The 110,331-nt window shown below is 69.1% G+C and carries 111 protein-coding genes and 1 pseudogene (1 of these 112 only partly in view); 63 read left to right on the forward strand and 49 right to left on the reverse strand.

Going from position 1 to position 110,331, the window contains the following annotated elements:
* The coding region (locus tag C8263_RS05080; protein ID WP_503487462.1) for a recombinase RecA family protein at positions 1-570 on the forward strand (570 nt) is incomplete at its 5' end.
* A 64-nt stretch (positions 571-634) separates the two neighbouring features.
* On the opposite strand, the gene C8263_RS05085 is transcribed toward C8263_RS05080, so the two are convergent.
* The 4 genes from C8263_RS05085 to C8263_RS05100 all read right to left on the reverse strand — a co-directional run bounded on the left by C8263_RS05085 (position 635) and on the right by C8263_RS05100 (position 4,212).
* On the reverse strand, positions 635-1,339 hold the full coding sequence (locus tag C8263_RS05085; protein WP_158263742.1) for a hypothetical protein: 705 nt from the start codon (positions 1,337-1,339) through the stop codon (positions 635-637).
* A gap of 86 nt (positions 1,340-1,425) precedes the next feature.
* Positions 1,426-2,256, reverse strand: coding sequence for a hypothetical protein (locus tag C8263_RS05090; protein WP_107137048.1), 831 nt, complete (start codon positions 2,254-2,256; stop codon positions 1,426-1,428).
* A gap of 389 nt (positions 2,257-2,645) precedes the next feature.
* Positions 2,646-3,230, reverse strand: coding sequence for a biotin transporter BioY (locus C8263_RS05095; protein ID WP_107137049.1), 585 nt, complete (start codon positions 3,228-3,230; stop codon positions 2,646-2,648).
* A 37-nt stretch (positions 3,231-3,267) separates the two neighbouring features.
* Entirely contained in the window at positions 3,268-4,212 is a 945-nt protein-coding gene (locus tag C8263_RS05100) for a biotin--[acetyl-CoA-carboxylase] ligase (protein ID WP_107137050.1), read from the reverse strand.
* Between the two features lie 136 nt (positions 4,213-4,348).
* Here C8263_RS05100 and C8263_RS05105 point away from each other — a divergent pair, with 136 nt between their 5' ends.
* From C8263_RS05105 to C8263_RS05120, 4 genes are all read left to right on the forward strand, one after another.
* On the forward strand, positions 4,349-4,738 hold the full coding sequence (locus C8263_RS05105; RefSeq protein ID WP_107137051.1) for a Fur family transcriptional regulator: 390 nt from the start codon (positions 4,349-4,351) through the stop codon (positions 4,736-4,738).
* Positions 4,739-4,982: 244 nt separating this feature from the next.
* The gene (locus C8263_RS05110; protein WP_107137052.1) at positions 4,983-5,690 is read left to right on the forward strand and encodes a hypothetical protein; all 708 of its coding nucleotides are present in this window, start codon (positions 4,983-4,985) and stop codon (positions 5,688-5,690) included.
* Positions 5,691-5,975: 285 nt separating this feature from the next.
* Positions 5,976-6,332: a twin-arginine translocation signal domain-containing protein gene (locus C8263_RS05115; protein ID WP_107137053.1), complete on the forward strand. Its 357-nt coding sequence runs from the start codon at positions 5,976-5,978 to the stop codon at positions 6,330-6,332.
* Entirely contained in the window at positions 6,326-7,474 is a 1,149-nt protein-coding gene (locus tag C8263_RS05120) for a radical SAM protein (RefSeq protein ID WP_107137054.1), read from the forward strand. Before C8263_RS05115 ends, C8263_RS05120 begins: the two co-directional genes overlap by 7 nt.
* A gap of 113 nt (positions 7,475-7,587) precedes the next feature.
* Here the strand turns inward: C8263_RS05120 and C8263_RS05125 are convergent, their stop codons facing one another.
* Complete coding sequence (locus C8263_RS05125; protein WP_107137055.1) at positions 7,588-7,848, reverse strand: hypothetical protein; 261 nt, start codon at positions 7,846-7,848, stop codon at positions 7,588-7,590.
* A gap of 319 nt (positions 7,849-8,167) precedes the next feature.
* Here C8263_RS05125 and C8263_RS05130 point away from each other — a divergent pair, with 319 nt between their 5' ends.
* From C8263_RS05130 to C8263_RS05150, 5 genes and pseudogenes are all read left to right on the forward strand, one after another.
* Positions 8,168-8,395: a hypothetical protein gene (locus C8263_RS05130; protein WP_107137056.1), complete on the forward strand. Its 228-nt coding sequence runs from the start codon at positions 8,168-8,170 to the stop codon at positions 8,393-8,395.
* A 332-nt stretch (positions 8,396-8,727) separates the two neighbouring features.
* Complete coding sequence (locus C8263_RS05135) at positions 8,728-9,408, forward strand: MarC family protein (RefSeq protein WP_107137057.1); 681 nt, start codon at positions 8,728-8,730, stop codon at positions 9,406-9,408.
* Between the two features lie 146 nt (positions 9,409-9,554).
* The gene (locus C8263_RS05140; protein ID WP_107137058.1) at positions 9,555-10,112 is read left to right on the forward strand and encodes an HNH endonuclease; all 558 of its coding nucleotides are present in this window, start codon (positions 9,555-9,557) and stop codon (positions 10,110-10,112) included.
* A gap of 157 nt (positions 10,113-10,269) precedes the next feature.
* Positions 10,270-10,819, forward strand: a pseudogene (locus tag C8263_RS05145) (HD domain-containing protein).
* A gap of 124 nt (positions 10,820-10,943) precedes the next feature.
* Positions 10,944-11,405 (forward strand): hypothetical protein, encoded by a 462-nt coding sequence (locus tag C8263_RS05150; RefSeq protein WP_107137059.1) that lies wholly within the window; start codon positions 10,944-10,946, stop codon positions 11,403-11,405.
* A gap of 184 nt (positions 11,406-11,589) precedes the next feature.
* On the opposite strand, the gene C8263_RS05155 is transcribed toward C8263_RS05150, so the two are convergent.
* Positions 11,590-12,411: a peptidylprolyl isomerase gene (locus C8263_RS05155; protein WP_107137060.1), complete on the reverse strand. Its 822-nt coding sequence runs from the start codon at positions 12,409-12,411 to the stop codon at positions 11,590-11,592.
* A gap of 87 nt (positions 12,412-12,498) precedes the next feature.
* Between C8263_RS05155 and cmk the strand changes: the two genes are divergently transcribed.
* The 3 genes from cmk (at position 12,499) to C8263_RS05170 (ending at position 14,834) form a co-directional block, all read left to right on the forward strand.
* A complete protein-coding gene (cmk, locus tag C8263_RS05160) occupies positions 12,499-13,119 on the forward strand; it encodes a (d)CMP kinase (RefSeq protein WP_107137061.1) in 621 nt (206 codons plus the stop codon).
* A gap of 47 nt (positions 13,120-13,166) precedes the next feature.
* Positions 13,167-13,712, forward strand: coding sequence for a hypothetical protein (locus tag C8263_RS05165; protein WP_107137062.1), 546 nt, complete (start codon positions 13,167-13,169; stop codon positions 13,710-13,712).
* Between the two features lie 99 nt (positions 13,713-13,811).
* On the forward strand, positions 13,812-14,834 hold the full coding sequence (locus C8263_RS05170) for an alpha/beta hydrolase family protein (protein ID WP_107137063.1): 1,023 nt from the start codon (positions 13,812-13,814) through the stop codon (positions 14,832-14,834).
* Positions 14,835-14,843: 9 nt separating this feature from the next.
* Here the strand turns inward: C8263_RS05170 and C8263_RS05175 are convergent, their stop codons facing one another.
* The 5 genes from C8263_RS05175 to C8263_RS05195 are packed head-to-tail and all read right to left on the reverse strand — an operon-like array spanning position 14,844 to position 17,887.
* Positions 14,844-15,527 (reverse strand): hypothetical protein, encoded by a 684-nt coding sequence (locus C8263_RS05175; protein WP_107137064.1) that lies wholly within the window; start codon positions 15,525-15,527, stop codon positions 14,844-14,846.
* 12 nt (positions 15,528-15,539) lie between these two features.
* Positions 15,540-16,184: a hypothetical protein gene (locus tag C8263_RS05180; RefSeq protein WP_107137065.1), complete on the reverse strand. Its 645-nt coding sequence runs from the start codon at positions 16,182-16,184 to the stop codon at positions 15,540-15,542.
* Positions 16,181-16,768, reverse strand: coding sequence for a hypothetical protein (locus C8263_RS05185; RefSeq protein WP_107137066.1), 588 nt, complete (start codon positions 16,766-16,768; stop codon positions 16,181-16,183). Before C8263_RS05185 ends, C8263_RS05180 begins: the two co-directional genes overlap by 4 nt.
* Positions 16,765-17,079, reverse strand: coding sequence for a PadR family transcriptional regulator (locus C8263_RS05190; RefSeq protein ID WP_107137067.1), 315 nt, complete (start codon positions 17,077-17,079; stop codon positions 16,765-16,767). The genes C8263_RS05185 and C8263_RS05190 overlap by 4 nt, the downstream gene beginning before the upstream one ends.
* A 31-nt stretch (positions 17,080-17,110) precedes the next feature.
* Positions 17,111-17,887, reverse strand: coding sequence for a TatD family hydrolase (locus C8263_RS05195; RefSeq protein ID WP_107137068.1), 777 nt, complete (start codon positions 17,885-17,887; stop codon positions 17,111-17,113).
* Positions 17,888-17,987: 100 nt separating this feature from the next.
* On the opposite strand from C8263_RS05195, the gene C8263_RS05200 reads away from it, so the two are divergent.
* From C8263_RS05200 to C8263_RS05210, 3 genes are all read left to right on the forward strand, one after another.
* Positions 17,988-18,593 carry a hypothetical protein gene (locus C8263_RS05200; protein ID WP_107137069.1) on the forward strand — a complete coding sequence of 202 codons (606 nt, stop codon included), beginning with the start codon at positions 17,988-17,990 and terminating at the stop codon, positions 18,591-18,593.
* Between the two features lie 11 nt (positions 18,594-18,604).
* Positions 18,605-19,498 (forward strand): LptA/OstA family protein, encoded by an 894-nt coding sequence (locus C8263_RS05205; protein ID WP_107137070.1) that lies wholly within the window; start codon positions 18,605-18,607, stop codon positions 19,496-19,498.
* A 122-nt stretch (positions 19,499-19,620) separates the two neighbouring features.
* Positions 19,621-20,664 (forward strand): LptA/OstA family protein, encoded by a 1,044-nt coding sequence (locus C8263_RS05210; RefSeq protein ID WP_107137071.1) that lies wholly within the window; start codon positions 19,621-19,623, stop codon positions 20,662-20,664.
* A gap of 12 nt (positions 20,665-20,676) precedes the next feature.
* On the opposite strand, the gene C8263_RS05215 is transcribed toward C8263_RS05210, so the two are convergent.
* Both C8263_RS05215 and C8263_RS05220 read right to left on the reverse strand, forming a co-directional pair.
* Complete coding sequence (locus C8263_RS05215; protein ID WP_107137072.1) at positions 20,677-21,603, reverse strand: lactate/malate family dehydrogenase; 927 nt, start codon at positions 21,601-21,603, stop codon at positions 20,677-20,679.
* Complete coding sequence (locus C8263_RS05220) at positions 21,600-22,073, reverse strand: universal stress protein (RefSeq protein WP_107137073.1); 474 nt, start codon at positions 22,071-22,073, stop codon at positions 21,600-21,602. Before C8263_RS05220 ends, C8263_RS05215 begins: the two co-directional genes overlap by 4 nt.
* 92 nt (positions 22,074-22,165) lie before the next feature.
* Between C8263_RS05220 and C8263_RS05225 the strand changes: the two genes are divergently transcribed.
* Positions 22,166-23,629, forward strand: coding sequence for an MBL fold metallo-hydrolase RNA specificity domain-containing protein (locus C8263_RS05225; protein WP_107137074.1), 1,464 nt, complete (start codon positions 22,166-22,168; stop codon positions 23,627-23,629).
* Positions 23,630-23,695: 66 nt separating this feature from the next.
* Here C8263_RS05225 and C8263_RS05230 read toward each other — a convergent pair whose 3' ends face one another.
* Positions 23,696-27,115 (reverse strand): diguanylate cyclase, encoded by a 3,420-nt coding sequence (locus tag C8263_RS05230; RefSeq protein WP_158263743.1) that lies wholly within the window; start codon positions 27,113-27,115, stop codon positions 23,696-23,698.
* A gap of 248 nt (positions 27,116-27,363) precedes the next feature.
* Here C8263_RS05230 and C8263_RS05235 point away from each other — a divergent pair, with 248 nt between their 5' ends.
* Positions 27,364-27,864, forward strand: a complete 501-nt coding sequence (locus C8263_RS05235; protein ID WP_107137076.1) for a thioredoxin-like domain-containing protein — start codon at positions 27,364-27,366, stop codon at positions 27,862-27,864.
* Positions 27,865-27,975: 111 nt separating this feature from the next.
* On the opposite strand, the gene lon is transcribed toward C8263_RS05235, so the two are convergent.
* From lon to clpP, 3 genes are all read right to left on the reverse strand, one after another.
* The gene (lon, locus tag C8263_RS05240) at positions 27,976-30,411 is read right to left on the reverse strand and encodes an endopeptidase La (protein WP_107137077.1); all 2,436 of its coding nucleotides are present in this window, start codon (positions 30,409-30,411) and stop codon (positions 27,976-27,978) included.
* Between the two features lie 140 nt (positions 30,412-30,551).
* On the reverse strand, positions 30,552-31,760 hold the full coding sequence (gene clpX / locus C8263_RS05245; protein WP_107137078.1) for an ATP-dependent Clp protease ATP-binding subunit ClpX: 1,209 nt from the start codon (positions 31,758-31,760) through the stop codon (positions 30,552-30,554).
* Positions 31,757-32,359, reverse strand: a complete 603-nt coding sequence (gene clpP / locus C8263_RS05250; RefSeq protein WP_199188315.1) for an ATP-dependent Clp protease proteolytic subunit — start codon at positions 32,357-32,359, stop codon at positions 31,757-31,759. Before clpP ends, clpX begins: the two co-directional genes overlap by 4 nt.
* A gap of 75 nt (positions 32,360-32,434) precedes the next feature.
* Between clpP and C8263_RS19460 the strand changes: the two genes are divergently transcribed.
* Positions 32,435-33,013 (forward strand): hypothetical protein, encoded by a 579-nt coding sequence (locus tag C8263_RS19460; RefSeq protein WP_199188316.1) that lies wholly within the window; start codon positions 32,435-32,437, stop codon positions 33,011-33,013.
* 97 nt (positions 33,014-33,110) lie between these two features.
* Complete coding sequence (locus tag C8263_RS19235; protein WP_158263745.1) at positions 33,111-33,287, forward strand: hypothetical protein; 177 nt, start codon at positions 33,111-33,113, stop codon at positions 33,285-33,287.
* Between the two features lie 76 nt (positions 33,288-33,363).
* On the opposite strand, the gene C8263_RS05255 is transcribed toward C8263_RS19235, so the two are convergent.
* The 4 genes from C8263_RS05255 to C8263_RS05270 form a co-directional block, all read right to left on the reverse strand.
* Positions 33,364-34,173, reverse strand: a complete 810-nt coding sequence (locus tag C8263_RS05255) for a hypothetical protein (RefSeq protein ID WP_107137079.1) — start codon at positions 34,171-34,173, stop codon at positions 33,364-33,366.
* On the reverse strand, positions 34,160-35,074 hold the full coding sequence (locus C8263_RS05260) for an ABC transporter ATP-binding protein (protein WP_107137080.1): 915 nt from the start codon (positions 35,072-35,074) through the stop codon (positions 34,160-34,162). The genes C8263_RS05255 and C8263_RS05260 overlap by 14 nt, the downstream gene beginning before the upstream one ends.
* Positions 35,071-35,472, reverse strand: a complete 402-nt coding sequence (locus C8263_RS05265; protein WP_107137081.1) for a GntR family transcriptional regulator — start codon at positions 35,470-35,472, stop codon at positions 35,071-35,073. Before C8263_RS05265 ends, C8263_RS05260 begins: the two co-directional genes overlap by 4 nt.
* Before the next feature lie 202 nt (positions 35,473-35,674).
* Positions 35,675-37,354: a ribonuclease J gene (locus tag C8263_RS05270; RefSeq protein ID WP_107137082.1), complete on the reverse strand. Its 1,680-nt coding sequence runs from the start codon at positions 37,352-37,354 to the stop codon at positions 35,675-35,677.
* Positions 37,355-37,610: 256 nt separating this feature from the next.
* On the opposite strand from C8263_RS05270, the gene C8263_RS05275 reads away from it, so the two are divergent.
* Genes C8263_RS05275 through C8263_RS05285 form a run of 3 tightly spaced genes read left to right on the forward strand, consistent with a single transcriptional unit; the run spans position 37,611 to position 40,998 of the window.
* Entirely contained in the window at positions 37,611-38,276 is a 666-nt protein-coding gene (locus tag C8263_RS05275; RefSeq protein ID WP_107137083.1) for a response regulator transcription factor, read from the forward strand.
* A 14-nt stretch (positions 38,277-38,290) separates the two neighbouring features.
* Positions 38,291-40,558, forward strand: coding sequence for a PAS domain-containing sensor histidine kinase (locus C8263_RS05280; protein WP_107137084.1), 2,268 nt, complete (start codon positions 38,291-38,293; stop codon positions 40,556-40,558).
* Positions 40,555-40,998 carry a response regulator gene (locus tag C8263_RS05285; RefSeq protein ID WP_107137085.1) on the forward strand — a complete coding sequence of 148 codons (444 nt, stop codon included), beginning with the start codon at positions 40,555-40,557 and terminating at the stop codon, positions 40,996-40,998. Before C8263_RS05280 ends, C8263_RS05285 begins: the two co-directional genes overlap by 4 nt.
* Positions 40,999-41,315: 317 nt before the next feature.
* Here the strand turns inward: C8263_RS05285 and C8263_RS05290 are convergent, their stop codons facing one another.
* From C8263_RS05290 to C8263_RS05300, 3 genes are all read right to left on the reverse strand, one after another.
* Positions 41,316-41,774, reverse strand: coding sequence for a hypothetical protein (locus C8263_RS05290; protein WP_107137086.1), 459 nt, complete (start codon positions 41,772-41,774; stop codon positions 41,316-41,318).
* Positions 41,775-42,121: 347 nt separating this feature from the next.
* Positions 42,122-43,006 carry a class I SAM-dependent methyltransferase gene (locus C8263_RS05295; protein ID WP_107137291.1) on the reverse strand — a complete coding sequence of 295 codons (885 nt, stop codon included), beginning with the start codon at positions 43,004-43,006 and terminating at the stop codon, positions 42,122-42,124.
* A gap of 83 nt (positions 43,007-43,089) precedes the next feature.
* Positions 43,090-43,386: a hypothetical protein gene (locus C8263_RS05300; protein WP_107137087.1), complete on the reverse strand. Its 297-nt coding sequence runs from the start codon at positions 43,384-43,386 to the stop codon at positions 43,090-43,092.
* 239 nt (positions 43,387-43,625) lie between these two features.
* On the opposite strand from C8263_RS05300, the gene C8263_RS05305 reads away from it, so the two are divergent.
* Entirely contained in the window at positions 43,626-44,012 is a 387-nt protein-coding gene (locus C8263_RS05305) for an SCP2 sterol-binding domain-containing protein (protein ID WP_107137088.1), read from the forward strand.
* Positions 44,013-44,154: 142 nt separating this feature from the next.
* Here the strand turns inward: C8263_RS05305 and trmB are convergent, their stop codons facing one another.
* Both trmB and C8263_RS05315 read right to left on the reverse strand, forming a co-directional pair.
* Positions 44,155-45,147: a tRNA (guanine(46)-N(7))-methyltransferase TrmB gene (gene trmB, locus C8263_RS05310; RefSeq protein ID WP_107137089.1), complete on the reverse strand. Its 993-nt coding sequence runs from the start codon at positions 45,145-45,147 to the stop codon at positions 44,155-44,157.
* Positions 45,144-45,887, reverse strand: coding sequence for an FAD-dependent oxidoreductase (locus C8263_RS05315; protein ID WP_107137090.1), 744 nt, complete (start codon positions 45,885-45,887; stop codon positions 45,144-45,146). Before C8263_RS05315 ends, trmB begins: the two co-directional genes overlap by 4 nt.
* Positions 45,888-46,700: 813 nt before the next feature.
* Between C8263_RS05315 and C8263_RS05320 the strand changes: the two genes are divergently transcribed.
* A complete protein-coding gene (locus C8263_RS05320) occupies positions 46,701-47,585 on the forward strand; it encodes an RluA family pseudouridine synthase (protein ID WP_107137091.1) in 885 nt (294 codons plus the stop codon).
* 11 nt (positions 47,586-47,596) lie between these two features.
* Here the strand turns inward: C8263_RS05320 and C8263_RS05325 are convergent, their stop codons facing one another.
* The 3 genes from C8263_RS05325 to C8263_RS05335 form a co-directional block, all read right to left on the reverse strand.
* Positions 47,597-48,475 carry a ComEC/Rec2 family competence protein gene (locus C8263_RS05325; RefSeq protein WP_233218657.1) on the reverse strand — a complete coding sequence of 293 codons (879 nt, stop codon included), beginning with the start codon at positions 48,473-48,475 and terminating at the stop codon, positions 47,597-47,599.
* Between the two features lie 167 nt (positions 48,476-48,642).
* Positions 48,643-48,969, reverse strand: a complete 327-nt coding sequence (locus tag C8263_RS05330) for a DUF3006 family protein (protein ID WP_107137092.1) — start codon at positions 48,967-48,969, stop codon at positions 48,643-48,645.
* 74 nt (positions 48,970-49,043) lie between these two features.
* Positions 49,044-50,057 (reverse strand): GGDEF domain-containing protein, encoded by a 1,014-nt coding sequence (locus C8263_RS05335; RefSeq protein ID WP_158263746.1) that lies wholly within the window; start codon positions 50,055-50,057, stop codon positions 49,044-49,046.
* 110 nt (positions 50,058-50,167) lie between these two features.
* Between C8263_RS05335 and mqnE the strand changes: the two genes are divergently transcribed.
* From mqnE to C8263_RS05360, 5 genes are all read left to right on the forward strand, one after another.
* Complete coding sequence (gene mqnE / locus C8263_RS05340; protein ID WP_107137094.1) at positions 50,168-51,310, forward strand: aminofutalosine synthase MqnE; 1,143 nt, start codon at positions 50,168-50,170, stop codon at positions 51,308-51,310.
* Between the two features lie 15 nt (positions 51,311-51,325).
* Entirely contained in the window at positions 51,326-51,652 is a 327-nt protein-coding gene (locus tag C8263_RS05345) for a nuclear transport factor 2 family protein (RefSeq protein WP_233218658.1), read from the forward strand.
* A gap of 31 nt (positions 51,653-51,683) precedes the next feature.
* Entirely contained in the window at positions 51,684-52,154 is a 471-nt protein-coding gene (locus C8263_RS05350; RefSeq protein WP_146160598.1) for a hypothetical protein, read from the forward strand.
* A gap of 5 nt (positions 52,155-52,159) precedes the next feature.
* Positions 52,160-53,032 carry a menaquinone biosynthetic enzyme MqnA/MqnD family protein gene (locus C8263_RS05355; protein ID WP_107137097.1) on the forward strand — a complete coding sequence of 291 codons (873 nt, stop codon included), beginning with the start codon at positions 52,160-52,162 and terminating at the stop codon, positions 53,030-53,032.
* Positions 53,033-53,097: 65 nt separating this feature from the next.
* Positions 53,098-53,985, forward strand: coding sequence for a hypothetical protein (locus C8263_RS05360; RefSeq protein ID WP_146160599.1), 888 nt, complete (start codon positions 53,098-53,100; stop codon positions 53,983-53,985).
* Between the two features lie 165 nt (positions 53,986-54,150).
* On the opposite strand, the gene C8263_RS05365 is transcribed toward C8263_RS05360, so the two are convergent.
* Complete coding sequence (locus C8263_RS05365) at positions 54,151-55,401, reverse strand: M16 family metallopeptidase (protein ID WP_107137099.1); 1,251 nt, start codon at positions 55,399-55,401, stop codon at positions 54,151-54,153.
* Positions 55,394-56,671, reverse strand: coding sequence for a M16 family metallopeptidase (locus tag C8263_RS05370; protein WP_107137100.1), 1,278 nt, complete (start codon positions 56,669-56,671; stop codon positions 55,394-55,396). Before C8263_RS05370 ends, C8263_RS05365 begins: the two co-directional genes overlap by 8 nt.
* A 101-nt stretch (positions 56,672-56,772) precedes the next feature.
* On the opposite strand from C8263_RS05370, the gene C8263_RS05375 reads away from it, so the two are divergent.
* The 5 genes from C8263_RS05375 to C8263_RS05395 all read left to right on the forward strand — a co-directional run bounded on the left by C8263_RS05375 (position 56,773) and on the right by C8263_RS05395 (position 61,540).
* Entirely contained in the window at positions 56,773-57,291 is a 519-nt protein-coding gene (locus C8263_RS05375) for a M23 family metallopeptidase (protein ID WP_107137293.1), read from the forward strand.
* Positions 57,292-57,540: 249 nt separating this feature from the next.
* Positions 57,541-58,125 (forward strand): hypothetical protein, encoded by a 585-nt coding sequence (locus C8263_RS05380; protein ID WP_107137101.1) that lies wholly within the window; start codon positions 57,541-57,543, stop codon positions 58,123-58,125.
* A gap of 61 nt (positions 58,126-58,186) precedes the next feature.
* Positions 58,187-58,636: a hypothetical protein gene (locus C8263_RS05385; protein WP_107137102.1), complete on the forward strand. Its 450-nt coding sequence runs from the start codon at positions 58,187-58,189 to the stop codon at positions 58,634-58,636.
* Positions 58,633-59,340 carry a fimbrial biogenesis chaperone gene (locus C8263_RS05390; protein WP_107137103.1) on the forward strand — a complete coding sequence of 236 codons (708 nt, stop codon included), beginning with the start codon at positions 58,633-58,635 and terminating at the stop codon, positions 59,338-59,340. The genes C8263_RS05385 and C8263_RS05390 overlap by 4 nt, the downstream gene beginning before the upstream one ends.
* Positions 59,318-61,540 (forward strand): fimbria/pilus outer membrane usher protein, encoded by a 2,223-nt coding sequence (locus C8263_RS05395; protein WP_107137104.1) that lies wholly within the window; start codon positions 59,318-59,320, stop codon positions 61,538-61,540. The genes C8263_RS05390 and C8263_RS05395 overlap by 23 nt, the downstream gene beginning before the upstream one ends.
* Here C8263_RS05395 and C8263_RS05400 read toward each other — a convergent pair.
* Positions 61,506-62,063 carry a GNAT family N-acetyltransferase gene (locus tag C8263_RS05400; RefSeq protein WP_107137105.1) on the reverse strand — a complete coding sequence of 186 codons (558 nt, stop codon included), beginning with the start codon at positions 62,061-62,063 and terminating at the stop codon, positions 61,506-61,508. The two genes, C8263_RS05395 and C8263_RS05400, sit on opposite strands and share 35 nt — an antisense overlap.
* 204 nt (positions 62,064-62,267) lie before the next feature.
* Between C8263_RS05400 and C8263_RS05405 the strand changes: the two genes are divergently transcribed.
* The 6 genes from C8263_RS05405 to C8263_RS05430 all read left to right on the forward strand — a co-directional run bounded on the left by C8263_RS05405 (position 62,268) and on the right by C8263_RS05430 (position 70,859).
* Complete coding sequence (locus C8263_RS05405) at positions 62,268-63,278, forward strand: LacI family DNA-binding transcriptional regulator (protein ID WP_107137106.1); 1,011 nt, start codon at positions 62,268-62,270, stop codon at positions 63,276-63,278.
* A 100-nt stretch (positions 63,279-63,378) separates the two neighbouring features.
* Entirely contained in the window at positions 63,379-64,626 is a 1,248-nt protein-coding gene (locus C8263_RS05410) for an ABC transporter substrate-binding protein (protein WP_107137107.1), read from the forward strand.
* A 90-nt stretch (positions 64,627-64,716) separates the two neighbouring features.
* A complete protein-coding gene (locus C8263_RS05415) occupies positions 64,717-65,649 on the forward strand; it encodes a carbohydrate ABC transporter permease (RefSeq protein ID WP_107137108.1) in 933 nt (310 codons plus the stop codon).
* Positions 65,646-66,542: a carbohydrate ABC transporter permease gene (locus C8263_RS05420; protein WP_199188317.1), complete on the forward strand. Its 897-nt coding sequence runs from the start codon at positions 65,646-65,648 to the stop codon at positions 66,540-66,542. Before C8263_RS05415 ends, C8263_RS05420 begins: the two co-directional genes overlap by 4 nt.
* A 649-nt stretch (positions 66,543-67,191) precedes the next feature.
* Positions 67,192-68,568 (forward strand): GH1 family beta-glucosidase, encoded by a 1,377-nt coding sequence (locus C8263_RS05425; protein WP_107137109.1) that lies wholly within the window; start codon positions 67,192-67,194, stop codon positions 68,566-68,568.
* Positions 68,569-68,648: 80 nt separating this feature from the next.
* On the forward strand, positions 68,649-70,859 hold the full coding sequence (locus C8263_RS05430) for a glycoside hydrolase family 3 protein (RefSeq protein ID WP_158263747.1): 2,211 nt from the start codon (positions 68,649-68,651) through the stop codon (positions 70,857-70,859).
* Positions 70,860-71,051: 192 nt separating this feature from the next.
* Here C8263_RS05430 and C8263_RS05435 read toward each other — a convergent pair whose 3' ends face one another.
* Genes C8263_RS05435 through C8263_RS05445 form a run of 4 tightly spaced genes read right to left on the reverse strand, consistent with a single transcriptional unit; the run spans position 71,052 to position 73,895 of the window.
* Positions 71,052-71,669: a histidine phosphatase family protein gene (locus C8263_RS05435; protein ID WP_107137111.1), complete on the reverse strand. Its 618-nt coding sequence runs from the start codon at positions 71,667-71,669 to the stop codon at positions 71,052-71,054.
* Complete coding sequence (locus C8263_RS19590) at positions 71,666-72,631, reverse strand: NUDIX domain-containing protein (protein ID WP_233218659.1); 966 nt, start codon at positions 72,629-72,631, stop codon at positions 71,666-71,668. Before C8263_RS19590 ends, C8263_RS05435 begins: the two co-directional genes overlap by 4 nt.
* Entirely contained in the window at positions 72,628-73,290 is a 663-nt protein-coding gene (locus C8263_RS19595; protein WP_233218660.1) for a nucleoside deaminase, read from the reverse strand. Before C8263_RS19595 ends, C8263_RS19590 begins: the two co-directional genes overlap by 4 nt.
* Complete coding sequence (locus tag C8263_RS05445) at positions 73,287-73,895, reverse strand: GGDEF domain-containing protein (protein ID WP_107137112.1); 609 nt, start codon at positions 73,893-73,895, stop codon at positions 73,287-73,289. Before C8263_RS05445 ends, C8263_RS19595 begins: the two co-directional genes overlap by 4 nt.
* Positions 73,896-74,152: 257 nt before the next feature.
* Between C8263_RS05445 and groES the strand changes: the two genes are divergently transcribed.
* Together groES and groL are read left to right on the forward strand one after the other, a co-directional pair.
* On the forward strand, positions 74,153-74,440 hold the full coding sequence (gene groES, locus C8263_RS05450; protein ID WP_107137113.1) for a co-chaperone GroES: 288 nt from the start codon (positions 74,153-74,155) through the stop codon (positions 74,438-74,440).
* A gap of 152 nt (positions 74,441-74,592) precedes the next feature.
* On the forward strand, positions 74,593-76,233 hold the full coding sequence (groL, locus tag C8263_RS05455; RefSeq protein WP_107137114.1) for a chaperonin GroEL: 1,641 nt from the start codon (positions 74,593-74,595) through the stop codon (positions 76,231-76,233).
* Positions 76,234-76,955: 722 nt separating this feature from the next.
* On the opposite strand, the gene C8263_RS19240 is transcribed toward groL, so the two are convergent.
* Complete coding sequence (locus tag C8263_RS19240) at positions 76,956-77,135, reverse strand: hypothetical protein (RefSeq protein ID WP_158263748.1); 180 nt, start codon at positions 77,133-77,135, stop codon at positions 76,956-76,958.
* A 178-nt stretch (positions 77,136-77,313) separates the two neighbouring features.
* Between C8263_RS19240 and C8263_RS19245 the strand changes: the two genes are divergently transcribed.
* The 4 genes from C8263_RS19245 (at position 77,314) to C8263_RS05475 (ending at position 81,084) form a co-directional block, all read left to right on the forward strand.
* Complete coding sequence (locus C8263_RS19245; protein WP_158263749.1) at positions 77,314-77,562, forward strand: hypothetical protein; 249 nt, start codon at positions 77,314-77,316, stop codon at positions 77,560-77,562.
* Between the two features lie 78 nt (positions 77,563-77,640).
* The gene (locus C8263_RS05465; RefSeq protein WP_107137116.1) at positions 77,641-78,054 is read left to right on the forward strand and encodes a hypothetical protein; all 414 of its coding nucleotides are present in this window, start codon (positions 77,641-77,643) and stop codon (positions 78,052-78,054) included.
* 47 nt (positions 78,055-78,101) lie between these two features.
* Entirely contained in the window at positions 78,102-78,869 is a 768-nt protein-coding gene (locus C8263_RS05470) for a fimbrial biogenesis chaperone (protein ID WP_107137117.1), read from the forward strand.
* The gene (locus C8263_RS05475) at positions 78,856-81,084 is read left to right on the forward strand and encodes a hypothetical protein (protein ID WP_107137118.1); all 2,229 of its coding nucleotides are present in this window, start codon (positions 78,856-78,858) and stop codon (positions 81,082-81,084) included. The genes C8263_RS05470 and C8263_RS05475 overlap by 14 nt, the downstream gene beginning before the upstream one ends.
* Before the next feature lie 461 nt (positions 81,085-81,545).
* Here the strand turns inward: C8263_RS05475 and C8263_RS05480 are convergent, their stop codons facing one another.
* Positions 81,546-82,775, reverse strand: a complete 1,230-nt coding sequence (locus C8263_RS05480) for a benzoate/H(+) symporter BenE family transporter (RefSeq protein WP_107137119.1) — start codon at positions 82,773-82,775, stop codon at positions 81,546-81,548.
* A gap of 96 nt (positions 82,776-82,871) precedes the next feature.
* Between C8263_RS05480 and C8263_RS05485 the strand changes: the two genes are divergently transcribed.
* The gene (locus tag C8263_RS05485; protein WP_107137120.1) at positions 82,872-84,302 is read left to right on the forward strand and encodes an aminotransferase-like domain-containing protein; all 1,431 of its coding nucleotides are present in this window, start codon (positions 82,872-82,874) and stop codon (positions 84,300-84,302) included.
* 360 nt (positions 84,303-84,662) lie between these two features.
* Here the strand turns inward: C8263_RS05485 and C8263_RS05490 are convergent, their stop codons facing one another.
* From C8263_RS05490 to C8263_RS05525, 8 genes are all read right to left on the reverse strand, one after another.
* Positions 84,663-85,157: a hypothetical protein gene (locus C8263_RS05490; RefSeq protein ID WP_107137121.1), complete on the reverse strand. Its 495-nt coding sequence runs from the start codon at positions 85,155-85,157 to the stop codon at positions 84,663-84,665.
* A gap of 349 nt (positions 85,158-85,506) precedes the next feature.
* Positions 85,507-86,739, reverse strand: coding sequence for a 2,3-bisphosphoglycerate-independent phosphoglycerate mutase (locus C8263_RS05495; protein WP_107137295.1), 1,233 nt, complete (start codon positions 86,737-86,739; stop codon positions 85,507-85,509).
* Between the two features lie 121 nt (positions 86,740-86,860).
* Positions 86,861-87,679: a TerC family protein gene (locus C8263_RS05500; RefSeq protein WP_107137122.1), complete on the reverse strand. Its 819-nt coding sequence runs from the start codon at positions 87,677-87,679 to the stop codon at positions 86,861-86,863.
* A 204-nt stretch (positions 87,680-87,883) separates the two neighbouring features.
* Entirely contained in the window at positions 87,884-88,552 is a 669-nt protein-coding gene (gene trmH, locus C8263_RS05505) for a tRNA (guanosine(18)-2'-O)-methyltransferase TrmH (RefSeq protein ID WP_107137123.1), read from the reverse strand.
* A 6-nt stretch (positions 88,553-88,558) separates the two neighbouring features.
* Positions 88,559-89,428 (reverse strand): phosphotransferase enzyme family protein, encoded by an 870-nt coding sequence (locus C8263_RS05510; RefSeq protein WP_158263750.1) that lies wholly within the window; start codon positions 89,426-89,428, stop codon positions 88,559-88,561.
* On the reverse strand, positions 89,425-90,438 hold the full coding sequence (locus C8263_RS05515; protein ID WP_107137125.1) for an MBL fold metallo-hydrolase: 1,014 nt from the start codon (positions 90,436-90,438) through the stop codon (positions 89,425-89,427). The genes C8263_RS05510 and C8263_RS05515 overlap by 4 nt, the downstream gene beginning before the upstream one ends.
* Before the next feature lie 125 nt (positions 90,439-90,563).
* On the reverse strand, positions 90,564-91,901 hold the full coding sequence (locus C8263_RS05520; protein WP_107137126.1) for a deoxyribodipyrimidine photo-lyase: 1,338 nt from the start codon (positions 91,899-91,901) through the stop codon (positions 90,564-90,566).
* A gap of 45 nt (positions 91,902-91,946) precedes the next feature.
* Positions 91,947-92,615, reverse strand: coding sequence for a trimeric intracellular cation channel family protein (locus C8263_RS05525; RefSeq protein ID WP_107137127.1), 669 nt, complete (start codon positions 92,613-92,615; stop codon positions 91,947-91,949).
* A 146-nt stretch (positions 92,616-92,761) separates the two neighbouring features.
* Here C8263_RS05525 and rpmF point away from each other — a divergent pair, with 146 nt between their 5' ends.
* The 7 genes from rpmF to C8263_RS05560 all read left to right on the forward strand — a co-directional run bounded on the left by rpmF (position 92,762) and on the right by C8263_RS05560 (position 98,325).
* The gene (gene rpmF / locus C8263_RS05530) at positions 92,762-92,944 is read left to right on the forward strand and encodes a 50S ribosomal protein L32 (RefSeq protein ID WP_107137128.1); all 183 of its coding nucleotides are present in this window, start codon (positions 92,762-92,764) and stop codon (positions 92,942-92,944) included.
* 134 nt (positions 92,945-93,078) lie between these two features.
* Complete coding sequence (locus tag C8263_RS05535; protein WP_107137129.1) at positions 93,079-93,849, forward strand: AIM24 family protein; 771 nt, start codon at positions 93,079-93,081, stop codon at positions 93,847-93,849.
* A gap of 269 nt (positions 93,850-94,118) precedes the next feature.
* Positions 94,119-94,448, forward strand: a complete 330-nt coding sequence (locus C8263_RS05540) for a hypothetical protein (RefSeq protein ID WP_107137130.1) — start codon at positions 94,119-94,121, stop codon at positions 94,446-94,448.
* A 4-nt stretch (positions 94,449-94,452) separates the two neighbouring features.
* Positions 94,453-95,139, forward strand: coding sequence for a hypothetical protein (locus C8263_RS05545; protein ID WP_107137131.1), 687 nt, complete (start codon positions 94,453-94,455; stop codon positions 95,137-95,139).
* Positions 95,132-95,470, forward strand: coding sequence for a winged helix-turn-helix domain-containing protein (locus tag C8263_RS05550; RefSeq protein WP_199188318.1), 339 nt, complete (start codon positions 95,132-95,134; stop codon positions 95,468-95,470). The genes C8263_RS05545 and C8263_RS05550 overlap by 8 nt, the downstream gene beginning before the upstream one ends.
* Positions 95,471-95,792: 322 nt before the next feature.
* Positions 95,793-97,133 carry an AAA family ATPase gene (locus C8263_RS05555; protein WP_158263751.1) on the forward strand — a complete coding sequence of 447 codons (1,341 nt, stop codon included), beginning with the start codon at positions 95,793-95,795 and terminating at the stop codon, positions 97,131-97,133.
* 769 nt (positions 97,134-97,902) lie between these two features.
* A complete protein-coding gene (locus C8263_RS05560) occupies positions 97,903-98,325 on the forward strand; it encodes a bleomycin resistance protein (RefSeq protein WP_107137133.1) in 423 nt (140 codons plus the stop codon).
* On the opposite strand, the gene C8263_RS05565 is transcribed toward C8263_RS05560, so the two are convergent.
* Positions 98,301-98,777 carry a hypothetical protein gene (locus C8263_RS05565; RefSeq protein ID WP_107137134.1) on the reverse strand — a complete coding sequence of 159 codons (477 nt, stop codon included), beginning with the start codon at positions 98,775-98,777 and terminating at the stop codon, positions 98,301-98,303. The two genes, C8263_RS05560 and C8263_RS05565, sit on opposite strands and share 25 nt — an antisense overlap.
* 42 nt (positions 98,778-98,819) lie before the next feature.
* Between C8263_RS05565 and C8263_RS05570 the strand changes: the two genes are divergently transcribed.
* From C8263_RS05570 to C8263_RS05585, 4 genes are all read left to right on the forward strand, one after another.
* Positions 98,820-99,305 carry a hypothetical protein gene (locus C8263_RS05570; RefSeq protein WP_199188319.1) on the forward strand — a complete coding sequence of 162 codons (486 nt, stop codon included), beginning with the start codon at positions 98,820-98,822 and terminating at the stop codon, positions 99,303-99,305.
* Between the two features lie 199 nt (positions 99,306-99,504).
* Positions 99,505-100,809: a radical SAM family heme chaperone HemW gene (gene hemW / locus C8263_RS05575; protein ID WP_408608038.1), complete on the forward strand. Its 1,305-nt coding sequence runs from the start codon at positions 99,505-99,507 to the stop codon at positions 100,807-100,809.
* Positions 100,810-100,865: 56 nt separating this feature from the next.
* Positions 100,866-102,269 (forward strand): dihydrolipoyl dehydrogenase, encoded by a 1,404-nt coding sequence (lpdA, locus tag C8263_RS05580; protein ID WP_107137135.1) that lies wholly within the window; start codon positions 100,866-100,868, stop codon positions 102,267-102,269.
* A 277-nt stretch (positions 102,270-102,546) separates the two neighbouring features.
* Positions 102,547-104,166: a C1 family peptidase gene (locus C8263_RS05585; protein WP_107137136.1), complete on the forward strand. Its 1,620-nt coding sequence runs from the start codon at positions 102,547-102,549 to the stop codon at positions 104,164-104,166.
* 97 nt (positions 104,167-104,263) lie between these two features.
* Here C8263_RS05585 and C8263_RS05590 read toward each other — a convergent pair whose 3' ends face one another.
* A complete protein-coding gene (locus C8263_RS05590) occupies positions 104,264-104,881 on the reverse strand; it encodes a hypothetical protein (protein ID WP_146160601.1) in 618 nt (205 codons plus the stop codon).
* A 197-nt stretch (positions 104,882-105,078) separates the two neighbouring features.
* Between C8263_RS05590 and C8263_RS05595 the strand changes: the two genes are divergently transcribed.
* On the forward strand, positions 105,079-105,834 hold the full coding sequence (locus C8263_RS05595) for a hypothetical protein (protein WP_199188320.1): 756 nt from the start codon (positions 105,079-105,081) through the stop codon (positions 105,832-105,834).
* A 305-nt stretch (positions 105,835-106,139) separates the two neighbouring features.
* Here C8263_RS05595 and glmS read toward each other — a convergent pair whose 3' ends face one another.
* Positions 106,140-107,960: a glutamine--fructose-6-phosphate transaminase (isomerizing) gene (gene glmS, locus C8263_RS05600; protein ID WP_107137138.1), complete on the reverse strand. Its 1,821-nt coding sequence runs from the start codon at positions 107,958-107,960 to the stop codon at positions 106,140-106,142.
* Positions 107,961-108,503: 543 nt separating this feature from the next.
* On the opposite strand from glmS, the gene C8263_RS05605 reads away from it, so the two are divergent.
* From C8263_RS05605 to C8263_RS05615, 3 genes are all read left to right on the forward strand, one after another.
* Complete coding sequence (locus C8263_RS05605; RefSeq protein WP_107137139.1) at positions 108,504-108,710, forward strand: FmdB family zinc ribbon protein; 207 nt, start codon at positions 108,504-108,506, stop codon at positions 108,708-108,710.
* 28 nt (positions 108,711-108,738) lie between these two features.
* Positions 108,739-109,839 carry a S1C family serine protease gene (locus tag C8263_RS05610; protein ID WP_107137140.1) on the forward strand — a complete coding sequence of 367 codons (1,101 nt, stop codon included), beginning with the start codon at positions 108,739-108,741 and terminating at the stop codon, positions 109,837-109,839.
* 195 nt (positions 109,840-110,034) lie between these two features.
* On the forward strand, positions 110,035-110,331 hold the start of the coding sequence (locus tag C8263_RS05615) for an SPFH domain-containing protein (RefSeq protein ID WP_107137141.1). 612 nt of this gene lie beyond the right edge of the window; the window shows 297 of its 909 coding nt (coding positions 1-297); its start codon is at positions 110,035-110,037; its stop codon lies off the right edge, out of view.

The raw sequence follows: 110,331 nt of genomic DNA on the forward strand, positions 1-110,331 counted from the left end.
ATTGAAGGCGAGATGGGCGACTCGCTGCCCGGTCTGCAGGCCCGGCTGATGAGCCAGGCGCTGCGCAAGCTGACGGCGATTCTGAGCAAGACCGGCACGGCCGCGATTTTCATCAACCAGGTGCGCGAGAAGATCGGCGTGATGTACGGCAACCCGGAGACGACGACGGGGGGCCGGGCGCTGAAGTTCTATTCCTCGGTGCGCCTGGACGTGCGCAAGATCGGGCAGCCGATCAAGGTGGGCAACGACGCCGTGGCGAACACGGTGAAGGTCAAGACGGTGAAGAACAAGGTGGCCCCGCCCTTTAAGGAAGTCGAACTGACCCTCATGTACGGCAAGGGCTTCGACCAGCTCAGTGACCTCGTGGGACTGGCCAGCGACATGGAGATCATCAAGAAGGCGGGCTCGTTCTACTCCTACGGTGACGAGCGCATTGGCCAGGGCAAGGAAAAGGCGATTGCCTACATCGCCGAGCGCCCGGAGATGGAGCAGGAAATCCGCACCCGGGTGCTAGGGGCCATCAAGGACGGCCGCGATCCGCTGGCCGCCGTGCCCAGCGTGGCGGAATAACCGCAGCCCGCAAGACGTGCGCCGGGGCCCCAGTGGCCCCGGCGCTCTTAAGTGGATGATCGTCCTACCGCAGCTGCCACAGCGATACGGTGTCGGCCGGAGCCACGCTCAGGCGGCGGCGCAGGTCCTCGCCGCTGTAGTCGTCATCCTGCTGAAGCAGCGACCAGCCCGGCGCCAGATTCAGGTCCACCGTGAGCACCTCGGTCAGGCCCGCTTCGGGCACGCAGCGCGACTCGCCGCGCACGGTCACGGCCCCGGGCACATACACCAGCCGGTAGTCGCGGACCTGGGCGGCGGTGTCTGGCCCGTCACCCAGCACATTGACCTCACTGTTCAGGCGCGGGGCCGAGCCCCACAGATGCTCACCCACCACGCTGCCCAGGCTGGGAAACTGCGTGCCTGCCGGCGCCACCAGCAGTTCGGGCACGGGAAAGACGGTGGCCGCCGGCCAGCTGAACACGATCTGGCCCTCGTATCTGGCGCAGTCGGCCGGGTTCACGGGCAGCAGCCACTCGTTCAGGGGAACCAGGCGACCGGCCAGCTGCGCTGGGTCCGGCAGCGGCAGGCTCAGGCGACCCGCCGCGTCCACGCTGCCGCGCGCCAGCAGCACCTGCCGGTCATCGCCCGCCGAGAATGGGGCCAGCAGCCCCACCGAACGGGCGCCCTCTGACCAGCCCGGCACCTGGGCGCGCAGGGTAGGCGGGCCCTCCTGCCCCTGAGCCCCGGCCCCCAGCAGCGCCACCCACAGCAGCCCACGCAGGCGTTTCATGCCCCGACTGTACCAGGGCACCCACAGCAAAGGAGCCTGAGCACGAACGGTCCAGGCTCTCTTGCTGTTTTCCGTGGCGCGCGGTGTTACTTGCCGCCGCCCACCCCAATCCCGATGCCGGTGCCCACGCCGATGTTCACGCCCACACCCACGCTGGCGGCGCCCCCACTGCTTCCTGCCGAACCGGAGGCCCCGGCGCTGCCGCTGGCCGCACCCTCACCCTGCACCGAGACACTGGCCGGCACAGACACCAGCACCCGCGCCAGAGCGTCCTGGCCCGCCCCCGTGCGCACGGTCAGGCGGCCGAAGTCCAGCTGGCCCCGGGCGTCGGCGCTGGCCTGGGCCGCCAGCTCAAAGGCACGCTGGGCGCCGCCCGCTGTGGTCACCACGGCGCGGGTGGCCTGGGTCAGCTCGCCCTGGGCCTGCCACACGCCACCGGCGCTCAGCGTGCCGACCACCTGCCCCTGGGCATTCAGCAGGGTCACGGTGCGGCCAGCCAGGGCGGCAGCGGCCGCCGCGCGCGCACTGGCCTGCGCCTGGGCATCGGCCCGCACCGCCTGGGAGAGGCTGAGGGCCCGGCCACCGCTGGTCACGGCCAGGGTTTCGGCGCTCACGCGGCCCTGCGCGGCGGCGTTGCCCGCCAGTTGGTACGTGGCCGAGGCGCCGCTGCGCAGCGTCACACGCGCCTGCGCAGCGGCCCGGCTGGCGCCCTGAAACACGAAGGTCCCCGTGGCATCGGCGGTGGCGACCACGCGGCCCTGGGCATCCAGCAGCGCGGCGCCCGCAATCTGGGCGTCGGCCTGGGCGGCGGCGCTGGCCTGGGCACTGGTCTGGGAAGTCACGGTGCCGGTGGCGGCGTGGGCGGCGGTGCCCAGCAGCAGGGCGGTCAGGGTCAGACGGGAGAGGAAGTGGGTCATGGTGGGTCCTTTCCGGCGAGCGTGGCTCAGCCGATGGGAGGAACTATAAAAAGCCTTTCTGATAGATTTATGATGGCTACTTTTGAATAGAAAACAGGTACAGTTTTATAGACACGCCGTAAAAGAGTGTCGTTCCAGCAGCCCTCTGCAGCTGCGCGGGGGTAGTGGACCATAGCCCACTCAAAAAAACCGCAAAGAGGCTCGCCGGGGCCAGCCTCCCCCATTTCGCCTATGCCACGCTGCACCTTTCGGCGGATGCCCAGCCCGGCGCGGACCGGCCACACTGAACCCAAGCAAAGGACCGGGGTTTCCGCACGGGAGACATCGACAACCCGGCCCCAAGCAAACGCCCCCGCCCGAGTGAAGGCGGGGGCGTTTTTCCATCAGGCTTAGCGGCGCAGCACCGCCCAGAGGCCGGGCAGCAGCGTGGCAGCCAGCAGCAGTTTCAGGGTGTCGCCCAGGAGGAACGGGGTCAGGCCGGCAGTCAGCAGCGCCTGCTCTTCCAGGCCGGTGAGGGCGCCCAGCACGGGCAGGCCGAACAGGTAAATCACCACGTTGCCCGCCAGCATGGCCAGGGCGGTGCCCAGAAACCGGCGGTCCAGCGCAAAGCGTTCCACCAGAAAGCCCACCAGCGCGGCGGCGAAGGGAAAGCCAATCAGGTAGCCCAGGCTGGCGCGCAGGCCGGTGCCCGCCGGGTTCAGGAAACCGCTGCTGCCGCCGGCATAGACGGGCAGACCAGCGGCGCCCGCCGCCACGTACAGGGCCAGCGCCGCGAACGCGCGCTTCCAGCCCAGCGCCGCGCCCACCAGCAGCACGCCCAGCGTTTGCAGGGTCAGGGGCACCGGCTGCAGGGGAATAGACCCCTGGGCCAGCACCGCCACGAAGGCCGCGCCGCCCACGATCAGGGCGAGGTCGCGGGCGCGGCTGTGAGCGGGCAGCAGGGTACGGGACAGGGTGGGGTGCAGAACAGTCATGGAATATCTCCTGGAGGTGAGGGGCGAAAGGGGAAGGTCAGGGGGTGGCGGGCCCCGGCGGGCCGCTCAGCTGGCCAATCAGCTGCACGTCACCGGCGCTGACGGTGTGCAGGCCACCCGGGGTCTGCACCAGCAGGCTGCCGCGTGCGTCCAGGTCGGTGGCCACGCCCTCCAGCGGCCCGGCCGGGGTTTGCACCCGCACCGGGCGCCCCAGCGTGAGGTTGGCCGCCCGCCATGCCCGCAGCACCTCGTCGGGTGGGGCCGACAGCCACGTGTGCAGTTCGCGCAGCACCGCGCCCAGCACCCCGGCGCGGGTGAGGTCCGGGGCGAACTCGCGCAGGTGGGCCGCGCCGTCCGGGGCCGCCGAGACATTCAGGCCAATGCCCAGCACCGCGCGCCGGGCTTCCTCGCCGCGCAGATCGGCTTCCAGCAGAATGCCGGCCAGTTTGCGGCCGTCCCCGGTCAGCAGGTCGTTGGGCCATTTCAGACCGCCAACCCCGGCCGCGCGCTGCACCGCCACCCCCGCCGCCAGCGGCAGCAGGCCCAGTTCCGGCAGGGTCAGCGGCGCGCCCCCTGGCCCCTGGCGCAGCAGCACCGAGAACGCAAGCGTGCCGTGCATGGTGGCCCAGGCACGTCCCCGGCGGCCCCGGCCCTGGGTCTGGCGCTCGGCCACCACGGCGGCGCCGTGCGGAGCTGGCGCGTGGGGGTCGTCGGCCCAGGCGCGCACCTCGTCCTGGGTGCTGCCCACGGTGCCCAGGTAGCGCAGCGCCGCGCCCATGGGGGTGGGCCGCGCCACGAACTGCGGGGCAGGGGTGCCGGGGCTCAGGGCGTAGCCGGCGCGGCCAATCTGCACCGGCACCCCCTCGTCCTGCAGGCGGCGGGCCAGGGTGTTGACAGTCACGCGCCCCACCCCCAGGCGCGCGCCCAGGGCGTCGCCGGTCTGGGGCTGGGGGGTCAGGAGGGGCAGGAGGCGCTCAGGCATGGCCGTTCAGGGTTTTACGCGTCCGGCTGAACGAAAGCAATGAACCGGGTGCAGAGTTGTGGGCGCCCGTGGACGCGGCGGGGGCGGCAGACGCGCGTCCCTGGCCCCTGGGGGCGGGTTTGATAAACTGAACCCCATGACGATGGTGCGCCAGACCAAACAGCGCCTGGCCGTTCTGGAGGTGCTGCGAGAAGCCCGGTCGCACCCCGACGCCGCCTGGATTCACGCGCAGGTGCGCCAGCAGCTGCCCAGCGTGAGCCTGGGTACCGTGTACCGCACCCTGGACGCCCTGGTGCGCGACGGCGCGGTGGTGACCCTGGAGCGCGCCGGGCAGGCCACCCGCTACGACTACAAGCACGAGGGCGCCGCCCACCACCACGCGGTCTGCCGGGGCTGCGGGGCCATTTTCGATGTGGCCGCCGGGGACCTGCCGGCGCTGCCGGCCTCGGCGCTGCCGGCTGGCTTTCAGGTCACTGACATTCGCCTGGAATTCATGGGCGTGTGCCCCGACTGCCAGCGCCCCTGAGCCGGACCTTGGCCCTCTGGCCCGCAAACGCGGTTCAGGGTCGAGTAGCCTGACCCGGCGGCGGCTCAGAGTGGCGGCTCAGAGTGAGGCGGAGAAACACGGCCCTCCGGGCCCAGAGACAGTACATCGGCTCTTGCCCGGTATTGCTGGCGGAATAGAGCAGGCTGGATCAATCTGCTCCCCCGCACCCGGGCCCGGCGCGCTGCGGGACGTGCGGCCAGCCGGGCGGCGCTACGCTGCGCCCATGAGCGTGCCGCCCCCTGCTGCCTCCCCCGGCGAACCCCCCGCCTTTCCCACCTACCGGCTGCAGACCTTTGCGCCGGCCTTTGCGCTGGGCTGGGGGCTGGGCGCCGCCCTGACCTTCGGCGTGCGGGCCCTGGGGGGCGAACTGCTGGGCGGGCCCTGCTCGGGCCGCACGCTGCTGGCGCTGCTGCCCGCGCTGCTGCTGGGGCCCGGCGGCCTGGCCTTTACGGCGGCCCACTGGCGGCGCCCGGCCCGGGCCGCGCTGGGGCTGGGGCTGGTGGTGGCCTCGCTGCTGCCGGCGCTGTTCGTGGGGGCGCAGGACATTGCGGGCCTGCGCCGCAGCGGCTGCGCGGGGGGATACGTGGTGCTGGCCCAGGCACGCGCCGGCCAGCCGGCCGAGAGCATTCGCACGCTGAGCGTGCCCGCCGGCCAGACCCGGGTGCTTCAGGCGCGCATTGGCGGCTTCACGCCCCAGAGCCACCCGGGCCCCTTCACGGTGGAAGGGGCCAGCCCGGTGCCGGGTGTGCGCGTGGCCGTGCCCCGCACGCCCGTGCGGGTGGGCGACTCCTTCACCGTCACGGTGCAGGTGGACCCCCGCACCCCGGTCAACTCCTACACGCTGGGTGTGCGCGCCGTGACCCGGCAGGGCGAGCGGCCCGTGGAAGCCGCGGGCACCCTGGAACTGAATGTGCGCCCGGCGACTCCCTGATCCGGACTGCCGTCCATTTCCGTCACCTCCGGGAAGGAGCCGGATGTTCCCCGCCTTCGGCGCTGTTTCAGCCCAATCCCCGGAAATCCGCACTCTTTCCTGCTCCCTCCGGTCGGAACAATTCCGGAACGTGTTCCGGAATTGTTCGGAATCCGGATGAGGGCAAATGTAAGCCGCTCTCTAGATGAAGCCGCACAACAGGAGAACTATGAAGTTGCTCACACTCACGTGGAGGACAGATCGCCAGGCGTGGCGTTGCCGTGTGGGCATTCAGGAGGGGTTGCGATGTCCGAGCATGATCTCGACCGCCCACTTTCCGACGCGCTCTTAACACCTGAGCCCGACCCCCAGCCAGCCGAGCAGCGCCGCAACTTCCTGCGCCGCGCCGGCCTGATGACCGGGGCCGCCGTGGTCGGCGGGGCGCTGGGGCCCACGGCGCTGGCCCAGCCGGTGCTGCGGGCCACCCCCATTCTGCTGGACAAGGCCGCCGTTCAGACCCGCCTGAGTGGCCTGAACAGTATCCAGGGCCAGTCGCAGCGCCTGGCCGAGAGCGCCATGCTGCTGCGCGGCCTGGAACTCGTGCGCACCTTCAACCCCGACGCCGCTGCCAGCTTTGATCTGAGCTTCGGCCTGAGGTGGTAGGGCAAGAACCTGCGTCGTTCATCCTGAAGGCCACGGCCCACTGCAACCTGAACTGCCCCTACTGCTACATGTTCAACCTGCGGGACCGCTCGTTCGCTGGGCGCCCGCGGGTGATGCCCACAGGCGTTGTGGAGGCTGCCGCCCGGCGCATTGCCGCGCAGGTGCGGCGGCTGGGCCGGCAGACCGCCAGCGTGACCTTTCACGGCGGCGAGCCGCTGCTGGCCGGCCAGGACTGGTTCCGGGACGCGGTGGCCGTCCTGCGGGAGGCGGCGCCGGAAGTGGCGTTCGAGTTCACAGTGCAGAGCAACGGCGTGCTGCTGACCCGCGACTGGCTGGACTTGTTTGCCGACCTGGGGGTGGTGGTGGCCCTGAGCCTGGACGGCCTGCCCGAGGCGCACAACCGCACCCGGGTGGATCACGCCGGGCGCGGCACCTACGACGCCACCCGCCGCGCCATCGAGCGCCTGAATGCCCACCCGGCGCGCGAGCGGCTGTTTGGCGGCGTGCTGTGCGTGATTGACCCGGCAGTGTCCGGGACCGCCACCTACCACCACCTGCGCGGACTGGGCGTGGACCGCATGGACTTCCTGCTGCCGCTGGACCACAACTGGGACGCCCCGCCGCCCCAGCCCGGCGCCTACGCGGCGTATCTGGTGCCCATCTTTGATGCGTGGTGGGCGGAAAATAACCCGAACGTGCTGGTGCGGATGTTTTTCGACATCATGAAACTGCTGCTGGGCGCGCGCCAGCATATTGATTCGCTGGGCGGCGCACCCGTGAATATTGCCGTGGTGGAAACCGACGGCAGCCTTGAACCGCTGGACGCCCTGCGCGCCTGCCGCGACGGCCTGACCCTGACGGGCCTGAACGTGCTGGAACACGAGTTGTGGGCCCTGCAGGGGGTGCCTGTGTATCAGGCGGCGGTGGCGGGGCAGCGCGGCCTGGACGCCCTGATGTGCGGGGCATGCGCGCTGCGCGAGGTCTGCGGCGGCGGCTACCTGCCCAACCGCTACAGCGCCGCCACTGGCTTTGCCAACCCCAGCGTGTACTGCCTGGACCTGCAGCGTCTCATTCTGCACATTGCCGCGCAGGTGGACCGGGCCCTGCCGCCTCAGCCGGGGGCACCTGCTGCCTGGGCATAGGGCCGCCACCAACCATGGGGGCGCCCCCGGCAAGGGAACAGCGCCCCCTTGATCGGCTCTACCGATTCGGGGGGCGCTGGAAGGAGAAACAGAGAGGGAAGCCGGCCCTCTGTTCAGGCGCGGGGCAGGAACGACAGGTGGCCCTCGAACAGCCGCATCCGCAGCTTGTGGGGGCTTTTCTCGGTCAGGGTGCCCTGCATCAGACCGTAGGGGGTGGAAATCTGAACCATGCACTGCCCCCGGTTCTCGGCACATGCCCGCACCAGGGCGTCCAGGTCCGAGACCAGCGTGCCCTTGGCCAGCTTCTGGGGGTCCGCAATGATGGTGAGCCGTTTGTTGGCCGCAACGGTATACTGGCCCTGAAGCGTAAGCATCCTGTCATCGTATTCTTTTCCAGCTGTTGCAATTGCAAGGCGTGAACGTTGACCGCGCTGCCCTCCAGGCCCGCGCCGCATTGCCCCCTGCGGCAGGCGCGGCGGCCGCATCTGCCCATCATGAAGGTGTGGCACCATAGGGAGGTTGGAGTTCCTTTGCGGGCTCAGACGGGTTTCGTCTGTTTCGTGTCCAGTCCGGACCAGAACCAGGCTGCACACGCCACGCCCGAAACCCGTGTTTTTCCTCCTCGCCCTACTCGGCTGGACTGGTTGAGCAAACCAGTTCACCGGAGTGCCTACTTCAACCCAGAGAGGGGCTATGACCTATTTGAATCTTTCCTGGATGCCCGGCACCACAGACCGCGTGCGCTTCACCACGGCGGGACAGACCTACACGGTGTTTCTGCGTGATATCGAGCAGGAAACGGTGCACAGCGCCGGCAGCCTGTACCTGAAAGGCACCGTGAAGCTGCCCGTCAGTGCCGACCACCACGCCCAGCTGATGGGCTCGCTGGCCCTGAACATGACCCCCGAGCGCGCCCGGTAAGCCACCCCCAAGCAGTGTCTCCGCGCGCCCTGGGCCCCCATGCCCAGCGGCGCGCTGGCCTTGTCAGGAAGCGCTGGCCGGGGGCCAGAGAGGGGACTTTGTCCGCCCCGTCCGGCCCCCCAGCTTGGCGGCGCTTGAGATTCAGCCGGGCACCCTCCCCTGCGCCGCTGGGCAGCGGCCTGGAGCTGCACCGCTTTACAGGGGCTCCGGTCCACACCCCAGGCGCCCAGCCTTCTGCCCCAGCATCCAGCCTCTTTTTTCGTGGTGCTGGCGCGATTCTGCCTGTTCCCAGCCTGCCACGTGTCCCGGTCACGGCATGCCACAATCGGCCTATGGCTGTGCCCCTGCCCGAGCTTCTGACGACCATCTCGGCCACGTTTCTGACCATGCTGGTCGTGATGGACCCGGTGGGTCTGGCGCCTATCTTCATTGGCCTGGCTGGCAACCGGCCCAGCTTCGAGCGCCGCCGGGTGGCCATCAAGGCGTGCGTGGTGGCGGGCATCATCATTCTGGCGTTTGGGCTGTTTGGGCGCGAACTCCTGGAACACCTGGGCATCAGCCTGGGGGCCTTCCGCATTGCCGGGGGCATCCTGCTGTTTCTGATTGCGCTGGACATGGTGTTTGCCCGGCCCAGCGGCAGCAAGGAAACGGCCGAGGAAGAACAGGAGGCGCACGAACGCCAGGACATCAGCGTCTTTCCGCTGGCCATTCCGCTGATTGCCGGACCCGGCACCCTGGCCAGCATCATGATTCTGGCGGCCGATGCCCACGGCTCGCCGCTGCTGCTGTCGGCGGTGTTTCTGGTCACGGCGGGTGTGCTGCTGCTGTGTTACCTGGCCCTGCGCCTGTCGGGGCAGATTGCCCGCGTGATCGGCCTGACCGGCGTGCATGTGGTCACGCGCGTGCTGGGCGTGTTGCTGGGGGCGCTGGCCGTGCAGTACGTGGCCGACGGCACCCTGGATCTGCTGCGCACCGGCCTGAAAGCGGGCGGCGCCCTGCCGGGGCTGACCTGAACGGCGCTGGCCCAGGGAGGGCGGCCAGTCCCTGGTGCGGGCAGCGCGCCCTCTGATCGGTAGGCCATTGCCCCCAGCCCCCTTCAGGGGCCACTAAGCGTCTGTGCGCAACATTTGCCTGAAGACGCCGCTTTAGAATGCCGGGCATGATCTCCAGAAAGGACGTGCAGCCCGAGCCCCGCCGACCCACCGTAGCGGCTGACCTGAACGCGCCCCGCGTGCTGGTCCTGAACGCGTCCTATGAACCGCTGCATGTCACGAGTGCCAAGCGGGCCATCACGCTCATTCAGTACGGCGTGGCGGAAATTCTGGAGAACAGTGAGGACGTGGTGCGCTCGCCCAGCACGGTCATGAGCGTGCCCAGCGTGATTCGCCTGCGGCGCTACGTGCGCCGGCCCCGCGTGCATCCGGTGCCCTTTAACCGGCGCAACGTGCTGCGGCGCGACACCTTTACCTGCCAGTACTGCGGCGCCCCCGATGAACTGACCCTGGACCACGTGCTGCCCCGCTCGCGTGGCGGGCGCCACACCTGGGACAACGTGGTGACCGCCTGCCGCACCTGCAACCAGCGCAAGGGCAACCGCACCCCCGAAGAGGCCGCCATGCCCCTGCGCACCCGCCCCCGCGCCCCCAGCTTCGGGGTGTATGCCCACGGGCAGTTTGCCCACTGGCAGCCGCAGTGGACCCGGTATCTGGGGGGGTGAAGGGGCACGGGCTATGGGCCATGAGCCATGGGGCAAGTGCTGGCCCTGTGGCTCTTTGCTTTGGGGCTGGATTGAGGGGGCATTCCATCCTCACCGTCCAGACCTCAGGGCTCAGGGCTCAAAGCTCATAGCCCCTTCCCCCCTCTACACTGCGGCCATGAACCGCGAGCAGGCTTACGCCCTGATGGTGCAGCACACGCCCTCGGCCTCGCTGCAGCGCCACATGCTGAATGTGGAGGCCGCCATGCGCGCCTATGCCCGCCACTGGGGCGAAGATGAAGAGCTGTACGCCGTGACGGGCCTGCTGCACGACTTTGACTATGAAGCCCATCCGGACGAGCACCCGGCCTGGGGCGTGGCTCACCTGCGCGCGCACCGACACGCCGCCCGAGGTGCTGGACGCCATCATGGGGCACGCGGCCTTCACCGGCACGCCGCGCACCAGCCAGCTGGCGAAAACGCTCTTCGCTGTGGATGAACTGACCGGACTGGTGCAGGCCGCCGCCCTGATTCGCCCGGACCGGGACGTGCGCGGCGTGGAGCTGCCTAGCCTGAAAAAGCGTTTCAGGAACCGCGCCTTTGCCGCTGGGGTCAACCGTGAGGAGGTGGAGCAGGGGGCCAGCGAACTGGGCGTGCCGCTGGAGGAGCACATGGCGAGGGTGCTCAAGGCGCTACAGGAACTGGCCCCCGCCGGGGCCAATTCATAAGGTCACCTGAGCATGGGGTCAAGATCAGCTTTGGGCAGGGCTGCGTAACAGCGCTCACAATGCAGGGGTCTAGAGGCCCGGCTGATTGTGCATGCTGGCTGCGGGCCCACCAAAGGAGATCCCCATGAACAAGACCCTGCTGACCCTGGCCCTGCTGTTTGCCGCCCCCACCGCTCTGGCCGCCGCGCCCCAGCCCACCCTGATTCAGGTGCAGGACACCAGCACCGACTCCACCGACGGCGCCGCCGAGCAGGCTGGCGAGGCTGTGGACACGGCCGCTGCTGAAACTGGTGAAGCAGTGGAGGATGCCGCCGCCGCCACCGGTGACGCCGTGAACGACGCCGCCCAGGCCACTGGCGAAGCGGTAAACGACGCTGGCGAAGCCGTGAACAATGCCGTGGACCCCAACGGCGACGGCGTGGTGGACAGCAACAACGACGGCGTGGCCGACACCCGCCAGTTCCCCTGGGGCCTGCTGGGTCTGCTGGGTCTGGCTGGTCTGCTGGGGCGCAACCGCCACACCACCACCACGACCTACACCACGGGCACGGGCACCACGACCGGCCACACCAACGACCGCCGCTAAACACCTCTAACCGCAAGGGCCCCGGCAGACGAACTGCCGGGGCCCTGTGCTGGCGCGCTACAAGAGGCGGCCGGTCCCGCCCCCACCCGGCACCAGAACCGGGGTGGGGGTTTCACGCCTGAAGGGACCTGTTGCCGTGCTCAGCCTGAATCGTTGGCCACCCCGGTCCTGGCGAAATTGGCCCTCAGCCCTTGGTCAGAATGCGCACGCTGATGATCTTGTCGGCCACGGCGCCCTCCACGGGCGTTTCGGAGCCGCTGCTGGTGTCGCTGGTGCGGGTCAGCTTCGGCAGCACGTCGTCTCCGGTGACCACCTTGCCGAAAATGGTGTGCTTGCCGTTCAGGCCCTCGGTGGGCGCAAAGGTAATGAAGAACTGGCTGCCGTTGGTGGCCGGGCCGCTGTTGGCCATGGCCAGAATCCCGGCCGAGTCGAAGGTCAGGCGGGTGCGGAACTCGTCGGCAAACTGGTAGCCGGGACCGCCGGTGCCCCACTCGGCCTTCTTGGCCTCGTCCACGCTTTTGGGGTCGCCGGACTGCGCCATGAACTCGTTAATCACGCGGTGAAAGCGAATGCCGTCGAAGTAGTGGTGGCGCGCCAGAAACACGAAGTTGTTGACGGTGACCGGGGTTTCCTGCTCGTACAGGTCGGCCAGCATCTGGCCCCGGTTGGTGTCAATCAGGGCGTAGTAGTCCTTGCCCTCTTCCAGGCTCAGTTCCGGCTCGGCCTTGAACTCGCGCACAGGCGCCTTGCTGAGTTCGGCCACGGCGGTGTAGCCCGCCGGCACCGGACCGGGAGCGGTCACCGCTTCGGTGGCGGTTTCGGCCGCGTTGGTGTCGGTCTCGGCCGGGGTCTCCGTCTCGGCCGGGGTCTCCGTCTCAGCCGGTGCCGTGTCTGGCTTGGTTTCGGTCTCGGTGGTGGTTTCCGTGGTTGTGGTGGTCGCCTCTTCCTTGGGCTGGCAGGCAGTCAGGGCAAGCAGGGCAGTCAGGATCAGGGCAGCGTGTTTCATGGTCTGCCCCAGTGTAGCGGGCACTGCCCGCGCCGGGCGTCCACCTCTGGGCGCAGCGGGCGGGCCATGCTCTAGACTACGCAGTTGATGATTGTGACCATTGACGGCGTGGCCGCCAGCGGCAAGTCCAGCGTGTCGGCCGGTGTGGCCCAGGCGCTGGGGGTGCCTTACATCAGCAGCGGCCTGCTGTACCGCGCCGCAACCCTGCTGGGTCTGGAAGCCGGCGTGGACCTGGGCCAGGAGGGCGCGGTTCTGGGCTGCCTGAACCCGCCGCCGCGCCTGGAACCGCTGGCTGCGGGCAACCGGGTGTGGCAGGCGGGGCGCGACCTGACCCCGGACCTGCACTCCACCCGCGTGGACCGGGGCGTGAGCGTGGTGGCCGCCCGCCCCGAGGTGCGCGCCTGGGTGGACGCCCAGCTGCGCGCCCTGCCCGCGCCCCTGGTGGCCGAGGGCCGGGACATGGGCACGGCCGTGTTTCCGCACGCGGGGGCCAAGTTCTACCTGACCGCCAGCCCCCGCGTGCGTGCCCAGCGCCGCGCCCATGAGCGCCCCGAGGAAGTGGACGCCATAGAGGCGGCCCTGATTGAGCGCGACCGCCTGGACACCACCCAGAGCGCTCCGGCCCCGGATGCCCACGTGATTGACACCGGCGCCCTGAGCCTGCAGGGCGTGATTGACGCGGTGCTGGCGCGGCTGCCGGCCCGGTGACAGCCGCGCCCACACGACTCATGGCCTGAGCCGCTAGCCTGAAGCCCATGCGCGCCGCTTCTGTACTTCCCTTGCTGGCCCTGGGCCTGCTGCCCCTGACCGCCTGCCGCCCGCAGGAGGTCCGTCCCCCCGAAGCCTACGCGCTGAGCGGCACCATTGCCGGCGACTGGGGCCAGAGCCCCCGCCTGCGGCTGGCGCTGGTGGGCACCGGGGTGCCGGTGGCGGTGACCAACACCAGCACCATTGACCAGAACATCGTCTCGACCGGGGTGAACAGCTGGGCCTACGGCTTTGACCTGCCCACCATCCCCTCGGTGGCGGGCGTGTATCAGGTGATTGTGTTCGACGACAGCAATAACAATGCCCGGTTTGACGCCGGAGAAGCCTTTGCCCGCAACCGGCAGTGGCTGGTGTTCAGCCCGCTGGACGCCAACCTGGACGCCATCAGCATCCCCGAGTACCTGGGCGGCGCCGAGGTACTGCCGGCCATGTCGGTCAAGCGCGGCTGGAACCTGTACGACAAGACGCAGCCTCTGGGCAGCGGCAACCCCAGCCACTTCGAGAAGCTGAGCACCTACGTCCTGAGCCGTTAAGACGCGCCCAAGACAAACCGTTGGCGGCCACGCAGTGTGGGGCCGCCCGCTTCTTTAGCCTCTGACCATGACGCGGCGCACCTGCCCCCCGGAGGCTCCATGCGGCGCCTGATCCTGGGCGCGGCGCTGGCCCTGGGCCTGGGCGCGGGATATGTGGCGCTGACCCAGCCAGAAAGGCCGGGGCGCCCCGAGCGCTCAGGAGGGCAGCTCCAGGCGGCTCCTGAGGCGTCCCCGCCCCGCCGCACGACCCCCGACGACGCGGCCCTGCGCGCCGCCGCCGCGCAGCCGATCAGCATTCCGGCGCTGCGGGCCCGCCGCTACCCGGGCAGCGCCCTGACGGTGCGCCGCACCCTGGCGCCGGGCGCCAATTACACCCGGCAGGTGGTGAGCTACCAGTCCGAGGGACTGAGGATTAACGCCCTGCTGACGGTGCCGCGCGGCACGCCGCCGCCGGGGGGCTGGCCCGCCATCGTGTTCAACCACGGGTACATTCCGCCCGATGAATACCGCACCACCGAGCGCTATGTGGCCTACCAGGACGCCTTTGCCCGCGCAGGCTTCGTGACCCTGAAAAGTGACTACCGGGGTCACGGGGACAGTGAAGGCGAGGCGCTGGGCGGCTATACCGACCCCGGCTACACCGTGGACGTGCTGAACGCGGCGGCCAGCCTGAAACAGGACCCCCGCGTGAACCGGCGGCGCCTGGGGCTGTGGGGGCATTCCATGGGCGGACAACTCTCGCTGCGCGCCCTGCTGGTGGACCGGGAGCTGAAAGCGGCCTCGCTGTGGGCGGGTGTGGTGGCAGGCTACGACCTTCTGAGCACCGACTGGAACCCACCCGGCGGCAAACGGCGCACCCTGGACCCCCTGAACCGCCGCTACCTGCGCCTCTTGAGCCCGAATGCGTACCTGAAAGACCTGCGGGGCCGTCCCCTGCAACTGCACCACGGCACCGCCGACAAGGACGTGCCATACAGCTTTCAGAAAGCGCTGGCCGACGACCTGCGCGCCGCCGGGCAGCCGGTCGAGGCCTACCGCTACGAGGGCGATAACCACAACCTCAGCGGCAACCTGGGCGTGGCCCTGCAGCGCAGCGTGGCCTTTTTCAAGCGCCACCTGTAGCGGCGCGGCTTACTGCGCGCTGCGCCACGCCTTGGGCAGCAGGGACAGGGCCTCGCGGGGACGGCGCAGCACTGTCAGACCCAGCAAAATCAGCCACAGGGCAAGCACCCATTCATAGAGACCGAACATGAACAGCAGCAGGAGCGCGCCGTTGAAAGGATGGTTTATTGCTGCCCAGCACCGCGCCAACACCGCCGCTGAACGCGCGGGCCGCTGACTGATCAACCAGTGTCCTGTCAAATTGATCGCCGTAGATAGGGTCAGCAGAGCTGGAACCAGTGGCGCAAAGGGAAATTCTGGCATGAGGGGACTGGGATGACCGGGCCAGCCGCAGATCAGATACGTTCCAATAGCCACCCAGACCGGAAGCTGTGCCCAGTCCCGCCACCGCACAGGCCCCTGAGGTCGCCGCTCCGGGTCAGCCAGCAGCCGCTTCAGTTCAGCGTCGCGCTCCATCCAGGCGAGGTCGGCACGGGTGAAGTGCGTGTGCTCCAGCGCGGCGATGACGGTGGCGGGCTCACCCAGTTCGCGCAGGGCGGTCTGCGCGGGGGCCGGGTCACCCAGCCGGGTCAGGGCGTCCACGGCCTGCTCGTGGTGCCCCCGGAACTCGGCCCGCAGGCGCCACGCCGTATCGGCGGGAAAGGGCGCGGTGACCTCCTCCAGCCAGCTCTCAAAGGTTGCCTGTGCCGTCATGGTCTGCCCTCCTTACCGCGCTCCGGCAAGCGCCTTGCGCCGCAGGGGCCACAGGGTTTGCCACTCCCGGCGCGCGGTCAGCCAGAAGCCCACCCCTGTGCCCAGCAGGACCGCCCAGAGGGTGTCCTGCCCGGACAGGCTCAGGGCCTGAAATCCAATGAGCACGGCGGGCACAAAGCCCAGACGCACCAGGGCCCGCAGCACGCGGGCGCTGCGGGCCGGAAAGCGGCGGGGCAGCCACCGCTCCAGCACCGCCACAGTCAGTATCAGGGCGCATAGGGCGCCGTACACCCCCCACGCGACCGGGCGCTCCAGCCACAGTAACGCCAGCGGCGCCCCCAGCAGCGTGGCCACGCCCAGACCCAGGGAAACTGGGGAAGAGGGCTCTGCGCGGCGCCAGAAGCGGCAGGCCAGCAGGGTCTCGTCCTCGGCCTGGGTGTAATGCTGCCGTTCCAGCGCGCGGCGCACCTCGCGCACCCAGCCCAGATCGGCCAGGGCGGCGCCCAGGGGGTCGGGGTGGCCCTGATCCGCCAGGGCCTCGGCGGCAGCAAGGGCGTGCCCGCCCAGTTCGGCCCGTAAGCGGGCGGCAGTGTCCGCGGGAAAGGGGGCCGTCACGGCGTCCAGGTACTCGGTCAGCGGCCCGGGCATGCTGCTCATGGGCGCGCCCCCTGCTGTTCCAGCGCCAGCGTGCGGTAAAGTTTGCGGCTCCTGAACCTGACCTCGGCGCCCCAGCACACCCACACGAGGGGGAAACCAAGCACCAGCCACAGCGGAGGCTCGCCGGTCCAGCCGCCGGTCAGCCACCCCAACCAGAAGCTGAGGTTCACCGCCCACAAGCCGCCCTGGACCCTCAGGAGGGCCCGCAGTTCAGGGGCAAGGCGGCGGGTCCAGATGGTCAAGCCCCCCAGCACCAGGCCCGCAACCAGAACGCCGGTCAGCCCAGGGCCCACCTGATCATTGCCCCCGGCCCACAGCAGCAGGAGCAGCGTGCCGTACCCGGCCAGCAACCAGGACCCCAAGAAATGAATCCTTGAGGGCCGCAAACCGTCGAGATCGTGCGCTGTCAGGTACAGCCGCCCCAGCGCCTGCCGCGCCTCTTCCGGCGTGCCCAGCACCGCCTGCACGTCACCCTCGCCCACGCCCGCGTCCTGCACATGGGCTGTGTATTCCGCCCGCATACGCGCCTGCACCCCCGGCGTCAGGCCCGCTGTGGCGAGCGCCAGCCACGCCTCCAGCCTCACGACGACCCCCCCAGCACCGCCTGCACGGCACTGACCTGCTGCTGCCACGCCTTGCGGCTGCGGGCGAGTACCCGGCGCCCGCTCTCAGTCAGGCGGTACTCGCGGCGCACGCGCCCGGCGACCTCGTGTTCCTCGCTCTGGATCAGGCCCTCGGCTTCCAGGGCGTGCAGGGCGGGGTACAGGGTGCCCTCGCGGGCGGTCAGCAGGCCCTCGCTGCGGCTTTTGATGGCCTGGGCGATGGCGTAGCCGTGTTCCGGCTGCCGTTCCAGCACCGCCAGGATCAGCATGCGCAGCTGCTCACGGGTGTTCATGCCCGCAGCATACCTCTGCTTTCTATGTATCTCAAGCCGAGGTATCGGGTAGCCCGTAGACCCGCCGGGCGTTGGCGTCTGTGGCACGCTCCAGGTCGGCCGGGTCCAGGCCGCGCAGGGCCGCAATGAATTCCAGGGTGTAGCGCACGTAGCCGGGGCGATTGGGCTTGCCGCGCTTGGGCACCGGGGCCAGAAAGGGGGCGTCGGTTTCCAGCAGCATCTGGGAGAGGGGCAGCTCGCGGGCCGCCGCGTGAATCTCGGCGGCATTCTTGTAGGTGGTGTTGCCTGCAAAGCCGAAAAAGGTGTGCTCGCCCCGCTCCAGGCCAAAGCGCAGCAGCCCCGGGTGCCCGCTGAAGCAGTGCAGGATCACCGGCACCCCGGGCCACGCGCGCAGCACGTCCATCACGCCCTGCTGGGCGCGGTCCTGCCCGGCCTTGTCGCGGGTATGAATCACCAGCGGCTTGCCCATGCGCGCGGCGAGGTCCAGCTGCCACTCAAAGGCGGCGAGCTGCGCGGGCCGCTGCGTGTCGTCCCAGTAGTCGTCCAGTCCACTTTCACCAATGCCCACCACGCGCGGGTGCGTGCTCAGGGCTTCCAGTTCGGCCCGGGCCCCTGGGCTGTCCTGGGCGGCGTCGGTGGGGTGCAGGCCCACGGTGGCGTAGACATCGGGAAATTGCTCGGCCAGGGCCACGGCGTTGCGGGCGTGTTCGGGGCTCGCGCCAATGCAGACCATGGCGCTCAGGCCCAGTTCCCCGCGCGCGCTGGCCGGATCGTCCAGATAGTCCAGGTGGGTGTGCGTGTCGATCATCGCCCCGCAGGCTACCCCTGTGCGGCCCAGGCGGCGCGTCCAGACGCCTCCCATCTGGCCCCCACCACTCTCATGAGAGGCCCGCGCTAGAGTGCGTGCCGTGCAGAAAACTGGCCTCTACGCCCTGGCGGGCATCACCCTCTTTGCGCTGGTCTTTGCGTTCGTGCCCACCGGGCGCAGCGAGGCCGGCACCGGCGTGACCCTCAGCGGGGTGGAACTGCGCCTGTACCCCTCGCGCGACCCGGACGCCGTGTGGCGCTTCAAGGCCACGCAGGTGGCCAGCGAGCCGCTGCAAAGCCGCACGGTGCTCAGCGGCCTGTCGGGGGGCCAGCGCGTGGTCAAGGAGAAAGACGCGCGCAACCGCTACACCGGCCGCACCGTGCTGGACGCCCGCCTGAGCGCCCCGGACCTGACGATTGACGGCCAGGACAATATGACCACCCGTCAGGCCCGCATCACGCTGGTGAAGGAATGTGCAGACATTGATCTGACCGGGCATGACCAGACCCCAGTGCGCATTGAGGGGGGCCGGGGCTTCTACGCACCAGTGGCCAAGGTGCGCTCTCCTTTCCTCAACGGCGATTACCAGAAGTTGCAGATGAGCTTTGATTTCAACATTGAAGACGTGGACGACAAGAACTCTGTCACCTTTTCCTACCTTGACACCACCGAGCGCTGCGTGAACGGCCAGCGCGTGAAAGCCTGAAAGGAGTTTCCATGAAAAAGACTGCCTCCCTCCTGACCCTGCTGGCCGTGGCCGCCCCGGTGCTGGCCCAGACGGGCGATGCCAACAAGCGCCTGATCACCATTCAGGGTGGCCCGCGCGGCGACGTGCGCAACGGCCCCCTCACCTTTACTGGCAGCCCGGTCAAGGCCAAGGTCAGCACCCTGAATATTGAAGCCAGCCAGGCCGTGATGGCCGCCCCCAAAGGCATTCCCCTGATTGAAGCCAAGGGCAAGCGCACCGCCACCTTTACCGGCAACGTGAAGGTGACCCGTGGCCGCCTGACTGCCACCGGCAACGGCCTGAACTACGACGAGAGCACCGGCCAGGGCGTGCTGGACGGCAACGCCAGCGCCACCTTTGTCCCCGAGAAGAAGGAAGACGGCGACACCGTGACCATCAAGGCGCCGAAAATGAGCCTGGACGTGGACAACAACGTCTCTACCAGCACGGGCGGCGTGACGCTCTCCACCGGCACCCAGAGCGGCCGGGCCGACAAACTGGTGTTTGATGAGGACCGTGAAATTGCCCAGCTGACCGGCAGCCCCAGCCTCACCCGCGCGGCCAGGGGCAACCAGAAGGAACTGGTGATCACCGGGCAGGAAGTGCGCGCCCTGACCAAGACCAAGACCCTGTACGTGCGCGGCGGCGTGAAACTGGTGCAGGGCACCACCACCACCACGGGCGACGCCGTGTACTACGACGACCGGAAGAACGTGGCCTACGTGGTGGGCAACGCGGTGAGTGTGGACAGCAAGAGCAAGGCCACCGTCAAGGCCCCCGCCAGCGGCTACCTGGAACAGCGCACCGACCTCGCCCGCGTGCGCGCCCTGAACGCGGCCTACAAGATTCCCACGGAACAGTTCAAGCTGAGCAGCGAAAAGTAACTTCAGTCGCTCCCCTGCCCCCCCGGCCCCTACGCGCCGGGGGGGCTTTGTGCAGCCTGGGGCCACCCGGAATGCGGCGCTGGCCCGCATGGTCTCATGTGCCAGGAGCTAGACTGGCCCCAATGAGCAAAGCAGGCTGGACATGGACAGGGCGGGCCACGCTGGCGCTGCTGCTGGGACTGGGCGCCGGGATGGTGTGGGCGCAGCAGGCGCCGCCCCCGCCCGCACCCACGCCTCCTGCTCAGTCCAGCCCGTCACCGCAACTGCCCCCGGAAGACCTGGCCCCCCCGGCGGCCGGGGCCGAGCAGTCCAGTCTGGAACTCGTGCGCCGCAGCGAGAAAGACGGCAAGGAACGGCGCATCCTGATTGTCAAGACCGGCACCCGGGACGACACGGGCGTGTTCGCCCTGTGCACGCCCACCGAGAACGAACCTGAAGACGCCCCCACGCTGGCGGTGTTCAGTGAAACCGACACCGGCGGCGTGCGCCTGACCATTGACAAGAACGTGATTCAGGTGCCGCTGGCCGTGGTCACGCAGCTGCCGCCCAAGGACGAGCAGGAGGGCAGCGACGGCCGGGTGGAAGCCAGCGCCGGTACCGCCCGCTTTCTGGAAGACGCCCCGCCCGGCAAGACCGACCGCCTGAGCCGCTGCGGCGTAGAGGCCACGCCGAAACCCGCGCCCAGCACCGTGCTGGTCACCCAGGGCCGCACCGAACTGCGGGGCCAGACCCTGGTGTACGACAGCGCCGACGGGATTGCCCGCATTGACGGCCCCATCACCTTCAAGCGCAGCAGCGACAAGGACCCCCTGAGCGGCCAGAGTGAGCGCATTGAGGTGAGTGTGGACGAGGAAAAGACCACGCTGGTGGGCAACGTGGTGCTCAATTCTGACGGGGGGCGGATCAGCCGGGCCGCGCGGGTAGAGTACGACGACACGCAGAACGTGGCGCGGCTGTACGGCACGCCAGAACAGCCCGCCGAGAGCGTCAAGGGCCAGGATGTGCTGCGCGCCGGCACCATCCTGTACGACCTGGACCGCAACGAGGTGCGCGCCGTGAAGGCCGAGGGCGGCACCATCACCGGCGAGTTTGTGGATGGAGAGCCGGCCGAGGGGGGGACGCCCGCACCGGGCGCGGCCCCAGTCACGCCCCCCGGCGCCCGCTGAGCCTGCCCAGAGCTACGGCTGCGGCTCGGCGTTCAGGGCGGCGGCGGCCTCGCGCAGAATGCCGGCGCTACGGCCCAGGGCGGCGCGCTCCTCTTCGGTCAGGGCGGGGACAATGGTGTCCAGCACGCCCGCGCGGCCCAGCACACGCGGCAGGCTGAGACTGGTGCCGAATTCGGGCGTGGGCGCGCTGACGGTCAGCACCGCGCGGCGGTCGTCCAGAATGCGCTCGGCAATGCGGGCCAGCGCCGCGCCGATGCCGTAGTAGGTGGCGCGCTTGCCCGCGATGATCTGCCCGGCCGCCCCGCGCGTGTCGGCCTCAATCTGGGCGCGGATCTCCGGGGTCCAGGGCAGGCCGCGCGCCGCCATGAACTCGGCCACCGGCAGCCCCGCCACCGCCGCGGTGCTCCAGGCCACCACCGCGCTGTCGCCGTGCTCGCCCAGCACGTAGCCGTGGACGTGCGTGGCGTCCACCCCGGCGCGCGCCGCCACCAGATGCCGGAAGCGCGCGCTGTCCAGCACGGTCCCCGAGCCAATCACCGGCTGCCCGGGGGCCAGTTCGGCGCTCAGGCCAGTCAGCACGTCCACCGGGTTGGTGGCGATCAGCAGGGTCGCGCCCGGGGCGGCGGCCGTGACCTGCCCCATCAGGTCGCGGAAGATGGCGGCGTTCTTCTGCAGCAGGTCCAGGCGGGATTCGCCGGGCTTCTGGTTGGCCCCCGCCGCCACGATCACCACCGCGCTACCACGCAGCTCATCCGGATCGCCGCTGGTCACGCGGGCCCCGTGGCTCACGGGCGCCGCGTGGGCCACGTCCTGCGCCTCGGCGCGGGCCCGCTCGCCGTCCACATCGGTCAGCACGATTTCGCTGCACGAGCCGCGCAGGGTCAGGGCGTAGGCGGCAGTCGCGCCCACCAGTCCGGCGCCCACGATCCCCACCTTCATGCCGCGCCCCCGCGCACCGTCAGCACCGGCACGGCGCTGCGCGAGACGATCTTCTCGGCGGTGCTGCCCACGAAGAAATGCTCCAGTGCGCTCTGGGCGTGGGTGCCCACCACAATCAGGTCGGCGCCCCAGCGGCGGGCACTGTCCAGCAGCCCGGTCACGGGGTCGCCCACCAGCACCGCCAGCTCCTCGCCTTCCTGCACCAGGGCCTGCAGCCGCTGGGCATCGGCGGCCTCCATGGTGTGCAGCAGGGCCGGGTCGGTCAGCGAGGGCACCACGCCGCCCATCAGATCGGGGGCGGCTGTCACGCGGGCGTCGGTTACGTGAACCAGCAGGCGCTGCGCCGCCGGAAAGTGGCGGCGCGCCAGCCGCAGGGCTGCCTGTGAGGACGCCGAGAAATCCACCCCCACCAGAATCCGCCCGAAGCCGTCTGCAGAGCCAGGAAGGGAACCGTCAGGACGCTGCGTCATACCCTGACCGTACACCGCCCCCCCACCCGTCCGGCGCGAAAGTGAAGGGGCCGTAAAGTGCGTGTGCCCAGGGCCCGCCCCTACACTGCCCTATGAACCTTCAGAGTTTCGGGGCGGCGCAGACGGTCACGGGCAGCATGCACCTGCTGACGCTGGACGGGCGGCAGGTGCTGATTGACTGCGGGCTCTTTCAGGGCGGCGACGAGATGGAGGCGCGCAACCGCGAAGAGTTTTCCTTCGATGTGGCCGGGCTGGACGCCGTGATTCTGACCCACGCCCACCTGGACCATGTGGGCCGCCTGCCGCTGCTGGTGCAGCGCGGTTACCGGGGCCCGGTGTACTGCACGGCGCCCACCGCCGCCCTGGCCGAGACGGTGCTGCTGGACTCGGCCCGGTTGCAGGTAGACGGTTACCGCCACGACCTCCGCCGCGCCCGCCGCCAGGGTCACCCCGACGACACCGTGCCCCCGCCCCTGTACGAGGAAGCGGACGTGCACCGCGCCCTGGCGCTGCTGCGCCCCAGCCTGAGCTTTGGCGAGCCGCAGCGTATTGCCGGTGTGCGCGTGACCCCGCACCGCGCCGGGCACATCCTGGGCAGCGCCTACCTGCTGCTGGAAGGCCGAGAGGGCCGCCTGATCATGAGCGGCGACCTGGGCAACCGCGAAAGCGGCCTGCAGCCCGACTTCACGCTGCCCCCCCAGGCCGACGCCGTGGTCCTGGAATCCACCTACGCCAACCGCACCCACCGCGCGTGGCCCGAAACCCTGGCGGAATTCAGCGCGGCCCTGCGCGACAGCGTGCGCCAGGGCGGCAAGATTCTGATTCCCAGCTTTGCCATTGAGCGCACCCAGACTATCCTGCACACCCTCAAAACCCTGATGGACAGCGGCGAGGTGCCGCGCATGCCGGTGTTTCTGGATTCGCCCATGGCGGCGCGCGCCACGCACGAATACTTTGAATACGGCGACGAGCTGATTCCCGAGGTCCGGGACGCCCTGCAGTCGGGCGAGGACCCCTTCCGGCCCAACACCCTGCATGTGGTCAACACCAGCGCCGAATCCCAGCGCATCAACCGCTACGACGGCCCGGCGATCATTCTGGCGGGCAACGGCATGATGACGGGCGGGCGCATTCAGCACCACCTCAAGCACCACCTGTGGAAGCCCGGCACCAGCCTGATCATCGTGTCCTACCAGTCGCCGGGCAGCCTGGGCGGGCGCATTGTGGCGGGCGCCGATACCGTGCGTCTGATGGGCGAGGAGGTCGCGGTGCGCGCCCAGGTGCACACCATCGGCGGCTTTTCCGCCCACGCCGATCAGGACGATCTGCTGGCCTTCCTGGCGCCCATGGGTCAGCCGCACGTGTGGCTGGTCCACGGCGAGGACGAGGTGATGGCCGCTTTCTTGCCGGTGCTGGCCGCGCAGGGCCTGAAAGGCGACATCGTGCCGGACCGGAACAATGTGGACCTGCTGGGCGCGGGGTTTCCGGGCGGTACCCCGCCGGGCTTTACCGCCACCCCGGCCCCGGCAGGCGGCGTGGTGGCCGGCGGCGAGTAGGCCCGACCAAGAGCGTCAGGGTGGCTTTAGGCGCGGCCCTCTCCTGTGCGGCAGTGGCCGGGCGCCCTAGGCTTCCGGGGCCGGGACTTCCGGCGGCTGGCCCAGCAGGTCCGGCTGGGCCTGCAACCGCACAAACAGCGCGGCGATCACCGGGTCAAACTGGCGGCCCGCCTGCGCCTGCACCTCCTGAAGGGCCGCCTCGGGGGCCCAGGCGGCCTTGTACACGCGGTGACTGGTCAGGGCGTCGTAGGCGTCCACCACACTGAACACCCGGGCCACCAGCGGAATCTGGTTGCCAGCCAGACCGTCGGGGTAGCCGCTGCCGTCCCAGCGCTCGTGGTGGTGGCGAACGACTGCCCGGGCCAGCGGGTGCAGGGTGGCGACGCTGCGGGTGAGGGCCGCGCCCACATCGGCGTGGCTCTGCATGACGGCCCGCTCGGCCATGTCCAGCGGCCCCGGCTTGAGCAGAATGCGGTCGGGCACCGCCAGCTTGCCAATATCGTGCAGGTAAGCGCCCTGGCGCAGGCCCTCCAGCTCCTCGGCACCCAGGCCCAGCGCTGCGCCCAGCCGCAGCGCCTGCTGCACCACGCGGCGGGTGTGGCCGGCCGTCTCGAAATCCCGCAGTTCCAGGGCCAGGCCCAGGGTCAGCAGGGCGCCTTCCTGGGTGGCTTCCAGCGCGGCGAGGTGCGCGCGGCGTTCCATGGCCTGCCCGACCAGCTCGGCGGCCCGGTCCAGCAGCGGGCGCGCGGCCGGGGGCCGGGGGCCTGCCCGCCCCCACAGCAGACAGGCGTGGCCCACCACGCGGCCGTCCTGCTGCACCGGGGCCGTCATCAGGGCCTGCACGCCTGCCGCGTCCAGCGCGGGGGCACCTGCGTGGCTGGCGGGCGCACGGTCGCCCGCCAGGGCCGCCAGGAGGGCCGCCTGCAGCTCGGCTGAGGCCGGGCCGCCGTCGGTCACCAGTGCCTCGCCGTCCAGGCCCACCAGGGCAGCCACATCCGCGCCCAGAAAGGTGCGGCACTCCGCCAGACTGCGCCGCGCCACCTGCGCCGGGTCCGTCAGGGCGGCGCTGAGGTGCGACAGGTCACTGAGCTTCTGGAATTCCTCGGCGCGCCGCCGCAGGGCTTCTACTCCCTCCAGCCGCTCCAGGGTCGTGGCGCCGATGGCGGCAATTCCGCCCAGCAGCCCCGCGTCCAGCTCGGTAAAGGGCGGGCGCGCCCGGGTGGCCAGCAGCGCCCCCAGTGGCTGGCCACCCGAGCGCCACAGCGGCGCGGCCATCACGGCGGGCCCGCTGGGCGCCGGGCCCTCGGCCCCGGGGGGCGGCCAGCGCACCACGGTCCGGGTCTGCAGCGCCTGCCGGGCCAGGGCGGGCGCCGGGTCCTGCCCGTCCGGCGCGCCCTGGGGCGCCTGCTGCGGCACCTCCCCGGCAGGCCACAGCGTGACCTCGGCGGTGCCCAGCAGGGCAGCAGCCTGCTGCGCCAGCACCGCTTCCGCCTGCGCGGGGTGGGTCACTTCACGCAGCGCCGCCGTCACGCTCAGCAGCCCCTCCAGTTCGCGGCGGCGGGCCGCTTCCTGGGCCTGCCGGCGCCGCGCGGCCAGCAGCGCCGCAATCTGGGTGGCAAACGCCTCGGCAATATCGGCGCTGCGGCCCGAGAACGCCGCCGGGTTCTGCAGGTTGTCCAGGTTCAGGTAGGCCACCACCTGCCCGCCCTGCACCACCGGCACGCACACATTGGCCTGAATGTGGGTCAGTTCGCCGTGGGTCTCGAACGCCGGGCGCGCGCGCGTCCATTCCTCGTTGGCGGCGGCGGCCTGCAGGCGCTGGCGAATCTCGGAGCGGGTCAGCAGCCGCGCGCGGCTGGCCTGCGGCGCACTGGCGCTGCCGTACCACACGTGCGCCGCAGCCGCCGGCTGCTGCACGCCCACCAGGGCGCTGGAATAGCCCACCTGGGCCTGCAGCACAAACGTCTCGCCGTCGCGCAGGGACAGCGAGCCGCTTTCGGCGCCGGGCACCGCCGCCACGGCGGCTTCCAGCAGCGGCGCCCAGACGTTGTGCCCGGCGCGCTCATCGTGGGCCAGCAGCGCCAGCGTGGCCCGCAGCGCCCCAAAGGTCACCTCGCCTGCCAGTTCCAGGGCCCGGTCATCGGGCGGCGCGCCGGTCAGGCTGCCCAGACCCTGTTCGGCCCGGCGCGCGGCCTTTTCATGCAGCATGCGCTGGTCGGCCAGCCGGACCAGGGTGCTGGGGGTGCCGGCCTCGGCCGGGGCACGGGCCAGCCCCACGGCGCAGCTCAGTTCGGCAAAGCCCTGGGCCTGCACAGCGCGTTCGGCGGCCCGCACGCACTCGCGCAGCGGCCCAGGATCCAGGTCCAGTCCCATCAGGGCGAATTCATCGCCTCCCAGGCGGTAGACGGTGGCGCCCGGACAGCTGGCCTGCAGCGCACCCCCCAGCGCGCGCAGCAGCGCGTCGCCGGCGTCGTGGCCGTGCACGTCGTTCCAGGCCTTGAAGGCGTTCACGTCCAGCAGCAGCAGCGTCACCTCGCTGCCCGGGCTCACCTGGGCCAGGGCGATATCCAGATCGGCGTCAAAGGCCCGGCGGTTGTGCAGGCCCGTCACCGGGTCTTCCAGCGCCAGCCGCGCCAGGGTCTGGGTGCGCAGGTCCACCTGCCCCGCCAGGGCCGCGCTGGCGTCCTGCAGGGCCTGGGCCCGGTGGCGCCGGTCGGTGAGGTCGCGGCCCAGGCTCACCACTCCGTCCACAGCGCCGTGCGGGGCCGTCACCGGCCACGTCACCAGCTCGAAGGTACGCGCCCGCACCACCCGCTCGGTCAGCTCGGGCACGCCAGTGTGCATCACGCGTTCTTCCAGGGCGCGCAGGTGGCGGTCAGCCTGGGCGCCAAACAGCGCTTCATCCGTCTGCCCCAGCATCAGGGTGGGCGCGCACCCCAGCATGGCCCCGGCCGCCGGGTTCACCAGCACGTAGCGCCCCGCCCGGTCCTTCACATACGCCGCGTCCGAGGTGTGCTCGCTGATGGTCTGCAGCGCCGGAGTGGTCGTCACCGGCTGCGCGCGGCCCAGTTCATGGACCAGCAGGGCGCCCAGGTCGTTCAGGGCCGCCTGGGTCTCCTCGCTCAGGCCGGGCGGGGGCCCAGAACGCGGCTGGGGGTCCGCGCCGTACAGCACCGCCAGGGGCTGGCCGTCGCCGCCGCACAGCAGCAGCCCGGCAAAGAAGCGCGGGGCCTGCGCGCGCAGCGCGGCGGGCGGGTCCAGGTTGGGGCCCGGGTACAGCACGGGGCCCTGGGCCGGGGTCAGCCACGTTTGCAGGCACAGCCAGGCCAGGAGCGTGTCCGGCGCGGCCCCGGCGGCGTCCAGACGCGGCGCCCACAGCGCGGCGGCCGGTACCCCCAGCAGCCGGGCGGTCAGGGCCAGCAGGCGCCGGAAGGCGGCGGCGTCGGCATGGGGGGGCAGCTTGAACGCGCTGGGTTCCTGCGACATGACCCTCCAGAAGGCGGTTTCCTGTGATGCCCGGCCCAGGGACCAGCAGCGGACGTCAATCCAGCAGTGATCCGTCCAGCAATGGGCGGTCCTGCGGGGGCCCTGGGGTGCTGCCAGAGTATGTGAAAACGGCCCTGCTGTGGGGTGTGGCGCGCGCCGCCCCCCACCGGGCGGGCCCCAGGACCAGTGCCGCCGGGGCCCGGTCCGCCTTTCACCCCTCATGCCCAGCCGCTAAGCTGTGGGGGCCCATGACACGCGCTTTCCTGCTGGCCTCCTCTGCCCTTCTGGCCCTGACCGCCTGCGGTTCCAAGACCATTGACGGCGTGCAGACCTTCAAGTACGACGGCGGCGACCACCGCACCGGCTCGCTGATCTACGCCGAGACCCCCCCAGTAGGCGGCGCCCACAACGCCAGCTGGCAGAACTGCGGGGTGTACGAGCGCCCCCTGTACAACGAACACGCCGTGCACAGCCTGGAACACGGCGCGGTGTGGATCACTTACCGCCCCGATCTGGACAAGGCCCAGGTGGACCAGCTCAAGAAGTTGGTGGAGGGCCGCACCTATACCCTGCTCAGCCCGTACGAGGGCCTGGACAAGCCGGTGGCTGCCAGTGCCTGGGGCGCCCAGCTGAAGGTGGACTCGGCGGGCGACGAGCGCTTAAAGGCGTTCCTGGACAAGTACGAGCAGGGCGTTACGGCCCCGGAACGCGGCGCCTCGTGTAGCGGGGCCTACGGCGAAACGCAGTAAAGGGCCGTGGGCTCTGGGCCATGAGCCCTGGGGCCCACCCCCCAGAGCCCACGGCCCATGACCAGAAGGAAAGCCCCCCGGCGCAAAACCGGGGGGCTTTCCCTTCTCTCGTTACGCGCCGGGCTGGGTCGCGCCCTTGCTCATGGGAACGGGCATATTCGGCTCGTCGGCCTCGGGCCTGGGCAGCAGCAGCAGGTCCAGCACCTGCCCCACGCGCTCGAAGGTGTGAATCCGCAGGTCGCCGCGAATGCTGTCGGGCACCTCCTGCAGGTGGGGCTCGTTGTCCTTGGGAATAATCACTTCGCGGATGCCGCCCTGGTGGGCCGCCAGCAGCTTCTCCTTGACGCCGCCAATGGGCAGCACCCGGCCGCGCAGGCTGATCTCGCCGGTCATGGCCACGTCCAGGCGCACCGGGCGCCCGGTGATGGCGCTGATCACGGCCGTGGCAATCGTGATGCCCGCGCTGGGGCCGTCTTTCGGCGTGGCGCCGTCGGGGAAGTGCACGTGCAGGTCCAGGGTCTTGTGGAACTCGGGGTCGGCGCCGTACTCGGCGGCGTGGGCGCGCAGGTAGGCAATGGCCGCCGCCACGCTTTCCTTCATCACGTCGCCCAGACTGCCGGTCATGACAATCTTGCCGGTCCCGGGGGTCGCCAGGGCTTCTACCATCAGCATGGTGCCGCCCACGCTGGTCCAGGCCAGGCCCTGCGCCACGCCCACCTGGGGCTCTTTTTCCATCTTGTCGGGGCGGTGCACAGGCACCCCCAGGTAATCCGGCACCTGCGCGGCGTCAATAACCTTCACGCCCTCCCAGGCTTTTTCCAGCAGCTCGCGGGCGGCCTTGCGCGCCAGCTTGCTCACCTGCCGGTCCAGGTTGCGCACGCCGCTCTCGGCGGTGTACTCCTCCACAATGCGGTTCAGAGCCGCGTCGGTGATGTCCAGCTTGCCGGTCAGGCCGTGGCTCTTCACCTGCCGGGGCACGCGGTAGCGCTTGGCGATCTCCACCTTCTCGGGCTGGGTGTAGCCGGGAATCTGAATGATTTCCATGCGGTCCAGCAGGGGCCGGGGAATGGTCTGCAGGCTGTTGGCCGTCGTGATGAACATGACCTGCGAGAGGTCGTAGGGCACTTCCAGGTAGTGGTCCTGGAAGGTGTGGTTCTGCTCGGGGTCCAGCACTTCCAGCATGGCGCTTGAGGGGTCGCCGCGCCAGTCGCTGCTCATCTTGTCAATCTCGTCGAGCAGAATGACCGGGTTGGTCACGCCCGCGTTTTTCATGGCCTGGATGATGCGCCCGGGCATGCTGCCGATGTAGGTGCGGCGGTGGCCGCGAATCTCGGCCTCGTCACGCACGCCGCCCAGGGCCATGCGCACGAACTTGCGGTTCAGGCTGCGGGCGATGCTCTTGCCCAGGCTGGTCTTGCCCACCCCGGGGGGGCCCACCAGCACCAGAATTGGCGCGCGCAGCTCGGCGTCGTCGGTGCGTTCCTCGGCGCTGCGCTCCTTGCGCTCCGCTTCGGTCTCACCGGGCTTGTGGGTCAGCTGACGCACGGCCAGGAACTCCAGAATGCGGTCCTTGACGTCCCCCAGGGCGTAGTGGTCGGCGTCCAGAATCTCGCGCGTGCGGCTGATGTCGAGGATTTCCTCGTCGCGCTTGTTCCAGGGCACGTCAATGAGCCAGTCAATGTAGTTGCGCACGACGGTGCTTTCGGGGCTGCCACCCGGGGTACGCTCCAGGCGCTGGAGTTCCTTAAGGGCCTTTTCCTTGACGCTGTCGGGCATGCCCGCGCCTTCAATCTTCTCGCGCAGGGCCTCGACCTCGGCGGGGCCGTCCTCGCCGCCGCCCAGTTCCTTGCCGATGGCCTTCATCTGCTCGCGCAGGTAGTACTCGCGCTGGTTGGCGTCCATCTGCTCTTTAACGCGCCCGGCAATTTTCTTGTCCATGTTGAAGCGCTCGGTGTCGCGCGACAACAGCTTCAGCACGCCTTCCAGGCGGGGGCGCAGCTCCACGGCCGCCAGAATCTCCTGCTTTTCCTCGGGCGTCCAGGTGGCGTGGTGGGTCACCTGATCGGCCAGGGCGCCCGCGTCGGTCAGGGCCTTGATGCCTTCAAGCTGGTAGTTGTCCAGGCGCAGGTTCTTGTTCTGGCGCTGGTACTCTTCAAAAGCACTCTTGACCTCGCCGGCCAGCACGGCGGCTTCGCGGCTGGGGTCGGCGGCTGCAGGCTGGGTCTCGGCGCGCACGCGCATATAGGCTGAAGGCACCTCGTCCAGCACGGCGGCCCGTTCCTGGGCTTCCACCAGCACCTGATAGGTGTTGTCGGGCATACGCACAACCTGCTTGATGACGGCCAGCACGCCCATCTCGTACAGCTCGGCGCGGGTGGGGTCATCGGTGCGGGCATCTCTCTGGGTCAGCAGCAGCACGCGGCGGTCACTGGCCTGGGCCTCGTCCACCGCGCGCTTGCTCTTGGGGCGCCCCACGTCCACGTTCATGGTGACGCCGGGCAGAATCACGATGTTTCTCAGGGCGACGACGGGTAGTTCCCAGATCATGCTTGCTCCTTGGGTCGCGCTGCGCTGGGCCGCGCGTGAATGGGTCAGTGTATCGCAGGGGTGAAAAAGGGAAATACCCCCGCACGGTGTCCCCAGAGTCTAGGGACGGGTGCGGAGGCTTGCTGTAAGCTCTGTTGCGTTTAAGCAGACTTCTTGAGTCCCTTAGACTCAAGGAGGGTCATGGGGTCATCTATGTGGCCGGCGTCGAAGCGCAGTTCGCGCAGGCCCTCCACGGGCAGCTCGAACAGCAGATCAGTCATGGCTTTTTCCAGCACGGCGCGCAGGCCACGTGCCCCGGTCTTACGCTCGCGGGCACGGCGGGCCACCTCGCGCAGGGCCTCTTCCGTGAAGCTCAGGTCCACGTCCTGAAAGCCGAACAGGGCCTGGTACTGCGAGACAATGGCGCCCTGCGGCTCGGTCAGGATGCGCACCAGCGCCTCCTCGTCAAGGTCCTGGAGTTGCACGACCAGCGGCAGGCGGCCCACGAACTCGGGAATCAGGCCGAACTTCACGAGGTCCTCGGGCAGGAAGCGCAACTCGGCCTTCTCGTCGCCCTTGTGCTCGGCGCCAAAGCCCACGGCGCGCACGTTGGTGCGGCTGCGGCCAATGTCGGCAATGCCGTCAAAGGCGCCGCCCACGATAAACAGGATGTTTTTCGTGTTCACCTGCACCAGTTCCTGCTGTGGGTGCTTGCGGCCCCCCTGCGGCGGCACCTGGGCCACGGTGCCCTCAATGATCTTCAGCAGGGCCTGCTGCACGCCCTCGCCAGAGACGTCGCGCGTAATCGAGGTGCCCTCGGATTTGCGGGCAATCTTGTCAATCTCGTCGATGTAAATGATTCCGCGCTCGGCGGCGGCCACGTCGTACTCGGCGGCCTGCAGCAGGCGCACGATCACGTTTTCCACGTCGTCACCCACATACCCGGCCTCGGTCAGGGTGGTGGCGTCCGCAATCGCAAAGGGCACTTCCAGCATCTCCGCGAGGCTGGACGCCAGCAGCGTCTTGCCGGTGCCGGTGGGGCCAATGAGCAGGATGTTGCTCTTTTGCAGGTTCACGTCGGGGTGGGCGAGGCGCTGGTAGTGGCTGACCACGGCCACGGCCAGGGCCTTTTTGGCCTCGTCCTGCCCGATCACGAATTCATCGAGATACGCCTTGATTTCCCTGGGCGTGGGCAGTTCGGTGAGGTTGAAGTCTCCGCCAGACTTCTTGTTCTGCTTGACCAGTTCGTGGGCCCGCTCGGTGCACTCGTTGCAAATAAACGCCGCGCGCCCCGGCGCCTCGATCAGCTGGGCAATCTGCGGATGTTGGCGCCCGCAGAACGAGCAGCGGTCTCCTCCCGTCTTGGTCATTGCACGCCTCCCAGTTCCCGCGTGTTCTCGATCACAGTGTCAATCAGGCCGTATTTCTGCGCTTCTTCGGGCGACATGAAGTAGTCGCGCTCCATGTCGCGCATCAGCTTGTCGTGCGGCAGGTCGGTGTGCTTGTGGTAAATGCTGACCAGCTTGTCGCGCAGGTGCAGCACCTCCTTGGCCTGCACTTCCAGGTCCGGCGTGTTGCCCCGGAAGCCCGCCGACCCCTGATGAATCATGATGCGGCTGTTGGGCAGGGCCATGCGCTTGCCCTTATCGCCCGCCATCAGCAGCACGCTGCCCATGCTCATGGCGATGCCCACGCAGATGGTGCTCACCGGCGCTTTGATGTAGCGCATGGTGTCGTAGATGGCCAGGCCCGCGTAGACCTCGCCGCCGGGGCAGTTGATGTACATCTGAATTTCCTGCTCGGGGTTCTGCGAGTCCAGCAGCAGCAGCTGCGCCACGATGGTGTTCGCCATCTGGGACTCGATTGGCGTGCCCACGAAAATAATCCGGTCCTTGAGGAGGCGCGAGTAGATGTCGTACATCCGCTCGCCGCGCCCGGTCTGCTCGATCACGTAGGGAATCACGCTCATGGGGGCGATTATCGCACGGGCGACAAAACGTAAAGTGTCAGTGTGGGCAGTAGGGGTGAAACAGAGCCGGAGGAGATGGACGCCAGAGACAGGCTGCTCTCCTTGCTGGCGGCGCAGGCAGAGGGGTGGGGGTTTACAGAGGAAAAAGAGGGTGGCTGGGGGCCAACCTTTCAGCGCAAAGTGGCGTACGGCATCCAGTCGCTTGAATACGCTGTGCAGCAGCGCCAGAACGGCTGCCTTGTGAGCGTCACGGGCCGCATGGCCTTCCAAGTGGTTCATGGTGGTGAGCCCATAGAGCTGGCTTTTCGCAGCGTATCCAGCCGCTTGGGCGGGCCTGGACCGGACAGATGGCCTCTGTCCACAAAGGCCACAGAGACCAAAGTTCACCGCATTGCCGCAGAGATAGAGGCGAGCTGCACCCAGGTTCTGCTCCCTTTCCTGAATCGAGTTTCGACCCCGCAAGGCCTCCTGACGTTTATGGCAGAGGAATACGAGCCTCTAATGCTCGTCTCTCCAAGCCTCTTTCTGCCTTTCCGTCGCGCGGCGCTGGTGTGTCAAACCCTGCTGCCTCCCTATGAAGCAGCCGCCGCGCTGGCGCAGCTTTGCGCCGCCGAGCACACGTTCCGCGCCCGCTGGGAGGCGCGCGGCACCTGAATCCTTCGCCCCGGCTTTCGCAAGGGTTTATCTGCGGGGCCCCGCCTGAAGCGGCGCAGTACGCTAAGGCCCTCAGTTCATTCCCAGGAGGTCACCCATGCACACAGACGACACCGCCAAGCGTTCCGAGGTCACCGAAGTGACCGAGACCCGCGACCCCATGACCGGCACCGAAACCCACCACGAGCGCCACGAGGTGCGGCAGGAAGAACACGTCGAGCCGGTGCAGCCTGCAGTCACCCAGACCACCACGACCACGGTGGTCGAGGATTAAAACAGGCAGGTAATCTAGCTTCGCCGCGAAGGCCGACTGGAACATGTGAACCCAGTCGGCCTGCACCCTGTGGCCATTAACCCACGCTTTTTCGCAGCCGGTTCCAGGTAACCCGGACTGGATGCTGGGCATCCTGTGTTCCCCAAACCCACAGGGTCACCGTCACCAGCAGCGCCAGCGCTAACCCCACCGCGCCGGCCCGCAGCCAAGTGGTGGGGTCCGTGTCGAGTGCTTGCGGCGCCACGCCCAGAGCCAAGGCGTAGGGCCTAAGCTCCTCCACGCCTGCCAGCTGTGCCGGACCATAGTGCAACTCTACCCCCAGCACTAGGGCCTGTCCCTGTTCACTCCAGCGGTTGAGCAGCAGCGGCAACACCGCCAGCAGACTGGCCCCCGCAGCGGGCACAAAGCGTGACAGGCCCATGGCCAGGGTGGCGGTGAGGCTGAATTTCAGCAAGCAGAGGACCGAAGCCTGCGCGAGAAACATCCAGAAGGTGTCCCGGCTCATCCAGACGGTAGGGGTGGCGGCGAAGAGCCCCTGCATCAGGAAGGCCAGTCCTACCAAGGCAGCGATAAACCCCAGTAAAAAGCCCAGGCGCCCGGCAATCACGGCGCGCGGGTTCAGTGGACGGTGTTGCAAGAAAGCCGCCTGTTCGCGGACAGATGCCCCCAGCCAGCTGACCAGCAGGGCCAGCGGCAGCTCCAACAGGAACATATCCAGCGCCGAGGTGAAGGTCCCGGAGAGGAGCCGAACCTCCGGCGCGCGCCCCGTGGCCTCGAAGCCGCTGAAAAAGCCGCTTTGCCGGGCATACGAAAAGCACAGCGTACCTGTGACCACGGCGAGGCCCAGCCACAGGCGCCGCCGGGTATACCACTCAAACCACAGCACGCACGCCCTCCTCCACGACCGCGCCGTACAGCCGCGTGAGCGTACCTGCTTGCACCTGCAGGTCCACGGGCTGCTCCGCAGCCAGGGCATCCAGAATCTCGTCGGTCCGCTCGTAGTGCGACACCCGCAGCACGCGCCCAATGATCTCCACCTCAGCCTGGGGAAACTGCAGCCTGATCCACTGGGCCGTCACCAGCGGCACCTGGGCATCATAGATGGCCTGCACGGTGGCGTAGCGCCGCAGCAGGTCGTGCATGGTCCCCGATAGAGCAAGATGCCCGGCGTGCATAAAGGCCACCGTGTCGGCCAGAGCTTCCACTTCTGACAGAACGTGAGAGGTGAACAGGACCGTGCCCCCATCGGCGGCGTACGCGGCGACCAGCGACAGCAGGACCTCACGGTGGTGATGGTCCAGTCCGTTGGTGGGCTCATCCAGCAGGAGCAAACGCGGCTGGGAAGCGAACGCATACGCCAGCGCCAGCCCCACGCGCTGACCGGTGGACAGGTGCCGGGAAACGCGGTTCAGGGGCAGATCAAACAGTTCGGCAACCCGCTGGGCGGTGCTGCTGGCCCAGCGCGGCTCAAACCGCGATCCCACCTGAAAATGCTGCGCCGCTGTCAGCCCGTCCAGCAGCAGGCCCCCGGTCGGCACCAGGCTGACCGCTGCCCGGACATCCTGTGGAACGCGCGCAGGTACCAGCCCCAGGACCTCCAAGTGGCCTTCATCGGGGCACAGCAGACCCAGCAGTGTCCGCAGGAAAGAGCTTTTGCCCGCGCCGTTAGGCCCCAGCAGCGCACAGATACTGCCGCTGTCCAGAGTCAGGCTACAGCGGTCCAGCAGCCGGTGGCCGCCGCGCCTGACTGTCAGGCTCTGGGCGTGAACCACAGGGGCGCCGTTCATCGCGTGGCCACCAGGTGCGCGGCGTCCAGGCACCGCTGCAACTCGGGGAGAGGAATGCCAGCCCGCAGTAGTCGAGCCGCAAGAGCCTGGAACTCGCTGAGCAGTTCTGGCCGCAGCGCTTCAGGGGTGGGCGAGGGCCCCCGAACAACAGTGCCCGCACCAGCCCGCGCCTGCACCATCTGGTCGTCCTGCAACGCCGCGTAAGCCCGGACGATGGTGGCCGGCGCCACCCGCAGGGCCGCGCTCAGTTCCCGGACAGTAGGCAGCGGCTCGCCCGGGGCCAACACCCCTAGGTCAATCAGACGCCTGAGCCGGGCCGCCAGCTGGACATGGAGCGGAAGAACACTGTGCGGAGTCAGTTCCAGCATCAGCAACAGATCTGAGGGTGAATGTGTCATTGTTCTAGCACAATAAAAACATGGGTGGCAGGTGTCAAACAGGTTTAACCGAGCCTGTCCGGCAAGTGGTTGACATGGGCCAGGAACCGACCTCCCCTGGGGTAGCGCTGGGAAGACCGGGGCCACATCGGGCCACTCTCTTCAAACATCACAACAAGGGCCAGCCCGGATGCCGCCCAGGCTGGCCCTCTCCCGGCTCACCTCAATCCACGATCAGCGGAATCAGCACCGGGTTGCGGCCGGTCACCTTGCGCACGAAGCGCCGCACCGCGCCGTACATGTCGTCACGCACGTCTTCCAGGCGTTTCTTCTCGCGCATGCCCTGGTCCACGGCGTCCAGGGCCACCTTGCGAATCTGGCCGTCCAGTTCACGGTTGGCGCGCACAAAGCCGCGCGAGACGATTTCCACGTGGGGCGTGGGGTGCAGCACCGCCGTCATGATCAGGATGCCTTCCTGGCTCATGTTCACGCGGTCCAGCAGCACGTCGTCGCCAATGTCGCCCACGCCCAGGCCGTCCACGTACACGGCGCCGGCCGGCACCGTGCCCGTCACCTTGAAGTCGTCCTGGCTCAGGCGCACCACGTCGCCGTTCTTGGCGATCAGGGTGCGCTTGGGGGGCCGGGGCAGGGTCTGGGCCAGCCGGGCGTGGTTGATCTGGTGGCGGGGCTCGCCGTGCCAGGGCAGAAAGAATTTGGGCCGCGCAAGGTTCAGCACGGTGGCCAGTTCTTCCTGAGAAGCGTGCCCGGAGGCGTGCACCTTGTGGGCAGGCGGGTAATACACGTCCACGCCAATCTCGTACAGGCGGTTAATGACGAGGTTCACCGCTTCCTCGTTGCCGGGAATGGGGTTGCTGCTCAGAATCACCGAGTCGCCGCGCTTCAGGGCAATCTTGGCGTGGTTGCCAAAGGCCAGCCGGGGCAGCACGCTCATGGGCTGGCCCTGCGAGCCGGTGCAGATGTACAGCACCTGCTGGTCCTGCAGGGTGCCCACCTCGTCGTTGGTCAGGAACGGCTCGGGCAGTTCCATGTAGCCCACGCTCTGGGCCACCTGCGCGTACTTGAGGATGCTGCGGCCCTCCAGCACCACGCGGCGGCCCAGGCGGTGGGCAATCTGCACGATGTTCTGCATGCGGTGCACGTTCGACGCAAAGGTGGAGAGAAACACCCGGCCCTTGCAGCTGGCAATCAGCTGTTCGAGGTTGCGCGCCACCTCGGCCTCGCTGGCGCTGCGGCCTGGGCGCTCGGCGTTCGTGGAGTCGCTGATCAGCAGCAGCACGCCGTCCTTGCCCGCCTGCTCAATGCGCGCCAGATCGCTGGGGCGGCCGTCGCTGGGTTCCTCGTCCAGCTTGAAGTCGCCGGTGTGCAGCACCACGCCTGCCGGGGTGGTCAGGATGTACCCGGCGTTGTCGGGAATGGAGTGGGTCATGCGCAGGAACTCCACCTGAAAGTGGGTGCCAATGCGGACCACGTCGCCCATCTGCACCTCGCGCAGGTCGGTGTCCACGTCGCGGATGCCGAACTCGCTGAGCTTCTCGCGCACCAGGCCCAGGGTCAGCCCGGCGCCGTACACCGGCACCTTGGGCAGGCGGGGCAGGATGTACGGCAGGCCGCCAATGTGGTCCTCGTGGCCGTGGGTCAGAATCCAGCCCCGGATCAACTCGGCGTGCTGCTGCAGGTAATCAATGCGCGGAATAATCAGGTCAATGCCCATCTGGTGGCTGTCGGGAAAGGCCAGACCAGCGTCCACCACCATGATCTCGTCGCCGTAGCGGTAGGCGGTAATGTTCTTGCCGATCTCGCCCATGCCGCCCAGCGGAATCACTTCAAGGTGGGGGGCCTGGGGCGCCGAGCCCTCGGGGCGGGCCTTGCTGGGGTTGCTCATAAAGACTCCGTATGCCAGCGCCTGAAGCCGGAACCGTGGTGCAGGCGGGTTGTGAGAGAAGGCGGGGCCGAACGTCACGCGGCCAGAGGGAGGATGGATTGTGTCGCTCGGGGTCAGCCTGCGGGGCAGGGTGGGTCCAAGACGCGGTATGCCCAACCTAGCACACCCCCCGGCCGGGGGGGCAGGGCGGCCCCCCGCGCGGCCGGGCGCGGCAGGCACGTGAAGACGCGCTTCATGAAGCGGTATCATCGGGGGCGTGAGCACGCAACGCATTCTTGTCATCGAGGACGATCTGGATATCGCCAACGTCCTGCGCATGGACCTGACGGACGCCGGCTTCGAAGTGGACCACGCCGACAGCGCCATGAACGGCCTGATCAAGGCCCGCGAGGACCAGCCCACCCTGATTCTGCTGGACCTGGGGCTGCCCGACTTCGACGGCGGCGACGTGGTGCAGCGGCTGCGCAAGAACAGCGCCGTGCCCATCATTGTCTTGACCGCCCGCGACACCGTGGAAGAGAAGGTGCGCCTGCTGGGCCTGGGCGCCGACGATTACCTGATCAAGCCCTTTCACCCCGACGAACTGCTGGCGCGCGTGAAGGTGCAGCTGCGCCAGCGCACCACCGAGAGCCTGACTATGGGTGACCTGACCCTGGACCCGCAAAAGCGCCTGGTGACCTACAAGGGCGACGAACTGAGATTGTCCCCCAAGGAATTTGACATTCTGGCGCTGCTGATTCGCCAGCCCGGGCGCGTGTACTCGCGCCAGGAAATCGGCCAGGACATCTGGCAGGGCCGCCTGCCCGAGGGCAGCAACGTGGTGGACGTCCACATGGCCAACCTGCGCGCCAAGCTGCGCGATCTGGACGGCTACGGCCTGCTGCGCACCGTGCGCGGCGTGGGCTACGCCCTGCGCGGCTGAGCAGGACTGCTCCCTTGAGCGCCGTACAGGGTGAAGCCTTTGCGGGTCTGGACGCGGCGGCCCTGCTGGCCGCCCTGCCCGACCCGGTGGCGCTGCTGCGCCCCGACGGCACCGTGACCCTGAACGCGGCGGCCCACGAGCGTATTGCCCGCGTTTCACCCGGCGGCGACTGGAACGCACTGTTCGATGACGCCAGTGTCCAGGCGGTGCGCGGCGCCGCGCAGCAGGCCCTGGCTGGCCAGAGCGCGCAGGTCACGGCGCGGCTGCTGGACACGGTGGCCCCGGCCCTGGTCACGGCGGCCCCGGCGGGCGGCGGTGCGCTGCTGCACCTGCACGCGGCGCGCGACCCGCTGGAGGTGGCGCTGGAACTGATGGACAGCCTGCGCCTGGGCATGGCGGTACAGGCCCCGGACGGCCGCATTCTGCACGCCAACCGCGCCGCCGAGGCGATTCTGGGCCTCAGCCAGGACCAGTTGCGGGGGCGCGCCTCGGTGGACCCGCGCTGGCAGGCCATTCACCCGGACGGCTCACCCTTTCCCGGCGAGCAGCACCCGGCCATGCAGGCCCTGGCCACGGGCGAGCCCCAGCACCACGTCCCCATGGGCATCTTTCATCCGCACAGCGAGTCGTGGCGGTGGCTGGACGTGTCGGCCATTCCGCGCCTGGCCCCGGGGCGCACGCAGCCCAAGCAGGTCACGGCCGTGTTTACCGACGTGACTGAACTGCGCGCGGCCCAGAGCGCTCTGGGCCGCAGTGAGCAGCGCTTTCGCTCGCTGGTACAGGCCACGGCGCAGGTGGTCTGGACCGCCCGCCCGGACGGCGCCTTCATGCCGCCGCAGCCCGACTGGGAAGCCTTTACCGGCCAGACCCCCGAGCAGTACAGCCCGGACGGCTGGGTGCTGGCCCTGCACCCCGAGGACCGCGCCCACGCCCAGGCGGCGTGGCAGCGGGCCACCCGCGAACACACCGGCTACCGCACCGAGTACCGGGTGCGCCGCGCCGACGGGCAGTACGTGGCCATGGAAGCGCGCGGCGTGCCGGTGCGCGGCGAACAGGGCGAGATTCTGGAGTGGGTGGGCACCAACACCGATGTGACCGAGCTACACGCCGCGCGGCAATCGCTGCTGGACGCCAACGCCGCCCTGGAAGCGCGGGTGCAGGCCCGCACCGCCGAACTGGCCGAGGTCACGCGCTTTTCCACATTGCTGCTGACTGCGGCGGGCGAGGGCATTTTCGGCCTGGACGCGGCGGGCGTGACCACCTTCGCCAACCCGGCGGCGGCGCGAATGCTGGGCTACAGCGTGGAGCACATGATCGGGCAAAAACAGCATGCTCTGGTGCACCACCACCACGAGGACGGGCGCCCCTACCTGCTGGCCGAGTGCCCCATTCACCAGACCCTGGTGGACGGCGTGGCCCGGCGCAGAGAGCGCGACGTGATGTGGCACGCGTCCGGGCGCGCGGTGCCGGTGGGCTACGTGGTGACCCCCACCCACACCGCCGGGGGCGAGGTGAGCGGCGCGGTGGTGATGGTGCAGGACATCACCGAGCGCGAGCAGGCGCGGGCACAGCTGCACGAGATGATCGAGAATCTGGAGCGCTCCAACCAGGATCTGGAACAGTTTGCCTACGTGGCCAGCCACGACCTGCAAGAACCGCTGCGCACCATTGGCAGCTACACCGAGTTGCTGGCCCGGCGCTACGCAGGGCAACTGGACGACCGCGCCGGGCAGTACCTGCAGTTTACCCAGGCGGCCGTGGAGCGCATGCGCAGCCTGATTCAGGACCTGCTGACCTTCGCCCGCACCGGGCGGCAGGACGCACCCCCCGTTCCGGTGGCCCTGAACGACCTGATGCAGGCCACGGCGGCGAACCTGCAGGGCAGCTTGCAGGGCGGCGGCACCCTCAGCTGGGACACACCCCACCGGGTGCTGGGCCAGGGCTCCTTGCTGACCCAGCTGCTGACCAACCTGGTGGGCAACGGCCTGAAATTTCATGCGCCGGGCGAGGCCCCCCGGGTGCACGTGTCGTCGGCGCAGGCGGGCGCGTTTGTGCACCTGCAGGTGCGCGACCACGGCATTGGCATCGCGCCGGACCACCACGCGCGGGTCTTCGAGATTTTTCAGCGCCTGCACCACCGCGACACCTTTGCGGGCAACGGCATGGGCCTGGCCATCTGCCGTAAGATTGCGGAGCACCACGGCGGGCGCATCTGGGTCGAATCTGTGCCTGGACAGGGCAGTACGTTTCATGTGCTTCTGCCGGGGGGCCCCACACCATGACCGCCATACCTGCGCCCATTGAAATTCTGCTGGTTGAAGACAACGAGCCCGATGTGCTGCTGACCCTGGAAGCCTTTGAGGATTCCCGGGTGCCCAACCGCATGCATGTGGCGCGCGACGGCGTGGAGGCCCTGCGCTTCCTGCGCCGCGAGGGCGAGCACGCCCAGGCCCCGCGCCCCGACGTGATTCTGATGGACATCAACATGCCGCGCAAAACGGGGCTGGAGGTGCTGGAAGAACTCAAGGCCGACCCCGAACTGCGCAGCATTCCGGTGGTGATGCTGACCACCAGCCAGGCCGACGACGACGTGCGCTCCTCCTACGAGCGGCACGCCAGCGGTTACGTGGTCAAGCCGGTGGGCTTCGAGAACTTTCTGGGGGCCATGCGCGCCTTTGAAGCCTTCTGGCTCACCTTCGTGCGCTTTCCACCACGCGCCTAGGGAACAAAGCAGGGACCCCAGTCACGCCTGTGCCGGGGCTCCTGTTGTTTGATACGGATTCCGTTCATTTCTGGAACATCTAAGTACCTCGCTGTTGATCTTTAGATCAACCGAGCGGAGCGAGAGGCGAAAAAAGTGCTTCGCCCCGGGCATGGAAACGTTTCTGCGCCCTTCTGAACCGTTGGAATGGGAGGGGCAAAGCACTTAGGAAAGAACTGGATGTTCCCCGCCTTCTCAGAAATCCATACCTTTGCCTCATCCCTACGGTCGAAAACATTCCGTCATGCGGTACGGAATGTTTTGAAACCCGTATGATTTCAGGTCTTGACTTCACGCTTGAGGGTGCAGTTGCCACCCACCAGGCGCCCGTCGCTCCCGCTCAGCTTGGCAAACACAGCGTCCAGCTCGTCTCTGGCCCCAGACACACTGATGCCTGCGTATTCCCGGATGCTGGCGTCATAAGGCTGCCGAACAATGCACACCAGCAGTCGCAACGGATCGCGGAGATCCTGCACCTCGAAGTGGCGTGTGCTTTCGGTGTAAAAGATCAGCGAGCTCCCGCTACGGTATACCCACTTGCGGGTCGTGTTGAGATAGTCGGGCTTGGTGGGGACCACCACCTCGCCCTCCATCTTGTTCCTGTTCTGGTCAAAGCCGGTGATGGTCCAGCGCTCACCTTCGACCAGCGGACCTTTCAGGTCGGTAGAGGTTGAAGTGGAGGCCGCTGGGGCACAGGCGGCAAGGAACAAGGCAGGCAGCAGAAACAGGGCACGCATACGGCCGCCCAGCCTAGCGCATGGATGAAGAAAGGGTAAGGAGGTTTGTCAGCCCCCTTGCGAGCCAAGTGCCTCGCCCCTCCCATTCCAACGGTTCAGAAGAGTGCCGAAACGTCTGCATTTCCGGTTCGACCCTCTCTGTTCGCTTCTCGCCTTGCTCGGTTGATCTCAACATCAACAGCGAGCGACTGATACGGACTCCGATGGAATCGTTGGCAGACACGATTCCATTCGAGCGGACTCGGAGAGCGGCTGCGCAGAGCGAGGGAGAGAAACACGTCCCTCCGGGCGTGGCGTGAGCAAATCGGTTCTCTTCCGGATTTCGGGCATTACAGACGGAATCCGGATTAGAGCTCCAGGTCAACAGGCGTGCGCTTGCTCGCCGGAATGGCGCTCAGCAGCACCTCGTACTTGCCAGTGACAAACACCTTGTAGCCGTGTTTCTGCAGGCCGCGCCGGGCGTTGGTGACGTCGGCGGCCAGCAGGCTCAGGTCGGGGCGGGCGTAGTTGCGCATGCGGGCGCCGTAGCTGAGGGTGCCGTCGCGGTAACGGGCATTGGGAAAGCCCAGAATCAGCCCGCCGCCCGGGGTCAGGTGGTTGCGGCGCAGCCGGGACAGCAGCACGTCCTGCACCACCCCCGGGCTTTGCAACAGGCTCAGGGCCAGCACCAGATCGAAGCGGCCCAGGCTGGGCGGCAGGGCACCCACGTCCAGGGCATGAAACTGCGCGCCCGGGTGGCGGGCCTGCGCCGCCGCCAGTGCCTCGCGGTTGAGGTCCACGCCCACCACGGTGAGCGCTCGCCCGGGAAAAGCCAGCTCCAGGGCGTCCAGCTCGCGGCCCGCATTGACCCCCAGTGCCAGCACGCGCCCGCCCGGCGGGGGGTCCACCCGGCGCAGGGCCTCCACGAAGGTGGCCAGGAACACCGGGTCTTCCAGCTTGTCCACGCGGCCCCAGGGGCTGTCTGGGCCGTAACCCCCAGCGTCGGGGTCGGGCGTGGGGGCCCAGGCGCGCAGGGTCACGTGCACTCGCCCGGGGCCCGCCGGCTGGGGGGTGAGCAGATGCGCCCCCAGCAGATCGGCCAGATCGGCCCAGACCGCCCAGGGACGGTGGCGGCCATGTGGGGTGGCCTCGCCCGCGTACAGGCCCGGCCCCAGGTGGGGGTCCGGCACGGTGAACTGCACCTCGCCGCGCCCGCGCAGACACTGGCGCACCGCCGGGAAGACGACACTCATGGGCTCATCGGTGAAGTGCAGGGCATCAGGAACGGTCAAGGCCCCGTCAGCATAGACGGGGCCCGGGACACAAGGGGAGTGGTTCAGCCCTGCAGGGCGGTGGCCAGCTGGCGCAGGCCGTCCTGATCGGCTTCCGGGGCGTCGGCGGCCAGGGACTCGGTGGCGGCCCCCAGATCGGGCAGGAGGGCGGCGGCGCCTTCCAGATCACCGCTTTCCAGCGCCGACTTCAGGCTGGCCAGATGCTCGACCACGATTTCGGCGCCGGGAACGCCCTCCAGGGTCTCGTGCCACGCTGTGACGTTCTGAACGGCCGCGCTGGCGGGCACGCCCTGAAGACCGCCCGACAGGGCCTGAAGGGTCTGCTGCAACTGCTGGTTCATGGCAACACCTCCTGAAAAAGCGGGCAGGGAACGCGGACCGCTGAGCCGGCGCCTGGGCGCATGCCGAGCGGCTTCGTTGCCTCTGTCCTGCCTGCGCAGCAAACCACACCGCCGCCCGTGCCGAGTGTAGGCGCGCACGCTTCATGAAGCGCGGAACGATGGCCCGTTTTCGCGCCCCCAGCCGCTTCTTTGCAGCACTTCTGACGGTGTTGGTCTGGGGATCACGCTGACCTGACCGCATGTCCACCTCCTGGCCCCATACGGGCGCCGAGCTTGAAGCGCGGCTGACCGAAGTGTTCCTGCGCGCCGCCGACCCCGGGCCCGCCCAGGCGCGGCTGGCCCTGCGTTTTGTCCATACAGGGCCGGACGCCTACGTGCTGGTGGACGGGCGCAGCGGCCAGACCCAGGTGCGCAGCGGCGCGGTGGCCCGCCAGGGCGACGCCGACCTGACCTTTGTCCTCAGTGGCCCGCAGGCCCACGCCTTCTGGCGCGGCGACCTGAACCCGGTGGCCGCCATGACAGCCGGCGCGCTGCGCATAGAAGGCCCGCTGCTGCGCGCCCTGGCCCTGGCCCCCGGGTTGAAGCTGGTGCAGGCGGCGTACCGGGAGGCGACAGCAGGCCCTTAAGGACGTTGCCCCTCACGTTACGACTTTTCAGGAGAGCGCCGAAAAGTCTCCACTTCCGGTGCAACGTCCATTTTTCGAGACTCGCTCTGCGGCGCAGCTGTTCCAGCCCGCTCGGCTGATGGGGGGATCAACAGCGAGCGACTTAGTACCCCCGGTGCTTGACCAAGGCGCCCTGACTTTCCAGCCACCCGGTCACCGCGCCCACCGCCGCTTTTACACCCGGGGTGATAATGGGCCCGCCAAACTTGGCCAGCCGCACCAGATGGGTACCGTCCTCGCGCGCGGTGATGCCCACCAGCACCTCCTGGGTCAGTTCGCCTTCCACCACATGCGCCAGGGCCACCCAGCCGTCACGCCGCAGGGCCTGGTACAGCTCCAGCAACACCACGGTCCATTCGGCGCCGCGCCCCTGCGGGCTGCGCTGGGTCACTTTCTCGAAGGTCTGGGGCTCAAAGGTGGCGGGCAGGGTCAGCACAGCGTGGGGCACGGGGGTCTCCGGGGTGGGCGAATCGGGGTAGGCAGCGGTGTCGCCGTGGGGCACCGGCGCGTGGGCCAGCGGCACGAAGCGGGCGTGGTTCACGCCCAGGCCCAGGTCGCGCCATTTGAGGGCGTACTTGGTTTCCAGTGCGGCGGGGGGCGGCGGGCCCAGCTCCACGCGCATCACGCCGCTGGCCTCGGCCTCAGTACAGGCGAAGGCAAAATACTCGTCGTGGTCGGTGGTCAGCAGCAGCGCGCCGCCGGGCTTCAGGCGACTGGCAGCCAGACGAAAGAAGGGCGCGCGCAGCAGCCGGTGGTCGGTGTGCCCGGCCTTGGGCCAGGGGTCGGGGAAGTTCACCACGATCAGATCCAGGCCCGCGTGCGGCACCACTTCTCGCACCAGCACGTCGGCCGGCAGCTTGGTCAGGATGGCGTTGCCCAGCCCCGCCTCCTTTAAGCGGCGGTGGGCCTTGAGCAGCGACACCCCCGAAAGTTCCACGCCCAGGTAATTGGGCGGCTGCGGGAAGGTGCGCGCAAAGTGCGGCCAGAAGCGCCCGTCGCCAAAGCCCACCTCCAGCACCCAGGGCCGCTCCGGGGTGTCGGGGTACAGGCGCGCGGCCCGCTCGGGAAACTGGAAATCCGAGAGGCGGAAGATCATGCGCGCTCCTCCAGCAGTTCGGCGGCCAGCCGCGCGGCGCCTTGCAGCACGCTGGCGTAGGTGTGCTCGCCCGGGGTGCACTGGCCCAGCATCTGCACCCGTTCAAAGCGGCCTACCCGGAAGCCGTTCAGTTCGCCGGGCGCGGGCACCAGAAAGCGCACGTCGTAGGGGGGCTCCACGCCCTCACCCTCGGCGCGGCGCTCCTGGCCAACCAGCCACACACCGCTGCGGGCCAGATCATCGGCCAGGAAGTCGTAGGCCACCTCCGAGAGGCGCCCGGCTTCCTCCATGGTCTCCCCCACCAGCAGCCGGCCCTTCAGGAACGCCCCCACCGCCAGCACCGCGCGCCGGGCACGCAGACTGGGCCCCTCCCAGGTGGAGAGCAAGACCTCGCTTTCGTCCTCGTCCAGGGCGGTCACGGTGCTCTGCAGCAGGTGAATGCCGGCGGTTTCCTCAATGCGCGCTTTGAGCAGGCGGTGAAAGGTCCAGCCGTCGGTGCCCTGCGCCATGCCCACGCGGACCTCTTCAAACAGACTGCCCGCCGGAAAGGTGACGCCCTGCGTGCCCGGCTGGTACAGGTTGCCCAGGTGGTCCAGGGCCTGCGACACCAGCAGGACATCCTGCCCGGCGCGCGCCAGCCGCCACGCGAGTTCCGTGCCCGCCAGGCCGGCACCCACCACGGCCACGTCGTACAGGTGCCCGGGTTGCGGGCGGCTTCGGGGAGAGGCGGGGCCAAACATGGGGGTCAGTGTAGGGGAAGGCAGGTGGTGGGACGTGGGTTGTGGGAACAGATGGGGGTAGAAGGTGGGCAGCGTCGGTGGTCTGTGGGCCCCTTCTGCAAGCAGCTCTTCGAGCCAGCCCCTGCTGTGCAAGACCCTCTGTGCTGAGCAGCTCTCCGAGTCTCACGGGGGAGAGGACCGAAACATCACCCCATCTGTTGAAAAGGAGAACCTTCCGGGCCGCACCAAGCCTTCCTGCCCCATTCCCGCCCGGGTCCAGACGAAGCCGTCGAACGTGGCCCCACCCGTTCGGGGGCGGCCCCTCTGCGGGGCAGCTCTGCGAGGCACTCATCTTGGTTTGGTGACATAGGCTCACTTGCTCCTTGGCGCGCAGCGCGCGGGCGTACGAAGATGGGCGGAGGCGGACCAAGGCGTACGACGCGGGGCGAAGGAAGGCCGCCCTATCGCCTCATACGGATTCCGTCCATTTCCGTAACATCCGGGACAGCGCCGGATGTTCCCCGCCTTCGGCGCTGTTCCAGCCCAATTCCCGGAACTCCGTCTCTTTTCCCTCTCCCTCTGGTCGAAAAAATTCCGTAACATGTTACGGAATTTTTCGGAACACGTATCAGTCAACGTTTGCCAGCGCAGCGCCGCTCCACCCGCTCCCAGGTGCCAGGCACGCCCGTCAAACCAGCGGCAACGCGCCGGGCGGCCTGCGCGGCGAAGTCGTCTCCCTCTGCGGCGCAGCTCTGCGAGTCTGGGGGAGGGGGCTGGGGCAGGCCACCAGAAAGCGTCATCCAAGACCCCCCGCCCACCCTCTACCCTACCCCCATGCCCCTCAACACCGGCTACGCCTACCGAACCCAGGTCCACTGCCCCTGGCCCGGCGTGCTGGCGTTCCTCAGCCACGACTACCGCCACTCCACCCCCGCCACCTGGGCCGCGCGCCTGCAACAGGGCGAGCTGGAGGTGGACGGCGTGCGACTGACCCACGACCAGCCCCTGCGCCCCGGCCAGACCGTCACCTGGCACCGCCCCCCCTGGCAGGAAGAGGCCGCGCCCCTGCACTACGCCACGGTGCACGAAGATGAAGCCCTGCTGGCGGTGCACAAACCCCCTGGTCTGCCCACCCTGCCCGGCGGCGGCTTTCTGGCCCACACCCTGCTGACGCTGGTGCAGCGGGACTATCCCGGCGCCCACCCCCTGCACCGCCTGGGGCGCGGCACCTCGGGGCTGGTGCTGTTTGCCCGCACGGGGGCGGCGGGCTCGGCGCTGGCGCGGGCGTGGCGCGAACACGAGGTGCGCAAGGTGTACCGCGCGCTGGCCCAGGGCGAGGCCGCGCAGGACACCTCCACCATCACGACGCCCATCGGCCCGGTGCCCCACCCCCGGCTGGGCACGGTGCACGCGGCCTCGCCGGGGGGCAAGGCGGCCCTCAGCCACGCGCAGGTGGTCCGGCGCGGCGCGGCGCAGACCCTGTTTGACGTGACCATTGCCACCGGGCGGCCCCACCAGATCCGCATTCACCTCGCCAGCATCGGGCACCCGCTGGTGGGCGATCCGCTGTATGGCCCCGGGGGCACGCCGCACGCAGACCTGCCGGGCCTGCCCGGCGACCTGGGGTACTGGCTCCACGCCTGGACCCTGCGCTTTGTTCACCCCCTCAGCGGCCAGCTCCTGACCTTAGAGGCGCCGCCGCCGCCGGAACTGCGCTGAGCCCCTGGGCGTTACCGTTCGGTTTCTGCGGAATAGGTGCCGTCGGCGCGGCCCCGGAAGGTCACAGTGCCCTGGCGGTCGGTGCGGTACACCCGCGCGCCCGCCTGCCGGTACAGGTCCAGGACCTTCCTGGTGGGATGCCCGTAGGAATTGGGCGTGCCCACGCTGATCACCACGTTTTCGGGGCGCACGTTCGCCAGCCACGCGGCGCTGTCACCGTTGGCCGCCCCGTGGTGAATGCTCTTGTACACCTGAAATGGCCCCTGCAGGTCGTCGCGTTCCTGGGCCAGCCAGCCCTCGGTGGCGGGCGTTTCGCTGTCGCCGGTCATCAGGGCGCGGAACTCACCGAACTGCAGGGCAATGCCCACGCTGTTCTCGTTCTGGTCGTCACCCAGCCCGGGGGGCGGGGCCACCACGCGCAGCTTCACGCTGCCCAGATTCACCGTCTGGTTGCTGGCCTTGGTAAAGGTGGCGCCCGCCTCCTGCAGCGCCGCGACCAGCCGCTCCCAGGTCTGGGTGCTGCCGCCCAGGCCGTTGTTGATGAAAACACGCGGCTTCAGGGCCGCCGCTGGCACGAGGCCAGCGATGTGGTCGGCGTCGGCGTGGGTGGCCACCATCAGGTCCAGCCGGCTCACGTCCAGGGCTTTGAGGTGCTCGCGCATCCGCTCAGCGCTGCGGCCCCCGTCAATCAGCAGGGTCTTGCCTTCGGGGCTCTGCACCAGAATGGCGTCACCCTGGCCCACGTCCAGAAAACGGATGACCACCTCGCCGCCCACCGGGGCCGTGGTGGGCGCCCCTCCGCCCCCGGCGGCGCCGCCCCCCTCCTGCTGGCGCATCCAGCCGCAGGCGGCCAGCCCCACGGTGGCCAGCAGCACCAGCACGCCCAGCACGTCTGAAGGGGCCGGGCCCCGGGTCCGGGCGGCGCGGCCCGGGCGCTGGGATCTGGCTGCCCTGGGGCTCGCCTTTCGGCCAGCCGTGCCGGCAGGGGCCGCCGCCTTTCTGGAGGCGGGTTTCTTTGGGGCCGCTCCCTTCGCCTTGCCCCCCTGGCCCGCGCCGCTCACAGGGTCATCTCCCCGTCGTCACCCAGCGGCAGGGCCCCGCGCCCCGCTTCATTCAGGGCGTCCAGCCGGGCCTGGGCCTGGGCGCGGCGTGCGGCGATCTCGGCGGGCAGGCGCACGAGGCGGGCGCCGTCGGGGCCCTCGCGCAGGGCCAGCACGTCGCCTTCCTGCAGTCCGTCCGGCAACCCGGTCAGGGGCAGGGTCACCGTCTGGCCGTCCGGGCGCTCCAGCCGCGCCACCGGGCCGCGCGGCGTGGCTTCCAGGCCATCCACGATCCAGCGTTCGCCGGGCTGTTCTGTCTCTGCCGGATCACTCCTGCGGGTCATGTTTTCAGCGTAGCGCAGCCGGCCGGGGTTCCGGCGTGGGCCGGGGTGGATTCTGGCCAGCTGAACAGGGCCGCTCAGCCGGCCCCGTCCAGCCGGTGCGTGCGCCGCCGCTTGGCGCGGTACATGCGGGCGTCGGCCTCGCGCAGCCAGTCACTCAGGGTGGCCCCGGGCCAAACCGGGGCCAGCCCCACATTCACGCGCGGCGCTGCTGGCACCGGCCACGGCGCCGCCGCCACGCACGCCAGAAACTCGTCTACCTGCGCTTCGGCGCCGGCGCGGTCTACAGGCAGCAGCGCGGCAAACTCGTCGCCACCCAGCCGGAAGGCGCTGCTGCCCTCGCCCAGGTTGCGCAGCAGCGCCGCCAGCCCCTCCAGCACCTGATCGCCCGCCAGATGCCCATAGGTGTCGTTGAACGCCTTGAATTCCTGCACATCCAGCACCGCCAGCGTGCAGGGCTCGCCGCGGGCGGTGCGGCGCAGGGTCGCCTCCACCTGCTCGGTAAAGTGGCGGCGGTTGGCCAGCCCGGTCAGGGGATCGGTGCGCGCTTCACGTTCAATCTGCTCGTGCAGAGCAGCATTTTCCAGGGCCACGCTCAGGTGGATGCCCAGCAGTTCCAGAAATTCCAGGTCCTCGGGGCCAAAGGCGTGCAGGTCGTAACTCTGCACCGACAGCACGCCAATGTCCTCGTGGCCCACCTGCAGCGGCACGCCCATCCAGGACATGGTGTGCGGCAGATCGTGGCGGTAATGCACGCGCACCACGCCCAGCCCCTCGCGCTGCAGGTAGGCCGGCAGATCGTTCTCCAGGCGCAGCGTGCCGCCCAGCACCCGCTCCAGCAGCCCGTCGCGGCGGGGGGCCAGCACCTGTTCGGCCATGTTGTGACTTTCCAGGGTCAGGCAGTGCCAGCCGCCGCCTGGCGTGCGCCGGGCCAGCAGGGTCACGGGCATGGCAAACAGCCGCTGCACCTCCACGTGCATGGTGCGCAGCAGGTCCGGGGTGCGCGCGTGGCGGGCCAGGGCCGCCGTGACCTGCACCAGGGAGCGGTACCGGGCGATCTGCCGCTGCGCGTCGGTGGTGGAGGTGATCACCTTGGGCCCTATTGTGGCACGCAGCCCGCCCCCCCGGCGCCGCGCCCCCGGTGAACGCCCCCGGGGGCAGGGGGACATTTTCAGTCCTGATCAGCGCGTATGCTGCCGCCATGAAGTGGCTCTCTGATCCGGCGCTGGCCCCCATTGCCGAGAAGGTCGAGGCCGGGGCCCGACTGAGCTTTGACGAAGGCATGCAGCTGTTCAGAACGCGCGACCTGAACACCCTGATGCGCCTGGCCGACTGGCGCAAGCGGGCGCTGCACGGCGACAGGGTGTATTTCGTGCACTCCATGCGGCTGGAATTCACGAACATCTGCTACGTGGGCTGCACCTTCTGCGCCTTTGCCGCGCGCAAGGGCGAGGCGCGCGCCTGGGACTACAGCCCCGAACAGGTGGTCGCGCAGGTGGGCCAGCGCTACCTGCCGGGCATCACCGAACTGCACATGAGCAGCGGGCACCACCCCAACCACCCCTGGGCCTTTTACCCGCAGATGGTGCGCGGGCTGCGCGAGGCGTACCCGGAGTTGCAGGTCAAGGCGTTCACGGCCGCTGAAATCGAGCACCTCAGCAAGGTCAGCAAGAAGCCCACCCTGGAGGTGCTGCGTGAGCTGCAGGCGGCCGGGCTGGCGGCCATGCCCGGCGGCGGCGCCGAGATTTTTGCCGACCGGGTGCGCAAGCAGGTGGCAAAAAACAAGGTCAAGGCCGAGAAGTGGCTGCAGATTCACGCAGAGGCCCATTCGCTGGGCATGCGCACGAACGCCACCATGCTCTACGGGCACATTGAAACGCTGGAAGAGCGCCTGGACCACATGCACCGCCTGCGCGAGTTGCAGGACGATTCGCTGGCCCGCCACGGCGGCGGCTTTCACGCCTTTATTCCGCTGGCCTTTCAGCCACTGGGCAACACGCTGGCACAGAACCTGGGCAAGACCGATTTCACCACCGGCCTGGACGACCTGCGCAACCTCGCCGTGGCGCGCATTTACCTGGATAACTTTCCGCACATCAAGGGCTACTGGGTGATGATCGGCTCTGAGCTGACGCAGGTGAGCCTGGACTGGGGGGTGAGCGACATTGACGGCACCATTCAGGAAGAGCACATTGCCCACGCCGCCGGGGCCACCAGCCCCATGGCGCTGTCGCAGGCGGGCATGATCCGCATGATTCAGCACGCCGGGCGCGTGCCGGTGCTGCGCGACGCCTACTACCACGAACTGGCCACCTTTCCCCGCAGCGCGGAAGCGGCGGACTAGGCCATGAGCAGTGAAATGGACGCCGTTCTGGCGCTGGACGACGCCTGGAACGCTGCCTACCACCACGGCGACCCGGCGCGCATGGCCGGCGTGCTGGCCGACGACTGGCTGGCCTTTTTCCCCGACGGCACAGCCGTCTTCAAGGCCAATCTGCTGGCCAACATGAACCGCACCCCGCCCCGGGATCTGATCTTCGAGCGCCACGCCAGCCGCGTGTACGGCGACGCAGCCATTACCCGGGGCACCCTGTACGCCGGCGGCGAGCGTGTGCAGAGCTTCCTGCGCGTGTACGCCCGGCGTGAAGGCCAGTGGCAGGCGGTGAGCGTACAGGTGGTGCCGTGAGAGCAAGAGCGCGCCGGGCGCGGTGGCCAGCATGATCTACACACGCGAAAACTTGATTCAGTCTGTTCTGGATGTCCAGAGGTACTGTTCGGCGGAAGCCGGACTGGCGGACGACATGCGAGGCTTCAATCAGGCACTTGAGGCCGCTTTCGGCACCCCGCTGCGCGAGTTCTCGTCTGCCGGTTTCTTTACGGAGACCGGGCCACAAGCCCTGTTGTTCCGGCGCGGCATTGAAGCCATCCAGGCCCAGGAAAGCGGTGTGCTGGAGGAAGGGCTGCTCTACCTCAAATTGGAAGAACAGGGTGAGTCTGGCAAGCAGCTCTTACAGGCTTATCTTTCTGTGGGTGGGGCCGGGAGCGAGGTGAGGCGGAAAGCCACGGAGCTTCTTCTTCAAATCGTGGCTGCTGTGTGGCCTGCTGCACCCGTGCAGGTCACTTCCGCAGACCTCCTGCAGCACGGTTTTAACGACGAGCAGCGCCCTGACCCTCTGGATTTCTGGTGACGCCCATGACCTACCGCGCCGGCTGGATTCACTACACCAATGTGGCCCCCATTCTGGACACATTGGTGTTGCCCCCCGGGGTCACCGCCATCACGGGCGTGCCCACCGAGATGAACGCGGCGCTCCTCTCGGGGCGGGTGGATATCGCCAACATCAGCGCGGTGGAGTTCATTCGCAACGCCGACACTCTGGAAGCCCTGCCGGATTTCAGCGTGGCGGTGCTGGGGCCGGTGTATTCGGTGAACCTGTTTCACACGCGACCGCTGCATCAGCTGCGCCGCATTGCCCTGACCGCGCAGTCGGCCATGAGTGTGGCGCTGCTGGAAGTGCTGCTGCGCGAACGCGGCCTGAGCCCGGTGCTGGAACGCGCCGAGGGCGACGCCGGCACCCTGCTGGGCCAGGGCTACGACGGGGTGCTGCGCATTGGTGACAGCGCCCTGCGTGAGTGGTACGGCGTGGTGGGCCCCCTGACGGCCCGGACCACCATGACCAGCCTGCCCAACACCGGCCGGGGCATCACCGTGACGGACCTGGCCTGCGCGTGGTTTGACCTGACCGGGCACCCCTTTACCTTCGCCGTGTGGGCCTACCGCAAGGACAACCCCCCACCCCCCGAGCTGATTCAGGCCATGCGCGAGGCCCGTCGCGAGGGCATTGGGCACCTCGCCGCCGTGGCCCGCCGCCACGCCCCGCGCCTGGGCCTGCCCGAGCGCGTCATTCAGCATTACCTGTGGAACTTCCGCTACCACCTGGAAGCCCCCGACCGCCTGGGCCTGCACGAATTTGCGGCCAAGGCCGTGCCCGGCCACGCCGAACTGACCTTTGGGCCCCGGCCCGGGCCTGTGGCAGCCAGCCGGCCCTATGAGCAGACGCGCTGAGACCGGGCCGCCTGTTCAGGGGGCCCAGACCCAGCCGTCCAGACAGGTCGCCGCACCTGGGCCTGTTGAGGGGGCCTGTTGAGGGGGCCCGTCTGGACACAGTGCTCAGGGGCGGCATTGGGCTGGGGGCGCTGGGCAGCGCCGGCGTGCTGACAGAGCCGGGCACGCCGCTGGCCTGGGCAGCCCTTGGGCTGGGACTGTTGGGCGTGGGCTGGGGGGCCTGGCGTGAGGCCCACCGTCCAGTGCCGGCCCCGCGCCCTGCGCCGCCCCGGTCGCGCTGCCGGCTGCGGTTGGTCACCGCGTCGCCGCAGCTGGGCGAAGAGGTGCAGCTGCGCCTTCAGGTCCCGCCCTCCTCCTCGCTGGGGCCCCAGGAGGTGCAGCTCTGGCTGCATGTGCCCCACCACTCACCCCTGCCGCTGCGCCTCTGTGCCTGTCAGCTCACGCTGGAAAGCGCCGAGCGGTGGTACGACCTGACGGCCCGGCTACCCCGGCTGCTGCCGGCAGGACCAGTGACCCTGAGCGTGGGGCGGACCCAGTGCCGTCTGCCCAACCTGCGCCCGGCGCGCCCACTGCAGCTCAGGCGGCAGTTGGATGAAACGCAAGCCTGCGAGGCCCTTTTGAATGGGCCCGATCCCGGCTGGACGGCGGCGCAGCTCTACGGCGTGGGCGCCGGACCCTGGTCGGCGCTCAGCGATGAGGACTATCGCCGGGCCTTTCCCGTGACCGCCGGGCAGCTGGCCGCCTACGCCACTGCAACGGGCTGGACTGAGCGCCACATCAGGCGGGCCCCCTCGGGCGAACCCCTTCCCGTGATCGTGGAGACGGACGGTGGCTTCAGCCTGCTGCGCCCAGGAGGCCACAGCGAATACGAGGTTATCGGCACGGCGCCCACCCAGGAAGCCTTGGTGATGATCTATCTGCTGGGGCGCTTTCCCTGGCTGCCCCGGGCCTAAGGACGTTGCCCCTCACGTTAGGACTTTGTAGGAGAGCACCGAACAGTCTCCACGCCCGGTGCAACGTCCTTTTTTCGAGACTCGCTCTACGGCGCAGCTGTTCCAGCCCGCTCGGTTGATCGGGGGCTTGGCAGCGAGCGACTTAAGATCCCGGCGCCCACCGATTCAGACCGAATCCACCGGCCCCAGCACCACCACGGTCAGGCGCTCCAGTGGGCACTGGGCCAGCACCGCCTGCACGGCCTCCACGGTCACGGCCTCGTAGCGCGCCACCAGCTGCGCTGTGTCGGGCGTGCAGCCGGTGCCCAGGTGTTCCAGGCCCAGGGTGAACAGGCGCCCCTGCGGGGTTTCGGCGCGCAGCAGGGTGCCGACCGCCAGCTTGCGCGCGGCGCGGCGCACCGCCGGCGGGGTGATCAGGTCAGCGGCCGTCCGCAGCACCCGGCGGTAGATCGCCAGGGCCTCGGGGGCGCGCTCAGGGTCGCAGGTCAAGCCCCCTTCAAAGGTGCCTGCGTCCTGGTAGTCCAGATGGCCCAGGTCGGCGCTGTCGCACAGCCCGGTGTCCACCAGGGCCCAGTACAGGGCGCCGTTCTCGCCGCCGATCAGATCGGCCAGCACCTGCGCGGCCTCGCGCAGCGGGTGGGCGGTGCCCAGGCCGGGGCAGGCGCTGGCCACATGCACGCGGCTCAGGGCCGGGTCGGGCAGCACGCGCACGCCCTCCGGCCAGACAGGCACGGCGGGCACCAGGGGGGGGGCCGGCCGCCCGGCAGGCCAGTCCTGGAGATTCTGTTCGGCCCAGACCCGCACCTGTGCGGGGTCAAACTGCCCGGTCATCACCAGGGCCACCCGCCCGGCCCCGTAGCGCTCGCGGTGGTGGCGGGCCAGGGTGGCCGCGTTCAGGGCCCCGACGGTTTCAGGCGTGCCCAGAATCGGCGCGCCCAGCGCGTGCGGGCCCCAGTAGTCGGCGCGCAGTTCATCGGCCAGCCGGGCAGCAGGCTGGTCGGCGTACATGGCAATCTCTTCCAGAATCACGCCGCGCTCGGTCTCCACGTCGGCCGCCCGCAGGGCCGGGCGCATCAGTTCGGTCAGGGTCTCCAGCAGGGCGCCCGTCTGCTCGGGGAGGGTGGCGGCGTGGTACACGGTGGCCTCCTCGCTGGTAAAGGCGTTCACCTGCCCGCCCAGTTCGTCCAGGCGGGCGTTCAGTTCGGCGGCGCCCAGCCGCTCGCTGCCCTTGAACAGCAGGTGTTCCAGAAAGTGGCTGGCGCCCCGCTCAGCGTCAGCCTCTTCACGGCTGCCGGTCTGCACGAAGTAGCCGGCGGCCACGGTCTGGGCCTCGGGGTCGGGCTCCAGCAGCAGCAGCAGGCCGCCGGGCAGGGTGTGGCGAATCAGGGGAGACAGAGGGGAAACAGGCTCAGGCATGGGTGAGTTCCAGGGACAGGGGGGTGCCGGGGCCCAGGGTCACCACGGCGGCGCCCTGGATGGGGTGATAGTCGGCCAGAAAGGCGTTGACCTGCGCCAGCGTCAGGGCCTGCACCGCCGCGCGCAGGCCCGCCACCGCGCGCACCCCGCCAAACAGCGCCACATCGCGCGTCAGCGCGTGGGCCCGGCCGCGCAGGCTCTCGGCGCCGAACACCAGACTGGTGGCCAGCCCGGCGCGGGCGCGCTCAAATTCGGCCGGCGTCAGGCCCTGGGACAGGCGCGCCAGTTCCTCGTGAACCACGGCCAGGGTCTCGGCGGCGCGGGCGGGGGTGCTGCCGGCATACACGCTCAGGAACCCCTCGGCCCCCAGAACCACGGGCCCCGCGCTGACCGCGTAGGCCAGGCCGCGTTCCTCGCGCACGGCGTGAAACAGGCGGCTGGCGCTGCCGCCCGACAGGGCGTTCAGGGCCAGTTGCCAGGACAACCAGTCCGGGCTCTGAGGCGGAACCCCGGGGGCCAGCAGGCTCAGGTGGGTCTGCTCAGCATCCTCGTTGGGCACGTGGGCGCGGGCGCCGTGGGCAAAGGCCACTGGCACCGCGTCAGCGTGGCCGGTGCGCAGCTTGCCCAGCGTGGCCTGCACCAGGGCCAGCACGCCTTCGGGGGGCAGGTCGGCCACCACACCCAGCACGGCGCCCGCCTGGCCGTAGCGCTCCAGGTGCATGCGCAGGGCGCCGGGCGTGAGCGCCAGGAGCCCCCCCACGGTGCCGCTGACCGGGTGGGCGTAACCAGCAAACGGCGAGGCGGCCGGGCGCGGAAAGGTCACCTCGCGCGCGCGCACGGCCAGCTGATCGGCAGGGCTGTCGGCCAGACTCTCCAGGTCCTGCCGGGCCAGATCGGTCAGCACCGGCAGCTCGGCTTCCGGCAGTTCGGGGCGCATCAGCACGTCGGCGCACAGGGCCAGGGCCGCGCCCAGGTCGGCCTGCAGGCCGCTCACGCTCAGGCGGGTGGCCTCGGGGCCCACGCCGCCGCCCCGGCGCACACCCAGATCGTCAAAGGCGTCCTGCAGGGCGCGCGCGCCCCGGCCCCCGGCGCCCTTGAACAGCCACTCTTCCAGCACGCCGCCCGCGCCTTCCAGGCCCACCGGGTCGTGGGCACTGCCCACCGGCAGGCGCAGATCAAAGGCAAAACCGGGGCTGCGGCGGCGCTCAAAGGCCAGGCGCAGGCCACCCGGGAGGGTCCACAGGTGGGCAGAGGGAGGGGCCACAGGCATCCGGCCACTCTAGCGCGCCGCGTGCTGGGCGCCCCCGCCCGGCGGCACACTGCAACTTTTGCTGGTTTTACCCGGCGGCCCCGGGCGCCATGCTGGGCGGCATGCGAAGGGTGCTGTGGTGGGGGGCGGTGCTGGCGGTGCTGGCCGGCGCCCTGTGGTGGCTGTGGCCGGTGCTGGAACAGACGCGGCGGGTTTCCGCCCTGCTGGCGGCCCCGGCACCGGCGGCGCGCAGTCTGCCCAACCCGCTGCCGGGGCAGCGCTTTGAAGACACCTGGGGCGCGGCCCGCAGCGGCGGGCGCCGCCACGAGGGCATTGACATCTTTGCCGCGCGCGGCACGCCCATTCAGGCCACCACGCGCGGCCTGGTGCTGAACGTGGGGCCCAATGGCCTGGGCGGGCGCACGGTGACCGTGCTGGGCCCGGCCGGGCAGCGCCATTACTACGCCCACCTGGAACGCTATCCCAACCTGAAACGCGGCGACTGGGTGCAGCCTGGCGACGTGGTGGGCTTTGTGGGCGACAGCGGCAACGCGCGCGGCACGCCGCCTCATCTGCACTACGGCATCTACACCGCGGGGGGCGCCATCAATCCCTATCCGCTGCTGCGCCCGGAACAATAGACAGGCGATTTTCCGGCTCTGAGCCGTCTTTTTTTAGGTTAACGCCCCGTTAACGTGGGGTTTTTTACATTGAGGGCACAGGAAACGGATCGGAGGTGCTGGGGAGCGTCCCTTCCCATCCGTGACCTGAGCCGGAACGCCAAGTTGCCGTCATTCAGCGGGGGTCCGACCGGCCGGCCCTGCGCGACAGGCACCCCACCTATCACCGCTGGCCTGCACCCCAGGCCCCCACACCCCGGAGGGAAGATCATGAGGAAGATTGCACTGCTGGCCCTGGGCCTGACCGCAAGCACCGCCGCCGCCGCCAACGTGGCCGGTACCCAGACCACGCCGCTGAACATGCGCGTGCAGAACGTGTGCATCACGGGCTACACCAACCCCGAGTACAACGGCGCCGCTGGCCTGAGCCGCACCTGGAGCGCGGTCAACCTGAACACCCTGGGCGGCGGCGTGGTCAGCGCCGTGCGCAACGTCACCACCCCCGCCATCCGCGCGCTGGGCGTGGACTGTAACCACCGCACCGCCCTGACGATTGCCCCCATTGCCGACATCACCATGACCCGCGACACCAGCGGCGGCGGTCAGCCCTACAGCTTCCAGATCAAGGGCGGGGCCTGGAGCGCCACCAACCCCTGGACCATGGCGGTCACCAACGGCATCACCGGCACCATGAACCGCAACATGGGCAACGGCAACACCATGACCTACCAGTACTACGAGCGCCTCGTGACCTTCAAGCTGGGCGGCGCCGGCAGCGACCTGAACACCGCGTGGTCGGTCCCGGGCGGCAACTACACCGGCAACCTGGTGGTCAGCTTCAACTACGACGAGTAAGCATTCGGCGCCGGGCAACCTGACCCCATCCAGAGGTCAGGTTGCTTCGCCGTAGAAGGAGATGATGGCGTTGTTCAGATTGCCCGCTGCGCTGCTGCCGGCCCTGATAGGGGGCACGCTGTTTTCAGTGGCCCAGGCCACCCCCGGCTCCCCGGTTCCCCGCTGCGAGATTCGCGTGGCGGCGCTGATAGAGCCCTACCGCTTTCCGGTGGGGGCGCAGGGGCAGCTGGAGGTCACGGTGGCCTGCCCACCGGGGCGCTTTGCGGTCAGCCTGAGCACGCCTGATGGTCCCCTGCGCGGCCCGCGCGCGCCCCTGACGCTGCAGTCGGGGGCCGCCACCGCCCAGGCCCTGCTGACCGACTGGCCCGCCGACCTGAATGTGGTGGGACGGCGCACCTTTACCCTGAAAGTGCTGGTGCCGCCCGGGCAGCTGAATCTGGCCGGCGGCGACTACTCGACCCTACTTTCGGTCCGCGCCGAGGCGCTGGACCCTGCTGGAGACCTGCCATGATTCGCTTTCTGCTGTGGACGCTGCTGTGCCTGCTGGGTGTGGCCGGCGCCCAGACCTTCGCCCTGTCCCCCACCGCCTTCAACATGGACCCGGCGCGCACCAACACCGCGCAGGTGCGCATGGATAACACCGGCGACGTGCCCATGACCTTTCAGGTGGAGATCCGCAGATGGAGCACTGAAAACGGCCAGCATGTGTACAGCTCCACGCGCGACGTGGTGGTCAATCCGGCGCAGTTCACCCTGGAACCCGGCAAGAGCCAGGTGATTCGGGTGGGCCTGCTGAAAAAGGCGGGGGGCGAGGAACTGGCCTACCGCGTCTTTGTGCGGCAGGTGCCCACCGCCGAGGTGGCCACCCAGCAGAGCAGCGAGGGCAACGTGGGCCTGACCCTGCGCCAGCTGGTGCAGGTGTCCATGCCGGTGTACGTGGCCCCGGCGGGCAGCACCCCGAAAATGAGCTACAGCCTGCGCCTGCAGGGCGACAAGGTGGTGCTGGACCTGACCAACGCCGGCAACCGGCACCTGACCCTGCGTGACGTGACTGTGGTGGCCGGTGACGCGCGCCTGAGCCTGGGCAATGCCGCCGTGCTGGGCAGCAGCACCCTCACCCTGCCGCTGACGCTGGACGCCCTGCCCGGGGCCGCCGAACTGGTGTATACCGACATGAACGGCGAGGAGCGGCGTGAACCGCTGCGCCTGCCCTGAGCGCCGCCGGCCGGGCGCGGCCCTGTGGCTGGCTGCCGCGCTGGCCCTGGGCCACGCGGGCGCCCAGGCGCAGGCCGAGCCTGAACCCTGCGCCCTGCCGCAGACCTTTGTGGAGGTGGCCGTGGCGGGGCAGGCCCGGGGCGGCGCCCTGGCCCTGATCGACGGCGAGCGCGTGTGGCTCTCGCCGGGGGTGCTGCGCGAGGCGGAGGCCGGGTACGCCGACGCCCGCGTGCGCTGCGACGACCAGGACTTCGTGCGGCTGAACGCCGCGCTGGAGGTGCGTTTTGACCCGGGCGAGCTGACCCTCAGCGTGGGTGGGCGCACCGAACTGCTGCCCAACAACACCCTGGACCTGGGGCAGGTGCGCCCCCCGGAGGCCGAAGTGCTGCCCACCCTGCCCGTGACCACCCTGGGCGTGCAGGGCGAGGCGGCGCGCCGCCCCGGCGAGGCCGGTCAGCCGGCGGTGCTGACCCACAGCGCGGCCGTGCGTGCCGGCTATCAGAACGGCCGCCTCGCCCTGGGGGCCCAGCTGGGCGAAGCCGGGGGCCAGGGCCTGAGCACCGCGTGGCAGGGGCAACTCAGCGCCGCGTATCAGGTGCGCGACAACCTGTCGGTAGAGGTCGCCGCCTACGCGGTCCGGGTGGCGGGCGGCCCGGTGCGGCTGGCCGACGAACAGATCAGCGGCCTGACCGTGACCTTCGGCAGTGTGCGTGCCTACCGCCTGCCGCAGCTGGTCCTGGCCCTGCCGCTGGACGCCGAGGTGGAATTGCGCGTGCCCGGCGTGGAGGTGCCGCGCCTGAACGCGGCGGCCGGCACCCTGACCATCCGGAACCTGCCGCTGGATCTGCCGGCCGGGACGGTAGAACTGCGCATCCGCGACGCCACCGGCACGCGTTTTGAGCGCGTGACCTACACGGCCGCCGACATTCAGGTGACGGCGCAGGCCCTGGCCGTGCGGGCCCAGGCGGGGCTGCGCGGCACCCGCCCGGCTGCGCAGGCCACCGCTGTGTACGGCCTGAACGACGCGTGGAGCCTGAGTGCCGAACTGGACGCCGATACGGCCCGCCAGCAGCTCAAGGCCTCGGCGCGCTACGTGGTGACCGACCTGAACACCGGCTTTGGGGTGCAGTACGACTCGGCCACCCGCACCCGGCTGCTGCTCAGTGGCGACGCCACCTGGGCCCGGGGCGAGTGGCGCTTTGGCGCAGGCGCGGTGGTGCCGCCGCTGGACCTGCGCGCGGCCTCGGTTTCGGGGCAGGTGGGCTGGAGTGCGCGCGGCACCAGCCTGGGCCTGCGGGCGCAGGCCACCCCGGGCGCGGCGCGCGGCGAACTGGGCCTGAGCGCCAGCCGCAAATTCAGCGCCGACCTCAGCGTGGCCCTGGGCGCCGCCGTGAGCACCAACGCGGGGCAGCTGGGCTGGCGGGCCACCCTGAGCGCCACCTGGACCCCCACGCCCAGACTGGGCCTGAACGCCGCCGCCACCGCCGAGAACGGCAGCACGCTGCTGGAAACCCGGGCGGTCTATCAGCTGGCCCCCGAACACACCCTGAATGCCGGGGTGGTGGTGGGCAGCGGCGCGGCGCGCGCCGCCACAGTGGGCTACCAGTACGTGGGCCAGGGCCGCGCCGCCGCGCAGCTGTCCACCACGGGCGAGGCGCGGGTCTCGGGCAGCGTGGGGGCCGCCCTGGTGGGGGGTCAGCTGTACCTCACAGCCGCCGAAACTGGCCCCGGGGTCCTGGTGCGGACCGGCGTGGCCGGCGTGCCGCTGGTGGTGGGGGGCGTGCCGGTGGTCACCGACCGCCGGGGCGACGCCCTGGTGCTGCTGGCCAGCGGCACGCGCGTGGCGGCTGTGGCCCCGGATTTCGAGCAGTTGCCGGTCACGGTCAGCGTGCAGGAGGATGGCCGCACCCTGAGCCTGTCGCCCTACGGCGTGACCGTGCTGGACTGGACCGGCAACTTTGCGCGCTTTGCCTGGGTGCGGCTGCTGCGCCCGGACGGCACGCCGCTGAAATACGCCCGGCTGGCCCTCAAGGGCGACCCCACCACCGACGACGAGGGTTGGGCCCTGGTGCCGGAATTCAGCGCGCCGCAGACCGTGCAGGCCACCGAGGAGGACCCCGGCGCGCCGCCCTGCCAAGTTCAGCTCATTCCCGGCACCGAGACGGTCACCTGCGTGCCGATCCCTCCAGCCGCGCCCTGACCGCAGGCCACTCGGCCGCCACAATGGAATACATCACCGTGTCGCGCTGGGTGCCGTCCTGGCGCGGCATATGCTGGCGCAGCACCCCCTCGCGCACCGCCCCCAGCTCCTCAATGGCCTGCTGCGAACGGGTGTTCAGCAGGTCGGTCTTGATCTCCACACGCCGCATGCCCAGCACCTCAAAGGCGTGGGCCAGCAGCAGGCGCTTGAAGGTGCGGTTGGCCGGCGTGCGCATGTAGGCCGGGGCCAGCCACGTGCTGCCAATTTCCAGGCGTTTTTGCGCGGGGCGCATCTCCATGTAGCGGGTGGCGCCGGCATACTCGCCGTTCACCAGGGCCACGAAGGGCTGCTGGTCCCCGGCCTGCAGCGCCGCTGCGTAGTAGCGCGCCAGGGTGGGCGGCGTGACCATCTGCGCGTATTCGTGGGCGCTGGCCTGCGCCAGGGCCAGCAGCGGCGCAATGTCGCCCTCCTGCAGGGGGCGCAGGGTGTACGGGCCAGCCGAGAGGGTGAGGTCGTGCTGCATAGGGCGACTGTAATACGCCGCACTGACGGGGGCCGGCCTGGTTCACGGCGCTGCGCTGAACGGTGTGGCCTGCCGCCCCGGCCACCCACCACCTGGCGCTTCACTCTGCCGTCTTGACAGCGCTTTCAAAGAGGACTACGCTGCCGCTATCTCTCAAGGTGTTCTGCGGCAGACAGCGGTGTCTGCGCGCAAAAGGAGCAGGCTGTGCTCGAACCAGTGACCCTGGCCCAAGTGGCGCGTGAAGCGGGCGTTTCGCCCAGCACGGTGTCACGCATTCTGAACGGCACCGCCAACGTGGCGCCGGACAAACGGGTGCGGGTGGAAGCGGTGATTGCGCGGCTGAACTTCCGGCCCAACCCGCAGGCGCAGGCGCTGGCGGGGGGGCGCAGCCTCACCATCGGGGTGGTCACGCCCAGTCTGCATTCCACCTTTTACGGCGAGGCGCTGGCCGGCATTGAAGCGGCGCTGAACGACACGCCGTACCATCCCATCGTCATCAGCGGGCAGTGGCGCACCGAACGCGAGCAGGAAGCCCTGAACGTGCTGCTGGCCCGCCGGGTGGACGCCGTGATTCTGCTGGGCGGCATCGTGGACGACGAGGTGCTGCGCCCCCTGGCCCAGCGCGTGCCCATTATCGCCGTGGGCCGCGAGGTGCAGGGGCTGGGCGAAAGCTGCATCGTGCTGGACAACGCCCTGGGCATGCGCCTGATTGCGCAGCACCTGCTCTCGCTGGGGCACCGCCAGTTCGCCTACATCAGCGGGGCCGAGCGCCAGAGTGACGCCATGGCGCGCAAGGCCGCCTTTCTGAGCTGCCTGCACGAGGCGGGCCTGACGCCCCCGCCCGCGCTGATGGAGGTGGGCCACTACCTTGAAGACGGTGGGCAGGGCGCGGCCGAGCGGCTGCTGGCCACGGGCCTGCCCTTCACGGCGCTGGTGTGTGCCAACGACCAGATGGCCCTGGGCGCCCGGCTGGCGCTGTACCGCGCCGGGCGACGCGTGCCCGACGACGTGTCCCTGACCGGCTTTGACGATGTGGTGACCTCCCGCCTGATGACCCCACCCCTGACCACTGTGCGTCAGGCCATCTACGACATTGGCGTGAGTGCCGCGCACGAGGCCCTGAAGTTGCTGGACGGCCAGCCGGCGCAGCGGCACGTGTTTACCCCCGAACTGGTGGTGCGGGACTCCACTGCCCCGCCCCGGAGGCCGTCATGACGGGCCCTGCGGGTTAGCTTCCCCCTTCCCCGGCTGCGGGCCCACTGGCCCCTTCTTTCCCCTCATTCTGAAAGCGCTTTCATAACCTCTGGAGGTTTCTATGAAGAAAGGTCTCGTGTCCGCTCTCGCCGCCGCCCTGCTGCTGGGTCAGGCGAGCGCCCAGGAAAAGGTCACCCTGACGGTGGCGGTCTTTCCCAGCCTGGACAGCTCGATCAAGGCGATTTTGCCCGCGTGGCAGAAGAAATACCCCAATGTAACCATCAACATGCAGGCGCAGCAGTACGCCGACCACCACAACGCCATGACTACCGCGCTGGCCACTGGCCAGGGCCTGCCGGACGTGATGGCCATTGAGGTGGGCTACGTGGCCAAATTTGCCGAGGGGCAGGGCCTGGAGGACCTGAACAAGGCGCCCTACAACGCCGCCGCCTCCAAGAAGCTGTTCACGCCCTTTACGATTGCGCAGGCCACCAGCAGCGACGGGCGCTTTATCGCCATGCCCACCGACATTGGCCCCGGCACCTTCTTCTACCGCAAGGACGTGCTGGACAAGGCGGGCGTGAACCCGGTGAATATGCAGCGCTCCTGGGAATCCTACATTGCCGCCGGCAAGACCATCAAGGCCAAGACCGGCGCGTACCTCGTGAACACGGCGGCCTCGGTATACGGGATCATCATCCGCACGAACCTGAAAAGCGGCGAAGGCATTTACTTCGACAAGGCCAACAACCTGCTGGTGGGCCCGGACAATGCCCGGTTCGTGCGCGCCTTTACCCTCAGCAAGCAGATCCGGGACGCGGGGCTGGACGCCAAGGTGGGCGAGTGGACCAACGAGTGGTACGACGCCTTTAAAAAGGGCACGGTGGCCACGCAGTTTTCCGGCGCGTGGCTGCAGGGCGCCCTGCAGAACTGGATGGCCCCGGAAACCAAGGGGCTGTGGCGCGTGCAGAACCTCCCGGAGCGCTCCTTTGCCTCGTGGGGCGGCACCTTCTACGGCATTCCCAGCAAGGCCAGAAATAAGCAGTGGGCCTGGGAGTTCATCAAGTTCATGACCATGAACCAGAGTTCGCAGATCGCGGCCTTCGAGGACAACGGCGCCTTCCCGGCGCTGGTGGCGGCCCAGAAGAACAAGGTGTTCAGTGATCCGGTGGACTTCCTGGGCGGCCAGAAGGCGCGCGTGCTGTGGCGCGACGCCGCCGCCAAGACCCAGCCCATTGACGTGAACAAGTACGACTCGGTGGCAGACCAGATCGTGCAGACCGAGCTGACCAACGTGCTGGAAAAGGGCAAGGACATCAAGCAGGCCCTTTCGGACGCCCGCGCCCAGATTCTGCGCCGCGCCCGGTAAGCGCCCGCCCGGCACCTTCTCGGCCGGTGGAGGATGCAGGTGGTCTCTGTGCACCCCGTCCTCCACCGCCCTTCCCCCGCAAGGACCCCCATGTCATACCGCCTGCCCGCCCGGCCCCGCGCCCGCTTCAGTTACACCCGCTGGCAGCAGCGCTTCGCGCCCTACCTGTTTGTCAGCCCGTTTTTCATCCTGTTTCTGGTGTTCGCGCTGTTTCCGCTGCTGTTCAGCCTGTACCTGGCGTTTCATCTGTGGAGTCCCCTGGACGGCCTGGGCAACTGGAAGTTCGTGGGCTTCGAGAACTTTGCGCTGGCCCTGGGGGCCCAGGACCTGTTCTGGCAGACCCTGAAGAACACGGTGTGGATTGGCCTGCTGGCCGGCGTGCCGCAGCATCTGGTGGCGCTGCCGCTGGCCTTTGTCATTCACCAGAGCCTGCGCCGGTACCAGAGCACACTCAGCACCATCCTGTTTCTGCCGTACATCACCAACGCCGTGGCCATTGCCATCGTGTTTGCCACGCTGTATTCCGAACGGCTGGGGCTGCTGAACTACGCGCGGGGCGCCTTTGGCCTGGACCCGGTGCGCTGGCTGGGCGACCCCGGCATGGTGCCGTACTCGGTGGCGGCAGTGGTGTTCTGGCGCTACCTGGGCTGGAACGTGGTGCTGTACCTCTCGGGGCTGCAGGCCATCAGCGAGGACGTGTACGAGGCCGCCACCGTGGACGGCGCAGGACGCTGGCAGCAGTTCTGGTACATCACCCTGCCCCTGCTGCGGCCCATGATGTTCTACGCCTTCACCCTCACCATCGTGGGCAACATGCAGCTGTTCGAGGAACCATTCATGCTGCTCAATGACGGCGGCGGCAGCGGCGGCGCGGGCCTGACCACAGCCATGCACATCTTCAACACGGCCTTCCGCGACCTGGATCTGGGCTACGCCTCGGCCATGAGCTGGCTGCTGTTCCTGGCGATTTTTGCCCTGAGCATGGTGAACAACCTGCTGTTTTCACGCGGAGGTGAGCGGTGACGAGTACCCCTGTGCGCGCCGCGCCCGTGGTGGCCCGCCCCCGGCGGTCCCTGCGCGGCTGGCGCCGCCTGCCCCTGTGGCTGCTGGTGGGGCTGGTGTGTTTTGGGTCGGTGGTGCCCTTTTACCTGATGTTCGTGTGGGCCTCGCACCCGGGCTCGGAAGTGTTTGCCTTTCCGCCGCACCTGTGGTTCGGCTCGGCCCTGGACGACAACTTCCGCAGCCTGCTGCAGATCACCGACGGCAAGGCGCTGCGGCACTTCTGGAATTCGCTGTACATCGCGCTGGTGGCCACTGTTACCACCCTTTTCTTCTGCTCGCTGGCGGGCTACGCCTTTGCCATGTACCGCTTCCGGGGCCAGCGGGTGCTGTTCGCCTTCATTCTGGCGACCATGCTGATTCCGCCGCTGGTCATGGATATTCCCAGCTTTCTGGTCATGAACAACGTGCTGGGCTGGGTGGGCGAGCCGCGCGCCCTGTGGGTGCCGGGCATGGCGAACGCCTTCGGCATCTTCCTGATGCGCCAGTACATCGCCTCGGCCCTGCCGCGCGAACTGATTGAAGCCGCGCGCATCGATGGGGCCACCGAATTCGGCATCTACCGCAAGGTCGTGTTGCCCCTGATCCGGCCCATTCTGGCCACCCTGGGCGTGGTGACGTTCGTGGGCGCCTGGAACAACTTCAAGGGCGCGCTGATCATGAAGCTCAGTGAACCCGACACCCTGACCCTGCCGCTGAGTCTGCGCCGGCTGGGCGGCGGCGCCACCAACGCCAACGTGGACTGGGGCGCAATCATGATGCTTGTCGTGATCACCGTGATTCCGCTGGTGATCGTGTTTCTCGTCGCCAGCCGTCAGGTCATCAGCGGCCTGACCAGCGGGGCGGTCAAGGACTGAACTGGCCTGTGCCCGGCCCAGAAGCGGGTGACGACTTGCCGCGTTCAGCGTCCGCCTCTCTCCCTTCCGCGAACGGCTACGGATTCCGTCTGTAACGCCCACAATCCGGAACAGAACCGGATTGCCAACTCCACGCCCGGAACCCATTTTTCTCCTCCTCGCACTGCTCGGACTTTCACCTCAGGACCTCGCTGCCAAGCCCCCGATCAACCGAGCGGGCTGGAACAGCGGCGCCGCAGAGCGAGTCTCGAAAAAAGGACGTTGCACCGGGAATGGAAACGGTTCTGCGCCCTTCTGAAACGTCGTAATGGGAAAGGCGAGGCACCCAGCAGAATGCTGGATTCAATCGGAGTCCGTATGAACCGTTTTTGGAGGTCGCCTCTGCCCTCCTCTGCCCAGCGTGCGGCGGGCTCATACCGAGTGCCGCTTCATTGCAGCATCGCCAGAAAGGCACCCTCTGCGCGTGCCTCTCGCGGCAATCCGCATCTGCTCCTGCTCCCTCTGCGAAGCCGCTCTCCGAGTCCGCCCGGCTTTCATCGAGCATTCTGCTGGATTCAATCGGAGTTCGTCTCACTGGCCGTTCGCCCGCTGTGTGGTCCCCCCCTTGCCTGTGTTCTCACCCTCTTGTCTGTATTCACGGAGTTTTTGCATGAGCAACCGCACCCCTGATCCTCTTCGTTTTCCGGCCCGTTTGACCTGGGGCGTGGCCACCAGCTCGTATCAGATTGAAGGCGCTGCCCGTGAGGACGGCCGGGGCCCCAGCATCTGGGACACCTTCTGCGCTGCGCCCGGCAAGGTGCGTGGCGGCAACACCGGCGACGTGGCCTGCGATCATTACCACCGCCTGGACAAGGACCTGGACCTGATCCAGGGGCTGGGGGTCAACGCCTACCGCTTCAGTGTGGCGTGGCCCCGCATCCTGCCGGCGGGGCGCGGCGCGGTGAACCCGGCCGGGCTGGACTTCTACCACCGGCTGGTGGACGGCCTGCTGGCGCGCGGCGTCACCCCCTGGGCCACCCTGTACCACTGGGACCTGCCGCAGGCCCTGGAAGACGAGGGCGGCTGGCGGGTACGCGGCGCAGCCGAGGCTTTTGCCGAATACGCCGCCGTGGTGGCCGGCGCGCTGGGCGACCGGGTGCGGCACTTCATCACGCTCAATGAGCCGTGGTGCTCGGCGTACCTGGGCTACGGCATCGGCGTGCATGCCCCCGGGGCCACCGATCTGGCCGCCAGCTTCGCCGCCTCGCACCACCTGCTGCTGGCGCACGGCTTGGCGGTGCCGCTTATCCGCGAGCAAGCGCCGGGGGCCCAGGTGGGCATCACCCTGAACCTGCACCACACCTATCCGGCCAGCGACAGCGCCGCCGACCGCGCGGCGGCCCGGCGCGGCGACGGCTTTCAGAACCGCTGGTACCTGGACCCGCTGTACGGACGCGGCTACCCGCAGGACATGGTGGCGCTGCTGGGCGAGGCCAGTCCCCAGGCGCGCGGGCTGGTGCGGCCGGGCGATGAGGCGCTGATTGCCGCCCCCACCGACTTCCTGGGTGTGAACATGTACTCCCGCGCGGTCATGCAGGACGCCCCGGGCGAGGGCTGGCTGCACGCCCGCCAGATTCGCCCCCAGGGCAGCGAGTACACCGGCTTTGACTGGGAAGTGGCCCCGGACAGCCTGACCGACCTGCTGGTGCGGCTGGAAGAGGACTACGCGCCCGGCGCCATCTACATCACGGAGAACGGGTCCACGTACCCCGACACGGTCAGCGAGGACGGCACCGTGCATGACGCCGAGCGCACCCGGTACCTGGAAAGCCACCTGGCGGCGATGCAGGCGGCCATGACCCAGGGCGCGAAGGTGCGCGGCTACTTCGCCTGGTCGCTGATGGACAACTTCGAGTGGGCCGAAGGCTACGACAAGCGCTTTGGCATCGTGCATGTGGACTTTGGCACCCAGGCGCGCACCCTGAAACAGTCCGGGCGCTGGTACCGCGACTTCCTGGCCCGAACCCGGGAGACGGTGGGGGTATGACACCCCGGCATCCTGAGAGAGGCTCTGCTTCCAGGGCCAGCCGCAGAGGGGATGACCTGCCCTTTTATCGCCGCAGGTCGGTGGCCGTTGCTGCCTGCCGGGGGGTACGGCGGGGCCTTGCCCTGGCCCTGCTGAGCGCCGGCCTGGGTTCTGCCTCGGCAACGTGGCTGGCCCCGGCCGCCGCCGAGGCCCGGGCCCGCGCCCTGCTGCCCCGCCTGAGCCTGGAGGAGAAGATCGGGCAGGTCACCATGGCGCACATGTTCCGCTTCACCGAGGGGGGCCGCAGCGCGCCCCTGAGTGGCACCGCCGCCCAGACGTTCGGCACCCTGAAGCCCGGCAGCGTGCTGAACGGGGGCGGCGACACGCCGCAGCCCAACACGCCGCGCGGCTGGGCCGACTTTCTGAGCGCCCTGGACGCGGTGGGCCGCCAGAGCGGGCCCCAGAACATCCCGGCGGTGTTCGGGACCGACGCGGTGCATGGCGTGAACAACGTGCCCGCCGCCACGCTGTTTCCACACAACATCGGCCTGGGCGCGGCGTTCAGCCCGGCCCTGACGCGCGAGGTGGCACAGGCCACCGCCCGCGACCTGCGTGCCCTGAACGCGGCCTGGACCTTTGCGCCGGTGGCCGACGTGGGCCGCGACCCCCGCTGGGGCCGCTTCTACGAGACCTTTGGCGAGGCGCCGTGGCTGGTGGCGGACCATGTGGCGGCGGCCGTGGAGGGCCTGCAGGGCGAGGGAGTGGCCGCCACCCTGAAGCACTTTGCAGGCTACGGACTGGCCCCTCTGGGCCTGGACCGGGGCAACGCTGAACTGAGTGCGCGCACCCTGCACGAAACGGTGCTGCCCCCTTTCCAGGCCGGCATCCGCGCCGGGGCCCTGAGCGTGATGGCGAACAGCGGCAGCGTGAACGGCGTTCCGGCCCACGCCTCCAGGAGCCTGCTGACCGAGGTCCTGCGCGGGCAGCTGGGCTTTTCCGGGCTGCTGGTCAGCGACTGGAACGACATTGACCGTCTGGTGGGCACCTACCGCACCCACGCGGACCTCGTGCAAGCCACCGCCGCCAGCGTGAATGCCGGGCTGGACGTGTACATGGTGCCCAACACGGTAGAGGCGTATGCGGCGGCCCTGAAGGAAGCAGTCACCACAGGATTGGTGAGCCCGGCCCGGCTGGATGAGGCCACTGTGCGCGTGCTGACCTTTAAAGCGCGCCTGGGGCTGCTGGATGGGCCACTGGCCGGCAGCGGCTCTGTGGGAGACCACCGCGCCCTGGCGGAAAAGGCAGCGGCGGCCAGCTTCACCCTGCTGGAGAACCCACGCGGCGTGCTGCCCCTGAAAGCCGGGCGGGTGCTGGTCACCGGCCCCGCCCAGGACAGCGCCGCCATTCAGCTGGGCGGCTGGAGCGTGAACTGGCAGGGCGTAGGCCGGGGGAACGTGAAGGACGTGCCCCGGGTAAGCACCCTGGCCGTCGCGTTGAAAGCCAGTGCCCCAGCAGGTATCACGGTCAGCGCCCTGCCAGAGCACAAACGGCCGGGGCTGCTGGCCGCCGCGAAACAGGCCGATACGGTGGTGGTGGCGCTGGGTGAGCCGCCCGCCGCCGAGTGGGAAGCGAACAATCCGGGCCTGAGCCTGCCGGCCGAACAACTGGCGCTGCTGCGCGACCTGATCGGCACTGGCAAGCCCGTGGTGGCGGTCCTGATGGTCGGGCGGCCCATCGTCTTCCCCCCCGAACTGCACGCCGAACTGGCCGGACTGGTGATGGCCTACCTGCCGGGCACGGAAGGCGGCGCCGCCCTGGCCAACGCGCTGTACGGCCGCGCGGGCTTTCCCGGCCGCCTGCCCTTCACGTGGCCGGACACCGCCGCGCAGGCGGGATTGAGCGCCGACCGACCACCGGAAGGAGCGGGCAAGGCGCCGCAGCCGCTGTACCCGCTGGGCCACGGCCTGGACTACACGACCTCGGCGGCGCGGGAGGTCACGGCTGCGGCCGGGCCGGGCAGCGTGACCCTCAGTGCCGAGCTGATCAACAGCGGCGAGCGCGCCGGCACCGTGACCTTCGTGGTGCGCGCGGCGCTGCCGGCCAGTGGAGCCCTTCAGGCGGTGGCCCGGCCGGTAGCGGCGCTGCAGGCGGCCCTGAAGGCCGGCGAAACTCGGCGCGTGGCCGTGACCATTCCGAACGAGCGCCTGCACACCTGGGTGGGCGACGCCTTTGGGGCGGTGCGGCCCGAACTCCGGCCGGGCACCTACGCCTTTACCGTGGACGACAGCCGGGCCGAGCTGACCCTGCCGTAAACGGAAAGAGACGGGCGCTGATACGGACTGCCGTCCATTTCCGTACCATTCAGAAAGAACTGCATGTTCCTCCCATGCCCGGACATCCGCATTCTTTCCTGCCCTGCTACGCAGCTCTGCGCGTCCCTCCGGTCCGAACCATTCCGTCATGTGTAAAGGAATGGTTCGGACCTCGTCTGAGCCCTTCTGCGCTCAGCGCTCTTGCCCGGCCAGATGCGGCGTGAGGTTGATGCCTGTGATGAGTGCCGTGTGGCTCGTCCGGCTGAGGCGCAGGGTGGCAAATGCCGTGTCGCCAAAGGCAAACCAGCCGCCCGACATCCCCAGCAGTTCCCGCAGCAGCGAGTTGCCAAAGCCGCCGTGCGTCACCACCAGCACACGCTCACCCCCGCTCTGCCAGATCAGCTCCAGTGCCGTCAGGGCGCGGGCGCGAATGGCCGCCTGACTCTCGCCGCCGTCCGTGGTCAGGGCATCCAGGTCGTGCCGGAAGGCCGGTATGGGGTAGCGGACCAATGCCTCGTCGCGCTTCATGCCCGCCAGGGGGCCGTTGTCCCATTCACGAAGGAGGTCCGTCGGGGTCAGGGGCACGCCCAGCCCTCCTGCTACGATCTGCGCCGTTTCGTGGGCCCGCGCCAGGGTAGAGCAGTACACGCGGTCCAAGTCCGGCGGGTGCGCCTGCCAGTACGCCGCCAGTGCGTGGGCCTGCGCCTGTCCCTGTGCACTCAGCGGCGAATCGTAGCGGCCTTCGTGCACGCCTTCGTCGTCTGCACGGCTGCGGCCGTGGCGCAGCAGGATCAGGTGGAGATGGGTCACGCCCGCTTCACCCCCAGCACCACGCGCTCGCGGCGGCTCACCTCAAGTTCGGTGCAGATCAGCTGCGGGTGGCCAAAGAGGGCGTCCCGCAAAGGGTCGCCGCTGTGCAGCACTTCAGACAGACGCACCGGCGGGCTGAAATCGTCCATCACCAGCAGCCCACCGGGCTTCAGGGCCACCACCAGAAGGTTCAGCGCCTCGCCCTCGCCTTTGGCCGCAGCGCAGTCGGCAAAGATCAGGTCAAAGGGGCCACGTTCCAGCGCGCCGGCCCACTCGCCGTGCAGCACCTCGGCGCGCGGGTCGGGGGCCAGGACTGCCCAGGCGGTTTCGGCGCGCAGAGGGTCGGCTTCCACCGTCAACAGCCGGGCCGCCGCGTCCATGCCAGCCAGCAGCCATGCGGCCCCCACACCCACCCCACTGCCCAGTTCCAGCACCCGCCCGCCGGGCCGGCTGGCGGCCAGGGTGCGCAGCAGGCGGCCCACCTCCAGCGAACACGCCGCCTCAACGTGTAGCCGCGCCGCTTCCTGCTGGGCAGCGGCCACCAGTGGCGGCGTGGCCAGCGCAGCGGGCAGCTCGCCCCGCGCGGCCAGCACCTGCCGCAGTTGCACGTCGTCGGCCCAGGGCAGGGACCGGGGATTGACCCAGGCCACCGGGCGGCCCTCGGGGCTGGGGTCCAGGGCCAGCAGGCGCAGGGGCCAGCATTCAGCCAGTTCGCCATGGGCGCCGCGCAGGACGAACGGCTCACCCCTCACCTCCACCCGCGCCCCAGTTTCCTCCCAGGCTTCGCGCACGGCCGCCTGCGCCGCTGTTTCGCCCGGGTGAACCCCGCCCCCCGGCAGGGTCCAGCCCCCCCACGCCAGGCCCACCATCAGCACCCGGCCGTCTTCTCGCTCAATCCAGGCGCAGGCGCGGCCCACCCGGTCGGCCCCGGGCGAGAGGTTGGCAAACCGGGGCGCGCTCATGCCAGCACCGCCAGGGCCTCGGTCAGCGGCGCGCGGCGGTCGCGCAGGGCCAGGAGCGTGCCTGTGGTGTACAGCGCCTCGGCGACCGTCACGTCGTCGGGATGGGCCCCAGCAAAGCTCCGCAGCACTGCGCCGCGTTTGCCCGGCTGCTCCTCCACGATGGCGTGCACCATCAGCCGCAGGGCCAGACGCTGCACCGCCTGGGGGGCCCGGCCCACCCGGATGCCTTTGTTCCTCACGTAGGGGTCGTCGGTCAGCAGGCGGGTGCAGCCCCCCCAGGGATCGGGTGCGGCGTAGGCCACGGCGCGCAGGCCGCTCATGGCCATCGCCCCGGCGCACTGCGGGCAGGGCTCCACGGTGGTCAGCAGGGTCCAGCCGTGGCACTCGGGGCGCGGCGTGCCCGGCAGGTTCAGCAGCGCATTGATCTCGGCGTGCGCCAGGTCATGCCCGCTGATCACTCCATCCACCTGCCGTTCCTCGCCCAGCCGGTTGCGCCCCCGTGCCAGCACCTGCCCCCCGGTGTCCACAATCACCGCCCCAATGGGGTACGAGCCGTGCAGGTAAGCGGTCCAGGCTTCGGCAAGGGCGGCGTGCCAGCCTGCGGCGTGCGCCGTATCCGTCTCCTGCGCCCCGCGGCCCGCTTCCTGCCCCCCCTTCACAGCTCTCCCCGGTAGCGCTCGATCAGGTCGTCCATGGCTTCGCGCAGCAGGCTGGCCTCGGTGCGGCCCAGGGCGCCCGAGAGTTTGGACAGGCGTTCAAGCTGGCTCTTGGGGTAGTAGTTGCTTTTCAGCACCATCTTGCTTTCCACATAGATGCAGGCGCGCGCCCGGCCCTCACGCTTGGCGCGGATCATCGCCTCGTCGGCGGCGCGCTTCAGGTCGTCGTAGCTCGTGGCGTGGGCGGGCCGGGCCGCCAGCCCCACGCTCAGACCCAGGCTGCGGGGCCACTGCGGGTCGCGGTGAATGTGAAAGTGCCTGATCACCTCGTCAAAGAGAATCAGGGCTGTTTCGGCGGCTGTTTCGGGCAGAATCACGGCGTACTCGTCGCCGCCAATCCGGCCCACCACACTGCCGCTGGGCAGGCTGCCGGACAGCAGGCGCTCCACATTGCGCAGCACGCGGTCGCCCTCACTGTGGCCCAGGGTGTCGTTCAGGGTCTTGAAGTGGTCCAGGTCCAGCACCGCCAGGGTCAGCGGCGCGCCGCGCAGGGCGTGAAAGGCGTCTTCAAAGGCGGTGCGGCTCAGGGTAGCGGGGCGGGCAGCCATAACAAACCTCCGGGCCCAGCTGCCAGCCAGGCCGCATATCTCTGGCTTACATATATATGTTTGGTGCCATAGCTTGCAACCACATATGCAGATTCCGCGTGCTGGCGCGCCTTGAGCGCATCACGCTCAGATTCCCAGATTCGGGGATTTGACAATTTTCTTACGGGAGGACTATTCTTGCGTGCGGAACGGCAAAAACCCGCCGGGCTCTGCCGGTGGGCGTACGCCCCATACCCCATTTCACAGGAGGACACGACATGCTGAAACCTTTAGGTGACCGCGTTCTGGTTGAAATTATCGAGGAAGCCGAGCAGAAGACCGCCGGCGGCCTGTACGTCCCCGACACCGCCAAGGAAAAGAGCCAGCGTGGCCGCGTCGTGGCCGTGGGCAACGGCAAGATGCTGGACAACGGCACCCGCGTGGCGCTGGACGTCAAGGCGGGCGACACCGTGTACTTCGCCAAGTACGGCGGCACGGAAGTCAGCCTGGAAGGCAAGAACTACTCCATCCTGTCCGAGCGCGACATTCTGGCGATTGTGGAGTAAGGCCATGAGCTTTGGGCCATGAGCCATGAGGAAAGTGGCCCAAGCTCAGGCACTCTTAGAAAACGCCTTCAACCCGCACTTTATTCAAGATTCAAGGCCGACCCCATGGCTCAAAGCCCATGGCCCATGGCCCACTCCAAAGGAGCACCATCATGGCTAAACAGCTTGTGTTTGATGAATCCGCCCGCCGCAGCCTGGAACGCGGCGTCAATGCCGTCGCCAACGCCGTCAAAGTGACCCTGGGGCCCCGTGGCCGCAACGTGGTCATCGAGAAGAAGTTCGGCAGCCCCACCATCACCAAGGACGGCGTGACCGTCGCCAAGGAAATCGAGCTGGAAGACAAGCTCGAGAACATCGGCGCGCAGCTGCTGAAAGAAGTCGCCAGCAAGACCAACGACATCACGGGTGACGGCACCACCACCGCCACCGTGCTGGGTCAGGCCGTGGTGAAAGAGGGCCTGCGCAACGTGGCGGCCGGCGCCAACCCGCTGGCCCTGAAGCGCGGCATCGAAAAGGCCGTGGCCGTGGCCATCGAGGAAATCAAGGCCCTGGCCGTGCCTGTCGAGGACAGCGACGCCATCAAGAAGGTCGCCGGCATCTCGGCCAACGATGAGCAGGTCGGCCAGGAAATCGCCAGCGCGATGGACAAGGTGGGCAAAGAAGGCGTCATCACCATCGAGGAGTCCAAAGGCTTCGACACCGAAGTGGACGTCGTGGAAGGGATGCAGTTCGACAAGGGCTTTATCAACCCCTATTTCATCACCAACCCCGAGAAGATGGAAGCCGTCCTCGAAGACGCCTACATCCTGATCAACGAGAAGAAGGTCAGCAACCTCAAGGACATGCTGCCCATCCTGGAAAAGGTCGCCCAGACCGGCAAGCCCCTGCTGATCATCGCTGAAGACGTGGAAGGCGAGGCCCTGGCCACCCTGGTGGTCAACAAGCTGCGCGGCACCCTGAACATCGCCGCCGTGAAGGCCCCCGGCTTCGGTGACCGCCGCAAGGAAATGCTGCGTGACATCGCCGCCGTGACGGGCGGGGAAGTGGTCAGCGAGGACCTGGGCCACAAGCTGGAAAACGTCACCATGGACATGCTGGGCCGCGCCGCGCGCATCCGCATCACCAAGGACGAGACCACCATCGTGGACGGCAAGGGCGAGCAGAGCCAGATTGACGCGCGCGTCAACGCCATCAAGGGCGAACTGGACACCACCGACAGCGACTACGCCCGCGAGAAGCTGCAGGAGCGCCTGGCCAAGCTGGCCGGCGGCGTGGCCGTGATCCGCGTGGGCGCCGCCACCGAAACCGAGCTGAAAGAGAAGAAGCACCGCTACGAAGACGCCCTGTCCACCGCCCGCTCGGCCGTGGAAGAAGGCATCGTGGCTGGCGGCGGCACCACGCTGCTGCGCATCATCCCCGCTGTCAAGAAGGCCGCTGAAAGCCTGACCGGCGACGAGGCCACCGGCGCGCGCATCCTGATTCGCGCCCTGGAAGAGCCGGCCCGCCAGATCGCCATGAACGCCGGCGAGGAAGGCAGCGTCATCGTGAACGCCGTGATCAACTCCGACAAGCCCCGCTTCGGCTTCAACGCCGCGACGGGTGAGTACGTGGACGACATGGTGGCCGCCGGGATCGTAGACCCCGCCAAGGTGACCCGCACCGCGCTGCAGAACGCCGCCAGCATCGGCGCGCTGATCCTGACCACCGAGGCGATTGTCAGCGACAAGCCCGAGAAACCCCAGGCCCAGGGCCAGGGTGGCGGCGCCCCCGACATGGGCGGGATGGACTTCTAAAGACCAGCTCAGCCAGCGTCAACCGGGCAGAAGAGCGGAGGGGCCGTCCCCAACGCCTGAGCCACCAGACGTTGAGGGTTGATTGTTGAAGGGTGATGGTCAACCAGGGGAAGGCCGGGGCGTGATGCTCCGGCCTTCTTGCTGTGTGCTCCGGCTTCCGGTTGTTCCGCCGACAGATCGGAACAGAGCCGATGTGCCGACGCCACGCCTGGAACCCGGGTTCCTCCTGCTGGCGCTGCGAAGCCGCTCTCCGAGTCCGCTCGGATGGAATCGCTGACCACAGCGATGGGGTCGGAGTTCGTCTTACAGCATTGTTCCGACCGCAGGAGGAAGGAGCAGAAGCGGACTTCCAGGAATTGGAAGAACATCCAGTTCTTTCCTGGGTGTTACGAAAATGGACAGCAGTCCGTGTAAGGCGAGGCTGGACGAGGGCAGAAGGGCCGCGTTGAGGTCATGTCTGCCCTGTCTGCACCTCCCCCCCCGCCGGGGGGGACGCCCCCTGGGCAACGGTCACTTTTACGTCGCTTTTACGTTGACCTCTCCCAGCGCCTGGGGAAAACGCCGGGTGGGGGAGCTTCTCATCTGAACGTTAAAGTTCACCCGGTCACTTTTACGTTTTCGGGGGTATTTTTTAGCGAAGTGGTCCACCCACACGGAAAAAATACAGGTTGACTCCGCATGTGAATCTTCTTAAAGTGACCTCGTTGAGCAAGGGCATTCGCTTAAGAAAGCGTGGCAGGGGAGTGCCACAGCGGGCGTTCTTGCGAACAGGAGGAAGTTATGAAGAAAGCACTGATGACCGCCGCGGCAATGGCTCTGAGCATCGCCAGCGCCAGCACCAGCCCAAGTAGCACTGCTCTGAACTTCAAAGCCAAAGTGGTTTCCGGTTGCTCGGTGAGCATGAACAGCTCCTACGACAGCGACTCGCCGGACTACAACGGCGCCGTGAGCTCCACGCGCTCTGTGATCAGCAGCTTCCCTGTCATGCGCTGCCAGACAGGCACGGGTGTTTCCATCACATCTTCCGCTGACATTGACACGGACACCACCACAGCTACGGGAACCTTCTCTGATGGCATCATGGACTCCCCCCCCACAGCTGACGTGACGCTGAGTGGTCGCCTGAGCCTGCGCCTGAATGGCGGCACTTCCAGCGATGACAACAAAACCCTGGATGGCGACTACACCATCGTCTTTACCAAGAACAACATTGCTGGCGGGAACGGCGATACGTACCGCATGCGCGCCAGCTTCAAGCCCGATAACAACTGGTACGAAGCCATGGTGGGCGACTACGTCGGCACCGTGAACGTCACCGTCGAGTACTAAGACACTGCGAAGCGGGCGCGCCGGTCTGCCTCGGGCAGCCAGCCGCCCGCTTCTTCTTTCCGCCCCCGAGGTAACGCGATGAACCGCCTGCTGACTGTCTTGCTGTGCTGTCTGAGTACCACTGCCCTGGGCAGCGGCCGCAACGCGTGTGTGCTGCAGGCGCAGCTGCACTTGCCCACCTATTCGGCGCAGCAGGCCAGCGCGGGGCAGCTGAATATCACGGTGCTGTGCCCGGAACCCGGCGACGAGGCCCTGCTGGAGCTGGAAGGCGCAACCATGCAAGTGGCTGGCGATGATCTGCTGCTGTCTCTGCGGGGCCGGAGCGAAGCGCTGACCCTGCGGGTGCCTGGCGGCGCGCCGCTGCGCTCGGGGCTGCGTATCATGGGCACACAACACCTCTCGTTTCCGCTGCTGCTGGCCGCCGACCAGTGGGTGCCCGTGGGCGACTACGGCCTGCACCTCACGCTGCTCCTGCGCGCGGTCCGGCCCTGAAGGGCCCACCTTTTCACCTTCAAGTTCACTCCAAGGAGAACCCCGCTGTGCCCACCTCCCTTCCCTCCCGGCCGCGTGCCGCCCACCCGTGGCTGCGCGCGGCCCTGCTCTCGGTCGCCGCTCTGAGTCTGGGGGGCGCGGCGGGCGCGCAGAGCTTCGGATTCAGCCCCACCACCCTGCAAATGGACGCCACCAAGAATCTGGTGGCCGAAACCGTGATGATCAACAGCACGGCCGCCCCGGCGCGCTTTACCGTGCTGCCCCGGGTGTGGAAGGTGGAGGGCGGCAAGCTGGTGCTGCTGGAAACCCGCGACCTGATCGTGAACCCGGCCTCGTTCACGGTCAAACCCGGCGGCTCGCAGGTGATCCGCGTGGGGCTGCGCAAGAAGCCCGGCGACACCGAGCTGTCGTACCGCCTGCTGGTGCAGCAGGAGGCCATTGAGGGCGTGGAGTTGCCCAAGGTCAGCGCCGATCTGGGCAAGGATGCCAAGGCGGGGCTGAATCTCACCATGACCTTCTCGCTGCCCATCTACGTGACCCAGCCGGGCGCGGCGCCCCGGGTGCAGTTCAGCGCCGCCGCCAGCGGCCAGAACCTGCTGCTGACCGTGCAGAACGCCGGCCAGCGCCGCGCGATTTACCGCAGCGTGACCCTCACGCGCGGCGGGGCCTCGGTGGGGCTGCAGGCAATCTCGGCGCTGGCGGGCAGCACCCAGACCCTCACCCTGACCGGCCTGGGGGACAAGGCCGGGCCCCTCACCATTCGCTACACCGGCGAGGACGGGCAGACCCTTGTGCAGACGGTTGCCCTTCCTTAGGCGCGCGGCGCTGCTGGGGCTGCTGGCCCTGGGGCGCGCGGCGGCCAGTTGCGAGGCCCCCGAGGAACTGCTGACGGTACGCGTGGGCGCCTCGGAACGCGGCACGGTGGTGGTGCGCCTGAGCCGCGAGGGCCCCCGCGTGACAGCCGCCCTGCTGCCCCCCGAGGTGCTGCGCCCCGCCGAGGCCCCTTACATTGCCGCCGAGGTGCTGTGTGACGGCGTGCGTTACGTGCGCCTGAACCCGGACCTGACACTGACCTACCGCGAGGACACCCAGGAACTGCTGATTCGCCCTGCACCCAGTCAACTGGGCACGCGGGAAATTGACGTGGGCACGGCGCTGCGCCGCGAGCCGCCGCCGGTGGTGCCGGCCTTTGGCGTGGACTTCGGGGCCCGCGCCACCCTGGCCTACGACCTGCGCGGCGAGCGGCCCCCCGATGCGCCCGCCACAAGCTGGCCGGCCGCGCAGGCCTACGTGGGGGTGGGCGGGGCCACGGCGGGCCTGACCGGCTACGTGGGCGCCATTACCACCCGGGGCCCGGACGGCACCCGCACGCAGCTGCGCGGCACCGCCCAGTTTTCGGTGACACCCGAACTGGCCGTCTACGCCGCCTACAACGCCACGCCCGGCACCGGGCAGGTGGGCTTTTCCACCACCGAGTACGCCGGCGTGACCGCCACCTACGCGCGCCGGGTGCAGCGGGTGTATCCGCGCCTGACCCTGCAGCTGGACAGCCCGGCCGAGATTGCGGTGTTCGTGAACACCACCCTGCTGGGCACCCTGTCGGTGCAGGGCGGCGAGCTGTCGCTGCTGAATATTCCGCTGAGCGGCCAGGGGCGCCAGACCATTCGCCTGCTGATTGAAACCGAAAGCGGCATCCGTGAGCAGGTGCTGGAGGTGCCGGCCACGGCGGGGCTGCCCGGCGGCGGGCTGCTGGCCCGCGCCCAGGTGGGCCGCGCCGGCGGCCAGTGGACCGGCGAACTGGCCGTGCAGGGCGCGCCCACGCCCACCCTGCTGCTGCAGGGGCAGGTGCAGGGCTCGACCAGCGGCGCGCTGGGGGCGTCGGTCCAGGTGCGCGCGGCGGCGGCCACCATGCCCGAAGGCCAGGCCCTGAGCGGCGGTGTGGGTGTGGCGGTGGGCCGCGCCGCGCCCAAGGCCAACCCCCAGACCCCGGAGGAAGCGGGCCCGCAACCCCTGCAGGTAACGGTCAGCGGCAGCGCGGATTACGTGCGCGGCCCACTGACCCTCACGGCCAGCGCCGCCCTGCCCCTGCAAAACCGGGGGGCCGGCACCGCCGCGCTGCGCGCCAACTACGACGCGCGGCCCTGGGCCGTCAGCGGACGCCTGTCCAGCGGCTTTACCCCCGGCACCTGGGAGGCCGAGGTGGGGGTCACGCGTGCGGTCACGGACCGGGGCTCGGTGACCGTCAATGCCGCCGCGCTGCCGGGCGGATACCGCGTGCAGGTGCGCGGCAGCTACGTCTTCTCGCCGGCGCTGCAGGTAGGCGCGGCGGTGGGTCTGAGCCCCGGTCGGGTCTCGCCCAGTGCCACGGTGGCCTATCAGCTGTCCCCGGCCCAGAACCTCAGTCTGGTCGTCGAACCCGGCGACCTGATGCTGGGCTACTCGCTGAACCAGGGCGTGAAGGCCGAGCTGCTGGCCAACACCCGCGCGGCCTCGGGCCAGCTGAGCGGCGCCCTGAGCCTGCTGGGCGGCGAGGTGCGCCTGAGTCCGGTGCTGGCGCAGCGCGGCGTGTTGCTGCGCACCGGAATTCCGCGCCTGCCCCTGATTGTGGACGGCACCGGGCTGGTCACCGCCGACGCCCGGGGCGACCTGCTGATCACCGAGGTGCTGCCCGGACAGGTGCTGGGCATCCGCGTGAACAGCCCGGAAGTGCCGCTGGGCGTGGCCGTGGCCGAAAGCGCGCTGAGCGTGGTGCCCGCCGCCACTGGCTTGACCCTGGTGGACTGGCGGGACAACTTCACGGTGTCCACCTTTGTGCGTTTTGCCTGGGCGCCGGGCGAGGTGGCGGCCTCGGCTGACCTGTATCTGGACGGTGAGCGCATTCCCCTGGACGATGAGGGCTACGGCCTGGTGCGCCGCAGCCTGAGCGCCCGCACCGGTGAACTGCGCAGCGAGGACGGCCAGCGGCGCTGCGCCGTGCGCCTGGACCCCGGCGCCGAAACGGCCACCTGCGCCGCCCTGCCCCCGCCCTGACACACAGGGCCTGTTGCACAGGGCCGTGCGCGGCCCAACAGAGAAAGAGACGGTGGCCGGATTGAACGGCCACCGTCGCCTCTGTTCCGCTGGGGCCCTGAGCAGGGCGCACAAAGCGGCAAAAACAGACGCCACCCTGTACAGGGTGGCGTCTCGGTAGGCTCAGAAGCACCGGGGTGACCGGCCAGACTTCTGCTCGCGCGTCCGTTTTTTCTCAATCCCAGAGGTGGACGCCTCCCTCAAGTGCTCTCGTGCCCATCCATTGCTGGACGTCGTGGTCTGCACCGCACGGCCTCTTCAGGCCAGAAAGAGCAGCTTATCAGGGTGCGGCTCTGCTGTCAAGGCCGTGGCGGGGTGGGCCTGGGGGCCCCAGAGGGCAGCGCTCTGGGGATACACCGCGCTATGGCCACGTTTTGTTCGCCCTCGCCACCCGGGCAAGTCCAGGCCCGTTGCGCCAGGATTTACGCGGCCTTTTCCTTCACCGGGGCGGAGCTGACTTTCCCCCGGCGTTCCAGGGCGTACACCGCCAGCCCGGCCAGAATGCCCCAGAAAGCGGCGCCGATGCCCAGTGGCGCCACGCCGCTGAGGGTGACCGCCAGGACCACCGGGGCGGCCAGACTGCCGGCCGCTGCCCCCTGAAACGCGGCGTGCAGGCTGCTACCGGTGGCCGAGAGCAGCGCCAGCCCGGCCAGGGCGGCCAGCGCCTGTGGCGGCAGAATGCCCATCAGCTGCAGGAAGGTACCGGCGAACAGGCCCACCAGAATGTTCAGGGCGCCGGCCCACACGGCGGCGGCGTAGCGCTGGCGGGCCTGCGGGTGAGCCTCGGGGCCGCTGACAATGTTGGCCAGCAGCGCCCCCAGGGTCAGGTTGTGGCACCCGAAGAACGCCGCTCCCACGCTGGCCACCCCGCAGGCCCGCAGGATGGGCCCCGGCGCCGGCGCGTAGCCGTTGGCCCGGAGCACCCCAAAGCCCGGCACGAACTGCCCGGTAAAGGCCAGCACGGTCAGCGGCAGCGCCAGATTCAGCGTGGCGTGCAGGCTGAAAGCGGGCCACACGAATTCGGGGCGCGTGAGGGCCAGGGACACGGGCGCTGGGTGCCACAGTCCCAGGGCGGCGCTGGCCCCCACCCCCGCCGCCAGCACGCCCGCCACCGCCCAGCGCGGCGCCGGCTGCCGCAGCAGGAAAAACGCGGCGATCATGGTGCCCACCAGGGCCGGGGCCTCGCCCAGGGCCTGCAGCGCCCGGAAGGCAAATGGCAGCAGAATGGCGGCGTTCAGGGCGGCGGCCAGCGGGGCGGGTATGGCCTGCAGGGCGCGGGTGAGCGGCGCAAAGGCCCCCAATGCAAACACCAGCACCCCCGAGAGCACAAAGGCCCCCACCGCCTCCGGGAAGGGCACGCCGGGCAGGGCCGTGACCAGAAAGGCAATGCCGGGGGTGCTCCAGGTGCTGAGGATGGGCATGCGGGTGCGCAGGCTGAGCAGAAGGCCTGTCACGCCCGCAAACACCGCGTGGGCCCACAGCCACGAGATGGCCACGCCGCTGGGCAGATCGGCGGCCTGGGCCACGGCGAAAATCAGCACGTTGGGCCCGGCCCAGCCGATCAGCACGGCCACCATGCCGGCCAGTACCGCGCTGGGGTGGCTGTCCCGCCAGAAGGGAAGAGGCCGCCAGCCGGCGCGCGCAGGAGTCATGCCGCCCAGTCTGGGGGCCCATTGGCCTGACCGCGAGGGGCAATGGCCTGCCTATTGGCCTGCTCGTCTGGACAAAGTGGCCTGTAGGCTGTGGTCATGTCCCCTGCCCTGCCAGATGCTCCCCGCTGGACGGCCCTGCTGCGCGGCTGGCGTGACCACCCGGGGCCCCTGCACGGGCGCCTGCAGGCCCAGTTGCGCGCGGCCATTGAACGCGGCGAGCTGGCCCCTGCCGAACGCCTGCCCGCCGAGCGGCCCCTGGCGGCCCTGCTGGGGGTCAGCCGGGCCACGGTGGTCACGGCCTATGACGAGCTGACGGCGGACGGCTGGCTGATCCGGCGGGTGGGCAGCGGCACCCGCGTGTCGGCGGGAGCGCCGCGCGCGGCCCCACTGCTGACCCTGCGCACGCCTGTGGGCAGCGCAGCGGGCGCGGCCCCAGACCTGGACTTCACGATTGCGGTGCCGCTGCTGACCGACCCCCAGCGCGAACGGCTGCGCCGCGCCAGCCAGCACGCCTTTGGCGAGAGCGTGTACCACCCCCACGGCCTGCCCGAGCTGCGCGCCCTGCTGGCCGAGCTGTACACCAAGGATGGGCTACCCACCCGCGCCGAGCAGATCGTGGTGACCAGCGGCGCCCAGCAGGCCATTGCCCTGAGTGCGGCCACCCTGCTGCGCCGGGGCGACGTGGCCCTGCTGGAAACGCCCACCTATTTCGGCGCCATAGACGTCATGCGCGCCGCCGGGGCCCAGCTGGTGGGCGTGCCAGTGGAGGGCAGCGGCCTGCAGCCCGACACCTTCATGCGCCTGGCCACCGCGCATGCTCCGCGCCTGGCCTTTCTCACGCCCACCTTTCAGAACCCCACCGGCACGGTCCTGCCGGCGCGCGCCCGTGAGCGGCTGGCGGCCTTTGTGCAGGACCGCGCGCTGCCCACCCTGGAAGACGACACCCTGCTGGACCTGGGCTTTACCGATGAGCCGCCGCCACCCCGGATCAGCGTCTATGCGCCCCAGGCGCCGATTATCAATGTGGGGTCGCTGTCCAAGCTGTACTGGGCGGGGCTGCGGGTGGGCTGGATGCGCCTGCCGCCGGCCCTGGCCGCGCCGCTGGCCCAGGCCAAGACGCTGGCCGATTTTGGCGGCAGCCTGATGGCCCAGCACGCCGCCCTGCAGTTGCTGGCCGACCTGCCGGGCCTGCGCCGTGAGCGCCGCGCCGCCGTGACGCCGGCCCGCGATCTGCTGGCCGGGCTGCTGCACGCCGAACTGCCTGAGTGGCACTTCGAGGTGCCGCGCGGCGGACAGTTTCTGTGGGTGCAGCTGCCCACCCCGGACGCCAGCCGGTTGACCCACCACGCCGCCGCCCACGGCCTGCGCCTGTTTCCGGGCGCCAGCATGGGTGTCTCGCCGCTGCCCGACCGCTACCTGCGCCTGCCGTTTACCCTGGATCCGGCCCGGCTGCCCGAAGCAGTCACGCGCCTGAAAGCCGCCTGGGTGTCATTTCAGAGCCGGGACGGCCAGGGCGGGCTGGCCTGAGGCTACTGACCATCAAGCCCAGCGAGAAGCCTGCTTATACGGAGTCCGTCCATTTCCGGAACATCCGGGAAGAAGGGGGATGTTCCCCGCCTGCGGCTGGGGACGGTCCAAGGCCCGGACATCCGTCTCTGTTCCTGCTCTGCTCCGCCGCGCTGCGAGTCCCTCCGGTCGGAAAAACTCCGTCATGGGTGACGGCATTGTTCGGAACTCGTCTTACACCAGAGGAGGCACAGTCTGCCTTTCAACTTTTCAACTTTGATGACCTGGACCCCGCCGGGCCATGATCGCCAGCGTCGCATGACACGTCAGCATGGCAAAACCCCCTTCCAGAAGGAAGGGGGAGCCACACGGCGTTGGGCGTTACTTCTTGCCGCCCTGGGTTTTCTTGTACTGGCCGGGGGGCATGCCGCCGGGCTTTTTCTGCAGGCCCGGGGCCTTGGCCCAGGCGGCCTGGCGGCCCATCACGCTGGTGAGAGAACGGGCGGCGCCGTCCTGGCCGCGCACCACGATGTTCTGGGGCCGCACGGTCTGACCCACGGTGACCGGCTGGGCCAGCGGGTAGATCTCGCGGATGGGGCCGCTGGGGGTGGGCGTGGTCACCTGCACCTGGGTCAGGCGGGTGCCCTCCGGCGAGGCGGGGTTCACGATCAGGCTGCCCCGGGGACTCAGGGTGGCGGCCGGCTGGTTACCCGGCGTCAGGAACGAAACCTGCACCCCCTGCGAGAGCAGCTGCGCCACACTGGCCGCCGTCTGCAGTATCTGGGGGTAGGGCACAGTGGCGCTGATGTTCACGCTCAGGGTCTGGGCGCCGGCCGGGGTCAGCAGCAGCGCAGCCACAATCAGGACTTTTCGCATGGAACACACCTCCTGGTGGCCTGGGGCCACCCAAGGCCCTTACCCTGCCGCGCGAAACTGACCGTGACCTGATACGGACTGCCGTCCATTTCCGTACCATCCGGGAAAGAGCCGGATGTTCCTCCAATTCCCGGAAATCCGTATTTTTCGGAATCCGTATGATACCAAGCGGCTCGCTGTTGGTCTCAGGAGCGGCGGAGCGAAGCGAGAAGCGAACCCAGGGCCTCGAACCGGGCAATGAAAACGGTTCGGTGCTCTTCTGAGTTGTTGCAGTAGGAGGAGCGAGGCCCTTCATTTCAGACAGAAGAGGAATTGCCCTCAGCGCCTCAGAGGCCACAGCCCGCCAGCTTCAGGCGCCGTACTTGTTGAGCTTCAGGGCGTTGGCCAGCAGCAGCGGCATTACATCTGTGCCCCGGCGCAGGCCCAGGCTGCCCTTCTGGGCCTCCTCCTCGGTGTAGCGAGTCGCCACGTCCTTACGGCCGTACTCGCTGCGAATCAGGAGCGGCACCGGGTGCCAGGAGTGGGTGGCAAGTTTGCTGGGGGTGCTGTGGTCGCCCACAATCGCCAGCACATCGGGGTTCAGGGCCAGCAGCCCCGGCAGCAGGGTGTCGAACAGCTCAATCTTCTTCACCTTGGCGGCAAAGTCGCCGTCCTCGCCGGTGGAATCGGTCTTCTTGACGTGGAAGTAGAAGAAATCGTACTCGGCCCAGTGCTGGGTCAGGGCCTGCACCTTGCCGTCCAGGGCGTCTTCTTCGCCCTGCACCTCCAGCACGTCCATGCCCACCAGACTCGCCAGCCCCTTGTACATGGGGTAACTGGCGATGCACGCCGCGCGCAGCCCATACGCGTCGTCAAAAGACGGAAAGTGCGGCACGTCGCTGTAGCCCCGGAACAGCACGCCGTTCACCTGGGGTTCGCCCGCCAGGGCCGCCTCGGCGCGGGCCACAAAGGTGTTGACCAGTTCGGCGGTGCGGGCACTGGCCGCGTCGTGGGCCTGCGCGCTCAGGGGCGGCACGCCGGTGGCCTGGGGGTCCACGTCGCTGAGGTTGGCCCCCAGGGCCGCGCCGCCTGCCGCGCGGAACACCACCACGAAGCGGTGCTCGCTTTCCGTGTAAATCTCTACCGGCGTGCCGTCAATGTCGGGCATGGCGGCGCGCAGCCGGGCCACGATCTCGGCGTTCTTGGCGTCGCTGGGGCGCCCGGCGCGGCGGTCTTGCACCACGCGGTCCGCACCCAAGGTCGCAAAGTTACCGCGCACCGCCACGTCGCCCGCTTCCAGCTTCACGCCAATGCCCACGGCGCTCAGGGCGCCGCGCCCTACCACATACTTCAGGGGGTCATAGCCAAAGAGGCTCAGGTGCCCGGGGCCGCTGCCCGGCGTGATGCCGGCGCCCACCAGTTCCACCTGCCCCAGCTGGCTCTGCGCGGCCAGCGCGTCCAGGTTGGGGGTCCGGGCGGCGGCCAGTTCGGAGTCGCCGTTCACGGTCAGCGGCAGGCCCCCCACGCCGTCCAGCACGACCATCACAATCTTGCTGTCGGTCTTCTTGGCGAGGCTGCGCAGGATGTCCAGTTGGTCGCTCATGCGGGCCAGTGTAACGCCGCTCTCAAAGGGGGCCGTCAGGGCATATGGGCAGCCCACTGCCCCAGGGCGGCGGGCCGCCCCCCGAAAGGAAGGCGGCCCGCATCAGGAGAGAAGAAGTGGCTTAGCGCCCGTCCACGCGTCCGTCGGCGGCGTCGGCCACCGTGTCATCAATCTCGTGCACCACAGCTTCGGCTCTGGCCTCGGCCGCCGCGTCGGTCATGGCGGGCCGGCGGGTGGCCAGGTACGACCCGATAATCGCAATGGCGGCCATGATGCCCCAGAACATGGGCCCGGGCATGTGCCAGTAGGGCACGGCCGGGTAAATCTCATGGGCGGCTTCCAGCGTTTCCAGGCCCAGCTTCACGGCAATCCAGCCCACCAGCGCGTAGGCCACATGGTCAAACGAGGGGTACTTGTTCAGCAGCTTCAGGAACACCGTGGCCGCAATTCGCATCAGAATCAGGCCCACGATGCCGCCGAACACCACGATGGTCAGGCCCTGCTCGCGGGGCATGCCGCGCGGAATCAGCGCCACGCCGGCCAGAATGGAATCCACGCTGAAGGCCAGATCGGTGAGGTTCAGCAGCACCACGGTGGCCCAGAAGCCCCGGCCCTTGGCCTTCTGGTCGGCGTCGTCCTCGCTGGTGCGGTGTTTGAGAAAGTGCGACACCGCCAGATACGCCAGATACAGCGCACCGAAAGCGCGCAGCCACCAGTATTCCAGGATGTAGCTGGCCAGCAGCACGCCCAGAATGCGCAGCACCACGGCGCCGCCAATCCCGTAGGCCAGGGCCTTGCGCTGCAGGTCGCCCTTCAGGTGGCGCACCATGACGGCCAGCACCAGCGCGTTGTCGGCCGACAGCAGGCCCTCCAGCAGAATCAGGGTGCCCAGAATGGCCCAGAATTCGGCGTTGATGGGTGGCATCTCCAGGCCAAACATCAGCGGCCCCCGGTGACGGCGATTGCCGCCCTTGTCTTGGTCTTGTTCATTTTGAAACCTCTGGCCCCACAGCCACCTCAAACGGGCGGCTCAAGAGGCGCGGCGCTGCCCAGTCTAGCGAACCCCGGCGCGCAGACCTTCAGGGTTCATGCACGATTTGCACGCAAGGGGGGCAGCCAGGGCCCCCAGATCCGGCCCCCGGCCTCAGCCGCCCACGATCTGGCCGTGCTCATCCAGGGCGGGGTAGGCTTCGCCGCGCTCGCGGTAGGCCGGGGCCAGGTCCGGGTAGGCCCATTCAAAGGCCCAGGCGCGCAGGGCCGCCTGATCCAGCTGCGGCGAATCGTACAGGCCGGCCGCGAGGCGCTGGCGCTGCGCCTCGAACAGAATGGTGGCGGCGGCCACCGAGACATTCAGGCTCTGCACCATGCCGAACATGGGCACCACGATGTTCAGGTCGGCGGCCTCGGCGGCCTCGTCGGACACGCCCCATTTCTCGGCGCCCAGCAGCACGCAGGTGGGCCGGGTGTAATCCGGCTCGCGGTAATCCACACTGCGCTGCGAGAGGTGGGTGGCCAGCACCGAAAAGCCCTGGGCCTGCAACTCGCGCACGGCCTGCACCGCGTTTTCGTGGCGCTGCACCGGCACCCACTTGTGGGCGCTGCCGCTGGTGGCCTCAAAGGTGTGGCCTTCAAAATCGGCCAGCCGCCCGCCCCGGGGGGGCACGGCGTGGGCCTGCAGCACCCCCACCGCGTCGCAGGTGCGCACGATGGCCGAGAGGTTGTGGGGCTTGTTCACCTCGTCCATCAGAACCGTCAGGGTGGGCTGGCGCCTGCTCAGCACGCGCAGAATCTTGGCGTAACGCTCCGGGGTCATAACGCTCTAAGGTACCGCAGGAGACGGCGCGGCCAGGGCCCCCATCAGCGGCGAGCGCACCTGCAGCTTGCGGGCGGTCCAGCCGTCGTCCCGGGTGCCGCCGCGCAGGTGGCCACAGCCGCCTTCTAGCAGGTGGGCCCACCACAGCGGAGTGAGCAGGGCGCGGTCCTCTTCACTCAGGGGGCGAACCTCGGTAAAGCCCGCCACCACCTCGTCGTGCACGCCGCGCCACGCTAGCGCGAATTCCGCCACCGGGTCGTCGGGGCGGGCCAGCTCGAAATCCAGCAGGCCCGTCAGCTGCCCCCCCTGGACCCGCAGATTCCACGCGGTGAAGTCGCCGTGAATGAGCTGCTGGGGCCGGCGCGCGGGGTCCAGGCCCTCCAGCGCGGCGCGGGCCCGGTGCAGATGCCAGCGGTAGAGCCGCACCTCCTGTGGCCGCCGGGCCTCGCAGCGGTCCAGCAGGGCGTCCGTGGCGGGGTCCGTCAGAACGGCGTGGGCGGGGCGCCAGCCGGGGCGCGGCGGCGTGGGCAGCGCGGCAAAGGCCATCTGCACCCCGGCCAGCCAGCGCCCCCGTTCCCGGGCAGCTTCGCGCGCCGGGGCCTCGCCCGGCACCCAGGCGTGCAAACTCCACCACGCGCCTTCCAGAACCACCGGCTCGCCCAGTGGCGTGGGCACGGCCCACCCCAGGCCCGACACCTGCCGCAGCAGGGCCTGTTCATACCGGACCTCGGCTTCCAGGCCATGCCAGCGGCGCAGAACCGCGCGCTGCCCGCCCGCCTCTACCTGCCAGTGCTGGTTCTGGCGCCCACCCAGCCCGGCCTGCACGCGCAGGCCCCAGCGGCCCAGCAGTTCGGGCGGTGGCCCGCCCCCCCTCACCGGGCCTGCACCAGCAGCGCGCCGTCCTCGCGGGTCTGGGCCTGCACCTCGCCTTCTTCTGCCAGCCACTCGGCCAGCGCCGCCGTCTGGTCCAGCAGCAAGATGGCCTGGACCGGGCGCAGGGTGGGGTGCAACCGGTGCGTCAGATCGTGGATGGTCGCCGGAGTCTGGGCCGCCCCGCGCGCGGCCTGCAGTTTGTCCAGCAGGCGGCGGCGCAGCGCCTGAATGCGCCCCTGCGGGTCGGGCATGGGGCCGCCGTGGCCGCCCAGGGCCAGCGCCACCCCCTCCACGGCGGCCACCCGGTCCAGCGAGGCGAGGTAATACCGCACCCCCGCGCCGCGCTGGTACCGCCCGGGCATCAGCGGCGGCGAGTGATGGGGCAGCAGGTGGTCGGCGCTCAGCAGCACCTCATCCAGGCGCAGGCACACCTGGGCGCCGTCGTGGCCGGGGGTGTGCAGAACCTCGAACACGCCGTCCAGCCGGTCCCCGTCCTGCAGCGCTTCCACAGGTCCGGCGGGCGGCCCCATCAGGTTCTGGCCCCGGCGGCGCAGGCGCGCGGCATAGTCACTGTCCAGCGGAATGCCGGCCCAGCGCAGGTGGCCTTCCACCGCCGCTGTCCAGGCGTCGCGCCGCCCTCCTGGGTGTTCCAGGGCGGGCACGGCCCACTCGTGCGCGGCCACGGGCGCCGGGCTCAGGGCGCGCGCGGCCGCCAGTCCCCCGGCGTGGTCGGGGTGGGGATGGGTGACCACCACGCGTCCCAGGGTGGCCCAGTCCACCGCCTCGCCCCTGGCCTGTACCGCCGCCAGCCCCGCGTGCAGGTCGGCCACACTGTCGGGGTGGGCGCCCCCCGTGTCCACCAGCGCGCTGTAATGCGGCGCGGCCGGGTCGCCCTGCACGGCCAGATAGGCGTTCGCGCTCAGGTGGGGAAAGGCCCGCAGCGGCAGGGTGTACAGGCGGGTGCCCCCGGCCGTGGTGTGGCAGGTGACCGCAGCGGCGCTGGGCAGGCTCATGGGCCAACTGTAGAGCAGCCCACTTCCCGGACATCCGCCTTTGTTCCTGCTCTGCTGCGCCGCTCTGCGCGTCCTTCTGGTCGAGAGGATTCCGGAATGAGTGACGGAGCTTTTTGAAACTCGTTTCAGGCCCACTGGCGCGCGTACAGGTCGGCGTCGAATTTGCGCTTCAGGCCACCCGCGTTCATGTACCGCACCGTGCCGAAAATGGGCCGCCGCGCCCAGGGCCGGTCATGCTGCCCGAACACCCAGCCGATGCCCGCCCAGGAGTTGGGGTTGCGGCCGTCCTGCTCGTGGCGGTTGTTCAGCCACACCAGCGTCTCGTAGGCGGCCTGGGGGGTCGCGCTCCATTCCAGCACCTTCTTGCCCCAGTACATGCGCATGTGGTTGTGCATGCGTCCGGTGCGGGTCATCTGGCGCTGGGCGGCGTTCCAGTAGGGGTCGTGGGTCTGGGCCGCGTCCAGCTCCGCCCGGGTATAGAGGTGCTCGCGGCGGTCCCCGGCGTGCGCCTCCAGGGTCATGCGGGCCCAGGCGGGCAGGCCCTCGTAGCGGTCGTAGGCGGGGTTATAGGTGCAGAGGTTAAAACTCAGCTCTCGGCGCACGATCAGTTCTTCCATAAAGGCGTCGGTGCCGGGGCCCGGGTGCTCACGGGCGGCCAGGGCGGCGGTCAGGGGCGAGAGGTGGCCGTAGTGCAGCGCCGCGCTCAGGCGACTGCTGCCGTCCACCGTGGGGTCGCGGCGCCGCAGGTGGTAGTCCTCCAGTTTGCAGGCCACAAAGTCCTCCAGCAGGTCCAGGGCGGCCTGTTCGCCGCCCTCCTCGGCGCCGGGGGGCACCGTGTGGTCCACGGGCAGGCCCGCCACCTGCGCGGCGGGGTCCTGCAGGTCCAGCCCGGGGGCCCAGTCGGTGGCCGTGCAGCGCAGACCACGCGGCTCCAGCGGCACCAGATACTCGTGCCAGACCCGGTGCAGCCTGGGCCGCAGGGTGCGCGCGCCCACCTCCAGTTTCGGGCTGGCCACCCGTACCGGCACCACCGCCTCGGATTCCACCTGCACCAGCGGCACGCTCAGGTGCCCGGCCAGCCACGCACGCCACTCGCGCGCCACGCGCACGTAGCCCACATCGGTGACCACCAGCGCCGCGCCCTCCCCCGCCGCCTGCAGGACCACCTTGGGTGGGGTGCCCGGGGCCACGCGCAGGGGAATGCCCCGCGCGGCCAGATTCGCGCGCAGGTCGCGCAGCCCCTCCAGCAAATACAGGTAGTGCCGGGCGTTGGCTTCGGGGTACCCCGGGGTCAGGCCAAACACCGCCACCAGCGGCAGGCCCAGGCGGTTGGCTTCCTGCACCGCGTACTCCAGGGCGTGGTTGTCACGGGTGCGCACGCTGGCCTGCACCCACAGCAGCACGAAGCCGCGCCGCGCCGGGGCGCCGGGCCGCAGGGGCTGAAGGCGCGTGTCGTGAATCATGGCCTGGGTTGTACCAGGGTCCGGCGCCTGCGCCTGTACGCCGTCTTACCCCTGCCCGCGCCCCGGGCCCTCGGGCAGGCGGCGCACCGGCAACCGGGCCCAGCCCCGGCGCGAGAACCAGCGCAGCAGCGCCACCACCAGCGCGCCGCCAAACTGCGCCTGAAAGGGCGTGACGTGCGGATGCAGCAGCCACACGGTCAGGGCGCCGGCGGCGGCGGCCGTGGCATACAGCTGCTCGCTGCGGTACATGATCTCCGGCACCTCATTGGCAATCAGGTCGCGGATCACCCCGCCGCCCACCCCCGAGAGCATGCCCGCAAACACCACACCCAGCGGGCCCAGCCCGAAATTGATCGCTCCAATGGCCCCCGAGGCCGCAAACAGTGCTAACCCGGCGGTATCGAAGAGACTCAGGGTGCGTTCAAACCGCGCCAGTCGGGCGCCGAACACAAAGGCCAGCCCCGAGCCCAGCAGCGCCGCCCACAGGTACGCCTCGTCTCGCAGAAACAGGGGTGGGGTCTGCCCGGTCAGCGTGTCGCGGATGGCGCCGCCGCCCACGGCCGTCACGCAGCCCAGCACCAGGACCCCGAACAGGTCAAATCGCTTGCGCACCGCCAGCAGCGCGCCGGACAGCGCAAAGGCCAGCACGCCTATCAGGTCCAGGGCGCGCAGGCCCGCTTCCAGGGTGATGGGCGACCATTCCAGCTCGTGCACGGCCTCACTGTAGCCTTCCGCTTCGTTGGCTTCACCTGGGCGGCATGTGGTATACTCCCGGCTGTTGTCTCGACCAGGGGTCTGATCCCTGTGGCCGAGAATCGCGCCCCGGCGAGCAAACGCCGCGCGGCCCAGGAGAAACTGACATGGCCAAGCACCCCGTTCCCAAGAAGAAGACCAGCAAGAGCAAGCGCGACATGCGCCGCAGCCACCACGCCCTGGTGGCCCCTAACCTGAGCGAGTGCCCCCAGTGCCACGCCAAGAAGCTCAGCCACCACATCTGCCCCAGCTGCGGCTACTACGACGGCCGTCAGGTGCTCGCGGTCTAAGCCTCATACCCCCACGGTCCCCAGGTTCATGCCTGGGGACTTGTTGTTTGGCCCCTGCTGGCTGGCCGGTGCTGGAACCAGGCTGGAATGGTGAGACTGGGAACGATTGCCCCCTGCCTCGCGTACCTGCCTTCATGGACTTCACCTGGACAGGCAGCACGGAACGGGAACTGAGCGCGCAGGGCCACAAGCTGGAAGTCATTGAGTACAGCGCGGCGCCCATGGAAGCGCCCCTGAGCGGTTACCACCAGTCGCTCTCGCGCCCCCGGCGCTGGCGCCAGCTGGCGGTGCATGTGGGCGGCGGTCAGGCGGTGCTGGAACCCGGCGCGCTGCAGTACCTGCGCGGCGAACTGGAGATGCAGGCGGTGAGTGCCAGCGGCGGCGGCGGCGGCCTGGGCGGCTTTCTGCGCGGCGCGGTGACGGCGGCCGCCACGGGCGAGGGCATGTACAAGACCGCCTACAGGGGCAGCGGCACCCTGTTCACCGAACCCACCCGCCTGCACCTGCTGCTGGGCGAGCTGCGCGGTGAAAGCCTGATCGTGGACGACGGCGCCTTTGTGGCCTGTGTGGGCGACCTGCAGGTGGGCCGCCACGTGAACCAGGGCTTTGCGCAGGCGGTGGGCAGCGGAGAGGGCCGCGTGCAGCCCAAGCTGACTGGCAGCGGCATCTTTGCCCTGCAAAGCCCCGTGCCGCCCGAAGAATTTCAGGTGCTGGAACTGCGCGGCGAGACCCTGAAGGTGGACGGCAATCTGGTGGTGGCCTACACCGACGGCCTGGAATTCAAGGTGGAACGCAGCGCCCGGGGCCTGCTGGGCAGCGGCAAGACCGGCGAGGGCTTTGTGCAGGCGTACCGGGGCACCGGCCGCGTGTGGCTCTCCCCTACCCTCCCCATTCACCAGGGCTGAGTGGCAACGTAACAGGGGGCGCGGGTGCTCCACCCGGGGGCGAACCTTCCAGCGTTCGGAGACGGTGGTGAAGCCGCGTCACCATTCGCACCGTCTATAAACGCCGGGGTTGCCAAACGGGTGTCAGTCTGACTTCAGTTGGCCCCTCGCCTCAGCTTCCTCCCTCTTGACAACGGCTTCCCAGAAAGCCGTGCTGCTTTGGGTTGGCGTCGTCACCTCTCCACAAACCACCTCTTGACACAGATCGGTTTGCAGTGCAAACTATCCTCATGACACAGACCTCGCTCCGCCCCCGGCTCCCCCAGTCCTGGCAGCTGACCCCGCAGGAAGCCCAGCGCGCCCTCTTGCCCCTGCTGACGCTGGCAGTCATGACCAGCAGCACCCTGACGGGTCTGGCCACGAACGGGGCCGCACTGCTGCTGGCCCTCGCTCTGCTGGTGTCCGGGCTGGTGCCGGCGCGCCGGGTGGCGGCCGGGCTGGGCCTGGGGGCCGCCCTGATCGTGCTGGGGCTGCTGCTGCTGGCCAAGCCCGTGGTGGTGCTGGGCGGCCTTGTGTTCATCCTGGCGCCCCGTCTGGGCCAGCCCGCACCGGCAAGGTAAGGCCATGACCGCTTTCCCCCTGCCGGCCGACTACACGCAGCTGCAGCACCTGACCGAACGTTACGCCCGCTTCTCGGCGTCTGCCCTGGGCCTGGGCCACCTGTACGGCGCCGCTGCCCTGCCGCTGAGCTTCGCCCTGGCCCGCTCAGGGGTCAGCCCCACGGCTCTGATGCTGTGGACAGCCGCCGTGGCCCTGGGCTTTCTGGCGGTCGTTCGTCTGAGCCGCACGCACTACCAGACCCTGGGGGCCGTGACCGAACAGCCGCGCTCCGGCCCCTTCACCTGGGGTCTGCTGGCGGGGCTGGGCGCGGGCGTCGCCGTGGGCCTGCTGGCCGAACACCTGGGCTGGGTGGGCGAGGCCTTTCCCAGCTTGCAGGGCCTGCCGGTGTCGGCGCTGCTGGTGCTGGTGGTCACGGTGCCGGGCCTCTTCCGGTTCCTGGACCAGTCCGATACACGCACCGCCGGGCTGGGCATGCTGCTGCTGGGCGCCACGCTGATCGGCGGGCGCACGGAATTTGCAGAGGCGTGGCGCGGCGCGGTGCAGCTGGGCGTTCTGGGTGCCCTGAGCGTGTTCCTGGTGTGGCTGGCCCTGCGGCAACATGCCGAGGCGCGGCAGGTGACCGCCGAACTGTGCGAGGTGCGCCGCCGCCTGGGTCTGCCGGCAGACCACCGCGAGGCCCGGCATGACTGAGGCCGCCCAGCCCGGGGCCATGCAGGCGCTGCTGGGCCTGGACCGGGTGATTCACGAACCCGTGCGCCTCGCTATCCTCTCGCTGCTGGCCGGGGCCCAGGAAGCCGAGTTCAAGTTTCTGGAATCCACCCTGGGTCTCAGCAAGGGCAATCTGTCCAGCCACGCCGCCAAACTGGAAGAGGCCGGTTACCTGCAGACCCACAAGGCCTTCCGGGGCAAGGTGCCGGTCACGAGCTACTGCATCACCACTGCTGGCCGGCAGGCCCTGGACCGCTACTGGGCGGCGCTGCGCGGCGCGGCCCCGGCGCCCGCAGAGACTCAGCCCGGCTGAAGCTGCAGGCCACATTCAGGAGACGGAACTTCACGCGGTTGGTGGGGTTCCGTCTTTTTTGCCCCGGCCTCGCGGTGAGTGGCGGCCTGCGTGCGGTTTCGCCACACGACCGGCAACCCGCCAGTCGGCCAGCCCACGCTTGGGCCATTTGGCGCAGGAGGCGCCGCCCAGGGCCGCCTATGCTGGGTTCACTGCCTCCGCTCCCTGGCGCGGGCCGATGCGGCGGGCAACCGGGCCCGCTCCCGTGCTCTGCGCGGCCCTCAGTGCGCACCTTCTGCTTCCGGGAAGGTCGGGCCGCCCCACGCTCCTACGGAAACTGCCCATGACCATTCCCGACCCACTGACCCTCTGGCGCGAGCTGGAGGCCGCTGTCCGCCACACCCTCACCCACAACGAACTGGCCCAGGGCGGTCTGCTGATTGCCCTGCTGAGTGCCCTGGCCGTGCAGGCGCGCAGTCTGCCCGGCGAGTTGCTGAGCTGGCTGAAGAACCGCCTGACCATCACGCTGGACGTGCAGGGCGACGACGCTGCGTTTCCCTGGCTGGCGGCGTGGCTGGCCGCGCAGCCCGTGGGGCGGCACCTGCGCCACCTGGGCGTGGTGACCCGCTTTAACGAGCAGATGGGCGGCCAGAATCTGGTGCTGGGCACCGACCGCGACGGCGACGAGGTCAACGTGCGCCTGGTACCCCTGAGCGGGCAGGTGCTGCTGCGCTACCGGGGCCACTGGTTGCTGGCCCGGCCGTCGCGCACGCAGCGTCAGGTGCAGGGCCGCGCCGCAGGCGGCTTCGACCACAGCCTGACCTTCCGGCTGCTGGCCAATGCCCGGCACCTCATCCCGGACCTGCTGCGCGAGGCCTACGTGGTCACCGCCGGCCAGGGCGACGGCCGCATCGAGATTCATGTGCCCAGTTACGACAGCTGGAGTCTGGCCGAGCGGCGCCCGGCGCGCCCCCTGACCAGCCTGATCTACAGCGGGGACCTGCTGGATACCCTGCACACCGACCTGAGCGCCTTTTTTCAGGACCGCGACTGGTACGCGGACATGGGCATTCCCTACCGGCGCGGCTACCTGCTGCACGGCCCGCCCGGCAACGGCAAAAGCAGTCTGGTGGCCGCTCTGGCCGGCGCGTTTGGCCTGAACGTCTGTGTGCTGAACCTGTCCGCCCCCGAGCTGACCGATGACCGACTGAACACCCTGCTGGGCAACCTGCCCCGCCGCGCCCTGCTGCTGCTGGAAGACATTGACGCCGTGTTTCTGGGCCGCGAGCCGCGCGCCCCAACCGTCAAGCTGTCGTTTAACGGCCTGCTGAATGCCCTGGATGGCGTGGCCGCTGGCGAAGGCCGCGTGACCTTCATGACCACCAACAACCTCGCCGGGCTGGACGCCGCGCTCATTCGCCCTGGCCGCGCCGACCTGCACCTGCACCTGGGCAACGCCACGGCCGCGCAGGTGGCCGGGATGCTGCGCCGCTTCTGGCCCGCCTGGACTCCCGAGCAGGTGGACGCCCTGGCCGGGCGCGTGCCGGACGGCCTGCTGAGCATGGCCCGCGTGCAGGAATTTCTGCTGGAACGCCGCGCCGATGGGGCAGCGGTGGCCCGCGACTGGGCGGAGCTGACCGCCCCTCCCTGCCCCACCCGCCTGAGCCTCTCCACCGCCAGCTGAAGGATGGGCCGTCCCCGGCAAACAGTGTCGCCGGGGACACGTGCGAGGCGGTCCGAGTGGGCGCCTGCTGCATATCTCCAGGCAATACCACTCGCCAGAAGCTCGTGTAGTTCCCTGTTTTTCCTGCCGGGTGTCAACCCTTGACCAGAGTTGCATATCACGCTATCTTTGGGTTATCACCGTCCGCGAAGGGCGGATTTTTTGTTTTGGTCTCTGGACCATCCGTTTGCCCTCGCCTGAGCCTTGCCCATCTGCATATCTGCTCCACTGACCCTGCTTAAGAACAGCGGCCCAGACGGCGTTTCTGAAACCCGGCAGGCAGGCTTGACCCAGCCTGCATACCGCGCTATCTTAGTTTTATCACCGCCGAAGAAGGCGGGTTTTTTGTTTTGGTCGGCCTGCGCGCCTGACGCCCGGCTGGCGGACAGCAGGTACACCCTGACAGCGGCTACCAGTTCCATTGAGGGGCCAGAAAGCAGCCCCTCAATTCCACTTCTGCCGCTGTCTTTCACGGTGACTCCGTTCGACCCAGAGCTCTTGAGGGGAGAACCCTCAAGAGCTCTGGGTTCCGATATGAGAGCAATGCGAATCCCTGGCTTCCGGAGTGTCCGGCAGGCGAAGGTGGAGTGGCGCGTCAAATACGGCAGCCGCCGGTGCGGTGGGCGCACCGGCCGGGTCAAGACCAGGATGCCCAGGCCGCACCGGCGAGGCCCCTGAAGCGGGCTGTCTGGCGGATGACAGGCCCAGCGAACCGCCGTAACGTGCAGGCATGACCGCCGAAGATGTCTCGCTGGTGCCCGTGACCGAGTGGGCCTCATTGGTCCCCGAACTGATGGTGAGTGACCTGGCGCGCAGCCTGGACGTGTACACGCGCCTGTTTGGCTTCACGCTGAACTACACGCGCCCCGGCTTTGCCTATCTGAGCCTGGGGCGGGTGCAGTGGATGCTGGAACAGGCCGGGCCTGACGGCGGCTGGCGCACCGGGCCGCTGAAAGCGCCCTACGGACGGGGCATCAACTTTCAGATTCTGGCTCCCGATCTGGACATCCTGCACGCCCGGCTGGTGGACGCGGCCTATCCCCTCTTCCGGCCGCTGGAGAGCGCCACCTACGCGGAGGGCGACACCCTGCACACCCAGCGTCAATTTCTGGTGCAGGACCCGGACGGCTACCTGCTGCGCTTCACGGACTGAAGGCGCTGCGCCGCAATCAGCCCGGTCAGCCGTTCCAGACGGCCACGCAGCGCCAGCAGATAGACCGCCGGGGGCACCTCCTCGCCGTAGGTCCAGGCGCGGACCTCATGCTGCCCGCCCACCGCGAGCAGGTGGTCCAACACGCGCAGCAGCATGGCGCGGCCCTCCCGGTGCTCGGCCACCAACTCGGGCAGGGTCATGGCGGCCAGGGGCGCGGTTTTGCGCAGTGGCAGGCCGTCCAGGTGGCCTTCCAGGGCAATTCGCATCTCCATCTGTGCCTTGCGCTCCATGCCAATGACGGCGCGCAGGGTCTCCTCGGCGCCCGCCGCCCAGCCGTGGGGATCCTGTGGGGTCTGGGGCAGCTCGGTCAGGGCGCGGCGCACGGCCGCCAGGTCAGCCGCAGCGGCCTGCTGCTTGGGGGCGTCCAGGGGATGAGGCTCGGGGGCGGTCATGGCCTCCAGTCTGCCGCACCGGGGCCCGCTATTCTGCGCCCTATGCAGCACACCCGCACCTGGTCTGACGTGTATGGCAGCGCCCGCGCCCTGTTTGAAGGCCGCGCCGGAGGGCACGCCTGGCTGGTGGCCGCCCCACCCGAGCTGGCCGCGCCGCTGGCCGGGGCCCTGGCGGCTGTGGACGGCAAGGGCCGCGCCGCGCTGGTGGTGCATGACGGCCTGACCCCACTGCTGGCCGCGCTGCAAGAAGAGCGCCCACGCGGCGTGGTGGTGGTGGCCGAGGCGGCGCTGGGGGGCGGCCCCGCTGTGACCGTGGCCGAGCAGTACGTGGAAGGCGAAGGCGCCGCGTACCAGGAAGGAGGCGAGTTTCCCGCCTGGACGGGCGACACTGGCAGTGACGGCCCCCAGGCCGAGTGCGCCCCGGCCAGCGCCGCCGCACTGCTGGGCCTGCCGGTGGTGGTCACCACGCCCGCCCAGGTGGCGCAGACCCTGACCGACTGGATGGACCGCACCCCGCACGGGCGCTAAGGACGTTGCCCCTCATGGTGCGACTGTTCAGGAGAGCACCGAACAGTCTCCACGCCCGGTGCAACGTCCTTTTTTCGATACTCGCGCTGCGGCGCCGCTGTCCCAGCCCGCTCGGTTGATCGGGGGCTTGGCAGCGAGCGACTTAAACCTCGCTGCCCCGGAACAGTTCTCGGCCCCGCCGCGCTTTACACTGCCGCGCGTGAGTGTGCCTGGCACCAGCCCTGCCCATGTTGGCCCTGCCCGCCCCGACCCGGTGGTGCGCCACCTGTACGTGCACGTGCCGTTTTGCCCCACCATCTGCCCGTACTGCGACTTTCATGTGCTGACGCGCCGGGCCGGGCTGGTCGAGCGGTATCTGGCGAAGCTGGACGAGGAGGCCGCGCGCCTGGCCGGAACCTACGCCGTGGACCTGGACACCGTGTACCTGGGCGGCGGCACCCCCAGTTTTCTGAGAGATGAGGAGCTGCGCGCCCTGGTGGAGAGTGTGCAGGCGAGGCTGGGCTGGGGCCGGCTGGAGAACACGCTGGAGGTTAACCCCGGCACCGTGACGCCCGCGCGGGCCGCCCACTGGCAGGCCCTGGGCCTGGACCGCGCCAGCGTGGGCGTGCAGAGCCTGGACGACCCCACCCTGAAGTTTCTGGGCCGCCAGCACGACGCCGCGCAGGCCCGTGAGGCCGTGACGACACTGGTGGGCCGGGGGGTTCGTGTGAGTGGCGACCTGATTACCGCCGTTCCGGGGCAACCGCTGGACCACGACATTCAGGGCCTGCTGGACCTGGGCGTGGGCCACGTCAGCGCCTATACCCTGACCATCGAACCTGGCACCGAGTTTGCCCGCCGGGGCGTGACCGTCCACGAGGACGACGAACGCGCGGGCTTTGAGCGCACCCAGGAGCTGCTGACCGCCGCTGGGCTGACCCGTTACGAGATCAGCAATTACGCGTGCACAGGGCAGGAGTCTCAGCACAACCTCGCGTACTGGCAGGGCCGCACGTACCTGGGGCTGGGGCCAGGGGCGGCGGGGCACTATCCGGCTTTGCCGGAGGTTGATGGTCGAAGGTGGATGGTGGATGGAAGGGACGGGGTGGGGGGTACGGATGGCCGGTGGCCGGTGGCCGATGGCGTAGAGGCCACCTTGCCCGCGCACCGCGCACGGCCTCCCGCCTCCCCCCTCACCTTCCGGCGCACCAACCCCCACCTGCACGAGTGGCTGGCGGGGGAAACCGGCGAGGCCGAGCCTATTGACGCCCACGAGTACGTCACCGACGCGCTGTTTATGGGGCTGCGGCTCCAGCGGGGCCTGAATCTGGCCGAGCTGTCGCGGCGCAGTGGGGTGGATGTGGCGGCCGTTTACAGCGTGCCCATCGCCGCCAATGTGAGGCGCGGCCTGCTGACCCTGGAGGGCGACCAGCTGCGGGCCACGCCGCAGGGCTGGTGGGTGCTGAACCGGGTGGTGACCGACTTTCTGGAGGTTGCTCCGGCCACTGACCAGCCGCATTTGTGAATCGGCTGCGTCCAGCTATGCGGGCAGGTGGGTGGGCCGGGCGCTAAACTGGCCCCATGACGACATCCTATGACTACGACGTGCTCGTGATCGGCGCGGGGCCGGGCGGCTACCACGCCGCCATCCGCGCCGCGCAGCTGGGGCTGAAGGTGGCCTGCGCCGAACGCGAGGCGGTGGGCGGCGTCTGCCTGAACGTGGGCTGCATTCCCACCAAGGCGCTGCTGCACGCGGGCGAGCAGATTGCCGCGGCCCGCCACGCCGCCGACTTCGGCCTGACTTTCGGGGAGCAGCGGCTGGACATCGCCAAGCTCAACGGCTGGAAAGACGGCATCGTCAAGAAGCTGACGGGCGGCGTGGGCAGCCTGTTTAAAGCCAACAAGGTTGCGCACCTGCAGGGCCAGGCCAGCTTCGTGGACGACCACACCGTGCAGGTGGGCGACAAAACCTACACCGCCGGCAGCATCATCATCGCCACCGGCTCCGACCCGGCCAAGCTGCCGGGGCTGGACGTGGATCAGGTGCAGATTGTGGACTCCACGGGCGCCCTGGTCATGCCGGACCCCGTGCCCGCGCGGATGCTGTGCGTGGGCGGCGGGGTGATTGGCTTTGAGTTCGCGCATGTCTACAACAACATGGGCAGCAAGGTCAAAGTGATTGAATTCCTGCCCAGCATCATTCCGGGCGCCGACGCCGACGCGGTCAAGGAATTTCAGAAGTCCATGAAAAAGCAGGGCATCGAGATTGCCGTGCAGACCAAGGCCAACAAGGCCGAGAAAAAGCAGGACGGCATTCACGTGGAACTGGAAGACGTGAAGACCGGCGCCAAAACGACCGAGGTCTTTGACCGGGTGCTGGTGGCCGTGGGCCGCCGCCCCCGTACCGACGGCCTGAACGCCCAGGCGGCGGGCGTGTTCGTGAACGAGCGCGGCTTCATTCCCGCCGACAGCCGCCAGCGCACCAACGTGCCGCACATCTATTCGGTTGGCGACGTGGCCAGCAACCCCATGCTGGCGCACAAGGCCATGAAAGAGGGACTGGTGGCCGCCGAGGTGATTGCCGGCAAACCCGCCGAGCAGGACGCCGTGGCGATTCCCGGCGTGGTCTACACCAGCCCCGAACTGGCCTGGGTGGGCCTGACCGAGCAGGAAGCCAAGGACAAGGGCTACGAGGTGAAAACCGGCGTGTTCCCCCTGTCGGCCTCGGGCCGCGCCATGACGCTGCAACAGACCGACGGCTTCGTGAAGATGGTTGTAGAGAAAGACACCGACCTGCTGCTGGGCGTGCACATCGTGGGCCCCCACGCCAGCGACCTGCTGGGCGAGGCCGGGCTGGCCCTGGAAATGGCTGCCACCGCCAGCGACATTGCCCTGACCATCCACGCGCACCCCACCCTGGGCGAAAGCGTGCTGGAAGCGGCCGAAGCTGTGCACAAGCAGGCCATTCACATCATGAACCGCTGAGGCGCGCGCTCCTCCCCTCCCCCAGGTCACGGCCTGGGGGTTTTTGTTGCCGGCGAGTCGAGGAAAGAACGCCCGCCTGAACGCGCCCTTCGCCATTTGCTACCGGCCATGCCCTCCGCGCCACCTTCCCCGATCACGGCCCGATCATGCCCGCAGTGATGAACTGCACGCACGGAAGACCGCAGGCCCCCGGGCGCGCAACGCCCACGCAACGCCCGGCGCCGTGTACTACAGGCCACGCCCCCCACCCCCCGCGTCCCCCCAGGAGGAGACCACCATGCCCAGCCCCCGCCCCGTCCGCCCCGCCACCCTGCTTGCCCTGAGCGCCGCCCTGATCGGGGGGGCCCAGGCCCAGAACACCGTGAACCTGTCGGGCCTGCAACTGCAGCCCCTGCGCATTGCCAACCTGGACCTGAACGTGCTGCGCGTGGCGCCGGGCACCTTTCAGCAGACCCTGCAAGCACCCAATGTGCTGCAGCTGAACCTGCAGGACCTGCCCGCGCGCATTCAGGCCCGCGACGCCGAACTGGTGCGGGGCCTGAACGTGGCCCGCGCCCTGTCGGGCAGCAATGAGGTGCGGGCCGACGCGGCGCGGGTGGCGCTGGCCCTGCCGCGCGGCCTCACGGTGCCCACCACCATTCAGCTGCGCACCGGCGAGCAGAAGGAGGTGCAGCTGTTCGGGCAGGAAACGGTGGCCCTGAACGTGGCCCAGGCCGAGGCCAACGCGCCGCGCAACCGCGCTGAAGTGCTGCGGTCCTTTGGCCTGAACGAGCAGAACCCGGTGCCGCGCGACTTCATCTCCAGCGCGGTGCCCAGCACGGTATCGGTGGTGGGCCTGATCAAGACGCCGATCATCGTGAATCTGGCGGTCAAGCCGCCTGCGCCCTCGCAGCCGGGGCAGGAACTGGGCGACGGCTTTGTGAGCAACCCCAGTGACGGCGCCTGCCGCCAGACGCCCAGCAGTCCGCTGTTCAGCCAGATGAAGGGCACGAACATTGGCCTGATCACCACCATCAAGGATCAGGGCGCGCGCGGCACCTGCATGGCCTTTGCCTACACCTCGGCGCTGGAAAGCCTGATTGCGCGGCGCACGACCACCCGCTACAACCTCTCGGAGCAGTACGCCTACTACTGGCTGCGCGGCGACGACGGCGTGCTGGGCGACGGCGCGTGGTGGGGCGATTACGACGACGCGATTGCCAAGAAGCGCATGATCCCCACGGAGGTGCGCTGGAAGTACAACCCCTCGCGCAGCCGCGTTCGTGTGCCCGCCGACAACACCAAGCCCATCACCGCCTACAAGAACTCATGCGTGAACTACCTGAATCAGGCGTGCAGCGACACCACGGCCCAGGCCCAGCTGGTGTGCCAGAACGGCACGAACAACTGCGCCTGGAAGCCCGAATGGGACATTGCCCCCAACGCCGCGTTCAACTTCCGCCCCACGGCGGGCAACGAGGTCTGGGTGTCGCTGGGCGGCCTGAACCTGGGCAACGCGGCCGCCACCCGCGCCTACCGCCGCGCCATGCTGCGCCAGATGCTGGACCGGGGCGACCAGCTGGTGCTGGGCTTTGCGGTGGACCGCGCCTTTGACGCGATTGGCGCGGGCGGCCTGCCCAACACTGCCCTGATGGGCCAGGGCTTCCGGGGCGGCCACGCCGTGCATATGGTGGGCTATGTGAACACCGGCACCCAGACCTACGACGTGAAAATTGGCGGCCTGGTGGGCGCCAAGATGACGCTGCCCACCGGCTACTTCGTGATCAAGAACTCCTGGAGCTGCGGCTTTGGCGACGGCGGCTACGCCTACCTGCCCGACAACTTCATGGACCAGGAAACCTGGGGCGTGTACAACCTGCCGAAGAACGCCGTGGCCTCGGATCTGGCCGGGTTCTGAGCAGAAGAACAGACAAGGAGCCGAACGCGCCCAGGCGCGTTCGGCTCCTTTGCTTTGACAGTGGCGAGGCCTGGGGTGGACCCCAACCTCGCTTCGTTCATTCCTCGCAGAACAGGATTGAAGGCGGTTGCGTCAGCGGGGCCGCCTCGGCCACGGGGGTCAGCACCAGCACCTCATTTACCACCCGGAACTCTCCGTGCTCCCGTTCAAGGGCTGCCAGGCTCACGCCCCCCCCCTGTTCCATGGCCCCCCAGTCCTTGCGGTGCAGGGTCCCCACGTACTCGCCCGGCGGTACCTGAACGCAGGCCCCGGGGTCCAGGGGGCCATCCCCAATGGGCAGTGAGTTGTACGAATGCACCCACAGGCGCCCACTGGGCACGCTGAGCCGGGCACGCTGGGGCTGGTGCCAGCGGCCCTGGGCCAGCTCACCGGCGCTCAGGGGTGCGCCCACCAGAATCTCGGCACACACCGAGTTGTCGGTGCAGAGGGTGTACACCAGAAAGGCACCTTCCTCCAGCATGGCCCGGGTGCCCGGGTGGGCGTTGTCTTCCGCCTCGTCGCCGTGGCCCCAGAGGATGCCCGGGTCCGCCTGCTGAATCCGCGCCTCGTTGGCCTCGTCGTAGACAAAGACCACCAGACCGTCGTTATAGACCTCGACCACCTGCGCGCCTTCACGAAGAGGACCAGCCACAATGCTGGGGAGAGCTGTTGTCATGGTGGGCCCAGCATAAGGGCGCCGGGGGAAACCAGGGGCCCCGCTGCGTGGTTCTTCAGCGGTTCTGGCACCAGCCCCGAGCAGGGCTGACCGGGCGCGGCCTGCTCGGGGCGCCTTTTCCTTCTGCTGAGACTCGGGCCTGCGCCGGGCCGTTTCTCTATGCTGACAGGCAGCAGATTCTGCAAGGAGCACGCAGCATGTTCACGCACCCCCCAGGCCCATCTGCCGGTCAGGTGGCCACCCTGACCCTCAATACCTACGCCCCCCAGGCCGTTCGGCAGGGGCTGTCGCGTATGGGCTCGGACCACGAGCATCTGCGGCAGGTGCCAGGGCTGCAGTTTTACCGCCTGCTGGGCACCGGGCGCGGCAGCACCCTCACCCTGAGCGCGGACCTGCGCCGCTGGGCGCGCTTTGCCGTGTGGTCCTCAGCCGACGCCCTGGAGGCGTTCGAGGCCAGCGGGTGGCGGGCCCAGGAACGCGCCGGCGCCGCCGAAAGCTGCACCGCCGTGCTGCGCCCGCTGCGGTGGCGCGGGCGCTGGGGCGGTGCCGAGCCCTTTGAGGGCCCGCCCGCCCGGACGGCGGACCCCGGCGGGCCGGTGGCCGTGCTCACCCGCGCGGCCATTCGCCCCACGCGGCTGCTGCGCTTCTGGCGCGCAGTCCCGGCCTCTCAGCGACATCTGGACAGCCAGCCGGGCCTGCTGGCTGCCGTCGGAATTGGTGAGGTGCCCCTGGTTCATCAGGCAACCTTCAGCGTGTGGCGCAGTGCCCAGGCCATGAAGGCATTTGCCTACGGCGGCGCGGCGCACCGCGAGGTGATTGCCCGCACCCACCGGGAGGGGTGGTACAGCGAGGAACTGTTTGCCCGCTTTGCCGTGCTGGACATCCGGGGCCGCTGGGGGGGCCGGGACCTGCTGGGGGAAAGCGGGTTGGCAGCGCCCCCGACCCACCTCTGATACGGACTGCCGTCCATTTCCGTACCATCCGGGAAGAAGGGGGATGTTCCCCGCCTTCGGCGCTGTTCCAGCCCAATTCCCGGAAATCCGCATTTGTTCCTGCTCTGCTCCGCAGCTCTTCGAGTCCCTCCGGTCGAAAAAATTCCGTAACGTGTTCCGGAATTTTTCGGAATCCGTATGAAGGCTGAACTCGCGGGGACCGGTCAGCCCCCGCTCGCTGGACAAAAAGCAAACACGCCTGGAGACAATGCTCAGGCGTGTTTGCTTCCTATCCCTGCGGGAAGGGGAATCCCTTCCCCCTGCCCTTACTCCACCGTCACGCTCTTGGCCAGATTCCGGGGCTTGTCCACGTCCTTACCCAGTGCCGTGGCCGTGAAGTAGGCCAGCAGCTGCATGGCCACCGCGTTCACCACCGGACTCACCATCTCGTGGGCGCGGGGCACATAGATCACGTCGTCGCCGTGGCGGGCGTTGTCGGTGTCCCCGTCGCTGAGGAACAGAATCACCTTGCCGGCGCGGGCGCGCACCTCCTGCACGTTGGAAATGGTCTTTTCCAGCAGGCGGCTTTCGGTGGCAATCACGGCCACCGGCATGTGCTCGTCAATCAGGGCGATGGGCCCGTGCTTCATTTCCCCGGCCGCGTAGGCTTCCGCGTGGATGTAGCTGATTTCCTTGAGCTTCAGCGCGCCCTCGAAGGCGGTGGGGCTGTTCACGCCGCGCCCCAGGAACAGGTAATCGCGGGCCATGGCGTATTTCTCGGCCACTTCCTTGATGCGGGCCACGCGCTCCGGGCTCAGCGATTCTTCCACCAGGCGGGGCAGTTCGCGCGCGGCGTGCAGCAGTTCGGCGCCCTGCTCGGCGCTGAGCGTGCCGCGCGCCCGGCCCAGCCACAGCGCCAGCATCAGGAACGCGCTGACCATTGACGTATACGCCTTGGTGCTGGCCACACCGATTTCCGGACCCGCGTGGATGTACAGGGTGTCGTCCAGTTCGCGGGTCATGGAGGAGCCCTTGGCGTTGATCACGCCCAGGGTGCGGGCGCCAAACTTCTTGGCCTCGCGCAGGGCCTCCAGGGTGTCAATTGTCTCGCCGCTCTGGCTGACCACAATCGCCAGGGTGTGCTCGGAGACCAGGGGGTCACGGTATCGGTACTCGCTGGCCACGTCGCACTCCACCGGAATACGCGCCAGTTGCTCAATCAGGTATTCGCCCACCAGCCCCGCGTAAAAGGCCGTGCCGCAGGCGATGATCGAGATGCGCTTGAACGAGGAGGGGTCAAGGTTGATGTCCAGGTTCACCTCGCCGGTCTCGTCGTGCAGGCGGCCAATCAGGGTGTTGGTCAGGGCCTGGGGCTGCTCGTAGATTTCCTTGAGCATGTAGGTATCAAAACCGCCCTTCTCGGCAGCCTCGGCGTCCCATTCGATGTGCTCAATAGTGCGCTGCTGCGGCGTGCCGGCCAGATCGGTGATGCGGAAGCCGTCGTCGCTGAGCACCACCATGTCGCCGTCGTGCAGGAACACCATGTTGCGGGTGTAGGCCAGCAGGGCGGGCACGTCGGAGGCCAGGAACATCTCGCCCTCGCCCACGCCCATCACCAGGGGGCTGACGGTGCGGGCCGCCACGATCTCGCGGTGGTCCACGTGCGTCACCACAATGCCGTAGGCGCCGCGCACCTGCGCCAGGGCCGCGCGCACCGCCTCTTCCAGGTTGCCGCTGTAGGCCTCTTCAATCAGGTGGGCCAGCACTTCACTGTCGGTCTCGCTCTTGAACTCGTGGCCCCGGGCCATCAGGCCCTCTTTCAGGGTCAGGTAGTTCTCGATGATGCCGTTGTGAATAATCACGATCCGGCCGTCCTCGGTGGCGTGGGGGTGGGCGTTCGTGTCGTTCGGCAGGCCGTGGGTGGCCCAGCGGGTGTGCCCGATGCCCAGCGTGCCGCTCAGGGGCTGGCCCTCTAGCAGGGTGTTGAGGTTGGCCAGCTTGCCGGCCTTTTTCTTCACGTCAATGCGATTGCCGCTGCACACGGCGATGCCGGCGCTGTCGTAGCCCCGGTATTCCAGTTTGGCCAGACCAGAAATCAGCACGTCCTGCGCCTGCCGGGGACCAATGTAACCAACGATTCCGCACATAGGGGCTCCTTTGGGGGGCAGATGGCTGATGGCAGATGGCCAGAGGCAAAGGCCCAAAAGGCCCTGTGCCGTCAGCCATTGGCCCCTTCGCCAACCGCCCACCTCTGGTGTCTGGATTGATGCATGCTTCCGGGCTTTATCTCCGTGTTGCCACGGGGCTTATGGCCGCAGATTCGCGCCGCTGTGGGCGCCGGGTAGGCTCGCATGCCGGAACCTGGAGGCATCCGCAGAAACGTTCGCTGACCTCCACCTCGTCTCCCCCGCTGCCGGGGGCCTTGCGCTGCCCTGTTGGTGTGGACCGGACACCAAGACGGTCCGCCCGGCAGCATAGCACCCACCCGGGCACACTCATGTGAGTACAGCACTCATGGCTGGGGGGGCCAGCGGCTGGGCCCGGCGTGCCAGGGCCCCAAGACATGGTCAACCGGCGTTCATCTGCCGTGCAGGGCGCTTGCTAGGATGGGGGCGCTGACGCAGGCGGGGGCCCCGACCCCCCTTCTGCGCGACCCACGGCGCCTGAAGCGACTTTGGAAGGGAAAGACCATGCCCACGTACCTGTACAAGAACATCCAGACCGGCGAAATCTACGAACTGCAGCAGAGCATGCGGGACGAGCCCTACACCGCCCACCCCGAAACCGGCGCGCCGGTCAAGCGCGTGCTGGCGCGGCCCGGCATTGCCTTTAAGGGCAGCGGCTTTTATGTCACCGACTCACGCCCCAAGGAGAGCAGCGGGGGCGGCGGCGAGTGAGCAGCCTGCGCCGCCCCCTGGGCCCCGCATGAAACCCGCGCGTCTGCTTGCCCTGAGCGCGCTGCTGGCTGGCGCCCTGACCGGGGCCTACCTGACAGGCAGCGTGACCGCCCAGCGCAGCCTGGTCACCCCCGACGAGATCAACACCGTGGAAGTGGCGCAAAAGGCGCTGCGCGCCGTGGTGCGGGTGGACACCCGCCTGGAACGCGCCCGGTTGCAGCCGGGCGACAACCCCATTGAGACGGGCAGCGGCTTTTTCTACAAGAAGGACCTGATTGTCACCAACTACCATGTGGTGCAGTACCAGGAATCCATCACGGTCACGCTGTTCAACGGGCGTCGCGTGCCGGCCAAGCTCGAAGGCGTGGACCCCGGCATTGACATTGCCATTCTGCGCGTCACCGGGGTCACGGCGCCCGCCACCCTGAGCTTCGGGTCCAGCGCCCGCCTGATTCCGGGGCAGAAGCTGATCACCATTGGCACGCCGCTCCTGATTCCCAACTTTGTGGGCACCGGCATTTTCAGCGTGGCCGCCAGCGCCCGCGACATCCCGCGCCAGGACGGCCTGGCCGACGAGGTGGGGCAGTACGTGACCACCACGGCCAGCCTGCAGCAGGGCAACAGCGGCGGCCCGGTGCTGGATTCGCGCGGGCTGGTGGTGGGGGTGGCCGACGCCAACGCCGCGCCCAACGGCCTGGTGCCCGGCGTAATTGGCATTGCCCTGCCCGGCGATCTGGTGCGCCAGAGCCTGGACGACCTGGAAAAGATCGGGGTGCCGCAGCGCGGCACGCTGGGCGCCACCCTGGTGGACCTGGACAATCTGGACCCCGCCCTGCGTCAGCTGGCAGGCCTGAGCAGCTCTGAGGGCGCGCTGGTGGATCAGGTGGCGGCGGGCTCGGCGGCGGCGCGCTCGGGGCTGCGCGGCAGCCTGCGCAACAACCGCGACCAGCTGCTGGCTCCCCTGGGCGACGTGATCGTGGCCGTGGACGGCCAGCGCGTGCGCGATTCGTTCGACGTGATTCGTCTGGTGGCGGCCAAACGCCCCGGGCAGACCGTCACGCTGACGGTGTGGCGCAACAAGAAACAGGTGCCCGTGAAGGTCACGCTGCTCAAGCGCACCCTGCGCTGAAGCCCCGGGCAGAGGCCGAAGAGGGCAAGTTGGACTGGAGAGGCGGCCACGCAACGGCCGCCTCTCTTCTGTGCTCCTTTGCTCTTCCGTGCTCCTTTGCTCTTCTCCGCTTCTTGCAGCCCTCCCCCAGTCCCTCTGGCAAAACTTCTATCAAAGTGATATCACTTTGATAGAACATTTCTCTGGAGGTTCCCTATGAATGAGCTGCAGCATGTGCCCACCCCCGCCCCGCAGGGCGGCGTTTCTCCCCGCAGTGGCATTGCCAGTGTGGAGCGGCCAGCCTTTGGCCTGCCCGGCGTGCCCATGTTCCTGCTGCTGCTGGTAGGAGCCGGCGCGGCGGTGGTCTTGCTGGGCCGCTTTCCGGTTCCCGCCCTGGTGCTGGGCGCGGCGCTCCTCTTTGCGCTGGCGGGCTTTTTTATCGTGCAGCCCAATCAGGCCATGAACCTCACGCTGTTCGGGCGCTACGTGGGCACCGAGCGGCGCAACGGCCTG

This window comes from Deinococcus arcticus, from assembly GCF_003028415.1.
Taxonomy (GTDB): domain Bacteria; phylum Deinococcota; class Deinococci; order Deinococcales; family Deinococcaceae; genus Deinococcus; species Deinococcus arcticus.

Excerpts from the sequence above, each read along its gene's own strand:
- C8263_RS05085 (WP_158263742.1), bottom strand. The coding sequence starts at position 1,339 with ATGAAACGCCTGCGTGGGCTGCTGTGGGTGGCGCTGCTGGGGGCCGGG.
- C8263_RS05090 (WP_107137048.1), bottom strand. The coding sequence starts at position 2,256 with ATGACCCACTTCCTCTCCCGTCTGACCCTGACCGCCCTGCTGCTGGGC.
- C8263_RS05095 (WP_107137049.1), bottom strand. The coding sequence starts at position 3,230 with ATGACTGTTCTGCACCCCACCCTGTCCCGTACCCTGCTGCCCGCTCAC.
- C8263_RS05100 (WP_107137050.1), bottom strand. The coding sequence starts at position 4,212 with ATGCCTGAGCGCCTCCTGCCCCTCCTGACCCCCCAGCCCCAGACCGGC.
- C8263_RS05105 (WP_107137051.1), top strand. The coding sequence starts at position 4,349 with ATGACGATGGTGCGCCAGACCAAACAGCGCCTGGCCGTTCTGGAGGTG.
- C8263_RS05110 (WP_107137052.1), top strand. The coding sequence starts at position 4,983 with ATGAGCGTGCCGCCCCCTGCTGCCTCCCCCGGCGAACCCCCCGCCTTT.
- C8263_RS05115 (WP_107137053.1), top strand. The coding sequence starts at position 5,976 with ATGTCCGAGCATGATCTCGACCGCCCACTTTCCGACGCGCTCTTAACA.
- C8263_RS05125 (WP_107137055.1), bottom strand. The coding sequence starts at position 7,848 with ATGCTTACGCTTCAGGGCCAGTATACCGTTGCGGCCAACAAACGGCTC.
- C8263_RS05130 (WP_107137056.1), top strand. The coding sequence starts at position 8,168 with ATGACCTATTTGAATCTTTCCTGGATGCCCGGCACCACAGACCGCGTG.
- C8263_RS05135 (WP_107137057.1), top strand. The coding sequence starts at position 8,728 with ATGGCTGTGCCCCTGCCCGAGCTTCTGACGACCATCTCGGCCACGTTT.
- C8263_RS05140 (WP_107137058.1), top strand. The coding sequence starts at position 9,555 with ATGATCTCCAGAAAGGACGTGCAGCCCGAGCCCCGCCGACCCACCGTA.
- C8263_RS05150 (WP_107137059.1), top strand. The coding sequence starts at position 10,944 with ATGAACAAGACCCTGCTGACCCTGGCCCTGCTGTTTGCCGCCCCCACC.
- C8263_RS05155 (WP_107137060.1), bottom strand. The coding sequence starts at position 12,411 with ATGAAACACGCTGCCCTGATCCTGACTGCCCTGCTTGCCCTGACTGCC.
- cmk (WP_107137061.1), top strand. The coding sequence starts at position 12,499 with ATGATTGTGACCATTGACGGCGTGGCCGCCAGCGGCAAGTCCAGCGTG.
- C8263_RS05165 (WP_107137062.1), top strand. The coding sequence starts at position 13,167 with ATGCGCGCCGCTTCTGTACTTCCCTTGCTGGCCCTGGGCCTGCTGCCC.
- C8263_RS05170 (WP_107137063.1), top strand. The coding sequence starts at position 13,812 with ATGCGGCGCCTGATCCTGGGCGCGGCGCTGGCCCTGGGCCTGGGCGCG.
- C8263_RS05175 (WP_107137064.1), bottom strand. The coding sequence starts at position 15,527 with ATGACGGCACAGGCAACCTTTGAGAGCTGGCTGGAGGAGGTCACCGCG.
- C8263_RS05180 (WP_107137065.1), bottom strand. The coding sequence starts at position 16,184 with ATGAGCAGCATGCCCGGGCCGCTGACCGAGTACCTGGACGCCGTGACG.
- C8263_RS05190 (WP_107137067.1), bottom strand. The coding sequence starts at position 17,079 with ATGAACACCCGTGAGCAGCTGCGCATGCTGATCCTGGCGGTGCTGGAA.
- C8263_RS05195 (WP_107137068.1), bottom strand. The coding sequence starts at position 17,887 with ATGATCGACACGCACACCCACCTGGACTATCTGGACGATCCGGCCAGC.
- C8263_RS05205 (WP_107137070.1), top strand. The coding sequence starts at position 18,605 with ATGAAAAAGACTGCCTCCCTCCTGACCCTGCTGGCCGTGGCCGCCCCG.
- C8263_RS05210 (WP_107137071.1), top strand. The coding sequence starts at position 19,621 with ATGAGCAAAGCAGGCTGGACATGGACAGGGCGGGCCACGCTGGCGCTG.
- C8263_RS05215 (WP_107137072.1), bottom strand. The coding sequence starts at position 21,603 with ATGAAGGTGGGGATCGTGGGCGCCGGACTGGTGGGCGCGACTGCCGCC.
- C8263_RS05220 (WP_107137073.1), bottom strand. The coding sequence starts at position 22,073 with ATGACGCAGCGTCCTGACGGTTCCCTTCCTGGCTCTGCAGACGGCTTC.
- C8263_RS05225 (WP_107137074.1), top strand. The coding sequence starts at position 22,166 with ATGAACCTTCAGAGTTTCGGGGCGGCGCAGACGGTCACGGGCAGCATG.
- C8263_RS05230 (WP_158263743.1), bottom strand. The coding sequence starts at position 27,115 with ATGTCGCAGGAACCCAGCGCGTTCAAGCTGCCCCCCCATGCCGACGCC.
- C8263_RS05235 (WP_107137076.1), top strand. The coding sequence starts at position 27,364 with ATGACACGCGCTTTCCTGCTGGCCTCCTCTGCCCTTCTGGCCCTGACC.
- lon (WP_107137077.1), bottom strand. The coding sequence starts at position 30,411 with ATGATCTGGGAACTACCCGTCGTCGCCCTGAGAAACATCGTGATTCTG.
- clpX (WP_107137078.1), bottom strand. The coding sequence starts at position 31,760 with ATGACCAAGACGGGAGGAGACCGCTGCTCGTTCTGCGGGCGCCAACAT.
- clpP (WP_199188315.1), bottom strand. The coding sequence starts at position 32,359 with ATGAGCGTGATTCCCTACGTGATCGAGCAGACCGGGCGCGGCGAGCGG.
- C8263_RS19460 (WP_199188316.1), top strand. The coding sequence starts at position 32,435 with ATGGACGCCAGAGACAGGCTGCTCTCCTTGCTGGCGGCGCAGGCAGAG.
- C8263_RS19235 (WP_158263745.1), top strand. The coding sequence starts at position 33,111 with ATGCACACAGACGACACCGCCAAGCGTTCCGAGGTCACCGAAGTGACC.
- C8263_RS05260 (WP_107137080.1), bottom strand. The coding sequence starts at position 35,074 with ATGAACGGCGCCCCTGTGGTTCACGCCCAGAGCCTGACAGTCAGGCGC.
- C8263_RS05265 (WP_107137081.1), bottom strand. The coding sequence starts at position 35,472 with ATGACACATTCACCCTCAGATCTGTTGCTGATGCTGGAACTGACTCCG.
- C8263_RS05270 (WP_107137082.1), bottom strand. The coding sequence starts at position 37,354 with ATGAGCAACCCCAGCAAGGCCCGCCCCGAGGGCTCGGCGCCCCAGGCC.
- C8263_RS05285 (WP_107137085.1), top strand. The coding sequence starts at position 40,555 with ATGACCGCCATACCTGCGCCCATTGAAATTCTGCTGGTTGAAGACAAC.
- C8263_RS05290 (WP_107137086.1), bottom strand. The coding sequence starts at position 41,774 with ATGCGTGCCCTGTTTCTGCTGCCTGCCTTGTTCCTTGCCGCCTGTGCC.
- C8263_RS05295 (WP_107137291.1), bottom strand. The coding sequence starts at position 43,006 with ATGAGTGTCGTCTTCCCGGCGGTGCGCCAGTGTCTGCGCGGGCGCGGC.
- C8263_RS05300 (WP_107137087.1), bottom strand. The coding sequence starts at position 43,386 with ATGAACCAGCAGTTGCAGCAGACCCTTCAGGCCCTGTCGGGCGGTCTT.
- C8263_RS05305 (WP_107137088.1), top strand. The coding sequence starts at position 43,626 with ATGTCCACCTCCTGGCCCCATACGGGCGCCGAGCTTGAAGCGCGGCTG.
- trmB (WP_107137089.1), bottom strand. The coding sequence starts at position 45,147 with ATGATCTTCCGCCTCTCGGATTTCCAGTTTCCCGAGCGGGCCGCGCGC.
- C8263_RS05315 (WP_107137090.1), bottom strand. The coding sequence starts at position 45,887 with ATGTTTGGCCCCGCCTCTCCCCGAAGCCGCCCGCAACCCGGGCACCTG.
- C8263_RS05320 (WP_107137091.1), top strand. The coding sequence starts at position 46,701 with ATGCCCCTCAACACCGGCTACGCCTACCGAACCCAGGTCCACTGCCCC.
- C8263_RS05330 (WP_107137092.1), bottom strand. The coding sequence starts at position 48,969 with ATGACCCGCAGGAGTGATCCGGCAGAGACAGAACAGCCCGGCGAACGC.
- mqnE (WP_107137094.1), top strand. The coding sequence starts at position 50,168 with ATGAAGTGGCTCTCTGATCCGGCGCTGGCCCCCATTGCCGAGAAGGTC.
- C8263_RS05345 (WP_233218658.1), top strand. The coding sequence starts at position 51,326 with ATGGACGCCGTTCTGGCGCTGGACGACGCCTGGAACGCTGCCTACCAC.
- C8263_RS05350 (WP_146160598.1), top strand. The coding sequence starts at position 51,684 with ATGATCTACACACGCGAAAACTTGATTCAGTCTGTTCTGGATGTCCAG.
- C8263_RS05355 (WP_107137097.1), top strand. The coding sequence starts at position 52,160 with ATGACCTACCGCGCCGGCTGGATTCACTACACCAATGTGGCCCCCATT.
- C8263_RS05365 (WP_107137099.1), bottom strand. The coding sequence starts at position 55,401 with ATGCCTGAGCCTGTTTCCCCTCTGTCTCCCCTGATTCGCCACACCCTG.
- C8263_RS05370 (WP_107137100.1), bottom strand. The coding sequence starts at position 56,671 with ATGCCTGTGGCCCCTCCCTCTGCCCACCTGTGGACCCTCCCGGGTGGC.
- C8263_RS05375 (WP_107137293.1), top strand. The coding sequence starts at position 56,773 with ATGCGAAGGGTGCTGTGGTGGGGGGCGGTGCTGGCGGTGCTGGCCGGC.
- C8263_RS05380 (WP_107137101.1), top strand. The coding sequence starts at position 57,541 with ATGAGGAAGATTGCACTGCTGGCCCTGGGCCTGACCGCAAGCACCGCC.
- C8263_RS05385 (WP_107137102.1), top strand. The coding sequence starts at position 58,187 with ATGATGGCGTTGTTCAGATTGCCCGCTGCGCTGCTGCCGGCCCTGATA.
- C8263_RS05390 (WP_107137103.1), top strand. The coding sequence starts at position 58,633 with ATGATTCGCTTTCTGCTGTGGACGCTGCTGTGCCTGCTGGGTGTGGCC.
- C8263_RS05400 (WP_107137105.1), bottom strand. The coding sequence starts at position 62,063 with ATGCAGCACGACCTCACCCTCTCGGCTGGCCCGTACACCCTGCGCCCC.
- C8263_RS05410 (WP_107137107.1), top strand. The coding sequence starts at position 63,379 with ATGAAGAAAGGTCTCGTGTCCGCTCTCGCCGCCGCCCTGCTGCTGGGT.
- C8263_RS05415 (WP_107137108.1), top strand. The coding sequence starts at position 64,717 with ATGTCATACCGCCTGCCCGCCCGGCCCCGCGCCCGCTTCAGTTACACC.
- C8263_RS05425 (WP_107137109.1), top strand. The coding sequence starts at position 67,192 with ATGAGCAACCGCACCCCTGATCCTCTTCGTTTTCCGGCCCGTTTGACC.
- C8263_RS19590 (WP_233218659.1), bottom strand. The coding sequence starts at position 72,631 with ATGAGCGCGCCCCGGTTTGCCAACCTCTCGCCCGGGGCCGACCGGGTG.
- C8263_RS05445 (WP_107137112.1), bottom strand. The coding sequence starts at position 73,895 with ATGGCTGCCCGCCCCGCTACCCTGAGCCGCACCGCCTTTGAAGACGCC.
- groES (WP_107137113.1), top strand. The coding sequence starts at position 74,153 with ATGCTGAAACCTTTAGGTGACCGCGTTCTGGTTGAAATTATCGAGGAA.
- groL (WP_107137114.1), top strand. The coding sequence starts at position 74,593 with ATGGCTAAACAGCTTGTGTTTGATGAATCCGCCCGCCGCAGCCTGGAA.
- C8263_RS19240 (WP_158263748.1), bottom strand. The coding sequence starts at position 77,135 with ATGCTCACCGAGCAACCGGAAACCACTTTGGCTTTGAAGTTCAGAGCA.
- C8263_RS19245 (WP_158263749.1), top strand. The coding sequence starts at position 77,314 with ATGGACTCCCCCCCCACAGCTGACGTGACGCTGAGTGGTCGCCTGAGC.
- C8263_RS05465 (WP_107137116.1), top strand. The coding sequence starts at position 77,641 with ATGAACCGCCTGCTGACTGTCTTGCTGTGCTGTCTGAGTACCACTGCC.
- C8263_RS05480 (WP_107137119.1), bottom strand. The coding sequence starts at position 82,775 with ATGACTCCTGCGCGCGCCGGCTGGCGGCCTCTTCCCTTCTGGCGGGAC.
- C8263_RS05485 (WP_107137120.1), top strand. The coding sequence starts at position 82,872 with ATGTCCCCTGCCCTGCCAGATGCTCCCCGCTGGACGGCCCTGCTGCGC.
- C8263_RS05490 (WP_107137121.1), bottom strand. The coding sequence starts at position 85,157 with ATGCGAAAAGTCCTGATTGTGGCTGCGCTGCTGCTGACCCCGGCCGGC.
- C8263_RS05495 (WP_107137295.1), bottom strand. The coding sequence starts at position 86,739 with ATGAGCGACCAACTGGACATCCTGCGCAGCCTCGCCAAGAAGACCGAC.
- C8263_RS05500 (WP_107137122.1), bottom strand. The coding sequence starts at position 87,679 with ATGTTTGGCCTGGAGATGCCACCCATCAACGCCGAATTCTGGGCCATT.
- trmH (WP_107137123.1), bottom strand. The coding sequence starts at position 88,552 with ATGACCCCGGAGCGTTACGCCAAGATTCTGCGCGTGCTGAGCAGGCGC.
- C8263_RS05515 (WP_107137125.1), bottom strand. The coding sequence starts at position 90,438 with ATGAGCCTGCCCAGCGCCGCTGCGGTCACCTGCCACACCACGGCCGGG.
- C8263_RS05520 (WP_107137126.1), bottom strand. The coding sequence starts at position 91,901 with ATGATTCACGACACGCGCCTTCAGCCCCTGCGGCCCGGCGCCCCGGCG.
- rpmF (WP_107137128.1), top strand. The coding sequence starts at position 92,762 with ATGGCCAAGCACCCCGTTCCCAAGAAGAAGACCAGCAAGAGCAAGCGC.
- C8263_RS05535 (WP_107137129.1), top strand. The coding sequence starts at position 93,079 with ATGGACTTCACCTGGACAGGCAGCACGGAACGGGAACTGAGCGCGCAG.
- C8263_RS05540 (WP_107137130.1), top strand. The coding sequence starts at position 94,119 with ATGACACAGACCTCGCTCCGCCCCCGGCTCCCCCAGTCCTGGCAGCTG.
- C8263_RS05545 (WP_107137131.1), top strand. The coding sequence starts at position 94,453 with ATGACCGCTTTCCCCCTGCCGGCCGACTACACGCAGCTGCAGCACCTG.
- C8263_RS05550 (WP_199188318.1), top strand. The coding sequence starts at position 95,132 with ATGACTGAGGCCGCCCAGCCCGGGGCCATGCAGGCGCTGCTGGGCCTG.
- C8263_RS05555 (WP_158263751.1), top strand. The coding sequence starts at position 95,793 with ATGACCATTCCCGACCCACTGACCCTCTGGCGCGAGCTGGAGGCCGCT.
- C8263_RS05560 (WP_107137133.1), top strand. The coding sequence starts at position 97,903 with ATGACCGCCGAAGATGTCTCGCTGGTGCCCGTGACCGAGTGGGCCTCA.
- C8263_RS05565 (WP_107137134.1), bottom strand. The coding sequence starts at position 98,777 with ATGACCGCCCCCGAGCCTCATCCCCTGGACGCCCCCAAGCAGCAGGCC.
- C8263_RS05570 (WP_199188319.1), top strand. The coding sequence starts at position 98,820 with ATGCAGCACACCCGCACCTGGTCTGACGTGTATGGCAGCGCCCGCGCC.
- lpdA (WP_107137135.1), top strand. The coding sequence starts at position 100,866 with ATGACGACATCCTATGACTACGACGTGCTCGTGATCGGCGCGGGGCCG.
- C8263_RS05585 (WP_107137136.1), top strand. The coding sequence starts at position 102,547 with ATGCCCAGCCCCCGCCCCGTCCGCCCCGCCACCCTGCTTGCCCTGAGC.
- C8263_RS05590 (WP_146160601.1), bottom strand. The coding sequence starts at position 104,881 with ATGACAACAGCTCTCCCCAGCATTGTGGCTGGTCCTCTTCGTGAAGGC.
- C8263_RS05595 (WP_199188320.1), top strand. The coding sequence starts at position 105,079 with ATGTTCACGCACCCCCCAGGCCCATCTGCCGGTCAGGTGGCCACCCTG.
- glmS (WP_107137138.1), bottom strand. The coding sequence starts at position 107,960 with ATGTGCGGAATCGTTGGTTACATTGGTCCCCGGCAGGCGCAGGACGTG.
- C8263_RS05605 (WP_107137139.1), top strand. The coding sequence starts at position 108,504 with ATGCCCACGTACCTGTACAAGAACATCCAGACCGGCGAAATCTACGAA.
- C8263_RS05610 (WP_107137140.1), top strand. The coding sequence starts at position 108,739 with ATGAAACCCGCGCGTCTGCTTGCCCTGAGCGCGCTGCTGGCTGGCGCC.